This is a genomic window from Paraburkholderia xenovorans (assembly GCF_046030735.1).
Lineage (GTDB): Bacteria > Pseudomonadota > Gammaproteobacteria > Burkholderiales > Burkholderiaceae > Paraburkholderia > Paraburkholderia xenovorans_A.
The window spans coordinates 114655-203337 of the sequence record NZ_JAQQBV010000014.1 but is presented as its reverse complement, the minus strand read 5'-3'; the positions used below and the strand labels follow the sequence as shown (position 1 = coordinate 203337).

76 protein-coding genes and 2 pseudogenes (1 of these 78 only partly in view) are annotated in these 88683 nt (G+C 62.2%); 40 read left to right on the top strand and 38 right to left on the bottom strand.

The features are described from left to right. Positions 1–265: pseudogene (locus PQQ51_RS16380) on the top strand (hypothetical protein); the annotation flags it as partial. Positions 266–311: 46 nt separating this feature from the next. Here the strand turns inward: PQQ51_RS16380 and PQQ51_RS16375 are convergent. Continuing rightward, positions 312–1199, bottom strand: coding sequence for a LysR family transcriptional regulator (locus tag PQQ51_RS16375; protein ID WP_408497839.1), 888 nt, complete (start codon positions 1197–1199; stop codon positions 312–314). Positions 1200–1320: 121 nt separating this feature from the next. Between PQQ51_RS16375 and metE (PQQ51_RS16370) the strand changes: the two genes are divergently transcribed. Then, on the top strand, positions 1321–3612 hold the full coding sequence (metE, locus tag PQQ51_RS16370) for a 5-methyltetrahydropteroyltriglutamate--homocysteine S-methyltransferase (RefSeq protein WP_408497838.1): 2292 nt from the start codon (positions 1321–1323) through the stop codon (positions 3610–3612). A 61-nt stretch (positions 3613–3673) separates the two neighbouring features. Here metE (PQQ51_RS16370) and cobF read toward each other — a convergent pair whose 3' ends face one another. Both cobF and PQQ51_RS16360 read right to left on the bottom strand, forming a co-directional pair. Then, positions 3674–4438 (bottom strand): precorrin-6A synthase (deacetylating), encoded by a 765-nt coding sequence (gene cobF / locus PQQ51_RS16365; RefSeq protein ID WP_408497837.1) that lies wholly within the window; start codon positions 4436–4438, stop codon positions 3674–3676. A gap of 26 nt (positions 4439–4464) precedes the next feature. Continuing rightward, positions 4465–5388: a LysR family transcriptional regulator gene (locus PQQ51_RS16360; protein ID WP_408497835.1), complete on the bottom strand. Its 924-nt coding sequence runs from the start codon at positions 5386–5388 to the stop codon at positions 4465–4467. Between the two features lie 143 nt (positions 5389–5531). Here PQQ51_RS16360 and metE (PQQ51_RS16355) point away from each other — a divergent pair, with 143 nt between their 5' ends. Next, a complete protein-coding gene (gene metE, locus PQQ51_RS16355; RefSeq protein WP_408497833.1) occupies positions 5532–7871 on the top strand; it encodes a 5-methyltetrahydropteroyltriglutamate--homocysteine S-methyltransferase in 2340 nt (779 codons plus the stop codon). Between the two features lie 29 nt (positions 7872–7900). Here the strand turns inward: metE (PQQ51_RS16355) and PQQ51_RS16350 are convergent, their stop codons facing one another. Next, positions 7901–8584 carry a hypothetical protein gene (locus tag PQQ51_RS16350; RefSeq protein ID WP_408497832.1) on the bottom strand — a complete coding sequence of 228 codons (684 nt, stop codon included), beginning with the start codon at positions 8582–8584 and terminating at the stop codon, positions 7901–7903. Next, the gene (locus tag PQQ51_RS16345) at positions 8581–9987 is read right to left on the bottom strand and encodes a selenium-binding protein SBP56-related protein (RefSeq protein WP_408497831.1); all 1407 of its coding nucleotides are present in this window, start codon (positions 9985–9987) and stop codon (positions 8581–8583) included. The genes PQQ51_RS16350 and PQQ51_RS16345 overlap by 4 nt, the downstream gene beginning before the upstream one ends. Before the next feature lie 251 nt (positions 9988–10238). On the opposite strand from PQQ51_RS16345, the gene PQQ51_RS16340 reads away from it, so the two are divergent. Both PQQ51_RS16340 and PQQ51_RS16335 read left to right on the top strand, forming a co-directional pair. Next, the gene (locus PQQ51_RS16340) at positions 10239–10535 is read left to right on the top strand and encodes a hypothetical protein (RefSeq protein ID WP_408497830.1); all 297 of its coding nucleotides are present in this window, start codon (positions 10239–10241) and stop codon (positions 10533–10535) included. A 72-nt stretch (positions 10536–10607) separates the two neighbouring features. Next, positions 10608–10862: a hypothetical protein gene (locus tag PQQ51_RS16335; protein ID WP_408497829.1), complete on the top strand. Its 255-nt coding sequence runs from the start codon at positions 10608–10610 to the stop codon at positions 10860–10862. A 10-nt stretch (positions 10863–10872) separates the two neighbouring features. Here PQQ51_RS16335 and PQQ51_RS16330 read toward each other — a convergent pair whose 3' ends face one another. The 4 genes from PQQ51_RS16330 to PQQ51_RS16315 all read right to left on the bottom strand — a co-directional run bounded on the left by PQQ51_RS16330 (position 10873) and on the right by PQQ51_RS16315 (position 14663). Beyond that, entirely contained in the window at positions 10873–11673 is an 801-nt protein-coding gene (locus PQQ51_RS16330) for a family 1 encapsulin nanocompartment shell protein (protein ID WP_408497828.1), read from the bottom strand. After that, positions 11666–12745, bottom strand: coding sequence for a Dyp-type peroxidase (locus PQQ51_RS16325; protein WP_408497827.1), 1080 nt, complete (start codon positions 12743–12745; stop codon positions 11666–11668). The genes PQQ51_RS16330 and PQQ51_RS16325 overlap by 8 nt, the downstream gene beginning before the upstream one ends. 139 nt (positions 12746–12884) lie before the next feature. Next, positions 12885–13337: a DUF3828 domain-containing protein gene (locus tag PQQ51_RS16320; protein ID WP_408497826.1), complete on the bottom strand. Its 453-nt coding sequence runs from the start codon at positions 13335–13337 to the stop codon at positions 12885–12887. Positions 13338–13427: 90 nt separating this feature from the next. After that, positions 13428–14663: an ROK family transcriptional regulator gene (locus tag PQQ51_RS16315; RefSeq protein WP_408497824.1), complete on the bottom strand. Its 1236-nt coding sequence runs from the start codon at positions 14661–14663 to the stop codon at positions 13428–13430. Positions 14664–14835: 172 nt separating this feature from the next. Between PQQ51_RS16315 and PQQ51_RS16310 the strand changes: the two genes are divergently transcribed. The 6 genes from PQQ51_RS16310 to PQQ51_RS16285 all read left to right on the top strand — a co-directional run bounded on the left by PQQ51_RS16310 (position 14836) and on the right by PQQ51_RS16285 (position 21601). Continuing rightward, a complete protein-coding gene (locus PQQ51_RS16310; RefSeq protein WP_408497823.1) occupies positions 14836–15969 on the top strand; it encodes a Gfo/Idh/MocA family protein in 1134 nt (377 codons plus the stop codon). 59 nt (positions 15970–16028) lie between these two features. Next, the gene (gene alsB / locus PQQ51_RS16305) at positions 16029–16988 is read left to right on the top strand and encodes a D-allose transporter substrate-binding protein (protein WP_408497822.1); all 960 of its coding nucleotides are present in this window, start codon (positions 16029–16031) and stop codon (positions 16986–16988) included. Between the two features lie 29 nt (positions 16989–17017). Next, positions 17018–18526, top strand: coding sequence for a sugar ABC transporter ATP-binding protein (locus PQQ51_RS16300; RefSeq protein ID WP_408497821.1), 1509 nt, complete (start codon positions 17018–17020; stop codon positions 18524–18526). Positions 18527–18545: 19 nt separating this feature from the next. Then, positions 18546–19535: a D-allose ABC transporter permease gene (gene alsC, locus PQQ51_RS16295; RefSeq protein WP_408497819.1), complete on the top strand. Its 990-nt coding sequence runs from the start codon at positions 18546–18548 to the stop codon at positions 19533–19535. Positions 19536–19604: 69 nt separating this feature from the next. Beyond that, positions 19605–20642 carry a hydroxyacid dehydrogenase gene (locus tag PQQ51_RS16290; protein WP_408497818.1) on the top strand — a complete coding sequence of 346 codons (1038 nt, stop codon included), beginning with the start codon at positions 19605–19607 and terminating at the stop codon, positions 20640–20642. Between the two features lie 5 nt (positions 20643–20647). Then, the gene (locus PQQ51_RS16285) at positions 20648–21601 is read left to right on the top strand and encodes a hypothetical protein (protein WP_408497817.1); all 954 of its coding nucleotides are present in this window, start codon (positions 20648–20650) and stop codon (positions 21599–21601) included. Between the two features lie 9 nt (positions 21602–21610). Here PQQ51_RS16285 and PQQ51_RS16280 read toward each other — a convergent pair whose 3' ends face one another. From PQQ51_RS16280 to msrB, 7 genes are all read right to left on the bottom strand, one after another. Then, positions 21611–23719, bottom strand: a complete 2109-nt coding sequence (locus tag PQQ51_RS16280) for a DNA-binding protein (RefSeq protein WP_408497816.1) — start codon at positions 23717–23719, stop codon at positions 21611–21613. Between the two features lie 283 nt (positions 23720–24002). Continuing rightward, positions 24003–24365, bottom strand: a complete 363-nt coding sequence (locus PQQ51_RS16275; protein WP_408497815.1) for a translation initiation factor Sui1 — start codon at positions 24363–24365, stop codon at positions 24003–24005. Positions 24366–24471: 106 nt separating this feature from the next. Beyond that, positions 24472–25662, bottom strand: coding sequence for a GNAT family N-acetyltransferase (locus tag PQQ51_RS16270; RefSeq protein ID WP_408497814.1), 1191 nt, complete (start codon positions 25660–25662; stop codon positions 24472–24474). A gap of 227 nt (positions 25663–25889) precedes the next feature. After that, positions 25890–27539, bottom strand: coding sequence for a methyl-accepting chemotaxis protein (locus PQQ51_RS16265; RefSeq protein ID WP_408497813.1), 1650 nt, complete (start codon positions 27537–27539; stop codon positions 25890–25892). Positions 27540–27865: 326 nt separating this feature from the next. Beyond that, positions 27866–28555 (bottom strand): peptide-methionine (S)-S-oxide reductase MsrA, encoded by a 690-nt coding sequence (gene msrA, locus PQQ51_RS16260; RefSeq protein WP_408497852.1) that lies wholly within the window; start codon positions 28553–28555, stop codon positions 27866–27868. A 98-nt stretch (positions 28556–28653) separates the two neighbouring features. Beyond that, positions 28654–30519, bottom strand: a complete 1866-nt coding sequence (locus PQQ51_RS16255; protein WP_408497812.1) for a cytochrome c biogenesis protein DipZ — start codon at positions 30517–30519, stop codon at positions 28654–28656. A 62-nt stretch (positions 30520–30581) separates the two neighbouring features. After that, positions 30582–31094, bottom strand: coding sequence for a peptide-methionine (R)-S-oxide reductase MsrB (gene msrB / locus PQQ51_RS16250; protein ID WP_408497811.1), 513 nt, complete (start codon positions 31092–31094; stop codon positions 30582–30584). A gap of 201 nt (positions 31095–31295) precedes the next feature. Here msrB and PQQ51_RS16245 point away from each other — a divergent pair, with 201 nt between their 5' ends. Further along, a complete protein-coding gene (locus tag PQQ51_RS16245) occupies positions 31296–32042 on the top strand; it encodes a response regulator transcription factor (RefSeq protein WP_408497810.1) in 747 nt (248 codons plus the stop codon). Then, complete coding sequence (locus PQQ51_RS16240; protein WP_408497809.1) at positions 32039–33529, top strand: sensor histidine kinase; 1491 nt, start codon at positions 32039–32041, stop codon at positions 33527–33529. Before PQQ51_RS16245 ends, PQQ51_RS16240 begins: the two co-directional genes overlap by 4 nt. A gap of 15 nt (positions 33530–33544) precedes the next feature. On the opposite strand, the gene PQQ51_RS16235 is transcribed toward PQQ51_RS16240, so the two are convergent. After that, positions 33545–34204: a M24 family metallopeptidase gene (locus PQQ51_RS16235; protein ID WP_408497808.1), complete on the bottom strand. Its 660-nt coding sequence runs from the start codon at positions 34202–34204 to the stop codon at positions 33545–33547. A gap of 144 nt (positions 34205–34348) precedes the next feature. Between PQQ51_RS16235 and PQQ51_RS16230 the strand changes: the two genes are divergently transcribed. The 3 genes from PQQ51_RS16230 to PQQ51_RS16220 all read left to right on the top strand — a co-directional run bounded on the left by PQQ51_RS16230 (position 34349) and on the right by PQQ51_RS16220 (position 37215). Then, positions 34349–35278 carry a LysR family transcriptional regulator gene (locus PQQ51_RS16230; RefSeq protein WP_408497807.1) on the top strand — a complete coding sequence of 310 codons (930 nt, stop codon included), beginning with the start codon at positions 34349–34351 and terminating at the stop codon, positions 35276–35278. 155 nt (positions 35279–35433) lie between these two features. Further along, positions 35434–36636, top strand: coding sequence for an NAD-dependent formate dehydrogenase (locus PQQ51_RS16225; RefSeq protein WP_408497806.1), 1203 nt, complete (start codon positions 35434–35436; stop codon positions 36634–36636). Positions 36637–36714: 78 nt separating this feature from the next. Then, positions 36715–37215, top strand: coding sequence for an HPP family protein (locus tag PQQ51_RS16220; RefSeq protein WP_408497805.1), 501 nt, complete (start codon positions 36715–36717; stop codon positions 37213–37215). Positions 37216–37302: 87 nt separating this feature from the next. Here the strand turns inward: PQQ51_RS16220 and PQQ51_RS16215 are convergent, their stop codons facing one another. Then, positions 37303–38211, bottom strand: a complete 909-nt coding sequence (locus PQQ51_RS16215) for a LysR substrate-binding domain-containing protein (RefSeq protein ID WP_408497804.1) — start codon at positions 38209–38211, stop codon at positions 37303–37305. 115 nt (positions 38212–38326) lie between these two features. Here PQQ51_RS16215 and PQQ51_RS16210 point away from each other — a divergent pair, with 115 nt between their 5' ends. The 3 genes from PQQ51_RS16210 (at position 38327) to PQQ51_RS16200 (ending at position 42632) form a co-directional block, all read left to right on the top strand. After that, positions 38327–39346, top strand: a complete 1020-nt coding sequence (locus tag PQQ51_RS16210; protein WP_408497803.1) for a zinc-dependent alcohol dehydrogenase family protein — start codon at positions 38327–38329, stop codon at positions 39344–39346. 475 nt (positions 39347–39821) lie between these two features. Further along, on the top strand, positions 39822–42083 hold the full coding sequence (katG, locus tag PQQ51_RS16205) for a catalase/peroxidase HPI (protein ID WP_408497802.1): 2262 nt from the start codon (positions 39822–39824) through the stop codon (positions 42081–42083). Between the two features lie 120 nt (positions 42084–42203). After that, positions 42204–42632 (top strand): MarR family winged helix-turn-helix transcriptional regulator, encoded by a 429-nt coding sequence (locus PQQ51_RS16200; RefSeq protein ID WP_408497801.1) that lies wholly within the window; start codon positions 42204–42206, stop codon positions 42630–42632. A gap of 134 nt (positions 42633–42766) precedes the next feature. Here PQQ51_RS16200 and PQQ51_RS16195 read toward each other — a convergent pair whose 3' ends face one another. Beyond that, positions 42767–43420 (bottom strand): FMN-binding negative transcriptional regulator, encoded by a 654-nt coding sequence (locus PQQ51_RS16195; RefSeq protein ID WP_408497800.1) that lies wholly within the window; start codon positions 43418–43420, stop codon positions 42767–42769. Between the two features lie 165 nt (positions 43421–43585). Here PQQ51_RS16195 and pdxR point away from each other — a divergent pair, with 165 nt between their 5' ends. Continuing rightward, complete coding sequence (pdxR, locus tag PQQ51_RS16190) at positions 43586–45145, top strand: MocR-like pyridoxine biosynthesis transcription factor PdxR (protein ID WP_408497799.1); 1560 nt, start codon at positions 43586–43588, stop codon at positions 45143–45145. Here pdxR and PQQ51_RS16185 read toward each other — a convergent pair. Next, the gene (locus PQQ51_RS16185; protein WP_408497798.1) at positions 45142–45363 is read right to left on the bottom strand and encodes a hypothetical protein; all 222 of its coding nucleotides are present in this window, start codon (positions 45361–45363) and stop codon (positions 45142–45144) included. The genes pdxR and PQQ51_RS16185 overlap by 4 nt on opposite strands. A 143-nt stretch (positions 45364–45506) precedes the next feature. Beyond that, on the bottom strand, positions 45507–46292 hold the full coding sequence (locus PQQ51_RS16180) for an AraC family transcriptional regulator (protein ID WP_408497797.1): 786 nt from the start codon (positions 46290–46292) through the stop codon (positions 45507–45509). A 389-nt stretch (positions 46293–46681) separates the two neighbouring features. On the opposite strand from PQQ51_RS16180, the gene PQQ51_RS16175 reads away from it, so the two are divergent. From PQQ51_RS16175 to PQQ51_RS16150, 6 genes and pseudogenes are all read left to right on the top strand, one after another. Then, the gene (locus PQQ51_RS16175) at positions 46682–48811 is read left to right on the top strand and encodes a TonB-dependent siderophore receptor (protein WP_408497796.1); all 2130 of its coding nucleotides are present in this window, start codon (positions 46682–46684) and stop codon (positions 48809–48811) included. Positions 48812–49113: 302 nt separating this feature from the next. Then, complete coding sequence (locus PQQ51_RS16170) at positions 49114–51375, top strand: TonB-dependent hemoglobin/transferrin/lactoferrin family receptor (RefSeq protein WP_408497851.1); 2262 nt, start codon at positions 49114–49116, stop codon at positions 51373–51375. 45 nt (positions 51376–51420) lie between these two features. After that, entirely contained in the window at positions 51421–52497 is a 1077-nt protein-coding gene (locus tag PQQ51_RS16165) for a hemin-degrading factor (RefSeq protein WP_408497795.1), read from the top strand. Then, positions 52494–53395, top strand: a pseudogene (locus PQQ51_RS16160) (heme/hemin ABC transporter substrate-binding protein). Before PQQ51_RS16165 ends, PQQ51_RS16160 begins: the two are co-directional and overlap by 4 nt. Positions 53396–53450: 55 nt before the next feature. Then, a complete protein-coding gene (locus tag PQQ51_RS16155) occupies positions 53451–54563 on the top strand; it encodes a FecCD family ABC transporter permease (RefSeq protein WP_408497850.1) in 1113 nt (370 codons plus the stop codon). 37 nt (positions 54564–54600) lie between these two features. Beyond that, on the top strand, positions 54601–55431 hold the full coding sequence (locus PQQ51_RS16150) for a heme ABC transporter ATP-binding protein (protein WP_408497794.1): 831 nt from the start codon (positions 54601–54603) through the stop codon (positions 55429–55431). Positions 55432–55473: 42 nt separating this feature from the next. Here the strand turns inward: PQQ51_RS16150 and fhuB are convergent, their stop codons facing one another. The 5 genes from fhuB to PQQ51_RS16125 are packed head-to-tail and all read right to left on the bottom strand — an operon-like array spanning position 55474 to position 63187. After that, positions 55474–57519, bottom strand: a complete 2046-nt coding sequence (gene fhuB / locus PQQ51_RS16145; protein WP_408497793.1) for a Fe(3+)-hydroxamate ABC transporter permease FhuB — start codon at positions 57517–57519, stop codon at positions 55474–55476. A 19-nt stretch (positions 57520–57538) separates the two neighbouring features. After that, entirely contained in the window at positions 57539–58492 is a 954-nt protein-coding gene (locus PQQ51_RS16140) for an iron-siderophore ABC transporter substrate-binding protein (RefSeq protein WP_408497792.1), read from the bottom strand. Then, entirely contained in the window at positions 58489–59340 is an 852-nt protein-coding gene (locus PQQ51_RS16135) for an ABC transporter ATP-binding protein (protein ID WP_408497791.1), read from the bottom strand. The genes PQQ51_RS16140 and PQQ51_RS16135 overlap by 4 nt, the downstream gene beginning before the upstream one ends. Further along, the gene (locus PQQ51_RS16130; RefSeq protein WP_408497790.1) at positions 59337–61019 is read right to left on the bottom strand and encodes a cyclic peptide export ABC transporter; all 1683 of its coding nucleotides are present in this window, start codon (positions 61017–61019) and stop codon (positions 59337–59339) included. The genes PQQ51_RS16135 and PQQ51_RS16130 overlap by 4 nt, the downstream gene beginning before the upstream one ends. 44 nt (positions 61020–61063) lie before the next feature. Further along, positions 61064–63187, bottom strand: a complete 2124-nt coding sequence (locus tag PQQ51_RS16125) for a TonB-dependent siderophore receptor (RefSeq protein ID WP_408497789.1) — start codon at positions 63185–63187, stop codon at positions 61064–61066. 308 nt (positions 63188–63495) lie between these two features. On the opposite strand from PQQ51_RS16125, the gene PQQ51_RS16120 reads away from it, so the two are divergent. Beyond that, entirely contained in the window at positions 63496–64230 is a 735-nt protein-coding gene (locus tag PQQ51_RS16120) for an AraC family transcriptional regulator (RefSeq protein WP_408497788.1), read from the top strand. 39 nt (positions 64231–64269) lie between these two features. Here the strand turns inward: PQQ51_RS16120 and PQQ51_RS16115 are convergent, their stop codons facing one another. Further along, the gene (locus PQQ51_RS16115; RefSeq protein ID WP_408497787.1) at positions 64270–65223 is read right to left on the bottom strand and encodes a quinone oxidoreductase family protein; all 954 of its coding nucleotides are present in this window, start codon (positions 65221–65223) and stop codon (positions 64270–64272) included. A 38-nt stretch (positions 65224–65261) separates the two neighbouring features. Continuing rightward, the gene (locus PQQ51_RS16110; protein ID WP_408497786.1) at positions 65262–65513 is read right to left on the bottom strand and encodes a hypothetical protein; all 252 of its coding nucleotides are present in this window, start codon (positions 65511–65513) and stop codon (positions 65262–65264) included. A gap of 96 nt (positions 65514–65609) precedes the next feature. On the opposite strand from PQQ51_RS16110, the gene PQQ51_RS16105 reads away from it, so the two are divergent. After that, the gene (locus PQQ51_RS16105; protein ID WP_408497785.1) at positions 65610–66398 is read left to right on the top strand and encodes an AraC family transcriptional regulator; all 789 of its coding nucleotides are present in this window, start codon (positions 65610–65612) and stop codon (positions 66396–66398) included. A gap of 41 nt (positions 66399–66439) precedes the next feature. On the opposite strand, the gene PQQ51_RS16100 is transcribed toward PQQ51_RS16105, so the two are convergent. From PQQ51_RS16100 to PQQ51_RS16085, 4 genes are all read right to left on the bottom strand, one after another. Continuing rightward, entirely contained in the window at positions 66440–67411 is a 972-nt protein-coding gene (locus PQQ51_RS16100) for an ornithine cyclodeaminase family protein (protein WP_408497783.1), read from the bottom strand. Further along, positions 67401–68030, bottom strand: coding sequence for a helix-turn-helix transcriptional regulator (locus PQQ51_RS16095; RefSeq protein WP_408497782.1), 630 nt, complete (start codon positions 68028–68030; stop codon positions 67401–67403). Before PQQ51_RS16095 ends, PQQ51_RS16100 begins: the two co-directional genes overlap by 11 nt. A 166-nt stretch (positions 68031–68196) precedes the next feature. Continuing rightward, on the bottom strand, positions 68197–68988 hold the full coding sequence (locus PQQ51_RS16090; RefSeq protein ID WP_408497781.1) for a hypothetical protein: 792 nt from the start codon (positions 68986–68988) through the stop codon (positions 68197–68199). Positions 68989–69015: 27 nt separating this feature from the next. Then, positions 69016–70056 (bottom strand): cation diffusion facilitator family transporter, encoded by a 1041-nt coding sequence (locus PQQ51_RS16085; RefSeq protein WP_408497779.1) that lies wholly within the window; start codon positions 70054–70056, stop codon positions 69016–69018. A 200-nt stretch (positions 70057–70256) separates the two neighbouring features. Between PQQ51_RS16085 and PQQ51_RS16080 the strand changes: the two genes are divergently transcribed. The 5 genes from PQQ51_RS16080 (at position 70257) to PQQ51_RS16060 (ending at position 75780) form a co-directional block, all read left to right on the top strand. Then, positions 70257–70577 carry a hypothetical protein gene (locus PQQ51_RS16080; protein ID WP_408497778.1) on the top strand — a complete coding sequence of 107 codons (321 nt, stop codon included), beginning with the start codon at positions 70257–70259 and terminating at the stop codon, positions 70575–70577. Next, positions 70574–71623, top strand: a complete 1050-nt coding sequence (mdtN, locus tag PQQ51_RS16075) for a multidrug transporter subunit MdtN (RefSeq protein WP_408497777.1) — start codon at positions 70574–70576, stop codon at positions 71621–71623. Before PQQ51_RS16080 ends, mdtN begins: the two co-directional genes overlap by 4 nt. After that, positions 71604–73658: an FUSC family protein gene (locus PQQ51_RS16070; RefSeq protein ID WP_408497776.1), complete on the top strand. Its 2055-nt coding sequence runs from the start codon at positions 71604–71606 to the stop codon at positions 73656–73658. The genes mdtN and PQQ51_RS16070 overlap by 20 nt, the downstream gene beginning before the upstream one ends. Further along, complete coding sequence (locus PQQ51_RS16065) at positions 73645–75198, top strand: TolC family protein (protein ID WP_408497775.1); 1554 nt, start codon at positions 73645–73647, stop codon at positions 75196–75198. The genes PQQ51_RS16070 and PQQ51_RS16065 overlap by 14 nt, the downstream gene beginning before the upstream one ends. A 141-nt stretch (positions 75199–75339) precedes the next feature. Continuing rightward, positions 75340–75780 carry a YMGG-like glycine zipper-containing protein gene (locus PQQ51_RS16060; protein WP_408497774.1) on the top strand — a complete coding sequence of 147 codons (441 nt, stop codon included), beginning with the start codon at positions 75340–75342 and terminating at the stop codon, positions 75778–75780. A gap of 84 nt (positions 75781–75864) precedes the next feature. Here the strand turns inward: PQQ51_RS16060 and PQQ51_RS16055 are convergent, their stop codons facing one another. Further along, complete coding sequence (locus PQQ51_RS16055; protein WP_408497773.1) at positions 75865–76839, bottom strand: LysR family transcriptional regulator; 975 nt, start codon at positions 76837–76839, stop codon at positions 75865–75867. Between the two features lie 116 nt (positions 76840–76955). On the opposite strand from PQQ51_RS16055, the gene PQQ51_RS16050 reads away from it, so the two are divergent. Together PQQ51_RS16050 and PQQ51_RS16045 are read left to right on the top strand one after the other, a co-directional pair. Then, entirely contained in the window at positions 76956–77813 is an 858-nt protein-coding gene (locus PQQ51_RS16050; RefSeq protein WP_408497772.1) for an oxidoreductase, read from the top strand. Between the two features lie 181 nt (positions 77814–77994). Then, positions 77995–79911: an NHL repeat-containing protein gene (locus PQQ51_RS16045; RefSeq protein ID WP_408497771.1), complete on the top strand. Its 1917-nt coding sequence runs from the start codon at positions 77995–77997 to the stop codon at positions 79909–79911. A gap of 33 nt (positions 79912–79944) precedes the next feature. Here the strand turns inward: PQQ51_RS16045 and PQQ51_RS16040 are convergent, their stop codons facing one another. Then, complete coding sequence (locus PQQ51_RS16040; RefSeq protein WP_408497770.1) at positions 79945–81123, bottom strand: acyltransferase family protein; 1179 nt, start codon at positions 81121–81123, stop codon at positions 79945–79947. Between the two features lie 514 nt (positions 81124–81637). On the opposite strand from PQQ51_RS16040, the gene PQQ51_RS16035 reads away from it, so the two are divergent. After that, complete coding sequence (locus PQQ51_RS16035; RefSeq protein WP_408497769.1) at positions 81638–82771, top strand: porin; 1134 nt, start codon at positions 81638–81640, stop codon at positions 82769–82771. 123 nt (positions 82772–82894) lie between these two features. On the opposite strand, the gene PQQ51_RS16030 is transcribed toward PQQ51_RS16035, so the two are convergent. Then, positions 82895–84091, bottom strand: coding sequence for a porin (locus PQQ51_RS16030; RefSeq protein ID WP_494478654.1), 1197 nt, complete (start codon positions 84089–84091; stop codon positions 82895–82897). A 516-nt stretch (positions 84092–84607) separates the two neighbouring features. Between PQQ51_RS16030 and PQQ51_RS16025 the strand changes: the two genes are divergently transcribed. Then, a complete protein-coding gene (locus PQQ51_RS16025) occupies positions 84608–85018 on the top strand; it encodes a RidA family protein (protein ID WP_408497766.1) in 411 nt (136 codons plus the stop codon). A gap of 103 nt (positions 85019–85121) precedes the next feature. Here the strand turns inward: PQQ51_RS16025 and PQQ51_RS16020 are convergent, their stop codons facing one another. Then, positions 85122–86012, bottom strand: a complete 891-nt coding sequence (locus PQQ51_RS16020) for an SDR family oxidoreductase (RefSeq protein ID WP_408497765.1) — start codon at positions 86010–86012, stop codon at positions 85122–85124. Positions 86013–86110: 98 nt separating this feature from the next. Between PQQ51_RS16020 and PQQ51_RS16015 the strand changes: the two genes are divergently transcribed. Next, positions 86111–86998 (top strand): helix-turn-helix transcriptional regulator, encoded by an 888-nt coding sequence (locus PQQ51_RS16015; RefSeq protein ID WP_408497764.1) that lies wholly within the window; start codon positions 86111–86113, stop codon positions 86996–86998. Between the two features lie 6 nt (positions 86999–87004). Here the strand turns inward: PQQ51_RS16015 and gstA are convergent, their stop codons facing one another. Then, positions 87005–87640, bottom strand: coding sequence for a glutathione transferase GstA (gstA, locus tag PQQ51_RS16010; protein WP_408497763.1), 636 nt, complete (start codon positions 87638–87640; stop codon positions 87005–87007). 133 nt (positions 87641–87773) lie between these two features. On the opposite strand from gstA, the gene PQQ51_RS16005 reads away from it, so the two are divergent. Both PQQ51_RS16005 and PQQ51_RS16000 read left to right on the top strand, forming a co-directional pair. Next, positions 87774–88115: a winged helix-turn-helix transcriptional regulator gene (locus tag PQQ51_RS16005; RefSeq protein WP_408497762.1), complete on the top strand. Its 342-nt coding sequence runs from the start codon at positions 87774–87776 to the stop codon at positions 88113–88115. Between the two features lie 14 nt (positions 88116–88129). Then, a complete protein-coding gene (locus PQQ51_RS16000; RefSeq protein WP_408497761.1) occupies positions 88130–88339 on the top strand; it encodes a DUF6434 domain-containing protein in 210 nt (69 codons plus the stop codon). A 15-nt stretch (positions 88340–88354) separates the two neighbouring features. Here the strand turns inward: PQQ51_RS16000 and cuyB are convergent, their stop codons facing one another. Then, positions 88355–88683, bottom strand: partial view of a cysteate racemase gene (cuyB, locus tag PQQ51_RS15995; RefSeq protein ID WP_408497760.1) — the end only. The gene runs 1144 nt beyond the window's last position; 329 of the gene's 1473 nt are visible here — the last part of the coding sequence; the start codon falls outside the window, past its right edge; the stop codon is at positions 88355–88357.

Here is an 88683-nt window from a genome sequence, read left to right as displayed (position 1 = left end):
ACGCCAGCAAACCATGCTCGAATTGCTCGTCGACACAGCGGAGCAATATCAGCGGGAGCTCGAATGCGACGCCGAGCTCTATCAGGTGATCGCACTCGACGCAAAAGGCATCCCTCAAAGCCGCATCACGGCAAACCGCGCCGCGCGTCTTCTCGCGGAAGCATCACAGATCGCGACAGAAATGCCCAAAGCCGGAACAGCCGCAGCAACCTCAACCACCGCAGAAGCAGACGCGCCCCAGGAGCCGATTCCCGTACACCACTAAGCATCGGTAGCGGCCAACGTGGCGGCAGAGCACAGCCGCCACACTTTCACCCGTCCAACCCCCGAGCCAGCTCAACAAACGCCTTCAAATAATCAACCTCAGTATCAGGCTCGCGTGCACCCAAAAAAATCTGCTTGGCGATCCCCTTCTTCCCCAACCGCACCGGCACCACATTCATCGTATCGGCGTACTCCTCCACCAACCACCGAGGCAAAGCCGAAACACCTCTCCCACTCGCCACCATCTGCAACATGATGTCTGTGGTTTCAATCGCCTTATGCCGGCGCGGCGTGATCCCCGCAGGCATTAGAAACTGGTTATAAATATCGAGCCGATCGATTTCCACCGGATAAGTAATCAACACCTCCTGCGTCAATTGCGCCGGCTTCACATACTCTGCATCAGCAAGCGGATGCTCACGATTCACCACCAGCACCTGCTCATAATCGAACACAGGCTCGAACCGCAACCCCGGCTTATAAAGCGGATCAGGCGTCACCAGCAAATCGATCTCGAACCCAAACAAAGCACCGATCCCACCAAACTGAAACTTCTGCTTAACGTCGACATCGACATCGGGCCAGCGCGCGAGATACGGCGACACGACCTTGAGCAACCACTGATAACAAGGATGGCACTCCATCCCGATCCGCAACGACCCACGCTCGCCCTGCGCATACTGACTCAACCGTTCCTCAGCAAACGCGAGCTGCGGCAACAACCGATTCGCGACCGCCAGCAGATATTCCCCAGCCTGCGTCAACCGCAAACTCCGTCCTTCGCGCAACCAGATATCCGTACCTAGCTGCTGCTCCAGTTTCTTCATCGTGTGACTGAGTGCGGACTGCGTCACGCACAAAATTTCCGCCGCAGCGGTCAGCGAGCCGTGCGTGTCCACCGCCTGCACGATCGCCAGATGTGTTCTCTCAAGCATGAGCGACGCCCCAATAACACATGAACAAAACTAATGATTCGTTGAATTATCACCATTTTACTTCATAGGAAGCGTTCTATACGATCCAGCCATCCGTAACTGACCGAACCAAGACGACACGATGGCCACAACACACAACCTCGGCTTCCCCCGCATCGGCGCGAAACGCGAACTGAAGTTCGCGCTCGAGTCCTACTGGAAGGGCGAGTCCTCGCTCGGCGAACTGAAAGCACTGGGCGCGCAATTGCGTCAGCGTCACTGGTCACACCAAGCCGACCTCGGCTTCGCGGCCGTCGGCGATTTCGCGTTCTACGACCAGGTGCTGGACATGAGCTTCACGCTGGGCAACCTGCCGGAACGCGTGCAGGGCTTCCACGGCGATACGCTCGACAATTCCTTCCGCGTCGCCCGCGGCCGCTCGGCCAAGGGTGCCGAAGACCACGGCGCATGCTGCGGCGGCGTCGCGGCCGGCGAGATGACCAAGTGGTTCGATACGAACTATCACTACATCGTCCCTGAATTCAGCGCGAGCACCGAGTTCAAGCTCGATCCGTCGCGTCTGCTGGAACAACTCGCCGAAGCCAAAGCACAAGGCGTGAAGGCAAAGCCGGTGATCGTCGGCCCGCTGACCTATCTGGCGCTCGGCAAGGCCAAGGACAACTCCGACAAGCTCGCCCTGCTGCCCCGCCTTCTGCCGGTCTATGCAGCGTTACTGGCGACGCTGGCGGCACAAGGCGTCGAATGGGTTCAGATCGACGAACCGATCCTCGTCACCGAACTGTCCGCCGAATGGCAACAGGCCTATGAAACCGCCTACAACGCGCTTGCCACGAGCAAGGTCAAGCTGTTGCTGGCGACCTACTTCGGCCAATTGCTCGACAACCTCCCGCTCGCGTGCAAGCTGCCGGTGCAAGGCCTGCATCTGGACGCGGTCAATGCACGCGCCGAAGTCGAAGCGGTGATCGCGCAATTGCCGCAGGATCGCGTGTTGTCGCTGGGCGTGATCAACGGCCGCAACATCTGGAAGACCGATCTCGCAAGCGTGCTCGACTGGCTTGAGCCGGTCGCGAGGAAGCTTGGCGAACGCCTCTGGATCGCACCGTCGTGCTCGCTTCTGCATGTGCCGGTGGACCTCGACAGCGAGCAGAAGCTGGACGCGGAAGTCCGTTCGTGGCTCGCATTCGCGCTGCAAAAGATCGACGAACTGAAGGTGCTGGCAACCGCGCTGAACTCGGGCCGCGACGCCGTCAAAGCCGAACTCGCCGCCAACAGCGCGGCGATCGCAGCACGCCGCGCATCGCCGCGCGTGAACAACCCGGCGGTCAAGGCCGCACTCGCAAAGATCAGCCCGGCTCTCGGTCAGCGCAAGAACGCGTACACGTCCCGCGCCGACAGACAAGCCGCGTTGCTGAACCTACCGGCATATCCGACCACAACTATCGGTTCATTCCCGCAAACCGGCGACATCCGCCACGCGCGCAGCCAGTTCAAAAGCGGCGCACTGGACGAAGCCGGCTACAAGGCCGCCATGCGCGCCGAGATCGAACGCAGCGTGCGCGAGCAGGAAGCCCTCGGTCTGGACGTGCTGGTGCATGGCGAAGCCGAGCGCAACGACATGGTCGAGTACTTCGGCGAACAACTCGACGGTTACGCATTCAGCCAGTTCGGCTGGGTGCAGTCGTATGGCTCGCGTTGCGTGAAGCCGCCTATCCTGTTCGGCGACATCAGCCGTCCGAAGGCGATGACCGTCGAGTGGATCAAGTACGCGCAATCGCTCACCAGCAAGCCGATGAAGGGCATGTTGACCGGTCCGGTCACGATTCTGAACTGGTCGTTCGTGCGTGACGATCAGCCGCGTTCGGTGTCGTGCTATCAGCTCGCACTGGCGATCCGCGAAGAAGTACTCGACCTGGAAAAGGCCGGCGTGCGCGTGATCCAGATCGACGAAGCCGCATTGCGTGAAGGCCTGCCGCTGCGCAAATCGCAATGGCAGGAATACCTCGACTGGGCCGTGCAATCGTTCCGCATCACGGCAAACGGTGTGGAAGACGAAACGCAGATCCACACGCATATGTGCTATTCGGAGTTCAACGACATCATCGCGTCGATCGCCGATATGGACGCCGACGTGATCACGATCGAAACCTCGCGCTCGGACATGGAGTTGCTCGACGCATTCGACAACTTCAACTACCCGAACGAAATCGGACCGGGCGTGTACGACATCCACTCGCCGAACATTCCGACACAGGAGCACATCGTGCAACTGATGAAGAAAGCGGCTGAGCGTATTCCGGCGCAGCGTCTGTGGGTGAATCCGGACTGCGGGTTGAAGACGCGTCAGTGGGAAGAAGTCATTCCGGCGCTGACGAACATGGTGGCGGCTGCTAAAACGCTGCGCGCTTCAATCTGAACGCGTTCGCGCCGAATGTTGCCCCGATGCCGTGCCGCTTGCAAAAGCGCACGGCATCGCGTCATACGCCGTTGCGCCTACGCAGCAGATATGTGTCCATGATCCAGCCGTGAGTGCGGCGCGCGTCGGCCCGGACGCGTGCGATTTCGTCCATCACATCTGGTAGCCTGCCTGAAATCAGAAGCTCATCAGGCGTGCCGACATAAGCGCCCCAATAGATGTCGAGGTCTTCATCAGCCAATAAGCGGTACGTGTCATGGGTATCGAGCATGACAACGACACTATCGATGTTCTCCGGAAACCCTCCGGCAATTCCGCGTCCATTCGTGATCTCGACAGAGCGGCCGATCAGATTGAGCGGCACTCTATGCCGCGCCGCCAACGCCTGAACGCTGCTGATCCCAGGGATGACCTCATAGTCGAAATCGTGTTGTCCTCCGTGAGAAATCGCCTCCAGAATGCGGATCGTGCTGTCGTATAACGAAGGATCGCCCCACACGAGAAACGCACCGACTTCCGCGTCGTTTAACTCGTCCGCAATCATGCGTTCGAAGATAGCCTGCTTGTCACGGTTCAGTTCATCGACTGCCGCTTTGTACTCCACGTCATCGCGCCGCCGTTCGGGGCTGGTCGCCTCGACGATCCGATAACCGTCATCAGTGACGAACCGCTCGATGATGTGCTTGCGCAGCGCAATCAACTTTTCTTTCGCGACGCCTTTATCCATCACGAAGAACACATCGACCTGGTTGAGCGCGTTGATCGCCTGAACCGTCAGATAGTCCGGGTCGCCTGCGCCAATGCCGATAATCAGGATTTTTTTCATCAGATGTTCTCCTTGCTGATCGCCACTCACGCATTCCCTGCAATCAGTTCAATGCTATCCAATTGAGCCGCGCAGATATCCCGCACGATCTTCACGAAATCGTCGAAATAAGGCCGTCCCGCGATACCTTTCGGTGCGACTGCATAGAGCTCGCTCCAAAGACCGCCGGCGCCCACCCGTTTTGCGAGCACGTAATCGTGATCGACGTAATTCTTCACGCCCCAGTTCGGTAGCGCCGCAATGCCGCGGCGGCTCGCCACCAGTTGCATGATCGCGATGGTCAGCTCGGCGGTTCGCCGTTCGAGTTTGATGCCGGCCGGCTCCAGGACTTCGCGGATCAGGTCGATGCGCGCTTCGGGAACCGGATAAGTAATCAGCGTTTCGCCTTGCAGATCCTCAGGACCGACGCGCCGCTTATTGCGCAATCGATGCTCATTCGCGATCACCACCTGAATCTCGAAGCGGAACAACGGCGCAACGTGCAGATTACGTTTGGCCTTGGGCTTCGAGCCGATCACGACATCGGCTTTGCCTTCGTTCAGCAGCTTCATCGGATCGGCGTGAAAGCCGGCCACCAGATCGACTTCGACCTCGGGCCAACGACGCCGGAATTCATCCATCACCGGCATCAGCCAGTCGAAACACGTATGGCATTCCAGCACGATACGCAATTCGCCGCGCACGTCCCCTTTCAACCGCACCAGATCGCGCTCGGCTGTCGCGACAGCGGCGACGGTTTCCCGCGCGAGCGCGAGCAGCCGTTCGCCGGCAGCGGTAAAGCGCAAGCCCTGCCGCGTACGCTCGAACAGCGACACGCCGTAATGCGCCTCCATATCGCGAATCTGATGCGACAGCGCAGATTGGCTCAGATTGACGCGCTCGGCGGCAGCCACCAGTTTGTCGGACTCGGAGATCGCAATCAACGAGCGCAGATGACGCAGTTCAAGCATGACGCCCCTCGTAAAGGGCAGAAGGATACAGAGAAAGGTAAAACGTTTCCATATGAATGCGGTTCATACGATGATGAAAACATGTCGCTTGATGAATCATAGCGTGCCTTGCACACTGCGCGATATTCACTCAAGGATTCCGCATGGCCCGCACTCACATCTCCGGTTTTCCGCGCATCGGCGCGCATCGTGAACTCAAGTTCGCACAAGAATCGTTCTGGCGCGGCGAGTCCGACGATGCGTATTTACGCGGCGTCGGCAAGGAATTGCGCGCGCGTCATTGGCAATTGCAGCGCGACGCGAAACTGGATTTCGTCACGGTCGGAGATTTCGCGTGGTACGACCCAATGTTGAATCTGAGTGCGCTGCTCGGCGCGTTGCCGTCGCGTTTCGGCTTCGATCCGTCGAACCTTTCGCTTGCCCAGTATCACGAACTGGCGCGCGGCAATAAAGCACAACCGGCGATGGAAATGACCAAATGGTTCGACACGAACTATCACTATCTCGTGCCGGAACTGGATTCGGAAACCACATTCAACGGCGGCGTCGACTGGTTCTTCGACGAAATCGACGAAGCGCTTGCACTCGATTTCGCGGTCAAGCCTGTGTTGATCGGTCCTATCACTTATCTGTGGCTTTCGAAAAGCCGCGTGGCGGGTTTCGACCGTCTGTCGTTGCTGCCGAAACTGGTTATCCGTTATCTGCGCATGCTCGACACGCTGAAAAAACGCGGCATCGAATGGGTGCAACTGGACGAGCCTGCGCTGTGCGTCGATCTCGAAGACGACTGGATCGAAGCGTTCTCCGCCGTCTATAACGTGCTCGGCGATGCGGGCGTAAAAGTACTGCTCGCCACCTATTTCGACACCGCCGCCGCTCACGCGCCGGCCGTCGCCAAACTGCCGGTTCACGGCGTGCATATCGACCTCGTCAAGGCGCCGCAACAACTGGAAGCGTGGCGCTCCGCACTCGGCGCGGATAAGGTGCTGTCGGTCGGCGTGATCGATGGACGCAATATCTGGCGTGCCGATCTCGGCGAAATCGTGAGCTCGCTGGAAAGTCTCCATGCGGAACGCGGCGAGCGGCTGTGGGTTGCGCCGTCCTGTTCGCTGGTGCATGTGCCGGTCACGCTCGCCTCCGAGAAAAGACTCGACGCGGAACTCAAGTCGTGGCTCGCATTCGCCACCGAAAAGCTCGATGAGATCAGCACGATTGCACTCGCCTTGCGCGATCCCGCAGCGGCCGAGCCCGCGCTCGCGGCCGCTGATTCGGCGCTCGATACGCGTCGCGCGTCGAGCGGCGTCTTCAACGTGCTGGTGCAACGACGCGTCGCCGCAATCACGGATGCAATGGCCTGCCGCAAGAGCCCCTTCGCCGACCGCAGCCGCGTACAGCGTCATTCGCTGAAGCTGCCGCTGCTGCCCACCACGACCATCGGTTCGTTTCCGCAAACGCCCGCGATCCGGCAAGCACGTGCAGCGTATCGACGCGGCGAATTGCGCGCGCTGGAATACCTCGAACGGATGCGCGCAGAAACGGCGACCGTCGTGCGCAAACAGGAAGAACTCGGACTCGACGTTCTGGTTCACGGCGAAGTCGAACGCAACGACATGGTCGAGTTTTTCGCGGACAAACTGTGGGGCTGTGCGCTGACCGAGAACGGTTGGGTGCAGAACTACGGCTCGCAATGCGTGAAGCCGCCGATCATTTACGGCGACATCTATCGACCCGAGCCGATGATCGTCGATGCCGCTGGTCATGCGCAGTCTTTAACCGACCGCCTGATAAAAGGCGTGCTGACCGGCCCGGTCACGATGCTCGAATGGTCGTTCGTACGCGACGATCAGCCGCGCGCGACCACGGCGCTTCAACTGGCTCTCGTCATTCGCGACGAAGTTGTCGATCTGGAAAAAGCGGGCATCCGCATCATCCAGATCGACGAGCCGGCATTCCGTGAAGGTCTGCCGCTGCATAAAGCGGACTGGTCCGAGTACCTCGATTGGGCGACTCGCGCATTCAGAATTGCAGCGGGCGGCGTTTCCGACGCCACGCAAATCCACACGCATATGTGCTATTCGGAGTTCAACGACATTCTGCCGTCGATTGCCGCGCTGGACGCGGACGTGATCACGATCGAGACGTCGCGCTCTTCGATGGAATTGCTCGACGGCTTCGGCGAGTTCGCGTATCCGAACGGAATCGGACCCGGTGTGTACGACACGCATTCGGCGCGCGTGCCGAGCGTCGACGCGATGCAGCGGTTGCTCGAACGCGCATGCGAGGTTATTCCTGCCGAACGTCTGTGGGTCAACCCGGACTGCGGTTTGAAGACGCGCGGCTGGCCTGAGACCGAAGCCGCGTTGACCAACATGGTGTCCGCCGCAAAAACCTTGCGTCAGAAACTCGCGGCACAACGCACCGAAGCCAGCCGAATTGCTTCGGTTGCATGCCGGCATGCGGCTCGTTCAGGTGCGGCGCGATAGCTGAATGCAATATCTGCAACCTACGGCCCTCACGCGGCACCGCTTTGCAGCGCACCATTGATCGCCAGCGAAAGCGCGCCCACAACGATCAAACTCACCGCCCAAACCGCATCCAGATTGAACCAGCTTCGCGATACGAACTTGAGTCCCAGATAACGATAAACCAGCCACGCCAACAATCCACCTGCCGCAATCATCGCGAGCGCATGCACAGCGGAAACCAGCAGCGCCATCCCGAGATTCACGCCGATCAGCGCCTGCGCGGCCTGATGCCCTCGATCCATGTCAAAAGAGCGACAGAGTCCGAGATAGATCGGTACCAGCATCAAGCCCGCGCCATGTGCGATCGCAACAGCAAACGACCACAGCGCGAGCCGCGTAGGCGGAATCCGCGCGAGGACACGCGGATGGCGTCTGCGAATCAGCAGAAAGATACCGAAACCGATCACCAGCCCACCCGCGCCAATCTGAATTTCACGCTGCCACGCGAGCACCATTGCCAGCACGGCGAACGGCATCATCACGACGAACATCGCGAGCACATGCCCCGCCGCGAGATAAACGAGCGCGCCGAGCAGCGCTCGCGTGCGCCGCTGCATCAACCCGTTCGACACGGCAAGCGGCCAGCCCATCGCCGGATTGACGCCGTGATAAAGACCGCTCGCCAGCACCGCTAGCCACAGGCCGGACGACGACCAATGACTACCGATCAAACGCCCACCGACGGATAACAGAACGAATCGGTCGAACAGTCGCCGCCTTCGAGACGGATCTGATGCGCGCGATACCCATCCGGAAAGCTCACCCAATAATCTTCGGCCAACGTGAGGCCACCGTCAGGCCCGACGTAAGCCATCACCTGCGCTGCGGGCACACCGTCCGGATAAAACTGGTTGTCCCACGTCGAATAGAGCGAGTTGGTCCAATACACGCGTTTGCCGTCGCGGCTGATCTCGACCATCTGCGGACCACCCGCGAAAGTCTTGCCATTCGGATGCGGCGTGCGCCGCACAATTCCGCCGATATGAACCGACCCCGTGAGCTTCGGCTTGCGCGGTTCGGTCACGTCGTATTGACGCATTTCGCCGGTGCCCCAGCAGGCGACGTAGAGGAATTTATCGTCGATGGAAAGATCGATGTCGGTGACGAGCGGCGGCACCGCGCCGAAGCCCTGCAGCAACGGCGGCAGCAATTCGGTGGCGGCAGGTTCCGCGGGAATGGTGACCGTTTTCTCGATGTGGAACTGACCGCCTTCGCGCCACCACGTCCAGATCGATCCTTCGAGGTTGGTCGTATCGACTACCACGCCGATGAACCCATACTCGCGGCTCGGATCGTGCGCGGGCCGCACTTCGAGTGCCATCTGATGATTCGCGCCGAGGTCGAGCGTCTGCACGTTGCGCCTGCCGCGCAGATCCCAGAAGTGAATCCGGTGCCCATATTTGTTCGACAGAAGATCTTCAGGAACGATGCCGTTCTCGAACTGCGGCGGCAGCGCCCACTCGCTCGACACCATATAGTCGCGCGGCAGATTCCACCAGAAGTCGTAATGCTTCTCCTGCAGGCCGCGTTCGATCTCCCAGCGGCCGAGCACCTCGAACGTTTCGCAATCCATGATGAAGATGCCGGGCGGCCCGTCGGTGCCGTCTTCGCCCGCGCCGCCGAGCGTGCTCACATAAATGCCTTCCGGACCGCAATGAACCGTATGCGGACGCGAATAGCCCGTCTTACGGAAAATCTCGTCGGGTTCGATGATCTTGTGAATGCGTGCCTGAGTCGGATGCGGCCTGGTATCGATGATGTAAATGCGTGACGAGCGCATTCCGGGGATGATCAGAAAACGCCGCTCGAGAAACGCATGCCCTGTCAGCGGCGACAGCGACGACGAGCACGCATTCCAGCCGAAATGATGAAACTCGTCGCCCTTGTACGGCACCGGCACCGTGTGCACCACCTGGCTGTAGGTCGGCGAACCGGGCTTGACGTCGATCACAGCGAGCGCGTCCGGTTGCGAGAAATCAGGGCTGAGAAGAACCGTGTACGCGTACTCCTCCGCGGGGGCATCCATAGCGAGTTTCGGCGATGCGTGGAACGTGGGATCGGGGCGCATACCCATGGCGAACGTCTCCTGGTCGATGTAGTTCGCGTTTGGCGTTTCGAGGTATGAGCCTCGTTATGCATGACGCGTTAAGTTCTACATTTAGTCCAGGCTTGCGGAGAGAGCAACCGATTATTTTCGCTAAGCTTTCCGTCCCTTTTGCTGCATCACATTTAAGTAATGAATACGGAAACGTAAAAGTCACACAGAGGTCAAACTTAAACATTACAATAAGCTTTCTTTTACTAGCTCGTTGTCATGGAGTTCCAATGGTTCTTTATCACCGTGGTGCGGCGATTCAGCCATCGAGCATACGATCCGGCAATACCTTTATTGCACGCGCCTGCATTCTGAAGGAGGACGGAGAATCTACGTCGCTGGGCAATCTCGGACAATTCGCCAGTGCGAGTTGTGCGTATGAGTTCGCGGTGCGCTGCGCGACGGCTTTTGTCGAAGGCATGCCGATGCCACGCAGCCCGTTCGGCGGCTTGCCTTCTTTAACGGAGAGCGTGCAGTCGCGCGTTGTTGAACCACAGCCGGATATGGCCGAAACAGCAGGCCGCTAAAAACAATGATTGGAGGAGATTGCATTTCCGTGTCACCGCCTCGCCCTGAGACCATTGAACGGAGGAAGCAAAATGACCCGATTCGTATCAAGCCGCTTTCAATACACGCGCACGCATGGTGAGTGTCGTACTTATGACATCACGCTAAATGTCCTGCAAAAAGAATCCGGCGTGTGTACTTATGCCGCGTGGGTGCAATACGGCGCTGAATTCAAAGGCTCCGGACTCATGCTCCCATTAGTCGCCAGTTCACGTGAAGCCGCTGAGCGAGAAGCGCGAGTCCGGATTCAGAAAGACATAGAGAATCTGGTCGGTGTGGTCGAATGACGCAGCGGCGTTATTCCGGCAACACCGCGACGGATGCTTCGCTCGTCAACATCAGGAACGTCAACGTCTCCTGCAGATACAGGCGCACAACCTGATCGTTGTGGCTCAGATAACCGATCGACAGATCCTGACCGATATGCAGATCGAAGTCGCCGCCGCGGGTTGACAGCACGCAGCCGCCGTCGATAGCCGGTGCCCAGATGATCTCCGTATTCACCAGCCGTTTGATATGGCCGAGTACCGGGTAGCCCTGGTCGCTCGCTTCGCTTACCGCCGTATACGCATCCGCGCCGAGCAGGACCGTGTACGGACCGTCAACGCCCGCAAGACGCAATTGCGTCAGCGCCTTTGCGATCACTGCGGGATATTCGCTGAAGTCGGCCGGCAGACTCAGCGAAGGATTCGACGATCCTTCGCGAATACCGACGATACCCGCCGCCTTGTAGCCGTCGAAAATGGCGCGGTCTTCGGCGTAGGCCAGTTGCTGGGCGGCGTCTTTTGCCGGTTGCCAGTCGGAGTCTTCCGCGCCGCGTTCCACGTCGTCGATCGCTTCGCGCGTCAACTCGAACGGCACGCGCAATTCGACCAATGCTTTCACTTCACGTTGACGCGCGCTCACGCCTTGCTGCGGTGCGGCGATCGTCGACAGATGACCCGTGCCCACCGCGCTCAGGCTGAAGCCTTTCGGACCTTCCACATCGACCACGCGGCGACCCGCCACCGAGCGCTTGAACGTGCGCGTGACTTCTTCCTCGATCTCCGACCAGGCGGCCGCGGAAATGGGAGCGAGCTCGCGATGCAGGTTATTCATACTGAGGTACTCCTTTGAGCGAGCCAATGTTCAGCGAACCATCGCTGGCTGGCTCGGCAATGGTTGAAGATTCGGGAGAGCCGACGGGCGACGGCGCCGCGACGGCTTCGGGGCTGCGCTCCGCCAGCGCTTCGAGCAGCGACTCCGAGGGCACGAAGAACAGACCGCCCGTGACCGCGCGGCTGAAATCGAGCAGCCGGTCGTAATTGCCCGGCGGTCGGCCGACGAACATGTTTTCCAGCATCTGTTCGATCGGCGCCGGCGAGCGTGCATAGCCGATGAAATACGTGCCGAACTCGCCGACACCCGGCCGACCGAACGGCATGTTGTCGCGCAGGATTTTGATTTCCGCGCCGTTTTCGTCGAGCGTGGTGAGAGAACTATGCGACGAACTCGGCTTCACTGACGGGTCGAGTTCGATATCCGTCATTTTCGTGCGGCCGATGATGCGCTCCTGCGTCTCGACCGGCAATGCATTCCAGCCCGTCATGTCATGCAGATACTTTTGCGTGAGCACGTAGCTGCCGCCGCAGAATTCCGGGTCTTCGTCGCCGACCACGGTGAACATGACGGCCTCGTTGCCGGTCGGATTCTCCGTGCCGTCGACGAAACCGACCATGCTGCGCTGATCGAAATAGCGGAAGCCGTGCACTTCGTCGACCGTGGTCACCGCGTTACCGAGGCGGCTCATCAGATGAGTCGCCAGTTCGAAGCAGAGGTCCATCTGGTCCGCGCGGATATGCAGCAGGATGTCGCCGGGAGTCGCGACGGCCACGCGCTCGCCTGAACCGAATTCGCGGAACGGATGCAGCGCTGCGGGGCGCGGCGCGCCGAACAGTGCGTCCCACGCTTCGGAACCGAAACCGCAGACGCAGGAGAGACCGCCGTCGGGGATTCGTTTGGCGACCGCTCGCACAAGGGCAGCGATGTCGCCGCACCAGGCGCGAACGGTGGCGAGGCTGGCGGCGTCCTGATTGACCGTGGCGACGATGAAGATCGCGCTGCGCTTCACCTGCGAGGACACGGCCTGTGGTTCAGGGGTGACTGCGGCGGGGATGGGGGTGTCGGACATGTCGCGGCGGTTTTAAAGAGAGGCGGGTGGGGACAGCATATAGGAGATGACGCGGTGCGGGATTTGTTAAGTGGGATGCTAAACGAAAACGCCGGGATGGGGGCGCGGGACGGACATCGGTTCTCGCCCGCAGTTGTCGCTATGGGTAATCGAGCGTGTCGTCGACCTTCGTGATCTTCCAGCGATCGCCTTGTTTGCGCAGAAACACTAGCACGCTGACTTTGTCTTTCGAACCGAACGTGACAGGGACAACAGCAATGTCGCCGAGCAGGATCGGTTCGCGTGTCGCGATGCTGCGAGACCAGTCCTGTTCGTCGTAGTCTTGAACCTTCATGAAGTAATCGCTATCGCCGGGGAGCTTGTTGTGACGGTAGGCGCTTCGAAGTTTGTCTACCGTCGATCTGGTGACATAGAGGTAAATGTCTTTATCGAGCAAAGGGTAGGTTTCGTTGGACTGTAGTTTGATGTACCAGGAGTAGAACGCTTTGGTGCTGGCCTCGGGAGTTGAGCTGGCCGCGAATGCCTGATGCTGGAAAAGCAGGCTGCTAATCCAGAGTGTTAGCGATACAGCGAAGGTGAATAGTTTTTTCATATTTCAGAATCTGTTTTAAGAGAAGCGATGTGAAATGAAACCGGCGAATCGTACAACGTGCGGCATGCAGCTCACCTCCACCACAAGCGCCTAAGCCTCCTGCACCATCGAAGCAATCGACTGAGCAGATAACGCATATTCGATCCCAAGCACAGCGCCGCCCACAGCGCCCGCGTACTCCTGCAATGTCGACCTTTCGATAACCAGCCCACGTGTCGCAAGAGGCAATGCGCGGCTGTACACAACGGCTCTCACGCCAGCCAGCAAATCGTCGCTTACCCGTGCCATTCGGCCACCTAAAACAACCGCCGCCGGATTGAACATATGCACCAGCATCGCGATGACTTCGCCGATCTCAGTAGCAGCCGCTCGCACCAACCTGACGGCCTGACGGTCGCCTGAACGGACAAGACTCACGAAGTCGTCCACCGTGGTCACCTGCGAACCCGGTTGCTCTCGAAGTACAGCGAGGAGCGCCGACGTCGATGCGACTGCTTCGACACAACCAATATTGCCGCACCGACAGACAATGTCGTCGCGACCCGGCACACGAATATGCCCGATGTCGCCCGCAGAACCATCGGCGCCGCGATGCAGAATGCCGTCGCTGGTGACAATCCCGCAGCCTATCCCGGTCGATACCTTCGCGAAGAGAAGCGGCGACTCCGAAGCGGGACGAGAGCGCGCTTCTCCCAACGCCATGAGATTGACATCGTTATCGACGAGCACCGGCACATCAAGCCGACGCCGAAGATAGTCACCTACCGCGAATCCATCCCAACCGGGCATGATTGGCGGCCGCACACACGTCCCCCTGCTGAAGTCGACGGGACTCGGTAGACCGACCACCATGCTGCGAACCGGAAATTCGGTCAGCCTTTCTTCGCGCAGCAGTCGCTGGAAACGCTCGATGACATTTTCAAGCACCGGCTCCGGCCCAAGCCCGATATCCACCGAGAAGATCTGCTCCGCCAATCGTTGCTGCCCAAGATTGCAGACGATCAGCCGGCCATGGGTGGCGCCCATGTCCGCAACCAGAACCACGCCCGCGCGCGAATTGAGCGTGAGCAGCGTACTTGGCCGCCCCCGGCTGCTCGTGTCGTTCGCCTGCTCGTGGACCAGGCCCACGTCGAGCAGAGGTTGAAGCAGTTGAGAAACGGTCGAACGCGCGAGCCCGGTACTACGCGCAAGGTCGGCCCGACTGACGCCCACTGACGACGCAATCAAGCGCGCCAACTTGCTGTTTGCCTCATAGGGATCGAGTCGTCCGACCTGATCAAGGGTGGCGAGGCGCGCCGGCGGCGGCGCAGATGCACGCTCTGTCATGGCTCAGTATGGTTTATACGGGGTTGTCGGCATTCGTTGTTTGATGTAGCCAACTCATATCCCGAAACCGATAGGAAAAATCTTTATGTCGTGAATCGAATTAAATAATACAAAATTTCCCCATAATGCCTGCTCTTTTATTGTGTGGCCACGACATGAAAGGAGCAAGTTGATGAAAAAGCTGGGCGTGGCAATCATCGGGACCGGCATGATGGGCCAGATTCACGCGCGCGCCGCGCGGTTGGCGGGCGCGACCGTTCGAGGCATTGCAGCGTCCACGCCCGACAGTGCGGCGCGCGCCGCCGAGGCTCTCGGGGCCGAACGCGCTTTCGCGAGCGCGGACGACGCATTCGCCGATCCGTCCGTCGATGTGGTTCATGTCTGCACGCCCAACGCTACGCATTTTCAACTGGCGCTCGACGCCCTCAATGCAGGCAAGCACGTCGTCTGCGAAAAGCCGCTTGCGACGTCGGTCGCCGATGCCAGCCGGCTCGCCTCAGCGGCAGCCAGCGCCGGCAAAGTGGCTACCGTCCCGTTCGTCTACCGCTACCACCCGATGGTGCGCGAAGCTAAAGCGCTTATCGACAGCGGAGCCGTCGGCGCGCTGCAACTGATTCATGGCAGTTACCTGCAGGACTGGCTGCTCGGCGCCGGCGATACAAACTGGCGTGTCCACTCCGCGCTGGGTGGCCCTTCACGCGCATTCGCCGATATCGGCTCGCACTGGTGCGACCTGGTGGAATGGGTCACGGGCGAGCGCTTCGTGTCGGTAGTCGCTGCGTTGCAAACGACGATCGCCGAGCGACCGACCGGCACCGTGAAGACGTTCTCACAAGCGACTCCGACGGTCACGGAAACTCAGGCGGTCACCACTGAAGACGTAGCGTGCGCCGTGTTCCGTTCCGGCAATGGCGTCCTCGCCAATCTCACCGTAAGCCAGGTTTCCGCTGGAAGAAAGAACAGACTCTGGTTCGAAGTCGACGGTGCGGATTCGAGCGTGGTTTTCGATCAGGAAGAACCTGAGCGCCTCTGGGTTGGGCTCCGGGATCACACGCGTCTACTCGTACGCGACCCTTCGCGAGGAAGTGCCGAGCAACGACGTCTGGCGACGCTTCCCGCCGGCCATGCGCAAGGCTACAGCCAGTGCTTCGAAGCATTCGTCGCCGACACTTACGCGGCAATTGGCGGCGAACTGCGAGCGGGGTTGCCCACTTTTGACGACGGCCTGCGCTCTGCAAGCATCGTCGAAGCAGTCCTGGACTCTTCGAAACAGAGTGCATGGACGCCAATTCGCGCTTTTACCTAAGAACGAGCTTTACGAACTAAACCACAACGCCGCACAGGCGGCACATGGAGACGAAGCAAATGCAGAAACTGACACTGACCGGCTTGATCCGCACGACGCTCGGCACCGCCGCGGTGGCGATTTCATCGCTGGCCTATACCGCCCCCGCTCAGGCAGCCGACATCGCCATCGTGTTGAAGACGCTTGGCAACCCATACTGGGTGTCGATGCGAGACGGGATCCTGAAAGAAGCGAAGGCGAAAGGCGTGAGCGTCGACGTACTCGCGGGCAATAACGAGGACGACATTCAAGGTCAGCAGCGCATGCTCGAAGACGTCGTCAACAAAAACTACAAAGCGATAGGCGTTGCGCCTATCTCGCCGGTGAGTCTCATTCAGCCGATAGCGACCGCGACGAAGAAAGGCATCTACGTCGTGAACATCGACGAGAAAGTCGACCAGGCTCAATTGAAAGCCGCCGGCGGCGCAGTTCAAGCCTTTATCTCCACCGACAACCGCGCGCTCGGCAATAAGGCCGGCGATTTCATCGTGCAACGCCTCGGCGCCGCAGGCGGAAAGGTCGCCATTGTGGAAGGTAAAGCCGGGAATCTGACGGGCGATGCGCGCCGCGACGGCGTGAAGCAGGCGCTGGCGAAGAATCCGAAAATCGTGATTGTTGCGAGTCAGCCTGCAGACTGGGACCGGTCACGCGCACTCGACGTCACCACGAACATCCTTCAGCGAAATCCCGACCTGAAAGCCATCTATGCAGCAAACGACACCATGGCGCTCGGCGCGGTGCAGGCTGTCCATAACGCCGACAAGCAGGACAAGATAATCGTGTTGGGTACCGACGGCGCACCGGAAGCGATCGACGCCGTCAAGCGCGGTGAACTCACCGCCACTGCCGCGCAGGACTCGGCGGCAATGGGCGCGAAAGCGGTCGACGTGTTACTCGATGCAATGAAAGACAAGTCGAAGATCGACCCGGAAGCACCCGCCAGATTTATCGCCATCGAATCGCATCTGGTCACTCACTGAGCGAACGACCTCACTTGAAAGAGTACGCCATGAGCGAGTCACTGGTCACGGTACGAAACATAACCAAGCGCTTTCCGGGCACCGTTGCACTGAAAGACGTGAGCTTCGACGTCAGGCCGGGCGAAGTTCACGTTCTTCTCGGCGAGAACGGGGCAGGAAAATCGACGCTCATGAAGATCCTGAGCGGCATTTACGAGCCGACCAGCGGCTCCATCGTGGCAGGAGGGGCGGAGTACGACAAACTCACCCCGACCTTGTCGGCCGAACTTGGGATCAAGCTGATTTATCAGGAACTCAGTGTCATCGACTACCTGAGTATTGAGGAGAACCTGTTCGTTGGCCGGATTCCGACCGTCAGAAAGTTCGGGGTGTCGGTGGTGGACCGCGCGTACATGCGTCGTCGCGCGACGGATGCGCTCGCAAGAGTGGGACTGAAGCGTCACCCGAGGACGCTGGTGGGCGATCTGGGGATCTCCGAAAAGCAGCAAGTCGAAATCGCCAAGGCGCTCGCCAGTGACGCGAAAGTCATCATCATGGATGAGCCGACCAGTTCGCTGACGGACACGGAAGTCGACCACCTGTTCGCCGTTATCGACGATCTGCGGAGCCAGGGCGTCGGCATCGTCTATATATCGCACAAGTTGAAAGAGATTCCCGTCATTGGCGATCGGGTTTCCATTCTGAAGGATGGAAGTTATGTCGGAACTTACGATGCCAGGACGACGCCGACCGACCGCCTGGTCGCACTCATGGTGGGACGGGAAATTGTGCATGGACGTCCAGGCGGTTCTGCCGTGCATGCGAATCCCGTGCTGTCGGTCAAGAAGCTTTCGTCACGTGATGGGTCAGTGCGTGACGTATCGTTCGACGTCCGCCAGGGAGAGATTCTTGGCTTCGCAGGATTGATGGGCTCCGGACGAAGCGAGTTGATGGAAACCATTTTCGGTGTCCGTTCGAAAGCGGTCGGACAGGTGGTTCTCAACGGCCGGGAACTCGATATCGATTCGCCCTACAAGGCGGTCAAGCAAGGGCTTGCCTTTGTCACCGAAGACCGCCGGGCAACCGGGTTCTTCCATAACTTCAATATTGAAGAAAATATCTATGTCGCGTCTGCTTTGCGCAGTTCGAAACGGGCGCTCTCGTTAGGATGGGTCGACAGGACCCGGCAACGGCAGTTCGGCATCCAGTACAAGGAAAAACTCAGTATTCGCTGTGCTTCGACGATTCAGAACATTACTGAGTTATCTGGCGGCAATCAGCAAAAGGCAATCATTGCAAAGTGGCTGGCTGCGGACAGCGATGTCTTCATCTTCGACGAACCCACGCGCGGCATCGACATCGGCGCCAAGTCCGAAATCTACGCAATCATGCGTGCGCTAGCGGATGCGGGAAAGGCCATTCTGATGGTTTCCTCGGAGCTTCCGGAGCTGATCGCGGTTTGCGACAGAATCGCGGTCTACCGCGACGGAAGCATTGCGGCGACGCTCGACAATGCCGACGCGACCGAAGAATCCATCATGCAGATTGCGATTTCATAAGTATTACGAGGAGACGGTGATGATGCGCTCAAGTACAACGAGCTCAACGGGCGAGCCCAGAATTCGACGCGATTTCGCGGCGATATGGCAGACCTACGGAACGTTAGGCATTCTCTTTTTGCTGTTTGTTTTATGCAGTGTGGCATCGCCCGAGTACTTTCTCACGCGGGAAAATCTGCTGCAGGTGCTGCTGCAGAGTTCGGTGATGGTCCTCCTCGCGTGCGGGGTGTTCTTCACCATTCTCATTGCGGGGATCGACCTGTCCATCGGTTCGGCGATGGCACTGTCGGGAATGGTCATGGCAAAGTTGATGGTTGCCGGAATGCCATTCTGGATCGCGATTCTGGTGGGCGGGTTAGGTACCGGTGTCGTTCTCGGATTGGTCAATGGCGCGCTGGTGAACCTCACCCAATTGCACCCGTTCATCATCACATTGGGCACCGCCGCAATCTATCGCGGTGTCACACTCATCATTTCCGATTCCCGCTCGGTCTTCGGCTTTGATCGAGCGTTCGTGAACATTGTTGCGGGTCGGATTGTGGGTATCCCGGTGCCCATTCTGATCGCGGCGGTTGTTGCCGGCTTCCTCTTTTTCATGACCCGCTTCACGAAGCTTGGCCGCAATATCTATGCACTCGGAGGAAACGCCCAGGCGGCTTTCTATTCGGGGATCAGCGTCAAGCTCCACACCCTAGTTGTCTTCGTGATATCGGGTGCCTGCGCCGGCATCGCGGGCATTGTCATCACGGCACGGACCGGCGCTGCTGAACCCAATGCGGGTGTTGGCTTCGAGACGTTCGCCATTGCGTCGGCCATCATCGGCGGAACGAGTTTCTTTGGCGGTCGTGGGCAAGTCACAGGCGTAGTGATCGGCGGCCTGATCATTGGGGTGATCAACAATATCCTCAACCTGCTGAACGTCGAGTCCTACTATCAGCAGATTGTGATGGGCGCACTGATCATCGCCGCCGTCACGGTGGACAAGCTTTTCACGCGCAAGACTCGCTGACCGTATTCAGGACAGGGATGAGATGCCTGTTCTGAGTGACCGAAAACATTATGGGAATTAGGAATACAAATGAACAACGTAGAACAACGGGTCCGTATCTTCATTGCGCCTGAGCCCCGGACTGTCGCGGATATCTTTAGCGAAAACGACATGAACCGCCTGCGGGCACTGGGCGAGGTCATCGTCCATGAAGGCAGTCCGGTCACCGATGACATCTTTGACGCCCACGTCGCCGATGCAGACATTATCGTCGGTCAGTTTCCTATGCCAACCGAGCGACTTGAGCGCGCAAAGCGCCTGCGGGCCATCGTCAATGTCGAGGGAAACTTTGTACCCAACGTGGACTATGCACAGGCCTTCCGGCAAGGTGTGCGGGTGCTCAATGTGAGTCCGGTGTTCGCCGAACCCGTTGCTGAAGCAGCAGTCGGGATGGCCATCGATCTGGCGCGTGGGATTAGCCGGTCGGACCGACTTTTCCGGAAAAATGCCGAGCACTACGGACTGGACGCAAATCGCGACGCCTTCACCCTCTACGATGCACCCATCGGGTTTATCGGCATGGGCGACCTGGGGCGCGCCATTCTCCCCCTGATCGCGCCGTTCCGCGGCACGGTGCGAGCGTTCGACCCGTGGCTTCCCGAGGCGTACCTGCGTTCGCTTGGTTGCGAGCCGGCCACCTTGGATAACGTCTTGAGCGAATCGCAGATCATCTTCGTCGTTGCCGGCGTGACGTCCGCCAACCAGGGTTTCCTGTCGAAGGCGCAATTCGCGATGATGCGGCCCGGCGCAGCGTTCGTGCTGGTCAGTCGTGCCGGCGTAGTAGATTTTGACGCGATGCTGGATGCCGCAGACGAAGGCCGGATTCGAGTTGCCACCGACGTCTTCCCGGTCGAACCGTTGCCCGCTGACCATCGGGCACGCAGCGTCGACAATGTTCTCCTGTCGCCACACCAGGCAGGCGCCCTCAATACGGTGTTGCGCAACATCGGCGCACTGGCGGTGACGGATATCGAAATGATTGCTCGTGGACTGCCGCCCGTAATGTGCAAACTCGCACAGCCTGAGACGGTTGGGCAGATGCGAAGCAAACCCGTTGAAAAAAGCTGATCGAAATGACCGCCGACATCTCCGTTATTGCGAAGCAAGCCGAGCGTTCTTTACATCCCACTACGTTCCGTGGATGGCCGGCGTTATGTCTTATGCAGCAGCGTCTGCGTTTGACTGTAGTTCCGGCCGTCGGCGGCAGGCTGATGAGTATCGAATACGACGGCGTGGAATTGGCGTACGTCAATGACGACATCGCTGGCGAGCTCCCGGATGGGAGCGAGGCTCAATGGCAGCGGCTATGCGGAGCGTGGTCGTTCCCGTTGTGGGGCGGCGGGAAGACCTGGGTGTCGCCGGAGTCCGACTGGCCAGACGGCGCGCCGCATAAAGTGCTGGATAGCGGCGTGTATGCACTTGTCGCCGCATGGTGCGACGAGAGAAGCATGGGTGTCGAGTTGCAAAGCGCCGTGTGCCCGGATTCCGGTCTTCAGATTCGTCGGCGCATATCACTGGACGCGGCGGATAACGTTTGGACCACGCGGCACGTACTTGCCAACAAAGGAACGGCCGACATTCGCTGCGGAATCTGGGACGTTCTGATGCTTCGTCGCCCTGGAACCGTGCGGGTGAAACTGTCGGGCGATTCGCCCGATTGGCGCGAGCGCATTCTGCCTTTCGTCGAAAAGGGGCCGTTGGGCGACGCCAGAGATTCGAAGTACGTGGTCAGGGAGTCGGATTCGCTCGAGGTTCGCTGCGTGGACCCGATCGAGTTCAAGATCGGTGTTCTGCCCGACCATGAAGTACTCGTTGTCACGCAAACGCTACCCGAAGGGTGTTTCACACTGACGCGTCGTGCGGAGATAAATTCCGAACCCGATTACGCGCATGGCAGACCGGTGGAGATTTTCAATGCTCCCCGGTTGCCCTATTTCGAAATCGAGTCTCACTCTCCGTGCATCGCCCTAACGCCGAATGCGGAGTGCGAATTGGTCGTGCAGGAAAGCGTGAACCGCTCTACATAACCCACCCACTCACCGCTCAAGCTTCGACATCACCGCCGTAGCCGGATCATATCGATACCCTTTCTGCGCGAGCCTCTCAGCCATCGTCGCGCCGATCAACTTCTGCTGGGCATCCCGCGAGATCAACTCGCTATCCGGCTTCAGCCGTTCAAGCTCTAAAGAAAGCTTTCGGATAAGCGCCACTTCACCCGTACTACGCGAGTCGATAAACAACAGCTTCTCATTCGCCGACCCAAGCCGCTGCTTGAGATCCTTCGCATGCTCGACCCACTGCTCAGCAATCGTGCGAAGCTCACCAAACGCCTTCTCATGCGCTTTGGCCTGAGCCGCGATCTGGCGTTGCAACTCGGCGAGTTCTTCAACCTTGTCGGAGTTGGCCGCCTGAAGCGCTAGTTGCTGGCTGCGTTGCATCGCTTCCGCACGGGCGCTTTCCGCCTGCGCAACACGCTGCTCCGCTTCCGCCCGGCCCTTCTCGGCATCCGCGAGACGTTGCTCCAACTGGGCCGCACGCTGCTCGGCGGCATCGGCTCGCTCGGTAACCGTCGACGCATCCTGCGCAACCTGACCCAGTTCAGCGCGTGCGGTCGCTTTCTCTTCAGTCAACGCACTAACCTGCGCCTTCGCGTGCTCCAGTTCCGCCTCCAACGCAACAACCCGCGTCAGGCTCTCGCTCGCCTGCACCGCCGCAGCTTCCGCACGCGACTCGGCCGCAGCGGATTCCTGCGAGCATCGCTCGACCTCGGCCGCCTTCGCCTGCTCGACATCCTGAAGACGCTGCGCCAACTGCGTCGCCTGCTGTTCTGCGACTTCAGCGCGCTCCTTTGCGGCAGACGCAGCATGCGAAAGCTGCGTCAACTCACTGCTCGCGGCCGCCTTCGCGTCATCCGCAGCGCGATTCTGCTCGCGCGCCTGCTCGAGCTCAGCCTCCAAAGCGGCCACCCGCGCAAGGCTCTCGCTCGCCTGCACCGCGGCAGCCTCCGCTCGCGACGAAGCCGCGCCGGCATCCTGCGACCATCGCTCGATTTCAGTCGCCTTCGCCTGCTCGATCGCTTCAAGCCGCTGCGCCAACTGCGTCGACTGCTGTTCGGCTGCTTCAGCGCGCTCCTTTGCAGCGGACACCTCCTGCGCCGCCTGAGCCAGTTCGCCAAGCGCAGCGGCCTTCGCCTCCGCCGACGCGGCGATCTGCTCGCGCGCCTGCGCGAGTTCTCGCGAGACGCGCTGTAATTCGTCGAACTGGATCGCGGTTGCCTCGGTCCGCGCGGCGCTCGTCTGACGCTCCGCGGCAAGCGCGGCGTGCGCGTCGTCCCGTTCGGCCTGCAGACCCGCGAGCGTCTCGCCCGCTTGCGCAGTGGCGGCTTCGGCGCGCGCCACTGCGTCGCGAGCCTCCTGCGCGGCCTTATCGGCCTCCGCCGACTTCTCCTGGCAATCGAAGCTCAACGCCGAGATCTCGCGACGCGCGTCATCGAGCTCTCGCGTCATCCGCGCAATTTCGTCGTTCTGGTTCGCGACAGCGGTCACCAGCTCCTCGCGCGCGTTGCGCTCGCTATCGAGTGCCGCGCGGGTGTGCTCCAGATCGGCCGCTTCCGCCAACGCCCGTTGCTCGCGCTCCAGCACGAGCGCCTCGGCGGCTTCAGCGCGGCCGGTGGCGGCGGCGAGTTCAGTTGAAAGGCGCGCGGACGCCTCCTCGGCGGCACTCAGCGAATTCGTCAGCGCAATGTGCTGTTCGCGGCCGGCCTCGGCCGCTTGCGCGGTCTTCTGATATTCGTCAAGCGCCTCGTCCCGCTCGGCGCGGGCCGCTTCTAGCTGCTGATTCACGCTATCAAGGTGCTGACTGAACGCCTTTTCCGCTTCACCTTGAGCCGCCGTCCACAGCCGGTCAGCGGTGCTCATCATGGTTTCGGTCAGCTCCGGCGGCAAGCCGGCGTGAACCTGCACGTGCTGTGCAACGGGGTGTCGCGCGTCGCGCCAGCGTTGCAGGGACGCCGCAATGGCTACCACCGACGCCCCAGGCATCTGCGCACCGATCGTCAAAGGGGTAACTTTCTGGCCGTCTGCGGCCAGCCGATCCGCGATTACCGCGACCTGTTCGTCCGTGGTTGCGTCTGTATCCGTGTACATAAGCGCCTCAAAAACTCCCTGTAACCTGGCAAAAGATAGAGTGCCCAATACGTTACCCTATCAAAATGACACGCGGGAGGCTGCTGGGGCGCGATCAGCGCGGTTTGGTTGCGGACGGTTTCGGCGCGACGCGCGACGCGAACCATGCACCGATTAGAAGAGGTGAAACGGATCCCTGTTGAATCGCTTCTGCTTACTCAGCATTCCCTAGTAATTTTCTGTAATCCGCACCCGACGATCGATGAGCAATTCTTTGCCACGCGTCGAAACGGAATCCCGTTAATTAGCCGCCGGCGCGCTTCGCTTGATGGCCGGACTTCTTCAACGCTTCGACAATGCGCTCGCAATGGTCGCCCTGCACTTCGATCACACCGTCTTTGACGGTGCCACCGGAGCCGCAGGCCGCACGCAACTGCTTGCCCAGCGAGGCCAACGCAACCGGATCGAGCGCCAGGCCTTTGACGAGCGTCACGCTCTTGCCGCCTCGGCCTTTCGTCTCGCGACTCACCCTCGCGATGCCGTCGCCTGCCGGACGCGTATTGGCAAGCGTTGCGCAAACGCATTGCGCAAGCGGTTGTCTGCATTCGGGACACATCCGGCCGCCATCCGTGGAATAGACGAGGCCGCCGTTTGAACTACGCTTCATGATCGGCTTATTCGAAGACACAAAAGTCGGGAACGGCGCCGAGTTTATCAGTTGGTCTCCGCAGCATCGAGCTAAAGATACGAGAGGACGTTATCAGCGAAACCGCCTAACGCTGCTCCGCTAATTCGCCATCCGCGGGACTATGTGCCGGCCGGACAGACCGATCGACCTCCGGCGTTTCCACATGTCCCGACAACGCGCGAACCCTTCTGACGACACTGCGCGGCGCCCGGCGCGCGCATAGCCCCGCGAAGCCCCACCACGAATTGACGCTTTGCGCCGTGCAGCAATAGCTCGCATTGCCGCGCGACCAGTACGCCTTGAATGCCTCGGATCCTGCTCCACAGTCGAGATCGAGATGGCGCTCGAACGCCCACTTCGCCATCGTCTCGACAGCCAGTATCCCTGGCGACCATTTCGCAAAGGCAGGGTCGAAGCTGGCAATGATGCCGGTCACGCCACGCGCGTCCTTGCACATCAAAAGCACGGCGACAGCCGCATCGTCGACGGTCACGACGATCGCATGCGCGGTGACCTCGGACCCTTCCGTGCTCAGCCACTCGACGAGAAAATTGCGGTAATGCTCCGAATAAAGCCAGTGCCCATGTTTGCCGACGCGCTCGCCCCACATGCGTTTCCAGGTGAGCAACGCGTCGACAGACGCGGCGATTCGCACCGGATCGTGGCTGTCGATCACATCCACGCGCACCTTGCCCGCCGCCGCGAGGCGCTGCTCGACCTTGCCCGGCTTATTTCCATGCAGCCTGCCGAGCGTTTCGCAGAAGCCCTTCCAGTCGTAGCGAGCGGATTCTTCGTGCAGGTTCGCGAAATAGCTCGGCGTATGTTCCCGTATCACCGGATGACGCTCCTGCATCGCGAGCCGGTACAGATCCGTCCTGTCGGGAAGATAGGGCATATGCACGAAATCCGCGCCGCAACGCGTGCGCGCGACCTGCCATGCGTCTTCGACGAGTTCGGCTGTACGCGCATTGTCTTCGACGAGAATGCTGGTGAAATCCGCCGACTCGGAACACAGCGGAATCAGATACGTCCACAGCGCCCGCCTATAGGTGACGAGCGGAAAGATCAGCACGGCCCGGCCCTGCTCGCGCCGCACGATTACATGCAGCTTTCTGCCGAGCGGCTTCGCCACCTGATCCCACGCGATCCGGCAATTGCCGAACGCCTGGTAGTACCAGCCGCCGGCGCGCGTCCAGAGTTCATCCCATTCGGGTTGAAGCGCGCGAAAGCCTGCTTCGTCCGTGATGATTTCGTGCACCGCGCCAGCGTTTTTCATCTCGTCTCCTGCACAGCAGATGCGGGAAGGGCGGCAGCCGCCAACTTGCCGTCGACAGCGGTTCTTCACACTTAATGTAGGCCGCATTCCAGCCAGGTCGCGCGTCGGGGAAAAAGCACTCGCGCTCCTGAGAGCCGAGAATGCCCGATCCAATTGCAGCGTGTGTGCGACGGCGCACGATGAGCGCCAGAATGTAAGAACCTGGACAGCGATCAGAAATCATCTGATCAGAACGTCTTCCAGTCCAGATCCGAATCGACGTTAGCGGCGGGCACCATCGGTGCGTTGAAACGCGCGCCGTCTGTCGTTGCGAGGTGAGTCGTCGAAGGCACCTTGAACACCGCGACCAGTTCCCGCAGCGAAGCCGATTGCGAGGCCATCGACTGCGCGGCCGCAGACGCCTCTTCGACGAGCGCCGCATTCTGTTGCGTCACTTCGTCCATCTGCGCGATCGCGACATTCACCTGTTCGATACCTTTGTGCTGTTCGTTCGATGCGGCGCTGATTTCCCCTATCAGATCCGACACCTGGCGCACCGATTGCACGATCTCGCCCATCGTACGGCCGGCCTCGTCGACGAGCGCGGTCCCGCTATTCACACGCTGTACGGACTCGCTGATCAAATCCCGGATTTCCTTCGCCGCCGACGCGCTACGCTGTGCAAGCGTGCGCACCTCGCCTGCGACCACGGCGAAACCTCGCCCCTGTTCGCCGGCACGTGCTGCCTCGACTGCGGCATTGAGTGCGAGGATGTTGGTCTGGAAAGCGATTCCTTCGATGACCGAAATGATCTGCGCCACTTGCCGCGAACTCGCGGATATCTCGCTCATCGTATCGACGACGCGACCCACGACCTGCCCTCCGCGCGCCGCCGTCTCGGATGCGCGCGCGGCGAGCGCATTGCCCTGGCTCGCGTTTTCCGCATTCTGTTTGACCGTGGCGGTGAGCTCTTCCATGCTCGCGGCCGTTTCTTCCAGCGACGCCGCCTGCTCTTCCGTGCGTCGACTCAAATCGGTGTTGCCGGCCGCGATCTGAGTGGAACCGGTCGCGATGCCTTCGCTGCTGGACATCACCTGGCTGACGGTATCGAGAAGACGCTGATTCATATGACGAAGCGCGCCGAGCAACTGACTCAATTCGTCGCTGCCCCGCACCTCGATCACCGCAGTCAGATCGCCACGCGCGACCGTCTCCGCGACAGCGACCGAGCGGCGCAGCGGCCCTGTAATCGAACGGGTGATGAACACCGCGATCACAACACCCATGGCCAATGCGACTACGATCAGGAGTGCCGTCCACGCACGTGCGCTCTGGAACGCCGACTTTGCGGCCAGGACTTCTTGCGTGGAACCATCGTGGTTGAGCTTGATGTCCTCGTCGATCAAAGACTGCACGGCGGCGAAGCGCGCGGATGCGTCTACCGCGGATAACTGGCGGGCCTCGGGTAAGCCGGCTTCGCCCGCGTCGAGCAATTGCCCGATTCTCACGTTAGTTGCCAGATAGCTGGCCCATGCCGACTCGATGCCATCGTGCAGCCGTTGCTCTTCAGGCGACGAGATGAGATGCGAATAGACGGCCATGTATCCCGCGAACGCGGTGACGGCCTCCGCTCGTCGCGCGCGCAACGTACGCATCTGGTTCGCGTCCGTGCTCTGCAGCTCGCGTACCGTGAGACGGTGAACGTCGTCGGCCTTGTTTCTCAGGTTCGCCAATGTTTCGATACTGGGCAGCCAGCTGTCGGCGATTTCGCGCGTGCCGTCGTAGATACTCGAAGACTCAAGCAAGCCCACTGCGCCGACCGCGCAAAGCAGCAGCAAGACGATTGCGAATCCCGCACCGAGACGCGGACCGATTTTGAGTTGACTGATAAAAGACATGAGGCATCCGTTAGTTAGACATAATTGTTAACGGCATGCTGCTTCTAATATTGAAGAAAGTTTTGAATAAAAAATCGCAGCCCTCTCTTATCTCGATAATCTTCTATTCATTAGCATCCCGACATTTTTTGAGATAGCCAATAACCCTCCATTAGACGAGCTCTAATTTTTGAGATAATCAATTATTCATCGACCCACCGCCGTCGCGCGGAGAATCGCGTGTCGCTCTCCTGGTAAGCCATCGCCAGAAGCATCAATCGTGCGATTCTGGCGCTGAAACAAAAACGCGCGGCAATCGCCGCGCGCTAGACCTGACGCATGCCGTTCTACGAACCGGCGACTTTCAACAACACCGGATCGTTGCGATACAGATCGGGAAACACCCGCTTCAGCCCGCTCACCTTCGGCATATCGTTGATCGCGATATACGGGTAATCCGGATGAAGCGCGAGGAAGTTCTGGTGATACGCCTCCGCCGGGTAGAACCCCTTGAACTCCTCCACACGCGTAACGATCGGCGCTGAAAACACATGCGCCTTATCCAGTTGCGCGATATACGACTGCGCGACCCCACGCTGCTCGGCATTGGCCGGGAAAATCGCCGAGCGGTATTGCGTGCCGTGATCGGGGCCCTGATAGTTCAACTCGGTCGGATCGTGCACGACCGAAAAGAAAATCTGCAGCAGTCGTCCGTACGTGATCTGCGTCGGGTCATAGGTGATCTGCACCGATTCCGCGTGCCCGGTATCGCCTTCGCTGACGGTTTCGTATTGCGCGGTGCCGGCCGCGCCGCCCGTATAGCCCGACGCGACCTGCTTCACGCCGCGCACATGTTCGAACACGCCTTGCACGCCCCAGAAACAGCCGCCCGCGAACACCGCCGTTTCGGTATGCGTCGCGCCGACTTTTTCATCCTGAGCGGGCGGCGGCACCTTGACCATCGCCTCGGCCGAATTCGCGAAGCGCTGCGCCGCAAACACAGTGGCCACGATCGCCGCGCAACCGGCGAGCCGCATCAAGGCCGGGCGCTTGCCCGAAGCAACCTGACGGTTAGAGAACTTACGCATGATGTCCATCCTTCGAAGAATGAGTGAACTACGCCGCACGGCTCGCATCAGCCGAACGTAAATGCATAGGCCTGCACGCCGGGATCCAGAAACTCGATCGAGAACGTGTGGTCCGCAACGTCGCCGGTTTGGCGGACGAGTTGATAAAGACGTTGTTCGGTCACCGTGCCGCTGCCGTCGGCGGCAATGTCGGTGCCGTGCGACGCGCCCGGCGCCGCACCATCCACGCTGACGCGAAACCGCACCGGCTTGCCGTCCGCGCCCGGACCCAGCACGAGGTGCAGGTCACGCGCATGAAAGCGATAGACGATGCGCCCGGACGCTTTCGTGAGCGTCGCCTGCTCCGCGCCGACCGTCCACGTGCCCGCCAGTCCCCAGTTGTTGACCGCGAGTTGCGACGGCGCCGCGTACGTATGCGCCTTGTCCTGCGCCTCGCCGCCCGGCGACGCGAAGTTCTCCGCGCGCTCGTAGCCGACATAGGTTTCCGGCGACTGCATGTCGGCGTTGTCGGCCGCGGCCTGCACGCCTTGCGCGCTGCCGCCGGCAATACCGATCGCAACCTTCGACGCATCGGCATGACCGGCTTCGGCCAGCAGTTGCTGAATCACTTTCTCCGACTCCGCATAGTCTCCCTCGCCGAAATGGTGGTAGCGGATCTGCCCTTTCGCATCGACGAAGTAGTGCGCCGGCCAGTACTGGTTGTTCAGCGCGCGCCAGATCGTGTAGTTGTTGTCGACGGCGACCGGATAATCGACGCCGAGATCGTGAGTGGCCTTCTTCACGTTGTCGATATTGCGCTCAAACGCGAATTCCGGTGTATGCACGCCGATCACGACGAGCCCCTGATCCTTGTACTTCTGCGCCCACGCTTTCACGTACGGCAGCGAACGCAGGCAGTTGATGCACGAGTAGGTCCAGAAATCGATCAGCACGACTTTGCCGCGCAGCGACTCCACCGTCAGCGGCGGCGAATTCAGCCATTGGACCGCGCCGTTCAACGTCGGCAGCACGCCTTCGACGGGCAGCGCCGCTGCACCGGCCGACATGCCCTGCGACGCGCGCATCATCGCGCCGGAGCCCTCTGAGCCGGACGAACCATCGGCATTGGCGCCTTTTGCCGTCATCACGGCGTCGGTGGCAGGAGCCTGGCTATCGCCGCCAGCCGTCGGCGAATTGCCAGGCCGCGCGCCCGGCGACAGCGTGTCGACCAGCTTCTGTTCGATCCCGCCGGTGGCGACGGTCGACACGCGCGTCAGGAAACCCGTATCGAGACCGAGCGAAATCGCGACCACACCCAGCAGCATCGCCGCGCCGATCCCACGACGAATCCATTCGCCCGCGCCCAGCGAACGCTTCATCGCCGTGAACACACGGCCGCCGATCAGCAGCGCCACCGCCAGCGACGTCGCCGCACCAGCCGCGTAAGCCGCCAGCAACAGCGTGGTGCCGACGCTCGCGCCCCGCAGCGCCGCGCCGGTCAGCACCAGACCGAGAATCGGACCGGCGCACGGCGCCCACAGCAAACCGGTCGCAATACCCAGCAGAAACGACGAACCCGCGCGAACCTGCTGACCGTCGCTCTGCGCGAAGTTCGACAGACGATTGCCCGCGCTCACCAGCGGCCGCATCAGATGATCGGCGAAGCGCGGGAACAGCAGCGTGAGGCCGAACACGGCGAGCAACGCGATGGCGAGCCAGCGGCCATACTGGTTCGCTTGCGTGACCCAACCGCCGCCGACCGCCGCCAGCGTGGCGACGAGCGCGAAGGTCAGCGCCATGCCCGCAAGCAGCGGCAGTCCGCTACGCACGAACGGCTGGTCGGCGCGCGCGAACACGAACGGCAGCACCGGCAGGATGCACGGACTGAGGATCGTGAGCGCGCCGCCGAGATAGGCAAGAACGATGAGTAACATGGCGATTCCGAAAGTTGAAAGTGTGGATCGTGTTGGTATCGGTCAGGCCTGGAAATGCAGGCTCAGGCAGCGCCCGGCGCGAAATTCATCGCCACGCCGTTCATGCAGTAACGCAAGCCGGTCGGCTGCGGGCCGTCGTCGAATACATGACCCAGATGGCCGCCGCAGCGCCGGCAATGCACTTCCGTGCGCGTCACGCCGAACGAGTGGTCCTCGCGCATCGCCACCGCATGGTCGAGCGGCGCCCAGAAACTGGGCCAGCCAGTGCGGCTATCGAACTTGGTCTTCGACGAGAACACCGCCAGCCGGCAGCCCGCGCAGCTGAACATGCCCGCCCGGTGTTCGTCGTTGAGCGGGCTGGTGTACGGCCGCTCCGTGCCTTCACGGCGCAGCACCAGATATTGCGACGGGCTCAGCATCCGGCGCCATTCGTCGTCCGTATGCGTGACTTCGAAACCGCCGGCCGGCTGGCCGGCATCCACCGGCGCGGCGGCCAGCGGGCGCCAGCGGCTCGCCGCCGCCAGCGCCGCCAGCGCTGCCGCACCGGAAAACATGAAGCGTCTTCTGTTTTGCATCACGTGCTCCTTGAGACGGACAAATCCGCGAAAGTGGGCACATCCTAGTGCGCGAGCGGTGTCGAAGTCCTCACGAAAAGTTAAATTAAATGTGATAACTCGCTGCCCGAAAATTTTGCACAATGGCGCAACCGCGCCGGTTTCCCCCCGCGCCTCCCTTTCAACGCCCGAACCACCTCATTGCCCGCCCCTGACGCCTCCATGGACCATCCGAAGCGCATCCTGATCGTCGAAGACGACGTCGACATCGCCAACGTGCTGAGCCTGCATCTGCGCGACGAGCGCTATGAAGTCGTGCACAGCGCCGACGGCAACGAAGGGCTGCGGCTGCTGGAGCAAGGCGGCTGGGACGCGCTGATCCTCGATCTGATGCTGCCCGGCGTCGACGGGCTGGAAATCTGCCGGCGCGCCCGCGCGATGACGCGCTACACGCCGATCATCATCACCAGCGCGCGTTCCAGCGAAGTGCACCGGATCCTCGGCCTCGAACTCGGCGCCGACGATTACCTCGCGAAGCCGTTCTCGGTGCTGGAACTGGTCGCGCGGGTCAAAGCGTTGCTGCGCCGCGTCGAAGCGATGGCGAAAGATTCCCGCATCGACGCCGGCAGCCTGCGCATCGCCGGCCTGACGATCGATCCGGTGACGCGCGAGGCCGGTGTTGAAGGCAAACCCATCGAACTGACGCCGCGCGAATTCGACCTGCTCTATTTCTTCGCGCAACATCCCGGCAAGGTGTTTTCGCGGATGGATCTGCTCAACGCCGTGTGGGGCTATCAGCACGAGGGCTACGAACACACCGTGAATACCCACATCAACCGGCTGCGCGCGAAGATCGAGGCCGATCCGGCCCAGCCCGAACGGATCCTGACCGTGTGGGGACGCGGCTACAAGCTGGCCGTGCCGGGCGATGCACCGTCGGCCGCCAGCGCCAACAAGGACGCGCCGTGAACCTGACACTGACCCAACGGCTTTCGCTCGTCTTTTCCGCTTTGCTGCTCGCATGCTGCGGCGCGTCGGCGTGGTTGCAGATCCGCTCGAACGATCTGCACGAAAAGGAAGTGGTGCAGAGCCTGTCGAAGAATCTCGCCGACCATATCGCGCACCGCACCACGCTGATGGACGCGAACGGTCTGCGGCCCGACGCGGTGCGCCAGTTGTTCGGCCAGTTGATGATGGTGAATCCGAGCGTCGAGGTGTATCTGCTCGACAACCAGGGGCGCATCGAGGGCGACGACGCGCCCGCCGGCCATGTCAAACGCGGCCAGGTGGATTTGACGCCGATCCGCCGCTTCATCGCCGGCGACGCGCTGCCCATTCTCGGCGACGACCCGCGCAGCACCGACGGCCGCAAGGTGTTCAGCGCCGCGCCGCTGCAATTGAACGGGCAACAACCGTCCGGTTATATCTACGTGGTGCTGCTCGGCGAGGAGCACGACGCGCTGGCCGCGCGCGTGGCCGCCAGTTCGGTGCTGCGCACCACGCTGTGGTCGATGGCGCTGGTCGCGCTGCTAGGGCTCGTTGCCGGTTTGACCGCGTTCGGCCTGATCACGCGACCGCTGCGCCGCCTGACCGACGTAATGCGCCAGTTCGACGCCGAAGGCGAACCCGGCACGCAACCGGTCGTGCCGCGTTCGTCGCCGCTCGGAAGGCGCGATGAAATCGCGGTGCTGGAAACGACGTTCGCGCAAATGGCGGATCGGATCGGCGAACAATGGCGAGCGCTCACGCGCAAGGATCAGCAACGCCGCGAACTGATCGCCAACATCTCGCACGATCTGCGCACGCCGTTGACCTCGCTGCACGGCTATCTGGAGACGCTGTCGCTGAAGGCGGACACGCTCGGCGAAACCGAGCGCAAACGCTATCTGGCGATCGCTTTGGCGCAGAGCGTCAAGGTCGGGCGGCTCGCGCAGGCGCTGTTCGAACTGGCGCGGCTCGAACACGGCAACGTGCAACCGGCGCTCGAAAACTTCTCGCTGGTCGATCTCGTGCAGGACGTGTTCCAGAAATTCGAGTTGCCGGCGGAAGCGCGGCGCATCCAGTTGCGCGCGGGCATTCCGTCCCGTTTGCCTAACGTCAGCGCCGATCTCGGCATGATCGAGCGGGTGCTGACGAATCTGCTCGACAACGCGATTCGTCATACACCGGACGACGGCGCGATCGACGTCGAACTCGTGCATAAAGACGGCAAGGTGTCGGTCACGGTGAGCGACACCGGCCCTGGGATTCCCGCTGAACAACGCGAGGGACTGTTCGAACGGCCGCTGAATGCCGGCGGCGCGCAACGCGGCGGCCTCGGCTTGCTGATCGTGCACCGGATGCTGCAACTGCATCACAGCCAGATCCGTCTGCTCGATCGCGACGCGCCTGGCACGGCGTTCAGCTTCGATCTGCCGACCAGCGAAAAACCGGCTATCGCCAGCGCGCCGCTGTAACGCGTAGCGATCGCGTTAGACCAGCAGGTCCTCATAGAACGCGCCGAACGGCTTCGTCGGATGCGCGAGCTGGATTTCAAGAATCCACAGGCCCGCGTCGGGACAGTCCGCGAAATCGCCCAGATTGCCGGCTTTGTAGATCGCATGCGGGAAGTCGCTGACGCGGTGGCCTTTGATGTCCAGATTCAGGCGCCAACCGAGTGCCTCGGCGCGTTGCGCGGCGAAATCATAAAGCGCGATGCCGCCCGCGCCGCTCGACCGCCAGTGCTGCTCCACTTCGTCGAACACGGTTTTCGCGGCCTCTGCGCAGGCTTTCATCTCCGCATCGCTGCCAACCACGAAAGTCGCGCCCGCGTCGCCTTCGTGCTGATCCCAGACCACGCCCAGGTCGACGAAAAAAATGTCGTTGTCGTCGAGGCGCGGGTCGCCGTCCGAGCGCTCGTTGAACTTCTTCAGCGTGTTCGCGCCGAAACGCACCAGCACCGGATGCCAGATCCGATCCATGCCCATCTCGCCCAGCACGCCCTTGCACAACGCGCTCGCTTCCGATTCGAGCATGCCGGGCCGGACCTGCTGCGCGAGGCGCTGCACGACTTCCCAGGTTTTACCCTGTGCATATTTCATCGACTCGAGCACGTACTTGCTGCCGACCGCCTGCTTCGCCGCTGCTTCCATCCACTTTCTCCGGTTATATCCGTTCAAATATAACGAGACAATGCAACGGTGTCCATGCGGTGCCCGCTACCCATTCGCTATATTCCATGTGATATAACGAGGCCGGCTCGTGCAAATCGCATCGGCCGGTCTTCGGGGAGCGCGATGTTCATTCGTCAACTTCATTATCTGGTGACGCTCGCGAAAGAGCAGCACTTCGCGAAAGCCGCTGAACTGAGCCATGTTTCGCAGCCGGCGTTGTCGTCGGCGATACGCAGTCTCGAAGCGGAGCTCGGTCTCGTGATCGTCAGACGAGGCCGGCGTTTCATCGGCTTTACCGAAGAAGGCGAGCGGGTGCTCGGCTGGGCTCGCCAGACGCTCGCCACACTCGAACACATGCGGCAGGACGCGTCGGCCGCCCAGGTCAGGCTGACCGGCACGATCCGCATCGGCGTCATTCCGACGACGATGCCCATTGTCGGCTTGCTGTTGGGCGCCTGCCGTTCGGATCACGCGGCGATCCGCTATTCCGCGCGCTCGCTGAGCGCGGACGCGATCCTGCGTCAACTCGACGACTACGAACTCGATATCGGCTTCACATATCTGGACGATCGCGTGCAGGCGGGCTTCGCGGTGCTGCCGTTGTATCGTGAGCGCTACTTTCTGCTGTCGCCTCCCGATTCGCCCGCGAGGCCGGAACTGAACCGCTGGGACGCGCTCGGCGAATTGCCGTTCTGCCTGTTGGGCACCACGATGCAGAACCGTCAGGTGATCAACGCGGCGTTTCGTCGGGCCGGCGTTCAACCGAGTGTCGTGCTCGAAACGGATTCGTTGCTGGCGTTGTATTCGAACGTTCAACACGCCGGTCTGTACAGCATCCTGCCGCACAGTCTGTTGAGCGTGCTCGACGCGCGCAGCAGCGTCAACGCGACGCCGTTGCTGCCGGAACTCACTCGCGAAATCGGCCTGATCACACGCAACTCTCCGTCGATGCCGCCGCTCGCTGCGGCGATGTGGGGCGCGGCGGAACGCCTCGACTTGCAGCAATCGTTCGACGCGCTGCTCAACAACGCGGACGTCGCTGCGCTGCAATAACGCGCGTCTGATAAGCCGCGCTTATCAGACGATCCGTCCAAACGATTGGACCGTGGCCGCCTCACTCAAAGACACTGTGTTCATCGATGCCACGCATCGACCCACCGGCAAAACACGATGCCGGATCACAATTGCAATGAGTGGAGCGAGACAACATGGCCAAGGTTCTTTGTGTACTGTATGACGACCCCGTCGGCGGAATGCCGAAGAAATATGCGCGCGACGATGTGCCGGCAATCACGCACTATCACGACGGTCAAACTGCGCCGACGCCCGACGCGATCGATTTCACGCCGGGCCAATTGCTGGGCAGCGTATCGGGCGAATTGGGGTTGCGCCGCTTTCTCGAATCGCAAGGACATACGCTGGTCGTCACGTCGGATAAGGACGGCCCGAGCTCCGTGTTCGAGCGCGAATTGCACGACGCCGAAGTGGTGATTTCGCAGCCGTTCTGGCCGGCGTATCTGACCGCGGAGCGCATCGCGAAGGCGCCGAAACTCAAGCTCGCGTTGACCGCCGGCATCGGTTCCGATCACGTCGATCTGCAGGCGGCGATCGAGCGCGGCATCACGGTCGCCGAGGTGACTTACTGCAACAGCATCAGCGTCGCCGAACATGTGGTGATGATGATCCTCTCGCAAGTGCGCAACTATCTGCCGTCGCACGAATGGGTGAAGCGAGGCGGCTGGAATATCGCGGATTGCGTCGAACGGGCTTATGACCTGGAAGGGATGCACGTGGGCACGGTCGCAGCCGGACGGATCGGCGCGGCGGTGCTGCGCCGCCTCAAGGCCTTCGACGTGAAGCTGCATTACACAGACCGGCATCGTCTGCCCGCAGATGTAGAACGCGAACTCGGCGCGACCTGGCATCCGGATGTCGAATCGATGGTGAAGGTGTGCGACGTCGTCACGATCAACTGTCCGCTGCATCCGGAAACCGAGCATCTGTTCGATGAAAAGATGATCGCGAAGATGAAACGCGGCGCGTACATCATCAACACCGCACGCGGCAAGATCTGCGATCGCGACGCGATCGCGCGCGCGCTCGAAAGCGGACAACTGGCTGGCTACGCGGGCGACGTGTGGTTCCCGCAACCCGCGCCGCGCGATCATCCGTGGCGCTCGATGCCGCATCAGGGCATGACGCCGCATACGTCGGGCACGACCCTGTCCGCGCAGGCGCGTTATGCGGCCGGCACGCGCGAAATTCTCGAGTGCTGGTTCGGCAAACGGCCGATTCGCGACGAGTATCTGATCGTCGACGGCGGCCAGCTCGCCGGCGTGGGTGCGCACTCCTACTCTGCGGGGAATGCGACGAAGGGTTCCGAGGAAGCGAGCCGCTACAAGGCGGCCTGATTCCGTTGCAGCCGGGCGCCGCGCATGGCGCTTGCACGCGCGGCGCCCGGCTGCCCACGCTTCTCGTTCGGAGCATCCATGCAAAGTTCTTCCTCGCCGGCATTAGCCGGCTCGCGTGCCGCATTGCGTCGTCACGCGGTGCCTGCCGCGCTCGGTTTTGCAGGCGGCACGCTGGCGATCGGCGTGCTCGGCATCATCGCGAAACTGAGCGGCTTGCCGCTATTGATCGCGCCATTCGGCGCATCGAGCGTGCTGCTGTTCGCCGCGCCCGATAGCCCGTTCGCACAGCCGAGAAACCTCGTGCTCGGACATCTGATCGCGTCGGCTATCGGTCTCGCGGTTTTCTGGATCGTCGGCGCCGGAGTGTGGCAGAGCGCGTTGGCCGTCGGCGCGGCGATTGCAGCCATGCAATTGACGCGGACCGTACACCCTCCAGCGGGCGCCGATCCGCTCGTGATCATGCTGGTGGGCGGCATGCCGGCAGGCTTTCTCGTCGTGCCGATTCTGATGGGGGTGCTGGTGTTGCAACTGGTCGCGCTGTTTTTTAACAATGTGATCCGCAAGCGCGTCATGCGGTAGCGGCAGGATCGCTTCGCGTATTGCGGCGTGGGTATATGTCGCGGCGGAGTCGGCGCCGCCGGCGGCTACCTGATCAAAGCGGCGACTTCATATCTTCGCCAGCACCCGCGGTATTTCATCCACCAGCGCATCGATCGCCACGCGCAGCTTCGACGACATGTGCCGCGATTGCGGGCGCACGAGATGCACCTCCGAGCCCAGCACGCTATTGCTGTCCAACACGAGCGACAAACGGCCGTCGCGCAGATACGGCGCCATGAGCCAGCACGGCAGCCACGCGAGGCCCAAACCCGCAGCGGCCGCATCGGCGATGGCCTGCAGATCGTCATAGCGCAGCCGCGCGGCAATCCGAACCTCGTGCACCTCGCCGTCCGCGCCAAGCACGCGCCAAGCCGCGCTCTGTCCACCGCGGCCATACGCAATGCCGACGCGTCCCGTGAGTTCGTCGATACCCGCGGGCCGGCCGTGTCGTTCGAGCCAGTCCGGCGACGCGCAAATGCCCATGCGCTGCACGCCGAGACGGCGTCCGATCAAGGTTGCGTGGTCCGGCAGCGGTCCAATGCGCACGGCGATATCGAAGCCGTCTTCGACAAGATCCGCCACGCGATCGCTGAACGACATCTCGACATCGAGCAACGGATGGCGCTCGATCAGCCTCTGCATCACCGGCGCGACGCACTGCCTGCCGAACAGCACCGGCGCGGTAAGGCGCAAGCGCCCCGAAGGCTCGCGCCGGCCGGCATCGAGCGCGGCCTCCGCGGCGCCGAGCTCGGCCACCACGCGGCGGCATTGGTCGTAGTAAGCCTGGCCTTCGTCCGTCAGGCTCAAATGCCGCGTGGTTCGCTGCAGCAACCGCACGCCGAGCCGCTGCTCCAGCCGCGCAACGATCTTCGCAATCGCGGAGCGCGTGACGCCGAGCCGTTCGCCCGCCGCGGCAAAGCTGCCGGCATCCACCACGTCCACAAATTCGGCAACGCCTCTCAGCCGATCGTCCATCGTATGCGCCTCTGCATTTGTCGCCCATCGGGCGACGGTAAGTGGTCTAAATCTCGTCAATGCGTCCCATCCGGCAACACTACCATAGGGCTCTCTCATTACGAATGGACTCGCCATGAACGCATGGAAACTGAAAGCCGGTGCAGGCATCGACGGTTTGACGCGCAGCGATGCGCCGATCCGCGCGCCGGGACCGAACGATGTCGTCGTCAGGATTCACGCTGCTTCGCTGAACTATCGCGATCTGATGTTCGCGCGCGGCGATTATCTCGGCATCAGCGACGCGCCGTTGATTCCGCTCTGCGACGGCGCGGGCGAAGTGATCGAAGTCGGCCGCGACGTCAGCCGCTTCAAGCCGGGCGATCGCGTCATCAACACCTATTTCCCGCAGTGGATCGACGGCGCCCCCGCGCCTTCGAAGGTCGGCAACTCGCCGGGCGCTGGTGTCGACGGCGTGCTCGCCGAACGCTTCGTGGTCGACGAAACGGCGCTCGTGGCGATCCCCGCGCATCTCGGTTATGAGGAAGCCTCGACGTTGTCGTGCGCGGGCATCACCGCATGGAATGCGCTGTTCGCGGACGGCGCGGCCAAACCCGGCGCCACGGTCGTGCTGCTAGGCACCGGCGGCGTATCGATCAGCGCATTGCAACTGGCGCACGCGGCGGGCTTGCGCACGATCATCACATCGTCGAGCGACGAAAAACTCGCGCGCGCCCGCCAACTCGGCGCCGACGAAACGATCAACTATCGCGCGACGCCCGAATGGCAGAACGAGGTGCTGCGGCTCACAAACGGCGTAGGTGCCGATATCGTCGTCGAAGTCGGCGGACGCGACACGTTGCCGCGCTCGGTCGCCGCCGCGAAGATGGGCGGACTCGTATCGATCATCGGCGGCGTGAGCAGTTTTGACGGGCCGCAACTCGAACTGCTTCCGGTGATCGGCGGTACCAAACGTCTGCACGGAATCATGGTGGGTAGCCGCTCGATGCTCGAAGACGTCGCCCGACTCGTCGCAGCGCATCAAATCCAGCCCGTCGTCGATCGCGTGTTCGACTTCGACGAAGCGCCCGCAGCTTATGCGCATCTGAAGTCGGGCCAACACTTCGGCAAGGTCGTGATCCGTATCGATCGCTGAGACCGTCGCCAGCATGCCCGCCGACCATGACGTCACACGCTTTTCGCTGCGTCGTCATCAGGACGAAACACTCAACCCACACGCTTGATTTTTGCGGATGAAGCGATCCGCCGCTGCCCCACCGCGCGACGCCCGGAACAATAGATGCCCGTGCGCATCAAACGACGAGCACTCGACACACAGCCGGCAACGTATAGCGATGCACTATCAATCGTATAGATGGATTCGCATTCAATTGACGGCCACTCTCACGTATATTTTGAAGTGCAGCAGGTTTGCCGACGCGAGCTCTCGTTGTCCAGCACCTATCACGTCATCCGTGTCGAACAGAGAGCATGCGCGTCGGGTAATCACAGCGGTACCCCCACAAGCGCCCACCATCTGACGTTCTGTCAGCCTCGCCGGAATCGTCGATGCACGATACCCGACGCCGGAAGCGGAACGGAGCGTGGGTCAGTCCTCCAGGAGATTGCGCATGTCAAGCGAAGCAAAGTGTCCGTTCAACCACGCTGCCGGCGGCGGCACCACCAACCGTGACTGGTGGCCCCAGCAACTGAGGCTAGACCTGCTCAGCCAGCATTCCAGCAAGTCGGACCCGCTGGACCCGAACTTCAACTACGCCGAGGCTTTCAAAAGCCTCGACCTTGCCGCGGTAAAGAAAGATCTCGCGGCGCTCATGACCGACTCGCAGGACTGGTGGCCGGCGGACTTCGGCCACTACGGTCCGCTCTTCATCCGCATGGCCTGGCATAGCGCCGGCACCTATCGTATCGGCGACGGCCGCGGCGGTGCAGGGCGCGGCCAGCAGCGTTTCGCGCCGCTCAACAGTTGGCCCGACAACGTCAGCCTCGACAAAGCCCGTCGTCTGCTGTGGCCGATCAAGCAGAAGTACGGCCAGAAAATTTCGTGGGCCGATCTGCTGATCCTAACCGGCAATGTCGCGCTCGAAACGATGGGCTTCAAGACCTTCGGCTTCGCCGGCGGTCGCGAGGACACATGGGAGCCGGATCACGACGTCTATTGGGGCAACGAGAAGACCTGGCTCGGCGGCGACGTGCGCTACGGCAAGGGCGCAGCCGGCAATAATCAGGATGGTGGCGTGATCGTCGCCGACGAAGAAAAGCACGGCGAAGAAGTAAGCCGCGACGACAACGGCCGCATTCTGGAAAACCCGCTGGGCGCTGTGCAGATGGGCCTGATCTATGTGAACCCGGAAGGTCCCGACGGCAATCCCGATCCGCTCGCCGCAGCGCACGACATCCGCGAAACCTTCGCCCGCATGGCGATGAACGACGAGGAAACCGTCGCGCTGATCGCCGGCGGTCACACGTTCGGCAAGACGCACGGTGCAGGGCCGGCCGATAACGTCGGTCCGGAGCCGGAGTCCGCCGATCTCGAGAATCAGGGCCTCGGCTGGAAGAACAGCTTCGGCACCGGCAAGGGCGGCGACACGATCACGAGCGGTCTCGAAGTCACGTGGACCACCACGCCGACTCAATGGGGCAACGGCTTCTTCGAAAACCTGTTCAAGTACGAATGGGAATTGACGAAAAGCCCGGCGGGCGCCAACCAGTGGGTCGCGAAGGACTCAGGCGAAACGATTCCGCATGCGCACGATCCGGCCAGGAAACTGCGCCCGACGATGCTCACCACCGACCTGTCGCTGCGCTTCGACCCTGAGTACGAAAAGATTTCGCGGCGCTTCCTCGATAACCCGGACCAACTCGCCGATGCATTCGCGCGCGCCTGGTTCAAGTTGACGCACCGCGACATGGGACCGCGCGTCCGCTACCTCGGCACCGAAGTCCCGGCAGAAGAACTGCTGTGGCAAGACCCGCTTCCGGCCGTCGACCATCCGTTGATCGGCGAGCAGGAGATTGCTGCACTGAAGCAGAAGATTCAGGCGTCGGGTCTGTCGGTTTCGCAACTGGTGTCGACCGCCTGGGCTTCGGCCTCCACCTTCCGCGGCTCGGACAAACGCGGCGGCGCCAACGGTGCGCGCATTCGCCTCGCGCCGCAAAAAGACTGGCAAGTCAATCAGCCCGAGCAGTTGGCGAAAGTGTTGAAAACGCTCGAAGGCATTCAGAGCGAATTCAACGGCTCGCAGTCCGGCGGCAAGAAGGTTTCGCTGGCCGATCTGATCGTGCTGGCGGGTAGCGCCGGCATCGAGCAGGCCGCGAAAAACGCGGGCCGCGTAGTGAGCGTACCGTTCACGCCGGGCCGCACGGACGCCTCGCAGGAACAGACGGACGTGCAATCCGTCGGCGCGCTGGAACCGCTCGCCGACGGCTTTCGCAATTACGTCAAACGCAAGTTCGGTGTTCCGGCTGAAGCGCTGCTGATCGACAAGGCGCAGTTACTGACGCTGAGCGCACCGGAGATGACCGCGCTGATCGGCGGCCTGCGTGTTCTGAAGGTTCAGGCCGGACAGGATTCGCACGGTGTCTTCACGAAACAGCCGGAAACGCTGACCAACGACTTCTTCCGCAACCTGCTCGATATGAGCACGGAATGGAAACCGGTCTCGGCAGCGCGCGAGGTGTTCGAAGGACGCGACCGCAAGAGCGGCGAGTTGAAGTGGACCGGTAGCCGCGTCGATCTGGTGTTCGGTTCGCATGCGCAGTTGCGGGCGTTGTCCGAGGTCTATGCGAGCGAAGACGGACAGGAGAAGTTCGTTCGCGACTTCGTCGCCGCATGGGTCAAGGTGATGGACCTCGACCGCTTCGATCTCGCGTAAGCGAAAGCAAAAGCAAAAAGCGGAACCAGCTAAACAGCCGGACTTGCAAGCATACCTTGCAAGTCCGGCTGTTTTTATTCAAGCTGTGGAGCTTGTTCAGTCCTCAGCGAGTCAATCACCATGCCGGCACTTCCGTTCGAGCAATCGGTCCTCGATTTCATGCAGGCACTCGGGCTGCTCGTGCGGCGCACTCGCAACGAGTCTTCCGGCGAAGCACTCTCGATGACGGAATCCGTCGTCATGTCGCGACTCGCGAACGACGGCCCGGCGACCACCGCGGCATTGGCGCGCGCTGAAGGCATGAGGCCGCAATCGATGGGCACGACGATCGCTTCGCTGGAGGAAATGGGCATCGTCAAACGCAAGCCGCATGCTACCGACGGCCGCCAGATGCTGGTCGAACTGACCGCGAAGGGCATCCGGCTACGCACGCAGAATCGCGAGGCGAAGCAGATGTGGCTGTCGCACGCGATTGCGGAACTCGACGCCGAGGAGCGCGACACGCTGTTCAAGGCCGCGGGCATCATCAAGCGGCTGGCGGAACAGTGAGCGAGAGCGACGGCGTAGCCAGCCTAGTAGATCCGTCGGTCTGGAAAGTGGCCGGCATCTCGTGACGCTCGGGATGGCATCGCTGCTGCCGCGACGGATACATCGAGCGAGCGAATAATGCCGCCGCTCGGCTTTTACTGCCCCCCGTCCTTCGCGCTTTTGATCGCCGCGAAATCGAGCATCGCGCCGCCGATCGCATGTTCTCCGCTCTCGTTGAGCGCATTGCCCGCGCCGCGAATATCGCGCACTTCCTTGTTCTGGCTCAGCTTCATCTTCCCCACCAGACGCGTGATTTCGATCTCCACGCCGACAATCGCCTTGAGCAGCGTGTCGATAAACTCGGGCTCGCTGTCCGTCATCTTCCACGGACGCGGCTGCGACGCTTCGTGCGTGCGCGTGAGGCGCGCCACCAGCCCGCGCACATAGCGCTCGTCGTCGCGGATGGTCACACGGCCGTACGCGTGGACCACCCGGTAATTCCAGGTGGGCACCTGTTTGTGCAGCTCGTGCTTGCTCGGATACCAGGTCGGCGAGATGTACGCGTCGCCCGCGCGAAACACGACCAGCACTTCGTCCGAATCGGCAACGTCCTGCCAGACCGGATTCGCGCGCGCCACGTGCGCATGCAGCACGCCGTGTGTGCCTTCGCCTGCGTGCAGTTCGAACGGAATGTGATTCGCGTCCAGACCGCTCTTGCCATGTGTGATCAGCATGCCGAACGGATTGTCGGCGATCAGTGCGTGCAGAACCTCGGTACGCGGCTCGTCAAAATGCGGGGGTATGTACATATCGGCTCCATGATGCGTGCAGCGATGCGCCAGCGGTCATTCGATACCCAGCCGACGCAGCAGCCATCCCGCACGACGCGGGACGCCCTCTTCGCAAAGAATTGTGGCGGCAAACTGGTTTATATTGTAGAACCAGTTTTGGTAATTTTTATTGGACCAGAATTCATGGCGCGCAAACCGGAAGCGGTGGCGGTACCGTCGATCGGCGCACTCGATCGGTCGGCCGGACAGTTGGGGCGTCAACTCGCGCAATCGCTGCGTGACGCGGTGCGCCGCGGCGATCTCAAACCCGGCGAGGTGCTGCCGTCCACGCGCACGCTGGCTGCATCGCTGCAAGTGGCTCGCGGCACTGTCGTCGAGGCATTCGAACAACTGATTGCCGAGGGCTTTCTGCAAGCGCAGCCAGGCGCCGCCACGCGCGTCGCGCAATCGCTCGCGCCAGCCGCCGCCGAGGCGCGCAGCGCACACGGTGCACGCACCTCGTCCGTCAAAGCCGCGCCGATTTCCAGACGCGCGCAACTGTTCGCACAGGTTGCACGCCAGTTCGCCGCGGTACCGCAGGCGCCGTTCGCCGTTTCGGTGCCGGTCGGTCCGGCCGCGCCGGATGACATCTGGCGCCGGCTCGGCAACCGGCTGCGCGCACGCGGACCCGGCGCGCCGGCAAGTTATGGCGATCCGCAAGGCGCGCGGGAACTGCGCGAAGCGATCGCCGATTACGTCAGACGATCGCGCTCGGTCCGCTGCGATGCCGAACAGGTGATCATCACCAGCGGCACGCAACAAGGCCTTTATCTGTCGTGCCAGGTATTGCTCGACGCCGACACGCCCGCATGGGTCGAAGATCCCGCGTATCGCGGCATCACCGCCATTCTGGAAAGTACCGGGCGCCCGGAGCGCATGATTCGCGTACCGGTCGACGCGGAAGGGCTCGACGTCCACGAAGGCATCCGCCGCGGCCCGCACGCGAAAGCGGCGTTCGTCACGTCGTCGCATCAGTATCCGCTGGGCATGCCGTTGAGCATGGCGCGGCGCAACGCGTTATTGACCTGGGCGCGCGCGAACGACGCCTGGGTGGTCGAAGACGACTACGACAGCGAACTGCGTTACGCGGGACATCCATTCCCGTCGCTCCAGGGGCTCGCGCCGGATCGGGTGATCTACCTCGGCACGTTCAGCAAGATCCTGTATCCGTCGTTGCGCCTCGGTTATGCGGTCGTGCCGGAGAATTTCGTCGATGCGTTCTGCGGCGCGCGCGTGCTGATGGATCGCAATCCGCCTAACGCGGACCAGCACGTCCTGGCGGCCTTCATCGCGGAAGGTCATCTGGACCGTCATATCCGGCGCATCCGCGGCGTCTATGCGGAACGCCGCGCGTGCATCATCGGGACGATCGAACGGCTGTTGCCGAAACACATCGCATGGTTGCAGCCGAGCGACCAGGGGATGCATCTGGTGCTGTGGCTCGCGGCAGGTATCGACGATCGACAGGTGGCGTCTTTAGCGATCGAAAGCGGTGTGGTGGTACGCGCGGTGTCCCCGATGTATTCGGGCGGCAATGGCCCGATGGGGTTGATACTCGGTCTCGGCGGTTTCAGCGACGAAGAAATCGAATCCGCCGCTCAACGTCTCGCCGCGAGTATCGAGAGTATCGCCAGTGTCGCGAACGTCACGACCGCCGCTCGCGGTGCGAACCGGCGAAAGAGGAAAAACACGCGCACGACCTAGTCGGTGACGATCACCGCCAGCGTCTTCGAATCGGGCAACTCGAATTCGCTGAGGCGACCGGCGCGCACATCCAGAACCAGTTGGTTGAGCGAGTCGACCTGCCCTGATTCCTGTTCAACATCGCCTTCCGTTGCGGCCGCGATTTTTTCAAGCCAACTACGCCGACGTTCAAGCAAAAAGCTCACGGCACTCGCGCGCCGCATAAAAAACTGCTCCATTTTCCTGTCCACTACCCTGCAAAATTCAGCGCCCCGGATCGGAGCGGGGGCACACCATAACACGCACGAACGATGAATCAATGCAACGCCAGGAAAGTGAAAGAAACGCGCTGCAAAAAAACGCGTCTACGTGTTCACGTCATTTACTTCGACGCCAGATAGCGCTGCGGCGAGTCGCCGGTCACCTGCCGGAACATCGCGATGAAGGCGCTCGCGCTGCTATAGCCGAGTTCTGTCGACACCTGCGCCACCGGCTGGCCAAGCGCGAGCCGCGTGATCGCTTCGGCGACGCGCAATTGCTGGCGCCACACGCCGAACGTCAACCCGGTTTCCTGCTTGAAGCAACGCGCGAGTGTACGGCTGCTCGCACCGAAATACTCGCCCCAGAAGTCGAGCGAATGGTCGCTCGCGGGGTCGTTCATCATGTGCTCGCAGATCTTCAACAGACGCGCGTCGCGCGGCAACGGCACGCCGCTTTCGGGCACCGCGGGGGTATCGGCGAGCACCTTCAGCAGCAACGGTACGGACAACGCCGCGCGGCTGCCCGGCGCGTAGTGCTCGCCGTCGGCACTCAGCGTGATCGCCAGTTCGCGCAGCAGCGGTGAAGCGGCGATCACGGCCGGTTCGCGCCACGGCCACGGAAACGCGGCGGGTTCGATATAGACGCTGCACAGATCGGTTTCGCCCACCGCGTGCAATTCGTGATCGATGTCCGAAGGCAACCACACCGCGCGCGACTGCGGCAGCGTCCACGTGCGCGCGGGCGTCAGCACGCGTACGACGCCGCGTATCGCGAACACCAGTTGGCCGTGCCGATGCTGATGCCACGTCACGCGTTCGCCATGCCGATAGTGCATGACCGCGGCCAGCACATCGCGCGACAGCGGCCGCGGCGTGATCGGGTAGCGCTTGAGCAGGAAATCCTTCATGGCCGTCGATGACGAGAGGTTTGGGCGATTTATCCGGCATAGGACTGTATCGCAAAATTGCCTTATTTTGTCCAAAATTCGACATCGATTGTCTCCCTTTCTTTTTAACGAACCGCTATTCTCCTTCCCTGTCAGTGAGTTACGCCGAATCGCCTCATTTTTTGATAATGCTTCTCATTTGTTGCCTGGCGTCTCACTGCACTCCACGAGCGGGACCACCCGCCGCGCTATAACAACGTCGTCCCCCACAGGATTTTTGAATCGTCCGCCCTTGCCGGAAGGACGCCGCTCGGACATTTACAACAGTGGGTTGATCAGTGAAAACAACAATGCATGGACCAGCTGCGCGACGCGCGCAATTACGGGGATGGCGCACGCTCGCGCCACACATGACGCCGCTCGCACTCGCGTTGCTGAGCACGTGGTCGCTTCACGCGCGAGCGCAAACCGCGCCGGCCGCACCCGCCGCCAGTACATTGCCGGCCGTCACGGTCTCGGCGACCGTCGCGCCTGACGCAACGACCGAGGGCACCGGTTCGTACGCGTCGAAAACCGCCACGATCGCGGGCAAGTCCGGGCAATCGATCAAGGAGATTCCGAACTCCGTGTCCGTGCTGACGCGTCAACGGATGGACGATCAGAACATGACGACCCTCCAGGAAGCGTTGAGATACGTGACCGGTGTCGAGTCGGTCGACTACGGCGACGGCACGGCGTACTTCAAGGCGCGCGGCAATACGCTCGGCGTCGAGTTCGACGGCGTGTCGATCGTCAGCGGTTTGCAATACCTGCAGCAGTTCGACCTCGCGATGTACGACCGCGTCGAAGTGATCCGCGGACCGTCAGGCGTGATGGACGGCGCCGGCGATCCGGGCGGCACCGTCAACCTGGTGCGCAAGCGTCCGCAGGACACCTTCCACGTGTCGACGGAAACGCAGATCGACTCGTTCGGCAGCGCGCGCCAGATGATCGACGTGACCGGTCCGCTGAACAAGGACGGCTCGTTGCGCGGCCGCGCGGTGCTGGTGGGCAGCGACGGCCTGCAATCGGTCCAGGGCACGCGTCAGAAGGAAGTAATGGCCTATGGCGCGATCGATTACGATTTCAACCCGCGCACCACGTTGTCGCTGTCCGCGGGTTATCAGGTCAATCCGATTTCCGGCCTCGACTATGGCGCGAGCGGCGTCGTCAACAGCGACCGGACGGCCCTGATCGGCCGCGTGCCGGGTTCTTACTCGCAGAACTTCAGCCCGAGCTGGAACTATGGGTATACGTCGCTGGAGGAAACCAACGCGAACCTCGTGCACACCTTCGAGAACGGCTGGAAGTCGCAGACCACGCTGTTCTACCGGCACGAGTTGAGCAAGGGCGACTACGCGTACGCCGGTCCGGGCGCCACCGCCAGCGGTTTGTCGTTCTACGGCGAGCAGCGTCAACGAAATACCTACGACTGGTTCGGCGCCGACACGAACGTGCAGGGCGCGGTGCAGGCATTCGGTCAGACGCACACGTTCACGATCGGTGCGAATTACTCGCTGCTGTCGACCACGCAGGACTCGGGCTTTCAATCGCTGAACGGTCCGTTCGCTAATCAGACTTACAGCCTCTACGATCCGAACGCGGTGCAGAAGGTCTACGTGCCGTTCACGTACGGCGCGAACAATCGCACTGAACAGTACGGCGTGTACGCGCAAGGCCGCATCCATCTGGCGACGCCGTTGACGCTCGTGCTGGGCGTGCGCGAAACCTTCTTCCAGGAAACCTCGCAGACGATCATCCCGACCGTCTCCGACTGGACCACGCAGGCGCAACTGAATCACCGCTTCCTGCCGTCCGCCGGTCTCGTGTACGACATCCTGCCGTCGATGACCGCGTATGCGAGCTACTCGAAGTTCCTGACCGCGCAGACCGCCACGACCTATACGGGCCAGGGCCTTCCGCCGCGCAGCGGCGAGCAGTACGAAGTCGGTTTGAAGAACAGCTTCCTGAACAACCGTTTGTCGACGACGGTCGCCGCGTTCCGTATCAACGACAACAACCGTGCGATCACGGACCCGAATAGTCCGACGGGCCAAGGGTCGATCGCCGGCGGCAAATCGACCGACCAGGGTTTCGAAGTCGAAGTGACCGGCGAGCCGATGCCGAACTGGAACGTGTACGCGGGCTACACGTATCTCGACGTCAACTTCGAGAACGACACGCCCGATCTGACCGACGGCACCGATCCGAAGCATCTGTTCAAGCTATGGACGAGCTACAAGTTCACGCAGGGGTTGATGAGCGGCGTGACGGTGGGCGGCGGGATGCTGGCGCAAACGCGGATTTCGCGCGGTGTCGAACAGGGCGCGTATGCGATCTTCAATGCGACGGTGGGTTACCGGTTCAACAGCCATGTGGAAGCGTCGCTGCAGTTGAACAACCTCTTCAATCGCAGCTATTACATCCGTCCGCCAGGCAGTTTCTATAGCGTGTTCGGCGACCGGCGCAATGTGATGCTCACACTGCGTTCGGATTTCTGAGCGGCAAGCCTTAACACCTCAAGCGGCCACCGGTCGAGAAACTCGCGACCAGCAACTCTTCCGCATTCCCCGGTGGCCGCAAACCGTCAATGTGCGCAAATCCGCACCCCTCTATTGACAATGATTCTCATTACCCATAAAGTTTAACCTTTCATAAATATAACGATTCATTCATTGCGCTTTACTTATTAACCACACGCCCAGCCCCAATCTGCGATTGGGCTGCCAGCCAGGTGCCGTGAAATCACCCAGCCAGCTTTTCGGGTCTCTTCATCAGGGATTTTCACGTGCATTTCTCTCGTCTGGCGCGGCGTCCGCTGTCCGCCACGCTGGCTGGCGCCTATGGCGTCGCCGGTTTCCGGTCTCATGCTCATGCCGCAACCGAAGCGTCCGCTGACGCAGGCACGCCAAGTACAGTTCAGTACGCCGAACTGCGCGGCGGCCCGGATGCGCTCGATCCAGTCACCGTCACCGCCACGCGCACCGCGTCGAAATCCAGCCGCACTGCGGCCAGCGTCTCCGTCATCTCGGCGGAAGATCTCGAAGAACAGCAGGCCGAAAACATCAAGGACGCGCTGCGCTACGAACCGGGCGTGACGGTGCGGCGCACGCCCTATCGTCCGACTACGGCGGCCACCGCAGGCGGCCGCGACGGCGATTCGAGCATCAACATCCGCGGCCTCGAAGGCAACCGCATCCTGCTGATGGAAGACGGTATCCGCCTGCCGAATTCGTTCTCCTTCGGTCCGCTGGAAGCGGGTCGCGGCGACTACGCGGACATCGGCACGTTAAAGCGCATCGAGATTCTGCGCGGCCCGGCCTCCGCGCTGTATGGCAGCGACGGCCTGACCGGCGCGGTCAATTTCATCACCAAAGATCCGCAAGACCTGCTCGACATCTACGGCAAGAAAACCTACTTTTCGGTGCGGCCGAACTACGAGTCGGCCGACCGCAGCTTCGGCGCGACCGTGCAGGCCGCGGGCGGCAACGACATGATCCAGGGCATGGTGATCGCCGACGGCCGACGCGGCCACGAACTGGACGGCACCGGCACCGACAACTCGGCGAGCCCCAAACGGACGACGGCGAATCCACAGGACACCTACTCCGAGTCGGTGCTCGGCAAACTGGTGATCAAGCCCACCGCGCACGACACGTTCAAGTTCACCGCCGAAACGGTCCGCCAGCGCATCGACACCAACGTACTCTCCGCCGTCAATCCGCCGACCACGCTCGCGTTGACCGCGAACGACCGCCTCGAACGCAACCGCTACAGCCTCGATTACGACTTCGGCAACGAAGCCGCACGCTTCTTCCAGACCGCGCACGTTCAGTTCTACTATCAGGACGCATCGCAGGACCAGAAATCCTACGAGACACGCGGCACGAGCGCCTCGCGCAGCCGCGACAACAATTACAGCGAGCGCATCGTCGGCGGCTCGGCGTTTGCGGAGAGCACGTTCCACACCGGCATCCTCACGCACAAGCTGCTGTATGGCGGCGACGGCAGCGTCGACCGCATAACCAACGAGCGCAACGGCACGGTGCCGGGAGCGGGCGAAGCGCCGTTCCCCAACAAGGCTTTCCCGGATACCGACTACACGTTGCTCGGCGCTTTCCTGCAAGACCAGATCAGCCTCGGCGCGCTGACGGTCACGCCGGGTCTGCGTTTCGACAGCTACAGGCTCAGCGCGAAAACGGGCGATCCGCAATATGCGGGGACACCGGTTTCATCGAGCGACAACGCGCTGTCGCCGCGTCTTGCCGTGCTGTACGCGATCTCGCCCGCGCTGATTCCGTACGCACAGTACGCGCATGGCTTCCGCGCGCCGTCACCGGATCAGGTGAACAACAGCTTTGCAAATCCGCTGTACGGCTACACGTCGATCGGCAATCCGAATCTCAAGCCGGAAACCAGCGACACGATCGAGGCCGGTCTGCGCGGCAAACTCGGCACCGGACTCGGACCGCTGAACTACAGCGCCGCGGTGTTCGCCGGCCGTTATCGCGACTTCATTTCGCAGCAAACGATCGGCGGAACGGGCCGGCCAAACGACCCGCTGGTGTTCCAGTACGTCAACTATGGGAAGGCCCGCATTCACGGTCTCGAAGGCCGCGCCGAATGGTTCCTGCCGAAGGGTTTTTCGGTGAAAACGGCGATGGCTTTCACCAAAGGCAGCGTGGAAAACACCGGCGCGGCGAATCAGCCGCTCGATACCGTCAACCCGTTTTCCGCGATCTTCGGCGTGCGTTACGAACCGAGCGAGCGATGGTTCGCGCAAGCGGACCTGCTGTTTCAGGCGGCAAAAAAATCCAGCGACATCACGCCGAAAAGCTGCAGCTCGGCGACGTGTTTCGCGCCGCCTTCGTCGTTCGTGGTCGACCTGCGCGGCGGCTATCGCTTCAGCAAGCACGTGGTCGCGTATGTCGGCGTGTTCAACCTGTTCGACCGCAAATACTGGAACTGGTCGGACGTGCGCGGCATTGCCGACACGTCGTCGATCAAGGACGCGTACACCGCGCCGGGCCGCAACGTCTCCGTCAGCATGAAGTTCGACATGTGACGTCGCTCATTTTCATTACGTCATCCTCAACCTTAGGAATCTGCCATGCAGAACACTGATCGCTTCGACGCCGCTTCGCTGCAACAGTTGCGTCATGCCTTCGTCAAGCTCAAGACCGAGCAGAAGCTGCGTAATCGCGAAGCCGCGATCGCGCTTGGCATCAGCGAAGGCGAAGCGCTCGCCGCGTTTGTCGGCGAACGCGTGGTGCGTCTTGCGCCGCGCTTCATCGAACTGTTCGAGGAAGTGCCGCAACTCGGCGCCGTCATGGCGTTGACGCGCAATGAGGCCGCTGTTCACGAGAAGGACGGGCAGTACGAGCAGATGAGCCACAACGGCGACGTCGGCCTCGTGCTGGGCGGCGCGATCGATCTGCGCGTGTTCTATCAGCACTGGGCGTCGGGTTTTGCGGTACGCGAAGCGACCGCACATGGCGAGCAGAAGAGCCTGCAATTCTTCGACGCTCAAGGCCACGCGGTACACAAGATCTTCCTGCGCGAGCACAGCAATCATCCGGCGTTCGACACGTTCGTCGAGCGTTGGCGCGCGGCGGAACAGGTGCCGGGGCTGACGGTAAGCGCAGCGAGCGCGCCGCCGGACGTCAAGGACGACAGCGAAATCGACGTGCCGGCGTTTCACGCGGCATGGGACGCGATGACCGACACGCATCAATTTTTCGGCCTGCTGCGCAAATTCGGGCTGGCCCGTACGCAAGCGCTGCGGCTGGCCGAGCGTCGTTATGCGCAACCTGTTTCGCCCGCTGCGTTGCAGAACCTGCTGGTCCGCGCGTCAGAGACCGGCGTGCCGATCATGGTGTTCGTCGGCAACCGCGGGATGATTCAGATTCACAGCGGCCCGGTACATAGCATCCGCGTGATGGGGCCGTGGCTCAACGTGCTCGATCCGGGCTTCAACCTGCATCTGCGCGCGGACCTGCTGGCGAGCGCCTGGGTGGTGCGCAAGCCGACGTCGGACGGCATCGTTACGTCGCTGGAACTGTTCGACGCGCAAGGCGAAAACATCGCGATGCTGTTCGGCGCGCGCAAACCCGGCACGCCCGAACTCGACGGATGGCGCGAGCTGATCGCCGAGCTCGAGCCTTTGCAGGACGAGGTTTCCGTATGAAATCCGCACGTATCGACAAGTCTCGCCGTGCGTTGCTCCTCGGCGTGAGTGCCGTGCTGTTGAGCGGCAGTTCGCTGCTCGCGCGCGCTCAGACGCGGCAACGGCGGGTGATCGTGGTCGGCGGCGCGCTGGCCGAAATCGTCTACGCGCTGGACGCGCAAGCGAACCCGCACGGCGTGCTGGTCGCAACCGATACGACCTGCACGTTCCCCGCCGCCGCGCGCGGGTTGCCTAAGGTCGGTTATCAGCGGGCGCTTTCAGCGGAAGGCTTGTTGTCGTTGCGGCCCGATCTGATCCTCGCATCGTCGGAAGCAGGGCCGCCTAACGTGCTGAGCCAGGTGAAGCAGGCCGGCGTGGAGGTGGTGACGTTTGCCGAAAGCCATGACGTCGCCTCGGTACGCGAGAAGATCAACGGCGTCGCGCATACGCTCGACTCGGACGCTGCGGGCAAAGCGCTGCTCGCCCGCTTCGACGCGCAATGGACAGCGGCCGGCCGGAGCGTCGGCGCATCGCCGCTCGCGAAGCAGGCCCAGCCGCCGCGCGTGTTGTTCGTGCTGAACAACAGCGGCACGCAGGCGTTCGTCGCGGGACAACACACCGCCGCCGACGCCATGCTGACCTACGCCGGCGCACGCAACGCGATGCAAGGCTTCAACGGCTACCGGCCGCATCCGCCGAAGCGCTGATCGGCGCGGCGCCCGACGTCGTGCTCACCACGGACGAAGCGCTCGCCGCGATCGGCGGCGTCGACAAGCTGCTGGCCAGTCCCGGTTTCAGTGCGACGCCCGCGGGCCGCACCAGACAAGTCGCCTCGCTCGATACCCTGTTCATGCTCGGCTTCGGCCCGCGTTTGCCGGCCGCCGTCGTCGCGCTCAACCAGCGTCTCGCGCAGGCCTGACGACCTCACGTTTCCAGCGAATCCGATGAACACTTCCAGCGCGGCGCAAGCCCGAATGCCCACCGACTCCGTCTCCGATGCACAAGCGCTGCCGCTCGCAGAGCGGCGCCGCAGAAACGCGACCGTGCTGTTGAGCAGTCTCGCCGTCGCGTTGTGCGGGGCGACGCTTGCGGCAGTGTGCATCGGCGCCTATGGGATGACGCCGTCGGTCGTCTGGTCCGCGCTCACCGCTGTCAGCGCACCCGGCACGCACTCCGGCGCCGCGCCACTCGACCCCGCGGTTCAGCAGGCACAAGCCGTGCTGTTCAATATCCGCCTGCCGCGCGTGGTACTCGCGTTGTTCGTCGGCGCGGGTTTCGGCGCGGCCGGCAGCGCGTTGCAGGCGCTGTTTCGCAATCCGCTGGCCGACCCCGGTCTGATCGGCATATCGAGCGGCGCCGCGCTGGGCGCGTCGACGCTGATCGTGCTCGGGCCGCTGCTCGGTGCGTCGTTCGCTGCAAGCGGGCTATACGTGCTGCCGCTGGCGGCGTTCCTCGGCGCGCTCGTGGTGTCCGCGCTGGTCTACCGGCTCGCCGCCGCGCGCGGACGGCTGGCGTTGCCGCTGTTGTTGCTGGCGGGCATCGCGATCAATGCGCTGGTGGGCGCCGCGATCGGCCTGCTCACCTACATCGCCGACGACACCCAGTTGCGCTCGCTGACCTTCTGGAGCCTGGGCAGCCTCGGCGGCGCACAGTGGCCGATGCTCGCCGCAGTGACTCCGTTTGTCGTGCTGGGCATCGTGCTGATCGCACGCAACGGCCATGCGCTCAACGCACTGCAACTCGGCGAAACCGAAGCGCAGCATCTCGGCGTGCCGACGCAACGCGTCAAGCGCACGGTGCTGGCGGCGTCCGCGTTGAGCGTCGGTGCGTTGGTCTCCTGCACCGGCGTGATCGGTTTTATCGGACTGGTGGCGCCGCATTGCGTGCGGCTCGCGTGCGGCCCGAATCAGCGCGTGGTGATGCCCGGCGCGATGCTGCTCGGCGCCACGCTGACCGTCCTGGCCGACCTCGCCGCGCGCACCGTCGCCGCGCCCGCCGAGGTGCCGCTCGGCATCCTCACCGCGTTGCTCGGCGCGCCGTTCTTTCTCGTGCTGCTGTGGCGCAGCCGCAGTCAGCTCGGCCTTTGACACGGCACGTCTACGAACCCGATGGAGTCGACCTGAGATGTTGATCGCGAGCAATCTGAGCGTGAACCGGGGCAATACCGCCGTGTTGCGCAATCTCTCGCTTGCCGTGAAGCCCGGCGCGCTGACCGCGCTGCTCGGTCGCAATGGCGTCGGCAAAAGTACGTTGCTCAACGCATTGGCCGGCGAGTTCGACAGCGCGGGCGCCACGCGAACTCCACGCTATGGCGGAGCGCTGACGCTCAACGGCGAACCGTTGCATGCGATTGCGCCTCGACGGCTCGCGTTGCTGCGTGCGGTGTTGCCGCAATCGTCGCAGCCGGTGTTTCCGTTCAGCGTCGCGGAAATCGTGCAGCTCGGGCGTTATCCGCATGCGCGCGGCGGTGCGCCTTCACGGCGCGATCGCGAGATCGTCGATGAAGCCTTGACGCTGGCCCAAGCCGGCGCGCTCGCCGGGCGCGACGTCACGACGTTGTCGGGCGGCGAATTCGCGCGCGTCCAGTTCGCCCGGGTTCTTGCGCAACTGTGGCCCACCGCCGACGACCAGCCGGAATCCGCGCGTGCGACGCCGCGCTATCTTCTGCTGGACGAGCCGACCGCGGCGCTCGATATCGCGCATCAGCATGGCCTTCTCGCCGCCGTGCGCGAGGTGGCGCGCCGTTGGAACATCGGGGTTCTCGCGATCGTCCACGATCCCAATCTGGCCGCGCGTCATGCCGACACGATCGCGTTGCTCGCCGACGGCACGATCATCGCGCAAGGCACGCCGCGCGAGATGATGCAGCCCGAGTTGATCGAGCGTTGCTATGGCTTCGCTGTGCGGATGCTGGACGCGGGCGCGGAATCGGCGCCGGTCGCCGTGCCTGCGTGAATGCGTGAACGCGTTTGCAACAAACGCACAACCCCCACTCCGTCATGCGCGCCCGCTACGCGGCGTCTTCGAAATAGACCAGACAAGATAAGGCGCACCGATCAACGCGGCCATCAGTCCGGCGGGCAATTCGTTTGGAAACAGGATCTGCCGACCGAGCCAGTCCGCGCTCACCATCAGCAACGCGCCGATCGCGGCCGACGCGAACAACTGCTGACGCACCCGCGCCATGCCGACCGAGCGCGCCAGATGCGGCGCCATCAAGCCGACGAACGACAACGGTCCCACCAGCAACGTGGCCGTGGCGGTGAGAATCGCGGCAAGCAGCAACACGGCAAGACGCGCGACGCCGACCCGCATCCCGAGCGAGCGCCCCAATCCTTCGCCGAGCGCAAGAATGTCGAGCCAGCGCACCACCAGCGGCGCCACGCAGAGACCGCCGAGCGCGACGAACGACGCAATCGCCGCAGCCAGCGGCGTGACGTAATAAGTCGAGCCGACCACGAAGTTCAGCAGAATCGCGGCGCGCGGATCGCCGCTCGCGGTCACCGTGCCGGTAACCGCCTGGAACAGCGCGCCAATCGCGACGCCCACCAGCAACAGCCGCTCCGGCGCGTACGCAGCGCGCCGTCCGAGCCACAGCAACAGCGCCAGCGTGACCACGGTGCCGATCAGGCACAGCGCGTAAAGCTGGGCAGGACCCGGCGCGGCAAACGCGAATACGGCCACCACCATCCCGAGCGCGCCGCCTGAACTCACGCCGATCAGATCGGGGCTGGCCACCGGGTTGCCGGTCATCCGCTGGATCAGCGTGCCCGCAAGTCCGAGCATGATCCCCGCCGCGATCGCGGCCGCCGTGTGCGGCACATGCCAGAACGCGAGCGCGATCATCTGCGCGGCGCTGGCAACCCGCCAACCGTCGGCGCCACGGCCGATCGCAATCGACAGCACGGCACCCAGCCCCACCGCCACCGTCAACGCGACGATGAAGCGGCGCGGATGCCGCCGTCGAAAGACGGCGTCCGACGCAACGGAGCCGGCGCCGGCGCGCAGATCGGGCCGCGACTTCAGCCGGCGCAACAGCCACAACAGCATCGGCGCGCCGAACAACGCAGTCACCGCGCCGGTCGGAATGAGCTGCGAGCCGAACAGCCCGTGAATCGCGACGACCTGCACCGCCTGATCCGTCAGCCACAACAACACCGCGCCGAACAGCGGCGCCCACACGAGGCGCTGTTCGAAGCGCCGTGCGCCCGCCAGACGCGCCAGCGTCGGCGCGGCAAGACCGATGAAGCCGACCACGCCGACCGCGCTCACGACAAAAGCCGTCAACGCGACCGCGATACCCAGCGCGGCAAAACGCGTGCGCATCAGCGAGACGCCCAGTCCGCGCGCGGTGCTTTCGCCCGCGTCGAACAGCGCCAGCGGCCGACGCAGCAGAAACACCGCGCCGCCAGCGATCACGAGGCGCACCAGCAACGCGCTGCTCGCTTGCCAACCTTGCTGGTCGAGCGCGCCGCCGCCCCAGATCATCAAACCGGTCAGCAACTGGAAATGGGAAATCGCGAGCGCGAGACTCAACGACCCGCAATAGAAACTCACGATCATCCCGGCGAGAATCACCGACAGCGAAGCCATCCCCTGACGCCACGCGATCGCGAACACCAGCAGCATCGCCGCCGCGCCGCCCGCCAGCGCAATCGCTTCGCGCTGATGGGCGAGCCACGCGGGCGCCCAGACAGTGGTCGCGGCGAGCGCCAGGTACGCGCCGGGAAAGATGCCGAGCGTCATCGGTTCGGCGAGCGGATTGCGCAGCACCTGTTGCGCGATCGTGCCCGACAACGCGAGCGCCGCGCCGCACACGAGCGTCATCGCGATGCGCGGCAACGCGCCGTAGTGCACCAGCAATGCGTGCAGGTCATGCGAATCCGGCGCGAGCAGCGCGCGCCAGAACGGCGCGCCCAGCAACTGCACGCGCACTGTGTAGAAGGACAAACCCAGCGACACCGCGACGAATACGGCAAGCACGGGCGCGAGTATGACGCGCCGCGCGGCGGGCATCGGACGATCGGCGGAAATGGCGGACATGGTTCTCGGGTCTGAGCGGTCAGGTGGCACGGGTAGCCGGCATCACGCGCGCCACGGCGCTCACGAAGCGCTGGACGGAGATCGACGCGCCGGTCGGCGAGATCGTCGGCAGATCGGCGGTGCGGCCGGGTGTCGAGAATGGCAATGCCTGCCACACGCGGCTGCTGGCGAGACCGGCGGACGCCTCCGGCGAGATGCCGCCCACCCATAGGATTTGCGCGTCAGGCGCGGCGGCGACGCGCTCCAGTTCGACCAGCGCGAAGCCGTAGCGATTCGCTGTGATCGCCGATCCCGCATTGCGGATGCCGAGCCGCAGCAACATCTCGTCGAACATACTGCCGGCGCCGAACACACGCAGATGGCGATCGTCGACCGCCTGTGCAACGTAGACCTCGCGATAGCCGCTTGCAGGCGCGGAAGCATCCAGCGACGCACGCGCCTGCGCGATCTTTTGCGTCGTCGCGGCGATCAGGGATTGCGCGGCTGCGCTGACGCCAAGCCGCGCGCCGAGCGTCAGCACTTCGCCGCACAGTGTTTCGTAGTACCGTGGCTGGGTCGTGTAGCGGCCCAACGTCAGCGTCGGCGCGATGCGCTCGAACTGCGCACGAACGCTCGCGTGATCCGGCGTAACGATGAACAGATCGGGACGCAGTTCGAACAGCAAATCGTAGTTCGGCTGAAACAGCAGCCCCACATCCACGACCCCGCCAGGCAGCGGCGGCTCGACGCTGCCGCTGCGATACCACGCGGGCGCGGCGATGCCCACCGGCGTGACACCCAGCGACAGCAGCATCTCCGTGAGGTCCCAACTGAGCACGACGATGCGGCGCGGAACGCTTGCCGGCGCGGCCGTTGCACGCGCCACGCTGCCGACACCTGCCAACCCCGCCCCGCCGATGCCACCCGCGACGAGCGCGCGCAGCAACCGGCGGCGCCGCGCAGATACGTCGAAAGGCAAACGTACGCCGCTCATTGCGGCACCCCGATAGCGCGTCCCGTGGCGGGATCGTTCAGCACGCTCATCGGCACGCCGTAAATCGCTTCGAGATTCGCGCTGCTCATGATCTCGGCGGGCGTGCCCTGCATCAGCACCCGGCCGCTGCGCAACGCGACGATGTGATCGCAAAAGCGCGCCGCCATGTTGATGTCGTGCAGCACGATGACCGCCGCCATCCGACGCTCTTCGCACAGCGCGCGCACCCGCTCGAGCACCTCGATCTGGTGCGCGATGTCGAGCGCGGACGTCGGCTCGTCGAGCAGCAGGCACGCGCTATCCTGCGCGATCATCATCGCGAGCCACACCCGCTGACGTTCGCCGCCCGAGAGACTGTCGACGAGCCGGTCCGCGTAGCGCGACACGTCGGTCATCCGCATCGCGTCAGCGACTTTCTGCCGGTCGGTATCGGTGAACGCGCCGAGGCTGCCGTGCCACGGATAGCGGCCGAGCGCGACGAGTTCGCGCACGAGCATCCCATCGGTCGACGGCGTGTATTGCGGCAGATGCGCGACCTGCTGCGCGAAATCGCGCGGGCGCCACGACGCCAGCGGCTTGCCGGCAAACCGGATGCGGCCGTCGCCAGGTTCCTGCAAGCGCGCGAGCAGCCGCATCAGGGTCGTCTTGCCGGAGCCATTGTGGCCGATGAGGCCGGTCACACGCTCAGATGCAATCGACAGATCGACGTCGTCGAGCAACGTGGTCGCGCCCACGGCGAACCGGACTTTGTCCAGTTCGAATAACGCCGGTGCCTGAGCGTCGGCGTGTGCCGCACGCTTATCGATGTTGCCCGCGCCGCGCACGAGTATTCCGTTGTGATCGTTCATTGCGTTCCGTGACGCGCGTTCGTGCGCGCAAGAGATTCGTACTGGACGGACGGTCCACCCTCGTCGCCGTCACCCATCGCGACGATCTGCCCGACATCGAGTTTGATGCAACGATCGGCGAGGTGGAAATAGCGATCGTCGTGCGTAATCACGACGACGGTCTTGCCTTTCGCCTTCAACTCGGGAAGCAGCCGCCGATAGAAAACATCCTTGAAAAGCGGATCTTGATCCGCGGCCCATTCGTCGAACAGATAGAACGGGCGATCTTCCAGATAGGTCACGAGTAGCGCGAGACGTTTGCGCTGCCCTTGCGACAGATCAAGCGTAGAGAACGCGCCGTTCCTGATCTCGACCTTGTGGCTCAGTTGCAGATCGTCGAGCAACGCTTTCGCCGAAGCGTCGAGCTTGTCGGGATCGATGCCGAGCAGGCTGTCGAACAGGAAAAAATCGTTGAATACGACGGAAAAATGCTGCCGGTACGCTTCGCGCTCGCGATCGCCGATCGGCTCGCCATTCAGCAGAATCCGCCCGCTTTCCGGCGCGTACAGGCCGACGATCAATTTAGCCAGCGTGGTTTTACCGCTGCCGTTTCCGCCGATCAGATAAACGAGCTCGCCGGCACGAAACGTCAGGTCGATCGGACCGAGCGTGAACACATCGTTTTCCTTTTCGCGAAAGTACCGATGCGTGACGCGTTCGAGCACCACACTGTCGAAGCGCGCTTGAGACTTTGCGACCACCGCGTCATGCGCTTCGACCGGCAGCCCGGCGTTCACCTGCGTGATTCTCTCGAGCGCCACGCGCGCGCCGCCGAGGTTCGGAATCGCGGACAGCAGCCCTTCGATCGGCATGATCATGTACAGAAAGATCATCGCGTAACCCGACATCACGTGCGGGCCGACCTCGAGATAGCGCGCAAGCACGAACAGCACGCAGCCGATGAACGCAAAGAACACGAAGCTGCCCCAGCTTGCCGCGGCCGCATACAACACGTAGCCGCGCGTGCGTTGAACGCGCACGGCTTCGACGTTGGTCGCGAGCACGTCGTCGACAAACGCGCGTTTGCGTTCGCGATGCAGCTTCAGTTCCTTCGCACCGTCGAACAGCGCGCGAAAATGCCGGACCAGCGAGTCTTCCCGTAACCGCGAGTTACGCAGATGATGCAGCCCGCGTCGGTTCGCAAATACGAAGCCCGACGCGCCGATCAGGATCGTCAACGCCGCGAACGCGAGCACCTGCCACGACAGATAGCCGAGATACGCAAGACATCCCGCCACGACCGCAGTGTTCATCACGAGTCCCGGCAGACCGACGAACAGCACCACGATCGTGTCGAGGTCCTGCGTCAATACCGCGAGCGAACGTGCCGATCCTTGCCGTTCGAGCTGTCCATACGAAGCGTCCGCGATACGGCGAATCGTCGTCATGCGCAGACTCGCCTTCGCGTTCTGCCCGAGGCTCATGAAAAGCGTTTGCGACGCCGTGCGCGTCGCCAGCACGACGACGCCGATCGCCAGAAAACGCCAGCCGAGTTCAGCCAGACGCTCGCGCGGCACGCCGAGCGACTGATTGATCAGCGCGACAAGCGCCGCGTTGCCGAAGCCGCTGACGAGGCTCATGCAGATCGCCAGCCACAGCTTGCCGTGCGCGCCCTTAACGAGAGACCAGATGGTTTGCATAGACGCTCAGAAGGGCCGAAGGATTACTACGCGCATGTTGCCGCCTACCATTGATAGCGCGCCGTGCCGATCACCGAACGATCGGAGCCGTAATAACACTGCACGCTGCTGTTGCAATAAGCGATGTATTGCCGGTTGAACAGGTTGTTCGCATTGACCGCGAAGCGCCAGTTGCGGATGTCGTAGTGCACGGCCGCATCGACGAGAAAGTGGCTCGGCACCTTGAACGTGTTAGCCGTGTCGCCGGCCGACGCGCCGATGTAGCGCGCGCCGCCGCCGAATCCAAGCCCGCGGAGTTCACCGGCATGCAGCGTGTAGTCGAGCCACAGCGACACCATATTGGTCGGCTCACCCGTCGGCGGAGTCTTGCCGAGCGACGGATCCTCGACGCCTGCGGCGGTGACGATCTGGTTCAGGTACGCGTACGACGCGATCAGGTTGAGGCTGTCCGTGAGACTCAGACGCGCTTCCGCTTCGAAACCGCGTGAACGAACTTCGCCGGTTTGCGTGCTGAAACCGGGGTGCGCGTCATCGGTCGTGATCACGTTCTTCTGACGCAGATCGAACGCGGCAACGGTGAACAACGCGTTGTAGCCCTTCGGCTTGTACTTCACGCCGACTTCGTATTGCTGGCCAAGCGTCGGTGCGAACGGCGTGTTGTTGAAGGTGGTGCCCGCCGCCGGCTGGAACGACTTCGCGAAGCTCGCGTACGGCGCGATGCCGGAGTCGAACTCATAGGTCAAACCGGAGCGCCACGTGAATGCGTGCTGCTGATCCTGCGTCTGCGACCCGTCGACGGTACTCGAATCGCGCACCCAGTCTTCGCGCACGCCCATCGTCAGCGTCCACTTTTTGTAGCGCATCTGGTCCTGCGCGTAGAGGCCGTAGTTCATCTGCGTGATGTACTGCTTGGTCGTGTCCGGCACATATGCGACAGCGCTGTAGTCCGGATTGAAGATGTCGATCGTGCCGATCGAGAAGCCGCGGCTGATCCGGTTCATCACGCGTGCCACGTCGAAACCGAACAGCACCGTGTGATTGACCGGCCCCGTGTCGAACTTCGCCTCGGCTTGCGTATCGACGGTGATGTTCGACAGATGCTCGTCGTTGTTGTTGGTGAAGAGGTTCCCGGTGCGTTGATCCGCCGCGAGCGAGCCGAACAGCGAGTCCTGATAGTAGCGAAGGTCCTGATGCAGATACCGGACGTTCTGGCGCACCGTCCACGTGTCGTTGAACGCGTGCTCGAACAGATAGCCGATCGAAAACTGCTCGCGGCGCGTGCGGTCGCGGTTCGGATCGCCGAGATAGTCGTGCGACGAAATGTGCCCGTTGATGTTCGGCAGAATGGTCCCGGCCGCGGGCACGGGATTGAACAGACCACCCTGCGGATCGTCCTGATAGCTGCCGAGCAGCGTGAAGGTCGTGTTGCGGTCGGGTCGGAACGTGACCGACGGCGCGATCGCCACGCGTTGTTCCTTCACGTGGTCGGTTTGCGAGTCGGCGCTGCGCGCGAGCCCCGTGACGCGATAGAGAATCGTGCCGTTCTGGTCGACCGGGCCGCTCATGTCGAACATGCCCTGGTAGCGGTTGTCGCTGCCGATCTGCATCTGCAACTCGTGGAACGGATAGGCGGTCGGCAACTTGCTGCTCATCAGCACCGAACCGCCGGGGCTCGATTGCCCGTACAGCACGGACACCGGTCCGCGCACCACGTCGATCCGGTCGAGGAAATACGGGTCGATGCGGGGCGACGCGTACCAGGTGGTTCGCATCAGACGCATGCCGTCCAGGTAGGTGCTGTTGTCCAGATCGAAGCCGCGCGCGGTGATCTGGTCGAAACGGAGGTCGTTGTCCTGCGAGACCACGCCGGGCACGTAGCGCAGCGCGGCGTCGATGGTTTGCGCCGCTTGCGCGTCCATCTGATCGCGGGTCACGACCGACACCGATTGCGGCGTCTCGAGCAGCGACGTGTTCGTCTTCGCGCCCGCGGTGCTCGACTTCGCGACGTAGCCGATCGTTTCCTTCCCCGTGTCCGCCGCGCCGCTGACGACAACCGCCGGCAGCGTGGCGCCGTCCGCCTGCGCGGCCGGTGCGGCTGCGCCGCCGGCTTCCTGTGCGTGCGCTGTCGCGCCTAGCGTCAACCACACCGTCAACAGCGCCCAATGCATCCGCGTTCCTACCCGTCCTGCTCCCCGATTACCCATGACCCCAACCCTTATCAAAAGATGACCAACCCGCCGATTTATAGTGCGAATACGAATCGTTACTATTTCGTTTCGTAGGCGTCTTGCGGAAACGCAACAGCTATGGAAGCATAACGGCGGTCAACTTATGGTGTCTTGCCGTCAAACGTCGAGAAACGGACAAGATTTGGCAGTTTTCGAATGGCCGCACTCTTTGCGGCGAAGGTGCGAGCGTGGATCCAATCTGGCGGAAGCAATTCGGCTTCGAATACAGGCGTCAGCCCCGCGCCGTCATGGCGCGGGGCGCAGATTACCAGAACGGGCAACGGGAAATCTGGCATTCGCACGAACAGGCGCAACTGGTTTATCCGGTGAACGGCGCATTGCGCGCCCTGACGCCGACCGGCAGCTGGATGCTGCCGCCCATGCGAGCGATCTGGCTGCCGCCGGGCGTCGATCATGAATTGCATGCGATCGGCAACGTCAGCGCGTACAGCGTCTATCTGGAGCCCGACGCCGCGCCGTGGATGTGGCCGGCCTGCCGGGTCCTGCTGATTTCGCCGCTGGTGCACGAGCTGGCGCTCGCGCTCGCCAACGAGCCGCACGATTATGGCGCGGACAGCCGCGGCGCTGATGTCGCGCGGCTGTTGCTCAGAGAAGTGCGCGATGCCGAGTCGACCACGCAGGGCGCGCTGCCGCTGCCGAGCGACCGGCGCCTGCGGACGATCTGCAGCCAGTTGCTGGCGGCGCCGGCCAACGACGACACGCTCGACGACTGGAGCGCCGAAGTCGGCGCAAGCGCGCGCACCCTTGCGCGCCTGTTCCGCCAGGAGACCGGCCTCACGTTCGGCCAGTGGCGCCAGCAGTTGCGGCTCGTCGAAGCGGTTTCGCGACTCGCGCTCGGGGATTCGGTCGCGCGCGTCGCCGATGAACTGGGCTACCAGAGCAGCAGCGGATTCATTGCGATGTTCCGGCGTTCGCTCGGCGAGACGCCGCAGCGGTATCTGAAGAGCGAATCGGCGCGCTAGGCCGAATGTGCCGCGTCGCCGTCGCTTTCCAGCAAGTCTTCAGGGAATGAACACCGTGCGGTGGCGGCTACTGTGATTGCCCCAGTGCTCGCCGACCTCCGCAAGCGGCCGCGTCTCGGTCGCGATTTGCCAGTGTGCGGAAGCGGCCACGTCGAACACCTGCTGCATCGCGTGCAGAATCTGTGCGGGAGCAATGCTGCCGATGCCGCTTCCGAGCAGCGAGATCGGCGCCGCGCGCAGCACAGCGGCCGGCAGCGGCACTTCGGCGCCGCTGATCGCACCGATCTGCACGAACCGAAGCGGGCGATCGTCTGCGAGAGTGCGCGCCGCGGCAACCAGCAAAGACAACGCGCTCGCGCCCCACAGATAGTCCAGCACCACGTCGACCTTGTCGCGGAACTGTGCTTCGAAGGCGCGGCTCAGCGCGTCGGCGTCCTGATCCAGCGAAATCGTGACATCCGCGCCGACCTGTTCGAGCGACGCCAACGCGGTCGCATTCCGCCCGGTCGCGACGATCTTCGCCGCGCCGAGATGCTTCGCGATCTGCACCGCGAGCCGCCCTGAAGTGCCGGTCGCGCCGTTCACCAGCACGGTTTCGCCAGCGACGAAGCGAGCCCGCTCGACGAGCGCCGCCCACGAAGACATGCCCGGGATCGCGAGCGCGGCAGCGGTGACGTCGTCGATCGCGTCGGGCAGCGCGACGCAGTTCGCTTCCGGCACGCGGCATTGTTCGGCCATCGAGCCGAACGGCGCATGCGGCAAGAAGAAATAGACGCGTCGGCCGTCTTCCTGACGTCCGGTGCCGTCGAGTCCCGCCACGAACGGAAACGCGCCCTTCGACGAATAATGCGAACCCGCCGCCTTGGATCGGGTGACGTGACTCAACGCGGACGCGGTCACGTCGACGATGCGATGGCCCGCAAGCGGCGCCGGACGATCGAAATCAACGTAGACGGGACCTTCGCCCGCCCCTCTGACGACTGCAGCTTTCATGTTCACTCCTTGAATTCGAGGTGAAACCGGCGCACCGCTCATTGCGTGTCGACCCACGTACGCAACCGCGCATCGCGAATGTCGAGCACGTCGAACAGACCGATTGCGCGCAGTGCCGGCAGCGCCTCGACGATGTCCGCAGCAGCCTCCTCACGCGCCGCTTCATTGCTGGCCGCATCGATCCAGATACGCGCGTTCGCGAGAAATGCGGCGACCGTGCCTTTACGAATGGTCACGCCGTTGAAGTCGGTCTGATCGACATGATCGGGAAGAATCTGTTCGGCTCGCATCGCTTGTCACTCCGGTGTTATGTGAATGAAGCCAGTCTAGTGGTGCGAATTCGACCCGTCTCCGGTATAAAGGTCATTCGATACGGAAATCGCGCCATGACCACCCGTTTGATCCGCCCCGACCTCGTCACCTCGCCGGACGGCCCGTTCCTCGCCGCTGCGGAACTCACACAAAGCGAAGCCCGCACCACGTCGTCGCACAGTCATGCGCGCGGGCAACTGATGGGCGCGTTGAGCGGCCTCGTGTCGGTCGGACTCGATAAGCAGCAGTGGGTGGTGCCCGCCACGCACGCGATCTGGATTCCGCCGCATTGCGTCCATTCGGTGCGCTCTTACGGGCCCTTTTCGGGGTGGAGCGTTTTCATCGCCGAGCAGCGTTGCGCGTCGTTGCCGCGACACGCTCGCGCGATCAAGACGACGCCGTTGCTGCGCGAGGCCGTGCGACGCGCGGCGAGTTGGCCGGGCATCGATCTCGACCCCACGCAGACGCGCATTGCCGAGGTCATCGTCGACGAACTCGCGGCTTCGAAAGAGGAATCGTTAGGTCTGCCGAGTCCCGCCGACCCGCGGCTCGCGCGCATCACGGATGCACTAGCCGCCGATCTGTCGGACACCCGGCGTCTCGAGGAATGGGCCGCGTGGGCCGGACTCGCGCCGCGTACGCTGAGCCGTCGTTTCCTGACGGAGACGGGGATGACGTTCGCGCAATGGCGTCAGCAGGCGCGTCTGCTCCGTGCGCTGGAACGGATTGCGGACGGTGTCCCCGTGACGACCATCGCGCTCGAACTCGGCTACGACAATGTCAGCGCATTCATCGACATGTTTCGCCGCAGCCTGGGAACGACACCGGGGCGCTATCTGGCGTCAGACACGCCGGAGCAATGAACTGCCGCACCAGTCGATGCGGCGTGCGCTAAAAGCGTTTGTTACCAGGGCCACGCGATACTCGATCCGATCTGCCGATCGACTGCCTTCTGATACAGCAGCCGCGCCACCGTCAGATCCTGCAATGCCAACCCGGTCATATCGAAGAGCGTGATGTCCGACGCGTGCCGGTCGAACGTCTCCTTGCCGGTAAGCAGGTCGCCGAGTTCCGTGTTGGGCGTGGACGCCGCCCATTGCGTTTCGCCGATCTGCTTCGCCTGCTCGCGATCGTCGACGAACAGCTTCGCGCGCGCGAGGACACCGTCGGGCAACTCGCGCTTGCCCTTCGTATCCGCACCGACGCAATTCAGATGCGTGCCCGGCTGCAATGCCGCCGCGTCGAACAAAGCACCGGCGCCCGGTGTCGCGGTGATGACGACGTCGCTCTGTTCGACCGCGCCGTTGCGATCGGTGGAAAGCGAGATCGCGCAGCGCGGCGAGAACGCGGCTTCGAACCGCGTGTCCGGTTCGCCGTTGTACGTCACGTACTGAACCTGATTCAGCGACGGCAGTTGCTCCAGCGCGAAGCGCAACTGAATCATTGCCTGCACGCCGGTGCCGAACACGCACACCCGTGTACTGTCGGCGCGAGCGAGCAGCTTCAGCCCCCACGCGCCAGCCGCGCCGGTTCGCATCGTGGTGATCGCATTGCCGTCGATCACGCAGACCGGCCGGCCACTCACGGGGTCGATCAGCATGATCGTCGCCTGATGCGGCTCGCCGCCTACCTGCCGGTTCGCGGGCCAGAAGCCGGCCGCCTTGAACCCGAGCAACGCCTGCGACTGCACGTCGCCGGCCTTGATGCCGAAGATGCCGCCCGTCGCGAGCTTTTCGCGCACCACCGGAAACACGCGGCCTTCGCGATCGCTGTGCAGCACGAACGCTTCCTTCACCGCGTCCAGCACGTCGGCCGGCTGCATCAAACGCTCGACCTGATCCTTGTCGAGCAGCAAAAGGCGCGCGTCATTTGGCATCGCTATACACCGTCGCACGTGAGACGCCGAGATACTGCGCGGTAATGTCCATCGCTCGTCTGATTTCCATGATTCCTGATTCCTTCAATTCCCGCAGCAGCGCCCGACGATCCTCCGTCTTGAGCGCGCGCGGCGTGGTTGCCAACTTCGCTGCGAACTGGTCGATGCGCAGACGGATCAGGTCCGCGCCCGCGGGGTCCAGCGACTCTTTCATCGCCGCATCGGTGTCGACGCGCACGAACTGTCCCACCGCGCTTTGCAGACCGCGGAACAACGTCAGGTCGATGTTCATGCACAGCGCGGCGATGTACTGACCGGACGAATCCTTGATGCCGATCGACGTGCTTTTGGCAGGCCGGCCGTCGGCGAACTGATTCGCGTAATTGGCGATCACCTGCGGATAACCCGGGTCGGCAATGCGCGCGAGACCCAGCTCGGTGGCCGGATGTCCGGCCTCACGGCCCGACAGGTTGTTGTGAATCGCGAGCACTGCGTGTTTCGGGTCCAGCAGATCGTGAACCACCACTTCGCAAAACGGCGCGAAGGTTTGCGCGAGCCCTGCCGCGATCTGGCTCACCTGATCGAGCAGCGCACGCTGCTCGGCTGTCTGTTTCTTCATGGAGACACGTTTTGCTGGTTTCGGAGATGCATGTGCATTGATCGAGTACGGGTGGCCCGCGAAAGGGTGATCGCGTGTCCGCTCGCACCATATAGACATATAATACAATACTAGACTATCTGTAAAGTTAACCGATCGAGTTTTTTGGAGACTGCGTGAACTCGCTTCAGCTCTTGGGCTGTGAGTTGAGCTGCTGCGGATTGGGATGGAGTGCGGCAAGCTGCTCATCGGTCGTCGCGACCAGCCACGCATGCGCGTGCTGCGCGAGCAGGCGGTTGTGATCCTTCAACGGACCCATGGCGGCCGCCGCCTTCCAGACCACCGGCGCCGCCCGGCTCTTTCTGCCCGACGGCGCGCCGACCAGCAGACAGTAAGGCCCCAACGGCAGCGATACGAACGGAAGCCCCGGACTGACGCGCACTCGCCAGTCGATGAACGGCGCCTCGCTGATCACGAGCGGCGCGGGCAACCCGTAAAGCACGCTGAAATCGTAGAGCGCCAGTTGCTCCCGCATGCCGACATACACACGCCGGATATCGCCGATCACCGCCGCGCGGATTTCGTCTTCGAACATCGGTTCCTGGCCATAACGTTCGAGACCTTCGCTAGCGTCGGTCTGATACGCGCTGAAGAGGCCGAGTTCGAGGCAGTCGTGCACGGCTCGCTGAACTTCGGCGGCGGACCCCGCTTCCTCCGGTTTGCCCAATTGCGCTGCGCGCAAAAACCGCGCGAGCCCCGCTTCCTGGATCGCGGGACCATCGCCTGACGCGCCGCCGTCGGCGTCTTTGTCGAGCGGCACGTAGAAGTATTTCTCCACGGCGAAATGCGATTTCTTGCCTTCGTCGAACTTGATCTGGCCATCGACGCAATCCAGATAACGTGTCCCGACCCGGCCATGTTCCCAGACCCAGTTCTTCAGAAAAGGACGCAGCGGATGCAGCTTGTCTTGCTCAGCCATTGAAACCTCCAGGTGCGACAGTGTCGTTCAGTGAGCGTCCTTGATGTCGATGCATTCCTCTTCTTCGACCTGAACCGTCACATGCCCGATGTTGAACCGTTGCGCGAGCCGAAGCTGCACGGCGCTCACGACGTCGCGCGGAATGGCGCCGGCAGTAGGGTGCACATGTAGCGTGAGCAGATGCTTTTCGCCGGTAATGGACCACGCGTGAATGTGATGCGCATCGCGCACACCGGCCACGTTCTGCTCGAGATCGGCTTTGATGTCGGCCAGATTCATTCCTTCGGGCGTGCCTTCCAGCAGAATATGCGCGGACGATTTGACGATACCCCACGCGCTCTTCAGGATGATCACCGCGACGAAGATCGACAGGATCGGATCGATCGGCGTCCAGTCGGTCAGCAAGATCACCGCCGCCGCGACGATCGCCGCGACCGAGCCCAGCATGTCGCCGAGAACGTGCAGCCAAGCGCCGCGCAGATTCAGGTTGTCGCGATTGCCGCCATGCAGGATCAGAAACGCGCCGATGTTCGCGGCAAGGCCGATGAAGGCGATCACGAGCATCGTCTTGCCGACCACCGGCACCGGCGCCGTAAAACGCTGGATCGCTTCGAACACGATCCACGCTGCAATCACGAACAGCGCGCAGCCGTTGACGAACGCGGCAAGCACTTCCAGCCGCTTGTAACCGAACGATAGCTGCGCGTTCGCGGGGCGTCGGCCGTAGTGAATCGCAAGCCAGCTGAAACCGAGTGCCGCCGCGTCGCTCACCATATGGCCCGCGTCGGCCAGCAGCGCCAGCGAACCCGACACCACGCCGCCGACCACCTCGACGATCATGAACACCGCGATGATGAGGAAAGCCCAGCCGATGCGGCGCTGGTCGGTCACACCGTGCAGGTGATTGTGTCCTGCGTGGCTGTGTCCCGCATGATCGTGACCGGCGTGAGCATGGCCGCTATGCTCACGCCCATGACTACCGTGCTGGTGGCCCGCGTGCGAATGCGTATCGCCATCACCCGGCTCGTGCCCGCCATGCTCGCTGCCGTGCTGGTGGTTATGTGCCATCGAAACGCCTCGGCAATTCTGTGGAGAGGTCATTGTACGTGCGCGGGCAATCTTCCTGGCTTCAAGACGACCGGCCACGCGGTTATCGAAGAGCGCCCCCACCAGAGTGCTTATAAAACATCGAACCGAAACGACTGTGCTGGTAAAGTGCGCATGATTTCGTTGGCTCCATCACGCGTTCAATCCACTCGTCACGCCGCATGCCGCTCACGTCCCATCCAAGCCGCGCCCGCGATTCGCTCCTGCACCGCCTGCGGTCTCTGCCGGTTATCGCGGCGTCCACGGTGTTTCTGCAAGGCTGCGCGTTGCACGGCGCACCGTCGTATGAAATCTTCGGCGCGTACTTTCCGCTCTGGCTGACGAGCGCGGTGATCGGACTCGTCGGCGCATTGATCGCTCATCGACTCTTCGTTTCCACGGGGTGGGCGCAAACCGTCCCGTATCAGCTTTCCGTCTGCCTCGCTATCGGGCTCACGGTCGCGGTGATCTTCTGGCTCGCGGGAACAGGACTGCTCTTATGAAAATCGCCGGCTTGCGCAAAAGCTCCGTCAAAGGCCGCGTGATCGCGATTGCGATCGTCGCGCTCGGCATCGCGGCCGCGTACTACGCCTATGACCGGACCACCCGTTTCCCGTCGACGGACGACGCCACGATCGACGCCGACGTCGTGCACGTCGCCCCGCAAGTCGGCGGCCGCATCGTCACGCTGGCGGTACAGGAAAACCAGCGCGTAGCCAAAGGCGACCTGCTCTTCGAAATCGACCCGGCGCCGTATCGTCTCGCGGTGGCGCAAGCCCAGGCCGACCTCGAAGTCGCGCGCGCCGCGCTCGATACGCGACGCCGTTCGTTGATCGGCGAGCGCGCGAACGCCTCGATTGCCGGCGACCAGAGCGGCAAGGCGGCGCACAACTACGAGCTCGCGTCGCGCACCGTCGAGCGGCTCACGCCGCTGGTGGCGAAAGGCTACGTGCCGGCCCAGCAACTCGATCAGGCGCAGGTCGCGCAACGCGACGCCGCGTTGTCGCTGAAACAGGCGCAGCAGCAGAAACAGGCGAGCGCGCAAACCATCGGCGACGAAGCGGGCGCCGTCGCCGCGGTGCACGCTCGCGAAGCGGCACTCGCGCTCGCGCAGCGCGGCCTCGACGACACCGTCCTGCGCGCGCCGCAAAACGGCTTCGTCACCGGGCTCTCGGTGCTGGCAGGCGAGACCATCGCGCCGCATCAATCGATCTTCACGCTCGTGCATGCGGACGAATGGTTCGCCGTCGCGAACTTCCGCGAGACGGCGCTCGCGCGCATCCAGCCCGGCGATTGCGCGACCGTCTATTCGATGATCGACCGCAGCCAGCCGCTGCACGGCAAAGTGGTCGGGATCGGCGCAGGCGTCGCCGACTCGGACCGCATCAATTTGCCGCGCACGCTGCCGATCGTTCAGCAATCGGTGAACTGGGTGCGGGTCGCGCAACGCTTTCCGGTTCGCGTGCGCCTGGAGGCGCCGGCCGCCAGCCTGGTGCGGATCGGTGCAAGCGCGATAGTCGAGGTCGGGCATGGCGCAGCCTGCCGGTGATCTCGCCCGGCCGGGTGCCGCCGACATCCTGAAGCTGCTCGCCCCCTATCCGGGTCGCGCGCAAATGGCGTTGCGCATCGCGCTGATCTGCGCGCTGACCGCTTACGTGACGAGCGCCTACGGCACGCCGGAAGCCGCGATCTCCGCGTACGTGGTGTTCTTTCTGAACCGGCCCGACCGCGTGCTGAGCGTGGTGCTCGGGTCCGCTTTGCTGGTGCTGGTCACGCTGATCATCGGCGTCGTGGTCGTCGTGGCGATGTTCGCGCTCGACGATCCGCTGTGGCGGGTCGCATGCATCGCAGCGCTGTCGTTCGCGCTGCTGTTCGTGACTTCGGCCAGCAAGCTGCGGCCGGTGGGCGCGATCATCGCGATGATCGTCGGCTTCGCGCTCGACGAACTCGGCAGCGTGCCGTTCGGCGAAGTGGCGACACGCGCGCTGCTTTATGCGTGGCTGATGGTCGCGATTCCTATCGCGATTTCGATCGGCGTCAACCTGCTGTTTGCGCCGTCGCCGCGCAAGCTCGCCGGCCGCGAACTGGCGAGGCGGTTGCGGCTCGCGGCTCGCAGTCTGCAAGCGGCCGGGCTCGCGGACAGTACAGATAACATCGAGAGCACCGACCACGTCGACACCACGCGCGACGCGCTCGCCACCTGCCTGCGCGAAGGCGACGCGGAGCTCGGCACGTGGCTGAAACTGTCGGTCGTCGACGGTTCTTCCGCGCGCGCCGATGTGGGCGCGTTGCGGCAAGCGGTATCGTCGACGCTGGCAATTCTGCTCGCCGCCGATCTGGCGCTGCGCGAACCGTCGGCGCGCCTGCCGGCTTCGTTCGTTCAGCCGATCGCGACCACGCTGGAAGACATGGCGCGAATGTTCGACATGGGCGGCTATCCGGTCGACATCGAACTCAAGTTGCCCGAGGCGAGCGCTCTTCTACCGCTCGCACGGATCGTCGCCGAAGATCTGCGACGCGCGATCACCGGCTTCGCCGTCCCCGATGCGGTTAAAGAAACCGCGCCGCCCGCGGCCAAACGCGGCGGCTTTTTCCTGCCGGACGCGTTCACGAATCGCGACCATGTCCGCTACGCGCTGAAGACCACCGTCGCGGCGATGTTCTGCTACGTGCTCTATTCACAACTCGACTGGCCGGGCATTCACACCTGCTTCATCACGGTCTACATGGTGTCGCTCGGCACCACTGCCGAAACCGTCGAGAAGATGACGCTGCGGATCGTCGGTTGCCTGATCGGCGCGGTCCTCGGCATCGCGGCGATCGTCCATCTGGTGCCGGCGTTGACGTCGGTTGCCGGTTTGATGGCGCTGGTGTTCGTCGGCGCGTGGCTGTCGGCGTGGGTCGCGTTCGGTTCGCCGCGCATCGCTTATGCAGGATTCCAGATCGCTCTGGTGTTTTTCATGTGCGTGCTGCAAGGCGCGGCGCCCGGCTACGATCTGACGGTCGCGCGCGATCGCACGATCGGCATCCTGATCGGCAACGTGGTCGTGTATCTGGTCTTCACGCGCGTGTGGCCGGTCAGCGTGGCCGGGCGCGTCGACGCGACGCTCGGTGCGTTGCAGCAGCAGTGGGCACGCCTGACGAAACTCGCGCACGCCGGCGCGCGACGGACGCAAGCCGCGAGCGCCATTGCGCAACGCGGCGCGCTGGAACAGGACCTCGCGCTGATGCATTACGAGCCGTCGTGGGTGCGCCCCGACGCGCAGTGGCTCGCCGAACGCCGCAGCACGCTCGCGAAGCTGAACGCGCTCGAAGAACCGATGTTCCTGCTGGCCGAACGGCAGCCCGGCGATGCGACCATCGACGGTTGGCTCGAGCGGGTTGCTGGTGTTGCTGCTAGTGCTAGTGGGCAAACGCCGGCCCAAACCGGCGCGGCAGGATCGGCTGACACGCTATCGCCCGATGCCACGAACAACGACGCATACAACGCATTGCAGAACCTCGCCAACACCCGCCTCACTCAACTCGAACGCGCCGCATCGAACCACGCGGCGAAGGACTTTTCGACTCATGCGCCGGCTTAAGCCTCCATTCGCACTGGCGATCCTGGCCGCAGCGGCTTTGGCCGGCTGCGCCACGTCGTCGATCGACATGGCGCCGGACAGCCCGGACCGTCCATGGCAACCGCGGACGGACGCCGCCGGCGCCATCGTGCCCGGCGCCGCACAACCCGCCGCATCGACAGCCTCCGCAAGCCGCTACGAATTGCCCGCGAATCCCGCGCTCGCCGCCGTGCCGCCTCCACCGGCGCTGGACCAGGCCCACGCTTACGATCTCGCCGAACTGATCGATCTGGCGGAGTCCGCGAATCCGTTGACCCGCATCGCGTGGAACGACGCGCGCAATGTCGCGCTCGCCGCCGGCATCGCGAAGAGCGCTTACCTGCCGCAACTGTCGCTCGCGGCGATGGGGCAATACGCGGGCGCTCACGATTCGCAGACCTCCGCGCTCGGCGATTCGTCGATCAGCGGTTCGGGACACGGCACGACGTCGGCGGTGTCGCTGCAATGGCTGCTGTTCGATTTCGGCGGACGTGCCGCGCGTGTCGAGGCCGCTTCGCAGGCGTCGGTGATCGCGAACATCGGCTTCACGGCGGTTCACCAGCAGGTGATCTTCGACGTCAGCGTCGCGTTCTACGCTTACCAGGCCGCGCGCGCCCGCATCGCGACCACGCAGCAAGGTCTCGACAATGCCGACGCGATTCTCGCGGCGGCGCAGTCGCGCTACAAGCATGGCGTCGGCACCGTGATCGAAGTAGCGCAAGCGAACCAGAACCGCGCGCAGGCGAAGCTCGCGTTGATCCAGGCGCAGGGCGCCGAAAGCAACAGCTATCTGGCGCTGATCGCCGCGATGGGCATTTCGCCGCTGTCCAAACCGAAGATCGCGACGATGCCGGCGCGCACGTTGCCGCCCACGGCGAGCGACTCGATCGAGCGGATCGTGTCCTCCGCGATCGCGCGGCGCCCCGACGTGTTGAGCGCGTATGCGGCCGAGCGGGTCAATCTCGCGAAGGTGAAGGCGGCCGAATCGGACTTCATGCCGAAGGTGTTCGTCTCGGCTACGGGCGCGTACAACACCGGCTCGTCGTCGATCAATGCAGTGCCCGCCATCGGCCAGCAATTGCCGACGGTGAATCTGAGCGGCGGCCGCTATGGCGGGCTGGTGATCGTCGGCGTGACGATTCCGCTGTACGACGGCGGCTTGCGCTCCGCGGTGCTCGCGCAGGCGCGCAACGACGCGGACAGTGCAACCACCCGCCTCGCGCGCAGCCGCGAAGAAGCCGTCCGGCAGATCGTCACCGCGCAGAACACGCTGCAGACGAGCCTCGCCGCCCAAGCCGCCGCGAAAGAACTGCTGGCCGCGGCGCAGACGACCTACGACGCCGCGTTCGACGCATATCGCCACGGCGTCGGCTCGGTCACCGACGCGCTGCTCGCGCAGAATCAATTGCTCGCCGCGAAGAACGCGGATGCGGATAGCTACAGCGCCGCGCTCGCATCCGCGGCGGCACTCGCCCTCGCGACAGGCTCGGTCGATTCGATCCCGTCGCAACCGAACTGGTGAAGCGATGCGCCCGGTCACACGAGCCGTAGCCGCTACCGGATCATTTTGTTACACGTCTTACAGCGGCATCGCCTTCGATTTACAAACGCCTTTCTTTCGACGGCTATACTCAGCACCGTCTCAAAAACGAAAGAGCTTGATATGTCGAAGAAAATCGTCCAGATGCTTGCCATTGCAGCGCTCAGCGCCGCAACGTCGTTGCCCGCCGTGGCCAGCGATATGAACAACATGCTTGGCGGCGCGCTCGGCGGCGTGGCCGGCGCGGCGCTCGGTGGCGCGGTAGGCGGAAGCACCGGCGCGGTGATCGGCGGTGCGGTCGGCGGCGGCGCAGGCGGCGCGGTCACATCGAACCGGCGCGAACGCTCGGGCGCCATCATCGGCGGCGCGCTGGGCGGCGGCGCCGGCACAGCGGCCGGCAATGCGATGGGCGGCCGCTCCGGCGGACTCATCGGCGCAGCGCTCGGCGGTGGCGCGGGCTCCGCGCTCGGCGGCAACATGTCGCGCTCCAACTCCTACTCCGACGACTACTCGCGCGGCTACCGCTCGGGCAAGCGTCATCACCGGCATCGTCGTTACGACTAGGCGACGCATTCAACGTGTGAGCGCGCCTGCGATTGGCCCCGGTTCATCGATGCAAAGCATGGCCAGGCGCGTCACGCGATCGGCTTAGCCTCGCGTGCGACGCTTGCGCGTCCCTCCCGTTTTCAACGTTGCCGCACGAAGCTCGGCGGGCTCGAGATAGAACTGCTTGTTGCCCGCCAGACGCGCCACCATGAAGTCGATAAACGTCCTCACGCGCAGTGGCTGTTCAGTTCGATGGCGATAGTAGATATAGATGGCTTCGCGCTGCGTGACATGCTCCACAAGCAGCGGCACGAGCTGGCCGCGCCTCACATGCGCGGTCGCTGAAAAGCTGCCGAGTTGACCGACTGCGAGACCGGCAAGCACGGCTTGCGTTTCGGCGTCGGTATCGTTCGTACATAACGTGGCAGCGACGTCGCGATAAACGATCTCGTCGCCGATCAGAAATTCCCACGGTGCCTGTTTGCCGGTATTCGCTCGCCGATAGCCGGTGCAATGGTGCGCGTCGAGTTCTTCGATGCTTTGCGGCGCGCCATGCCGTTCGATATACGCTGGCGACGCACAGACGATCAATTGAATCGGCAGCAGCCGCCGCGCGATCGTGCCGCCCGACGGCGGCGAACCGCCGCGAAAACCGACATCGGCGCGATCGTTCACGAGGTCCGTGAAGTGGTCGTCGAACTGCACATCCAGTTGCACATTCGGATGCAATTCGGCGAACTCGAGAAAAGCCGGCCACAACACAGTCACGCCCATCGCTCGCGGCGCACTCACTCTCAGCGGCCCGGCGATTTCTTCTTTCGAGCGCCGCGCATCGTCCAGCGCCGACGACAGAATCGCCAACGCCGGCTTCACGCTGTCCAGCAAACCCTGCCCTTCCTCGGTCAGGCTCAACTTGCGGGTGGTGCGGTGAAACAGCCGAACGCCCAGCTCCTTCTCCAGTTGCATCACCGCATGGCTCGCGGCCTGCGGCGAGATGCCCTGATCGACAGCCGCCTTGCGCAGACTGCCCAATGCCGCGGCTCTGACGAATATCGTGATCGCGCGAACTTCGTTCATCGCCGCTCCGATTAGCAAATAAAAGTTGATTATCAGTCTAGCAAGCAGCGGCTAGTTTGCGCGAATCGCGCGCCCTACCATTCGTTCACCTTCACTCGAAACGTAGGAGCAACACCATGGCCGACCTCAGGAACAACAGCTTCAAGCGTGTGTGGTTCATTACCGGCGCATCGCGCGGCTTCGGCGCGCTGATCGCCCAGGCCGCGCTCGCCGACGGCAACGCGGTGGTCGCCGCCGGCCGCAACATCTCGGCGATCGTTGAACGACTCGGCGATTCACCCGCACTGCTGCCCGTGGCGCTCGACGTCACGAACGAAACGCAGGCGAAGGCCGCGGTTCAAGCCGCGCTCGATAAATTCGGCCGGATCGACGTGCTGGTCAATAACGCGGGTTTCGGTTTGCTCGGCGCGATCGAGGAATCCAGCGACGCCGATGTCCGTCACCTGTACGACACCAACGTATTCGGTTTGCTGAACGTCACGCGCGCGGTGCTGCCGACCCTGCGCGCGCAGCGAGCCGGGCATGTGATCAATCTCTCGTCGATCGGCGGTTATCGGGCGGCCGCGGGGTTCGGTGCGTACAGTTCGACCAAGTTCGCCGTTGAAGGCTTGACCGAAGCACTGCGAGCCGAACTGAAGCCGCTCGGCATTCACGCAACGGTCGTCGAGCCGGGCTACTTCCGCACGGACTTTCTGGATGCATCGTCGCTAACGGTTGCACGCGAAGTCATTGCCGACTACGACGAAACGTCGGGACACGTTCGCCGCGTCGCTGCCGGGATGAATCACAATCAGCCGGGCGATCCCGAGAAGCTTGCAGCGGCGATGATCGAACTGGTCGACGCGTCTACGCCGCCACTGCGATTGCCGCTCGGCACCGATACGCTGAAAGCTATTGCGGACAAGAACGCTTATGTCACGCAAGAAACAGAAATCTGGAAAGTGCTGTCTGCATCGACGGATTTTCCTGCGTAATTTCTTTTTTATTTTTTATTAGTTTTGTCCGCGCTAATCGAGCGCAATTTATTGCGCCAAATATCCAATTCTATTCCTCGCGCATCAATATTAAGTACTCTTTGAAAAATGCGTGGCGAACTGCATCTCATCCGCTAGGATGGGATGCATCGTCAAATGCATTACGCGGAGAGTACTACTGATGAACAAGAAACGAATCCATGCTGCATTGCTAGGCGCAGTACTCGCAATAGTGACAACGGCGTGTCATGCGCAATACACCACGGACTGGCTCGCAAATACTTTCGGCACGCTTGCCGCTCACGTCGGCAATGCGGCACGCTCGATGTGGGTCGCGCCTGAAGGCGTGATCTATACATCGTCGCTGTGGGATGAAAACGAGGGCGGTGTCGCGATATACCAGAACGGTGCAAGCGCCGGCTCGATCGGTATCAACAGCGAGTTTCAGGGCAGCGCGATCACCGGCAATGCGACGTCGATCTTCGCAGCACTTCAGTACAGCAATTCGTACGGTTCAGGCGCGGTGGGCAGATATAACCGCGTGACCAAAAAACGCGATCTGCTGATCCCCGTCAGCACCTGGAATGCGGTGCGTCGCGGCGACGTGATCACCGGACTCGCAACCGCCGGCTCGCTTCTCTATGCGAGCGACTTTTTCGGCAATCGCGTGCGTGTCTATACGACCGACGGCGTCTGGCAACAAGACATCAACATAGCGAGTCCGGGCGCACTCACCGTAGATAGTGCGGGCAATCTTTGGGTCGCTCAGCAGAACGCGGCCACCATCGCTGAATTCAGTTCGGCCGGCGCGCCGCTGAACACGATTCAGATGCCGGCCGCGTCGCGACCGTCCGCGCTGTATTTCGATGCGTTGTCCGGACAACTCATGGTCGGCGATCAAGGTCCCGACATGAACATCAAGCTCTACAACATTGCAGGAACACCGACACAGGTCGGCACTTTCGGTATTCAGGGCGGCTATCTCGACACCACCGCCGGCGTCAAAGGACAGGTCGGCGATAAACGCTTCACGCGCGTCGCCGGTATCGGTAGAGACGCCACTGGCAATCTGTACGTGCTCAACAACCCTTGGGGCGGCGGTTGGGATCTCGGCCGCAACGGCGGCACCGACCTTCATGCGTACGACAACGCCGGCAATCTTCGCTGGAAACTTCAATCGCTGAACTTCGAGGCGGTCGCCGCACCGGACCCGGCGACCGACGGCGCGTATTTCTACAGCGGCACCAACATCTATACCGGCACGGCGGGCGGCACCTTCGTTGCGAACACCGTGAATCCATTCGACTACCCGGACGACCCGCGACTGAACGTCAACGATACCCAGCGCGATGAGCACTTCGGCCAGTTGGTTAATGTTGGCGGCAACCGGATTCTGGTGGCGTCCGGTCAGAACCCGGCGATCTTCTACTTCTACCATTTCAATGCAGCGAATGGGTACATCGCGATTCCGGACGGGTCGATTCCCGGACCCGCGTTCAATACGACCCGCTCGATCACGGGCGGCTTCTGCATCGATAGCAGAGGGGACGTGTGGGCCGGTCTGGATCGAACCAACCAGATTTACCACTACCCACTCACGGGTTTCGACGGCACCGGCAAGCCGATATGGGGCCCCGGCGTCACCACGTCCATTCCACAAAGTATCCGGCCGCTGACGCGCATCATCTACCTGCCGGAAAGCGACACGATGATTCTCGCGCAGGGCATCGCCGGGAGCTGGGACTGGACGGCGATGCAATCGCGGATCGAGGTGTATCACGGCTGGAGCGCCGGCAATACCACGAAGCCCGATCCTGTGATCAACCTCACGAGTGTCAATCCGAAATCGATCACGGCGGCCGGCAACTACCTGTTCGTCGGTTATGTACATACCGTGCCCAACATCGATGCGTTCAATCTCACCAACGGTCATCTCGACAACACGTTGATCAATTCGAGTCCAGGCACGGTGGATGTCGGCAACGACGTGGATTCGATGTACGGCCTGAGAGCGTATCAGCGATCCACTGGCGAATACGTGGTCACGAAAGACAACTACAACGGCTCGAGCATCGTCGTGTATCGCTGGACGCCGTAACGCATTCGCCGGCGCGCTCGCTCGCCTCGACGTTCAGGCGACGGGCGCGACCGGCGCATCCGGCGTGTATTTGCGCAGTCGCTGGGAAAGCAGATGCGAAGGCTTTTCGATCAGCCGGTAGAACGCGTAACTGATCGCGAACGCCAAGGCTACTTGCACGAACCACGCAAAGCGGGATGCCCCGTCGAAGCCGATTACTTCCAACAACGACAACGCCGTCTTGTGGCAAAGATATAGGCTATACGACCACGCACCGAATGCAGCAAGCTTCGACCATACGCGCGATTGAGACGGCGTCGCCGTTTCCGCGGCAATCCATATTGCCGCGAGAAACTGGAATAGCGGAAGCGTGATATCCGGCGTGATCTGCGGCACGAACGCCGGTTTGAGATTGGATCCGGACAACAGAATCATGATGAGCGCGCCTGCCGCGACCACCGTCACTCTCAATGCGACGAGATGATCGGCGAAAAGGCGCGTGCTGCGATCGAGACCTTGACTGATCGCCATGGTCAACGGCGAATACGCGCCGCGCACCTGGAATCGCGCCGCATTGCGCTGCGATTCAGCGATCAGACAACCCGAAATCCACCCTGCGGCGTAAAGCAATGCGGTGCCCGGCACGCGATACGTCTCGATCACGCAGTGACGGCAAACCGGTTGACCGAACAGGCGCACCACGGCCACCATCACGCCGGCCGCGACGACACAGCCGACGATGATCTCGCCGATATAACGAAGCCGCGCGCGCAACAACGGATAGAGCGCGTAATACACCATCTCGCAGTAGAGCGACCAGAGCACCGACTCCAGATAGTTTTGCCCGGTCGGCAAAGGCTGGACGAGACAAAGCAGCACGACGAGCGGCAAGCCGATGCGAATGAAGCGGGACGCGTAATAATTGATCGGCTTGAGCGTTACATCCTTTTGATAAGCGTTGTGGATGCAATAGCCGGAAATGACAAAGAACACGATGACCGCGGCCGGGCCCGCAAATAGCGCGGTCGACGCGGACCACAACGCGCCGCCCAGAAAGCCCAGCTTGTGAGGCAAAAGCTCTTTGAACGCGGGCGGCTTGAAGTGATACATCAAGACCCATACGGCCGCGAGAAAGCGGATCGCGTCGATCTTCAGCGACTTGTTTACGGACGCGGACGCGGACGTCGACGGTGAAGTCGACCGGGATGCGGACTGATTCAAGGTGGTCGCCATTCTTCCGCCCCCTTTCTTTTTAGGCTGAAGGGGATGGTACCGTTTGAACTTGAGACAAAAATCGAAAAAAAAGCGGAAATTAATCGCGTTTGGCGGACGGCAGTTCGTTCGACTTCGCGTGCCATGTCGACCGCCTCGTAGAACGGCGCTTCATTTCCGAATGCCAACCTGACTAACCCGGCCAGGTCGTCATTCCCAAACGGGTGCATTCAGCGCAGACTTCTGCTTGCGAATGTCTGCGCGCACCATTCAATTCTCCCCGTTGTAATCCACCGCCGTTTACAGAATCTTTGCGAGAAGTACCCAACTCTTTTGATGAAACCGCTACACCAGTCCTCATAAAATCGTCGCTTTGACGCCGAAGCGGACTCAAAGAGCGGTCTGCCTCAGCAACACCGTAGCCTTCGTCGAATACACGTATTGAGCAAACGGAAGACCGTCACTCAGGTCCCGTTCCAAACACGCGCTCATACATTCTGTCTTCTCGTCGGAGCACTTCCTGGAGTATGAATCAATGAACAAGAACATCGTCGGGGCAGCCGTTTTGTCCACTTTCGCTATGGCGGCACACGCGCAAAGCAGCGTCACCCTCTATGGCCTGATCGACGCGGGCATCGTTTATACGAGCAATCAGGGCGGCAGCAGCGCGTGGCAGGAACAAAGCAGCATGCTGTCGAACGAGGTATGGGGCCTCAAGGGCAGCGAAGATCTGGGCGGTGGCCTGAATGCGATCTTCCGCCTGGAGAACGGCTTCAATCTTCAGAACGGCAAGACCACCTACTCGGGCACGATGTTCGGCCGCCAGGCTTACGTCGGCATACAGAGCGATAAATACGGCACGTTGACGCTCGGCAGGCAGTATGACGCCGTAGTCGATAATCTCGGCCCGATCGCGTTGGCCAACAACGGCGACGGCAATAACCTCGCCGCCCATCCGTTCGACAACGACAACGTCGACGACTCGTTTTACATCAACAACTCGGTCAAGTATGTGAGCCCGACGTATCAGGGCCTGCAAGGCGAAGCGTTGTACGGCTTCAGCAATGCGGCCGGCGGCTTCGCGAATAATCGCGCCTATAGCTTCGGCGTGACCTATACCAACGGTCCGATCAACCTGGCGGCCGCCTACCTCCAGTTGAACAACGGTGCGTTCTCCGGCAGCGGAGCGCTTTCGAACAATGACTTCGTCAGCTTCCCCACCACGCGGCAACGCGTGATGGGTGCGGGCGGCAGCTACACGATCGGACCGGCTGTGGTCGGCCTGCTGTGGACGCATACGCTGTTCGACAACACGCAGCCCGGCGCGAACTCTGTGATCTTGCAGCCAACCGACTCGCTTCACTTCGATAACTATGAAGTCAACCTGCACTACACGCTGACCCCGGCTCTCTCGCTCGCCGGCGCGTATACGTTCACCCAGGGCGCGTTCTCCGGCGCCGACGGTTCAGCAGATCCGAAGTGGCACCAGGTGACGTTGATGGCGGACTATTCGTTCAGCAAGCGCACGGACGTCTATGTCGAAGGCGTGTATCAACACACGTATGGCGCTGCCGGCACCGCGTTCGCGGGCGCCTATATCAACGGCCTCGCGCAGTCGTCGACAGGCAATCAGGTAGTAGGAACGGTCGGCATCCGCACGCGCTTCTAACCGACGCTGTAGATAGTAGAAGTCAAAAAGAGTCGTCGACTTTGCAGTCGACGACTCTTTTTTTGTACCGCAATCACAGCGCTACTCACGCAACCGGTCGCCCGAAAGCGACCGGTACTTCGATTAGAAGCGGTGCGTCATGCCGACAATAGCGGCGAGCTGGTGGTTGTTACCCGAGTACGAGCTGCCGCTCAGGTCAGCCACAGCCGACTTGCCCGTCGAATCCACACCCGAAGCCGTTTCGAAGAAGCCGATCGCGTAGAACGACGTGCGCTTCGACAGCGAGTAGATCGCGCCCAGGTTGAACTGGTTGTACTTCGCGCTGCCCACGTTATCCGCACCGCTGTTATGCGTGTAGATGTACGCGGCATCCAGTTGCAGCGCCGGGTTCAGTTGGTACTTCACGTTGACTTCGCCCGAATTGAACGTCGCGGTGCCGCCTGCGTACTTCGGAGCAGCGATCTGGCCAACTGCGTTGACCGAACCCAGGTTCTGGAATTGCGTATTCGAATACAGCAGACCAACAGTCGCCGGACCGAATGCATACGAACCGCCCGCCACGATGATCTGTTGCGAACCGGCCGACGCATAGCCGCCGTAAATCTTGTTGTTCATGTTGTTGTTCGCGCCGGTAACAGCGGTCGACGGCGTCGACGAATTGCCCTGGTTACCATACGTCGCGTAATACGGGTCCTTGACGAACGTATAGCCAGCGCCGAGGGCCAGCGGGCCGTTCGTGTACGACAGTGCTGCGTCGATCACTTCGTTTTGCGTGGTGTTGCCAGCCACGCCGCCCAGGCTGTACATCACGCCTGCTTGCAAGCCACGGTAGTTCGGGCTCAAGTACTTGATCGAGTTCTGAACGCGGTTCGACGTATCGACGTTGTCGACGTCGGCCGCGCGCGTGCCGTAGCCCAGACCCGAAGCCGCCCAGTCAGCACCGGATGCGAACGACGAGGTCAGATCGTTGCTGACCGAGTATTGACGGCCGGCCGTAACCGTACCGAATTGCTTGCTGCTCAAACCGACGAAAGCCTTACGACCGAACAGAAGGCCGCCCTGGCTCAGCGAGCCAGTGCCGGTCGTGAAGCCGTTTTCAAGGGTGAAAATCGCCGACAGACCGCCGCCCAGATCTTCCGAACCCTTCAGGCCGAAACGCGACGACGTGCCTTGCGACAGCGCGTACAGGTGCGCGTTCTTGACGTTGTTGTTGAACAGAAGGCCCGTATCGACGATGCCGTACAGCGTCACGCTGCTTTGCGCGTGCGCTACGCCACCAACTGCGCTCAGGGCGAGGAAAGCAACCAAGGTCTTTTTCAGTTTCATCACTTTTTCACTTTATTTGAGTAGGGATCTATCGCTCACAGGTGAGCGTGATCCCATTGATTGTGGTGGCACGGTGCAAGTATCGTCAGTAACACGACGTAAGACACATGCTCCGGCCAACCCGCTGCGAGCAAGAACGAACAAAATGCCGCTCCCACACATTCCCGTACGCGTCAAAAAACTAACGCTGCTGGCGTGATACGTTGTCGCGCCAAGTCGAAGTCCGGCAAAAATAGCCGATGCGGAATGGATTTGGGAGAGAAAATTTTGCCGTGTCTCGTACGTGCAACAAGAGCGAAAATCGTTCGAATATTTCGCGATGTCTTTATGCGAAATTGTCACAAAGGAACGGTAGGCATAAGCGACTACAACGACACGATCGCTACAATTCGGTGCAAATAGGATGGCGAGCAGATCGTGACGTCACTCGCTGTAGTTGAAATTTCAACTATACTTACAGGATCTTTCATACTATTTCACTGTATTTCACTGGCACGAAGGAAAGATTGCATGACCGACCGGGAAATCATTGTCCCCGATGGAATGGAGCAGATCGTTGAACGCGCGGGCTACGTGCCGGCCGTCAAGGTAGGAACAACGGTGTACTGCGCTGGGCAAGTGGGCCGCACACGCGAGCTCGAGGTCATTCAGGATCCCGAGGCCCAATTCATCGCGTGTTGGGAGAACCTGAAGACGCTTCTCGATGCGTCAGGCTGCACGTTCGAAGACGTTGTCGACATGACGACCTATCACGTGCAAATGAGTCAGCACATGCCAATCTTTCGCGACGTGAAGAACCGCGTTTTTCCTCGCGGCAAATGCGCGTGGACAGCAATCGGCGTATCGGAGCTTGCGCATCCAGGCTTGCTGGTGGAGATCAAATGTGTGGCGATACAGCGAAGTGCGGCTGACAAATTGTAATCATCCGTTATCGGATTGAGTCAGTGCTGACTCGGACGCTCTCGCTTATAAAAGCGCTCAACGTCCGAGTACTTCACACGCCGCAACTTATCGCCACGAAAAACTATTCGGCGTAACGCGCTTCGTCGAGATCGGCAATCAGCGTCGGCCCCGTCGGATGCCAGTCGAGGCGCGCCTGTGTCCACGCGCTCGAAGCCGCCATATCCAGACCCACGAACATCGCCAGCCATCCGAAATGCGCGGCAGCTTCTTCCTGCGCGATCGAAACGACCGGCAAGTTCAAACCACGGCCAAGCGACTCGGCGATCTCGCGACTACTCACACCTTCTTCGCCGACCGCGTGATAACGCGCGCCCCGCTCGCCGGCTTCCACTGCGAGCCGATAAAGACGCGCGACGTCGGAGAGGTGACCGGCCGGCCAGCGATTAAGGCCCTCACCCACATACGCCACGACGCCTTTCTCGCGTGCAACGTCGATAAGCGGTGAAATGAGTCCCTGCCTGAACGGGTTGTGAACCTGCGGCAAGCGCATGACGGACACATTGATGCCCGCTTCCAGCAGCGCATTCCCGGCCAACTCGGACGCAATGCGCGGATTCGGGTGACGCGTATTGAACACGCTTTCAAGTGCCGCTTCGCCGTGTTGACCGCTACCCATGCCGGTCCCCGACGTAATGAGCAACGGCCGAGCGGAGCCGGCAAGTGCGGAGCCGAGCGCCGAAATCGCACGCTTGTCCTTTTCGCAGTTCTCGACGAATTTCGAAAAATCGTGATCGAAGGCGGTATGAACGACTGCGTCGGCTTGCGCGGCGCCGCTGCGCAAGCTGTCGAGATCCTCCAGCGTGCCGCGATGCACTTCGGCGCCGGCATCGATAAGCGCTTGCGCTCCCGCGTCCGAACGGGTCATGCCGAGTACCTGATGACCGGCCTTGATCAATTCCGGAACGACGGCCGAACCGATGAAACCGGTCGCGCCCGTTAGAAAGATACGCATGGTGAAGCCTCCTGGGTCGTGAAGCATTCACTATCGGATCATTTTTTATCCCGTTAAAGTAGTGATCTCATCATAGTAAAACGACTAACAGGGTCATCATGTCAGTCAATCCAGCCGTATCGTCCATCTCGCTCGGCGATTTTCTGAAAAGCCGCCGAACCCGTCTCGACCCGGCGAGCTTCGGATTTTCCGGACGCAGGCGGACACCGGGGCTGCGTCGCGAAGAGGTGGCGCAGCGTGCCCATATCAGTCCGACCTGGTACACCTGGCTCGAACAGGGACGTGGGGGCGCACCTTCAGCGGAAGTGCTGGAGCGTATCTCCGGCGCGCTGATGCTGACCGATGCGGAACGCGAACATCTTTTCATGCTGGGGCTCGGGCGGCCGCCCGAAGTGCGCTACAAGTCCGTCGACGGCATCAATCCGCGGCTGCAACGCCTGCTCGATTCACTCGATGCGAGCCCGGCACTCATCAAGACCGCTACCTGGGATGTCGTCGCGTGGAACCATGCTGCGGCCGTGGTGCTGACTGACTACAGCACGCTGCCGGTCGGCCAGCGCAATATTCTCCAATTCCTGTTCCGTAACCCCGCGGTTCGTGCGAAACAGCACGATTGGGAAAGCGTCGCGCGTTTCGTGGTGGGCACGTTCAGAGCAGATGTCGCTCGGGCCGGCCTCGCATCCGAGGTCAGCGAGCTCGTGAGCGAGTTGCGCTCCGCCAGCGCGGAATTCGACGCGCTGTGGCAGGACAACGAGGTGCTGAGTCATGGCGATGGAGACGGGCTGAAGCGCTTGCAGCATCCGAAGCTCGGGCCGATCGCACTGGAATACTCGGCATTTTCCGTCGATGGCCGGCCGGACCTGGGCATGATCGTCTATACACCGGTCGACCACGAACTCGCGCAGCGGATCAGAGTGCTCGTCGAGCAGTATCGTCGCGAGAACGTGGACGGGAATGCACAGGAAGAAGATCTACGGCTCAAGTGAGCTGATTCAATTGCCGGGCAGCCCGTCGGCATTCAGCACTCGTTGAACCGCGGGTCTTGCCTTCACACGTTCGTACCACGTCTGGATGTGAGTGTGCCGGGTGAAGTCGATATCGGCGTTATAGACAGATTTCATCCATGCAGCTTTTCCCCAGCCTGTTAGCGCGAAAAGATAAGCATCGGCGACGGTGAAAACATCTCCCATCAAAAACTGCTTGCCGGCCAACTGCCGGTCGATCCATTCATATCTTCTGTCGAGTTTCGGTCGCGCCGTATCGAACCATTTCCCCGCGGCCACTGCATAGAGCAACGGGATAAAGCCTTTATGAACTTCAGAGGTCAGAAAGTTGAGCCATTCGAGCAACCGATAGCGTTCCATCGTGCCGTGTGCGGGTATCAATTCCGATTCGGGACGTTGATCGGCGAGATACTGTGCGATCACCGGTCCTTCGCGCAGGAAGGTTCCGTCATCCAGTTTCAGGAGCGGCACGTAGCCTAGCTCGGTGAGATCGTAGTAGTCAGTACCGTCTTCCAATACGTGTTTGCGGGCGTCGACCTGGATGATTTCCGCCTGGAGTCCCGTCTCCTGCAAGACGATGCAAACCGCTTGCGAACAACTGCCCGGTGCGTGATATAGCTTCATGCATTCTCCTCGTCATCGAAAACGTGTTTCGCCGTTTCCATAGCGCGGACGCTAATATCGCTCAGCAAGGATAGAAAGAGAAGAACGCAGAAGTTTGTGTTATAGGTACAAAAAATATACTTAAGCCAGGACTATGAAGACGAGCGCGACAGGATGTTCGATTGAAGAAGCGATGCGTTTATTGGGTGGACGCTGGCGTTTGCTCCTGGTGTCGTATTTGCTGGACGGCCCGAAACGCTTCAACGATCTGCGCAGAGATGTTCCCGAAATCTCGCAACGAATGTTGACGCTCGATTTGCGAGCACTCGAACAGGCAGGCCTGATTCGACGCACGGTCTTCGCCGAAGTGCCGGTGAAAGTGGAGTACGAGCTCACTGCGGACGGAGAAAGGCTGAAGCCCGTGGTCGAAGTCATGCGGGATTTCGGACTTTGGCTCAAGGCGCGGCCTGAACTTGCAACACCTGTCCAGCACTAACCAGAGAGAACAAAATGAGCTTCGATTGGCACGGCGCACAAATCACACGCGCAACCCTGGTCGACAAAGACTACAAAAATACGCAGAACGTGCGCCGCTTCTTAACGCTCGAATGCGGTCCTGATTTCAAATTCGATCGCGACTTCATCGCATGGATCAAAGACGGCGCATTCAAAACCATGGGCGACGTGGCCAATGAATGGTCACGTCGCCAACACAAATAAGCGGTACGTCCCCGCCTAATTCGCTGAAACAACAGCCGCGCGCGCATACTCGACACAGCGTCTCGCGAGAACATCCGTCGGATCGACAACGTTCACGACGCGACCGTTCGCACACGCTATAGTTTGCCCGGACAACAGCAGCGGCAATTCAGTGCAGCCTAGCAGAATGACCTCCACGCCCTGTTCTATCAGATCGTTCAGCGCGGCGTTGATATCGTCGAGGCATTCGCCCGACGTGAATCCCGCCTTCACGCCACGCGGACCATAAATCGCGCTCATGACCCGCTGTTGCAGATTCCCACCGGGCACGATCTGCCGCAAACCACGCGCTTCGAGCGCCTGCT

What these genes read in the sequence shown, in the direction of transcription:
- PQQ51_RS16375 (WP_408497839.1), bottom strand. Translation starts at nt 1,199, where the DNA reads ATGCTTGAGAGAACACATCTGGCGATCGTGCAGGCGGTGGACACGCAC.
- metE (WP_408497838.1), top strand. Translation starts at nt 1,321, where the DNA reads ATGGCCACAACACACAACCTCGGCTTCCCCCGCATCGGCGCGAAACGC.
- cobF (WP_408497837.1), bottom strand. Translation starts at nt 4,438, where the DNA reads ATGAAAAAAATCCTGATTATCGGCATTGGCGCAGGCGACCCGGACTAT.
- PQQ51_RS16360 (WP_408497835.1), bottom strand. Translation starts at nt 5,388, where the DNA reads ATGCTTGAACTGCGTCATCTGCGCTCGTTGATTGCGATCTCCGAGTCC.
- metE (WP_408497833.1), top strand. Translation starts at nt 5,532, where the DNA reads ATGGCCCGCACTCACATCTCCGGTTTTCCGCGCATCGGCGCGCATCGT.
- PQQ51_RS16345 (WP_408497831.1), bottom strand. Translation starts at nt 9,987, where the DNA reads ATGGGTATGCGCCCCGATCCCACGTTCCACGCATCGCCGAAACTCGCT.
- PQQ51_RS16340 (WP_408497830.1), top strand. Translation starts at nt 10,239, where the DNA reads ATGGTTCTTTATCACCGTGGTGCGGCGATTCAGCCATCGAGCATACGA.
- PQQ51_RS16335 (WP_408497829.1), top strand. Translation starts at nt 10,608, where the DNA reads ATGACCCGATTCGTATCAAGCCGCTTTCAATACACGCGCACGCATGGT.
- PQQ51_RS16330 (WP_408497828.1), bottom strand. Translation starts at nt 11,673, where the DNA reads ATGAATAACCTGCATCGCGAGCTCGCTCCCATTTCCGCGGCCGCCTGG.
- PQQ51_RS16325 (WP_408497827.1), bottom strand. Translation starts at nt 12,745, where the DNA reads ATGTCCGACACCCCCATCCCCGCCGCAGTCACCCCTGAACCACAGGCC.
- PQQ51_RS16320 (WP_408497826.1), bottom strand. Translation starts at nt 13,337, where the DNA reads ATGAAAAAACTATTCACCTTCGCTGTATCGCTAACACTCTGGATTAGC.
- PQQ51_RS16315 (WP_408497824.1), bottom strand. Translation starts at nt 14,663, where the DNA reads ATGACAGAGCGTGCATCTGCGCCGCCGCCGGCGCGCCTCGCCACCCTT.
- PQQ51_RS16310 (WP_408497823.1), top strand. Translation starts at nt 14,836, where the DNA reads ATGAAAAAGCTGGGCGTGGCAATCATCGGGACCGGCATGATGGGCCAG.
- alsB (WP_408497822.1), top strand. Translation starts at nt 16,029, where the DNA reads ATGCAGAAACTGACACTGACCGGCTTGATCCGCACGACGCTCGGCACC.
- PQQ51_RS16300 (WP_408497821.1), top strand. Translation starts at nt 17,018, where the DNA reads ATGAGCGAGTCACTGGTCACGGTACGAAACATAACCAAGCGCTTTCCG.
- alsC (WP_408497819.1), top strand. Translation starts at nt 18,546, where the DNA reads ATGATGCGCTCAAGTACAACGAGCTCAACGGGCGAGCCCAGAATTCGA.
- PQQ51_RS16290 (WP_408497818.1), top strand. Translation starts at nt 19,605, where the DNA reads ATGAACAACGTAGAACAACGGGTCCGTATCTTCATTGCGCCTGAGCCC.
- PQQ51_RS16285 (WP_408497817.1), top strand. Translation starts at nt 20,648, where the DNA reads ATGACCGCCGACATCTCCGTTATTGCGAAGCAAGCCGAGCGTTCTTTA.
- PQQ51_RS16280 (WP_408497816.1), bottom strand. Translation starts at nt 23,719, where the DNA reads ATGTACACGGATACAGACGCAACCACGGACGAACAGGTCGCGGTAATC.
- PQQ51_RS16275 (WP_408497815.1), bottom strand. Translation starts at nt 24,365, where the DNA reads ATGAAGCGTAGTTCAAACGGCGGCCTCGTCTATTCCACGGATGGCGGC.
- PQQ51_RS16270 (WP_408497814.1), bottom strand. Translation starts at nt 25,662, where the DNA reads ATGAAAAACGCTGGCGCGGTGCACGAAATCATCACGGACGAAGCAGGC.
- PQQ51_RS16265 (WP_408497813.1), bottom strand. Translation starts at nt 27,539, where the DNA reads ATGTCTTTTATCAGTCAACTCAAAATCGGTCCGCGTCTCGGTGCGGGA.
- msrA (WP_408497852.1), bottom strand. Translation starts at nt 28,555, where the DNA reads ATGCGGCTCGCCGGTTGCGCGGCGATCGTGGCCACTGTGTTTGCGGCG.
- PQQ51_RS16255 (WP_408497812.1), bottom strand. Translation starts at nt 30,519, where the DNA reads ATGTTACTCATCGTTCTTGCCTATCTCGGCGGCGCGCTCACGATCCTC.
- msrB (WP_408497811.1), bottom strand. Translation starts at nt 31,094, where the DNA reads ATGCAAAACAGAAGACGCTTCATGTTTTCCGGTGCGGCAGCGCTGGCG.
- PQQ51_RS16245 (WP_408497810.1), top strand. Translation starts at nt 31,296, where the DNA reads ATGGACCATCCGAAGCGCATCCTGATCGTCGAAGACGACGTCGACATC.
- PQQ51_RS16235 (WP_408497808.1), bottom strand. Translation starts at nt 34,204, where the DNA reads ATGGAAGCAGCGGCGAAGCAGGCGGTCGGCAGCAAGTACGTGCTCGAG.
- PQQ51_RS16230 (WP_408497807.1), top strand. Translation starts at nt 34,349, where the DNA reads ATGTTCATTCGTCAACTTCATTATCTGGTGACGCTCGCGAAAGAGCAG.
- PQQ51_RS16225 (WP_408497806.1), top strand. Translation starts at nt 35,434, where the DNA reads ATGGCCAAGGTTCTTTGTGTACTGTATGACGACCCCGTCGGCGGAATG.
- PQQ51_RS16220 (WP_408497805.1), top strand. Translation starts at nt 36,715, where the DNA reads ATGCAAAGTTCTTCCTCGCCGGCATTAGCCGGCTCGCGTGCCGCATTG.
- PQQ51_RS16215 (WP_408497804.1), bottom strand. Translation starts at nt 38,211, where the DNA reads ATGGACGATCGGCTGAGAGGCGTTGCCGAATTTGTGGACGTGGTGGAT.
- PQQ51_RS16210 (WP_408497803.1), top strand. Translation starts at nt 38,327, where the DNA reads ATGAACGCATGGAAACTGAAAGCCGGTGCAGGCATCGACGGTTTGACG.
- katG (WP_408497802.1), top strand. Translation starts at nt 39,822, where the DNA reads ATGTCAAGCGAAGCAAAGTGTCCGTTCAACCACGCTGCCGGCGGCGGC.
- PQQ51_RS16200 (WP_408497801.1), top strand. Translation starts at nt 42,204, where the DNA reads ATGCCGGCACTTCCGTTCGAGCAATCGGTCCTCGATTTCATGCAGGCA.
- PQQ51_RS16195 (WP_408497800.1), bottom strand. Translation starts at nt 43,420, where the DNA reads ATGTACATACCCCCGCATTTTGACGAGCCGCGTACCGAGGTTCTGCAC.
- pdxR (WP_408497799.1), top strand. Translation starts at nt 43,586, where the DNA reads ATGGCGCGCAAACCGGAAGCGGTGGCGGTACCGTCGATCGGCGCACTC.
- PQQ51_RS16185 (WP_408497798.1), bottom strand. Translation starts at nt 45,363, where the DNA reads ATGGAGCAGTTTTTTATGCGGCGCGCGAGTGCCGTGAGCTTTTTGCTT.
- PQQ51_RS16180 (WP_408497797.1), bottom strand. Translation starts at nt 46,292, where the DNA reads ATGAAGGATTTCCTGCTCAAGCGCTACCCGATCACGCCGCGGCCGCTG.
- PQQ51_RS16175 (WP_408497796.1), top strand. Translation starts at nt 46,682, where the DNA reads ATGACGCCGCTCGCACTCGCGTTGCTGAGCACGTGGTCGCTTCACGCG.
- PQQ51_RS16165 (WP_408497795.1), top strand. Translation starts at nt 51,421, where the DNA reads ATGCAGAACACTGATCGCTTCGACGCCGCTTCGCTGCAACAGTTGCGT.
- PQQ51_RS16155 (WP_408497850.1), top strand. Translation starts at nt 53,451, where the DNA reads ATGCCCACCGACTCCGTCTCCGATGCACAAGCGCTGCCGCTCGCAGAG.
- PQQ51_RS16150 (WP_408497794.1), top strand. Translation starts at nt 54,601, where the DNA reads ATGTTGATCGCGAGCAATCTGAGCGTGAACCGGGGCAATACCGCCGTG.
- fhuB (WP_408497793.1), bottom strand. Translation starts at nt 57,519, where the DNA reads ATGTCCGCCATTTCCGCCGATCGTCCGATGCCCGCCGCGCGGCGCGTC.
- PQQ51_RS16140 (WP_408497792.1), bottom strand. Translation starts at nt 58,492, where the DNA reads ATGAGCGGCGTACGTTTGCCTTTCGACGTATCTGCGCGGCGCCGCCGG.
- PQQ51_RS16135 (WP_408497791.1), bottom strand. Translation starts at nt 59,340, where the DNA reads ATGAACGATCACAACGGAATACTCGTGCGCGGCGCGGGCAACATCGAT.
- PQQ51_RS16130 (WP_408497790.1), bottom strand. Translation starts at nt 61,019, where the DNA reads ATGCAAACCATCTGGTCTCTCGTTAAGGGCGCGCACGGCAAGCTGTGG.
- PQQ51_RS16125 (WP_408497789.1), bottom strand. Translation starts at nt 63,187, where the DNA reads ATGCATTGGGCGCTGTTGACGGTGTGGTTGACGCTAGGCGCGACAGCG.
- PQQ51_RS16120 (WP_408497788.1), top strand. Translation starts at nt 63,496, where the DNA reads ATGGCGCGGGGCGCAGATTACCAGAACGGGCAACGGGAAATCTGGCAT.
- PQQ51_RS16115 (WP_408497787.1), bottom strand. Translation starts at nt 65,223, where the DNA reads ATGAAAGCTGCAGTCGTCAGAGGGGCGGGCGAAGGTCCCGTCTACGTT.
- PQQ51_RS16110 (WP_408497786.1), bottom strand. Translation starts at nt 65,513, where the DNA reads ATGCGAGCCGAACAGATTCTTCCCGATCATGTCGATCAGACCGACTTC.
- PQQ51_RS16105 (WP_408497785.1), top strand. Translation starts at nt 65,610, where the DNA reads ATGACCACCCGTTTGATCCGCCCCGACCTCGTCACCTCGCCGGACGGC.
- PQQ51_RS16100 (WP_408497783.1), bottom strand. Translation starts at nt 67,411, where the DNA reads ATGCCAAATGACGCGCGCCTTTTGCTGCTCGACAAGGATCAGGTCGAG.
- PQQ51_RS16095 (WP_408497782.1), bottom strand. Translation starts at nt 68,030, where the DNA reads ATGAAGAAACAGACAGCCGAGCAGCGTGCGCTGCTCGATCAGGTGAGC.
- PQQ51_RS16090 (WP_408497781.1), bottom strand. Translation starts at nt 68,988, where the DNA reads ATGGCTGAGCAAGACAAGCTGCATCCGCTGCGTCCTTTTCTGAAGAAC.
- PQQ51_RS16085 (WP_408497779.1), bottom strand. Translation starts at nt 70,056, where the DNA reads ATGGCACATAACCACCAGCACGGCAGCGAGCATGGCGGGCACGAGCCG.
- PQQ51_RS16080 (WP_408497778.1), top strand. Translation starts at nt 70,257, where the DNA reads ATGCCGCTCACGTCCCATCCAAGCCGCGCCCGCGATTCGCTCCTGCAC.
- mdtN (WP_408497777.1), top strand. Translation starts at nt 70,574, where the DNA reads ATGAAAATCGCCGGCTTGCGCAAAAGCTCCGTCAAAGGCCGCGTGATC.
- PQQ51_RS16070 (WP_408497776.1), top strand. Translation starts at nt 71,604, where the DNA reads ATGGCGCAGCCTGCCGGTGATCTCGCCCGGCCGGGTGCCGCCGACATC.
- PQQ51_RS16065 (WP_408497775.1), top strand. Translation starts at nt 73,645, where the DNA reads ATGCGCCGGCTTAAGCCTCCATTCGCACTGGCGATCCTGGCCGCAGCG.
- PQQ51_RS16060 (WP_408497774.1), top strand. Translation starts at nt 75,340, where the DNA reads ATGTCGAAGAAAATCGTCCAGATGCTTGCCATTGCAGCGCTCAGCGCC.
- PQQ51_RS16055 (WP_408497773.1), bottom strand. Translation starts at nt 76,839, where the DNA reads ATGAACGAAGTTCGCGCGATCACGATATTCGTCAGAGCCGCGGCATTG.
- PQQ51_RS16050 (WP_408497772.1), top strand. Translation starts at nt 76,956, where the DNA reads ATGGCCGACCTCAGGAACAACAGCTTCAAGCGTGTGTGGTTCATTACC.
- PQQ51_RS16045 (WP_408497771.1), top strand. Translation starts at nt 77,995, where the DNA reads ATGAACAAGAAACGAATCCATGCTGCATTGCTAGGCGCAGTACTCGCA.
- PQQ51_RS16040 (WP_408497770.1), bottom strand. Translation starts at nt 81,123, where the DNA reads ATGGCGACCACCTTGAATCAGTCCGCATCCCGGTCGACTTCACCGTCG.
- PQQ51_RS16035 (WP_408497769.1), top strand. Translation starts at nt 81,638, where the DNA reads ATGAACAAGAACATCGTCGGGGCAGCCGTTTTGTCCACTTTCGCTATG.
- PQQ51_RS16025 (WP_408497766.1), top strand. Translation starts at nt 84,608, where the DNA reads ATGACCGACCGGGAAATCATTGTCCCCGATGGAATGGAGCAGATCGTT.
- PQQ51_RS16020 (WP_408497765.1), bottom strand. Translation starts at nt 86,012, where the DNA reads ATGCGTATCTTTCTAACGGGCGCGACCGGTTTCATCGGTTCGGCCGTC.
- PQQ51_RS16015 (WP_408497764.1), top strand. Translation starts at nt 86,111, where the DNA reads ATGTCAGTCAATCCAGCCGTATCGTCCATCTCGCTCGGCGATTTTCTG.
- gstA (WP_408497763.1), bottom strand. Translation starts at nt 87,640, where the DNA reads ATGAAGCTATATCACGCACCGGGCAGTTGTTCGCAAGCGGTTTGCATC.
- PQQ51_RS16005 (WP_408497762.1), top strand. Translation starts at nt 87,774, where the DNA reads ATGAAGACGAGCGCGACAGGATGTTCGATTGAAGAAGCGATGCGTTTA.
- PQQ51_RS16000 (WP_408497761.1), top strand. Translation starts at nt 88,130, where the DNA reads ATGAGCTTCGATTGGCACGGCGCACAAATCACACGCGCAACCCTGGTC.